At 67.0% G+C, this 114,087-nt stretch carries 100 protein-coding genes and 1 riboswitch (1 of these 101 running past the window's edge); of the genes, 66 read left to right on the top strand and 34 right to left on the bottom strand.

The annotated features are described in order from the left end of the window. Positions 1-126 precede the first annotated feature (126 nt). A riboswitch (ZMP/ZTP riboswitch) is annotated at positions 127-227 on the top strand. A gap of 137 nt (positions 228-364) precedes the next feature. The 7 genes from glyA to HWX08_RS11415 all read left to right on the top strand — a co-directional run bounded on the left by glyA (position 365) and on the right by HWX08_RS11415 (position 5,153). After that, positions 365-1,612, top strand: a complete 1,248-nt coding sequence (glyA, locus tag HWX08_RS11445; RefSeq protein ID WP_069255884.1) for a serine hydroxymethyltransferase — start codon at positions 365-367, stop codon at positions 1,610-1,612. Between the two features lie 6 nt (positions 1,613-1,618). Further along, complete coding sequence (gene nrdR / locus HWX08_RS11440) at positions 1,619-2,098, top strand: transcriptional regulator NrdR (RefSeq protein WP_006476792.1); 480 nt, start codon at positions 1,619-1,621, stop codon at positions 2,096-2,098. A gap of 153 nt (positions 2,099-2,251) precedes the next feature. Continuing rightward, positions 2,252-2,815, top strand: a complete 564-nt coding sequence (locus HWX08_RS11435; protein ID WP_069255885.1) for a GspH/FimT family pseudopilin — start codon at positions 2,252-2,254, stop codon at positions 2,813-2,815. A gap of 5 nt (positions 2,816-2,820) precedes the next feature. Continuing rightward, complete coding sequence (locus tag HWX08_RS11430) at positions 2,821-3,222, top strand: hypothetical protein (RefSeq protein ID WP_244122741.1); 402 nt, start codon at positions 2,821-2,823, stop codon at positions 3,220-3,222. Beyond that, positions 3,212-4,045, top strand: coding sequence for a PilW family protein (locus tag HWX08_RS11425; RefSeq protein WP_174919603.1), 834 nt, complete (start codon positions 3,212-3,214; stop codon positions 4,043-4,045). The genes HWX08_RS11430 and HWX08_RS11425 overlap by 11 nt, the downstream gene beginning before the upstream one ends. Before the next feature lie 140 nt (positions 4,046-4,185). Next, positions 4,186-4,710: a hypothetical protein gene (locus HWX08_RS11420; RefSeq protein ID WP_174919601.1), complete on the top strand. Its 525-nt coding sequence runs from the start codon at positions 4,186-4,188 to the stop codon at positions 4,708-4,710. Beyond that, complete coding sequence (locus HWX08_RS11415; RefSeq protein ID WP_069255888.1) at positions 4,707-5,153, top strand: type IV pilin protein; 447 nt, start codon at positions 4,707-4,709, stop codon at positions 5,151-5,153. The genes HWX08_RS11420 and HWX08_RS11415 overlap by 4 nt, the downstream gene beginning before the upstream one ends. 53 nt (positions 5,154-5,206) lie before the next feature. Here the strand turns inward: HWX08_RS11415 and HWX08_RS11410 are convergent, their stop codons facing one another. From HWX08_RS11410 to HWX08_RS11400, 3 genes are all read right to left on the bottom strand, one after another. Continuing rightward, positions 5,207-5,659 (bottom strand): DUF3318 domain-containing protein, encoded by a 453-nt coding sequence (locus tag HWX08_RS11410; RefSeq protein ID WP_174919599.1) that lies wholly within the window; start codon positions 5,657-5,659, stop codon positions 5,207-5,209. A 43-nt stretch (positions 5,660-5,702) separates the two neighbouring features. Then, a complete protein-coding gene (locus HWX08_RS11405) occupies positions 5,703-6,092 on the bottom strand; it encodes a phage holin family protein (protein WP_069255890.1) in 390 nt (129 codons plus the stop codon). A 125-nt stretch (positions 6,093-6,217) separates the two neighbouring features. Next, the gene (locus tag HWX08_RS11400) at positions 6,218-6,520 is read right to left on the bottom strand and encodes an ElaB/YgaM/YqjD family protein (protein WP_006494044.1); all 303 of its coding nucleotides are present in this window, start codon (positions 6,518-6,520) and stop codon (positions 6,218-6,220) included. A gap of 316 nt (positions 6,521-6,836) precedes the next feature. On the opposite strand from HWX08_RS11400, the gene HWX08_RS11395 reads away from it, so the two are divergent. Continuing rightward, positions 6,837-7,475, top strand: a complete 639-nt coding sequence (locus HWX08_RS11395) for a peroxiredoxin (RefSeq protein WP_034182833.1) — start codon at positions 6,837-6,839, stop codon at positions 7,473-7,475. Between the two features lie 150 nt (positions 7,476-7,625). On the opposite strand, the gene HWX08_RS11390 is transcribed toward HWX08_RS11395, so the two are convergent. Continuing rightward, positions 7,626-8,813: an acyl-CoA dehydrogenase gene (locus HWX08_RS11390; RefSeq protein ID WP_107312457.1), complete on the bottom strand. Its 1,188-nt coding sequence runs from the start codon at positions 8,811-8,813 to the stop codon at positions 7,626-7,628. Between the two features lie 114 nt (positions 8,814-8,927). Here HWX08_RS11390 and HWX08_RS11385 point away from each other — a divergent pair, with 114 nt between their 5' ends. After that, positions 8,928-9,719, top strand: a complete 792-nt coding sequence (locus HWX08_RS11385; protein ID WP_107312456.1) for an IclR family transcriptional regulator — start codon at positions 8,928-8,930, stop codon at positions 9,717-9,719. Positions 9,720-9,865: 146 nt separating this feature from the next. After that, positions 9,866-10,276 carry a GFA family protein gene (locus HWX08_RS11380; RefSeq protein ID WP_069255893.1) on the top strand — a complete coding sequence of 137 codons (411 nt, stop codon included), beginning with the start codon at positions 9,866-9,868 and terminating at the stop codon, positions 10,274-10,276. Positions 10,277-10,519: 243 nt separating this feature from the next. Here HWX08_RS11380 and HWX08_RS11375 read toward each other — a convergent pair whose 3' ends face one another. Continuing rightward, on the bottom strand, positions 10,520-11,323 hold the full coding sequence (locus HWX08_RS11375; RefSeq protein WP_174919597.1) for an EAL domain-containing protein: 804 nt from the start codon (positions 11,321-11,323) through the stop codon (positions 10,520-10,522). 353 nt (positions 11,324-11,676) lie between these two features. Here HWX08_RS11375 and HWX08_RS11370 point away from each other — a divergent pair, with 353 nt between their 5' ends. Genes HWX08_RS11370 through fahA form a run of 5 tightly spaced genes read left to right on the top strand, consistent with a single transcriptional unit; the run spans position 11,677 to position 17,608 of the window. Further along, the gene (locus HWX08_RS11370) at positions 11,677-13,338 is read left to right on the top strand and encodes an FAD-dependent oxidoreductase (RefSeq protein ID WP_174919596.1); all 1,662 of its coding nucleotides are present in this window, start codon (positions 11,677-11,679) and stop codon (positions 13,336-13,338) included. Between the two features lie 30 nt (positions 13,339-13,368). Continuing rightward, on the top strand, positions 13,369-13,599 hold the full coding sequence (locus HWX08_RS11365) for a DUF2783 domain-containing protein (protein ID WP_107312453.1): 231 nt from the start codon (positions 13,369-13,371) through the stop codon (positions 13,597-13,599). Next, entirely contained in the window at positions 13,596-14,957 is a 1,362-nt protein-coding gene (locus HWX08_RS11360; protein ID WP_069255897.1) for an MFS transporter, read from the top strand. Before HWX08_RS11365 ends, HWX08_RS11360 begins: the two co-directional genes overlap by 4 nt. Before the next feature lie 15 nt (positions 14,958-14,972). Then, positions 14,973-16,307, top strand: coding sequence for a homogentisate 1,2-dioxygenase (gene hmgA, locus HWX08_RS11355; protein WP_174919595.1), 1,335 nt, complete (start codon positions 14,973-14,975; stop codon positions 16,305-16,307). Next, positions 16,304-17,608, top strand: a complete 1,305-nt coding sequence (gene fahA, locus HWX08_RS11350; RefSeq protein ID WP_174919594.1) for a fumarylacetoacetase — start codon at positions 16,304-16,306, stop codon at positions 17,606-17,608. Before hmgA ends, fahA begins: the two co-directional genes overlap by 4 nt. 179 nt (positions 17,609-17,787) lie before the next feature. On the opposite strand, the gene HWX08_RS11345 is transcribed toward fahA, so the two are convergent. The 5 genes from HWX08_RS11345 to HWX08_RS11325 all read right to left on the bottom strand — a co-directional run bounded on the left by HWX08_RS11345 (position 17,788) and on the right by HWX08_RS11325 (position 23,413). Then, complete coding sequence (locus tag HWX08_RS11345; RefSeq protein WP_174919593.1) at positions 17,788-18,948, bottom strand: MFS transporter; 1,161 nt, start codon at positions 18,946-18,948, stop codon at positions 17,788-17,790. Positions 18,949-19,041: 93 nt separating this feature from the next. Then, entirely contained in the window at positions 19,042-20,211 is a 1,170-nt protein-coding gene (locus HWX08_RS11340) for an MFS transporter (RefSeq protein WP_174919592.1), read from the bottom strand. A gap of 241 nt (positions 20,212-20,452) precedes the next feature. After that, positions 20,453-21,220, bottom strand: a complete 768-nt coding sequence (gene bluB, locus HWX08_RS11335; protein ID WP_174919591.1) for a 5,6-dimethylbenzimidazole synthase — start codon at positions 21,218-21,220, stop codon at positions 20,453-20,455. A 180-nt stretch (positions 21,221-21,400) separates the two neighbouring features. Beyond that, a complete protein-coding gene (locus HWX08_RS11330; protein ID WP_107312446.1) occupies positions 21,401-22,399 on the bottom strand; it encodes a 2-hydroxyacid dehydrogenase in 999 nt (332 codons plus the stop codon). A gap of 30 nt (positions 22,400-22,429) precedes the next feature. Further along, positions 22,430-23,413 carry a LysR family transcriptional regulator gene (locus HWX08_RS11325; protein ID WP_069255904.1) on the bottom strand — a complete coding sequence of 328 codons (984 nt, stop codon included), beginning with the start codon at positions 23,411-23,413 and terminating at the stop codon, positions 22,430-22,432. Between the two features lie 752 nt (positions 23,414-24,165). Between HWX08_RS11325 and HWX08_RS11320 the strand changes: the two genes are divergently transcribed. Next, on the top strand, positions 24,166-25,377 hold the full coding sequence (locus HWX08_RS11320; protein WP_174919590.1) for a pyridoxal-phosphate-dependent aminotransferase family protein: 1,212 nt from the start codon (positions 24,166-24,168) through the stop codon (positions 25,375-25,377). Positions 25,378-25,405: 28 nt separating this feature from the next. On the opposite strand, the gene HWX08_RS11315 is transcribed toward HWX08_RS11320, so the two are convergent. Beyond that, positions 25,406-26,341, bottom strand: coding sequence for a helix-turn-helix domain-containing protein (locus HWX08_RS11315; RefSeq protein WP_174919589.1), 936 nt, complete (start codon positions 26,339-26,341; stop codon positions 25,406-25,408). A gap of 137 nt (positions 26,342-26,478) precedes the next feature. Here HWX08_RS11315 and HWX08_RS11310 point away from each other — a divergent pair, with 137 nt between their 5' ends. Continuing rightward, positions 26,479-27,369, top strand: a complete 891-nt coding sequence (locus HWX08_RS11310) for a DMT family transporter (RefSeq protein ID WP_069255907.1) — start codon at positions 26,479-26,481, stop codon at positions 27,367-27,369. 123 nt (positions 27,370-27,492) lie between these two features. Here HWX08_RS11310 and HWX08_RS11305 read toward each other — a convergent pair whose 3' ends face one another. Then, on the bottom strand, positions 27,493-28,707 hold the full coding sequence (locus tag HWX08_RS11305; protein ID WP_174919588.1) for an MFS transporter: 1,215 nt from the start codon (positions 28,705-28,707) through the stop codon (positions 27,493-27,495). Between the two features lie 336 nt (positions 28,708-29,043). On the opposite strand from HWX08_RS11305, the gene xdhA reads away from it, so the two are divergent. From xdhA to HWX08_RS11285, 4 genes are all read left to right on the top strand, one after another. After that, the gene (gene xdhA / locus HWX08_RS11300; RefSeq protein ID WP_174919587.1) at positions 29,044-30,603 is read left to right on the top strand and encodes a xanthine dehydrogenase small subunit; all 1,560 of its coding nucleotides are present in this window, start codon (positions 29,044-29,046) and stop codon (positions 30,601-30,603) included. Between the two features lie 18 nt (positions 30,604-30,621). Then, positions 30,622-32,976, top strand: coding sequence for a xanthine dehydrogenase molybdopterin binding subunit (gene xdhB / locus HWX08_RS11295; RefSeq protein WP_069255910.1), 2,355 nt, complete (start codon positions 30,622-30,624; stop codon positions 32,974-32,976). A 1-nt stretch (position 32,977) separates the two neighbouring features. Next, positions 32,978-33,595 carry a xanthine dehydrogenase accessory protein XdhC gene (gene xdhC, locus HWX08_RS11290; RefSeq protein ID WP_174919586.1) on the top strand — a complete coding sequence of 206 codons (618 nt, stop codon included), beginning with the start codon at positions 32,978-32,980 and terminating at the stop codon, positions 33,593-33,595. Positions 33,596-33,669: 74 nt separating this feature from the next. Next, complete coding sequence (locus HWX08_RS11285; RefSeq protein WP_069255912.1) at positions 33,670-34,071, top strand: polyketide cyclase; 402 nt, start codon at positions 33,670-33,672, stop codon at positions 34,069-34,071. A 40-nt stretch (positions 34,072-34,111) separates the two neighbouring features. Here HWX08_RS11285 and HWX08_RS11280 read toward each other — a convergent pair whose 3' ends face one another. From HWX08_RS11280 to HWX08_RS11270, 3 genes are all read right to left on the bottom strand, one after another. Then, entirely contained in the window at positions 34,112-35,059 is a 948-nt protein-coding gene (locus HWX08_RS11280) for a LysR family transcriptional regulator (protein ID WP_069255913.1), read from the bottom strand. 69 nt (positions 35,060-35,128) lie between these two features. Continuing rightward, positions 35,129-35,767 carry a 2-hydroxychromene-2-carboxylate isomerase gene (locus HWX08_RS11275; RefSeq protein ID WP_069255914.1) on the bottom strand — a complete coding sequence of 213 codons (639 nt, stop codon included), beginning with the start codon at positions 35,765-35,767 and terminating at the stop codon, positions 35,129-35,131. A 94-nt stretch (positions 35,768-35,861) separates the two neighbouring features. Next, entirely contained in the window at positions 35,862-37,292 is a 1,431-nt protein-coding gene (locus tag HWX08_RS11270) for a TAXI family TRAP transporter solute-binding subunit (protein ID WP_174919585.1), read from the bottom strand. A 439-nt stretch (positions 37,293-37,731) separates the two neighbouring features. Between HWX08_RS11270 and HWX08_RS11265 the strand changes: the two genes are divergently transcribed. From HWX08_RS11265 to HWX08_RS11255, 3 genes are all read left to right on the top strand, one after another. Next, the gene (locus tag HWX08_RS11265) at positions 37,732-38,097 is read left to right on the top strand and encodes a BON domain-containing protein (protein WP_069255916.1); all 366 of its coding nucleotides are present in this window, start codon (positions 37,732-37,734) and stop codon (positions 38,095-38,097) included. Between the two features lie 136 nt (positions 38,098-38,233). After that, on the top strand, positions 38,234-40,324 hold the full coding sequence (locus HWX08_RS11260) for a D-(-)-3-hydroxybutyrate oligomer hydrolase (RefSeq protein ID WP_174919584.1): 2,091 nt from the start codon (positions 38,234-38,236) through the stop codon (positions 40,322-40,324). 612 nt (positions 40,325-40,936) lie between these two features. After that, positions 40,937-42,772, top strand: a complete 1,836-nt coding sequence (locus HWX08_RS11255; protein ID WP_174919583.1) for a S10 family peptidase — start codon at positions 40,937-40,939, stop codon at positions 42,770-42,772. Between the two features lie 331 nt (positions 42,773-43,103). Here HWX08_RS11255 and HWX08_RS11250 read toward each other — a convergent pair whose 3' ends face one another. From HWX08_RS11250 to HWX08_RS11230, 5 genes are all read right to left on the bottom strand, one after another. After that, entirely contained in the window at positions 43,104-43,892 is a 789-nt protein-coding gene (locus HWX08_RS11250; protein ID WP_069257949.1) for a sulfite exporter TauE/SafE family protein, read from the bottom strand. A 325-nt stretch (positions 43,893-44,217) separates the two neighbouring features. Continuing rightward, positions 44,218-45,657 carry a DHA2 family efflux MFS transporter permease subunit gene (locus tag HWX08_RS11245; protein WP_069255919.1) on the bottom strand — a complete coding sequence of 480 codons (1,440 nt, stop codon included), beginning with the start codon at positions 45,655-45,657 and terminating at the stop codon, positions 44,218-44,220. 140 nt (positions 45,658-45,797) lie between these two features. Then, positions 45,798-46,529 (bottom strand): DsbA family oxidoreductase, encoded by a 732-nt coding sequence (locus HWX08_RS11240; RefSeq protein ID WP_174919582.1) that lies wholly within the window; start codon positions 46,527-46,529, stop codon positions 45,798-45,800. A 246-nt stretch (positions 46,530-46,775) separates the two neighbouring features. Further along, positions 46,776-47,570: a helix-turn-helix transcriptional regulator gene (locus tag HWX08_RS11235; RefSeq protein ID WP_174919581.1), complete on the bottom strand. Its 795-nt coding sequence runs from the start codon at positions 47,568-47,570 to the stop codon at positions 46,776-46,778. Further along, the gene (locus HWX08_RS11230) at positions 47,567-48,529 is read right to left on the bottom strand and encodes an ornithine cyclodeaminase family protein (protein WP_174919580.1); all 963 of its coding nucleotides are present in this window, start codon (positions 48,527-48,529) and stop codon (positions 47,567-47,569) included. The genes HWX08_RS11235 and HWX08_RS11230 overlap by 4 nt, the downstream gene beginning before the upstream one ends. A 380-nt stretch (positions 48,530-48,909) precedes the next feature. Here HWX08_RS11230 and HWX08_RS11225 point away from each other — a divergent pair, with 380 nt between their 5' ends. From HWX08_RS11225 to HWX08_RS11185, 9 genes are all read left to right on the top strand, one after another. Then, positions 48,910-49,689, top strand: a complete 780-nt coding sequence (locus HWX08_RS11225) for an ABC transporter substrate-binding protein (protein ID WP_174919579.1) — start codon at positions 48,910-48,912, stop codon at positions 49,687-49,689. 67 nt (positions 49,690-49,756) lie between these two features. Further along, positions 49,757-51,001 (top strand): NAD(P)/FAD-dependent oxidoreductase, encoded by a 1,245-nt coding sequence (locus tag HWX08_RS11220; protein WP_174919578.1) that lies wholly within the window; start codon positions 49,757-49,759, stop codon positions 50,999-51,001. Positions 51,002-51,497: 496 nt separating this feature from the next. Beyond that, the gene (locus HWX08_RS11215; RefSeq protein ID WP_174919577.1) at positions 51,498-54,605 is read left to right on the top strand and encodes a beta strand repeat-containing protein; all 3,108 of its coding nucleotides are present in this window, start codon (positions 51,498-51,500) and stop codon (positions 54,603-54,605) included. Between the two features lie 318 nt (positions 54,606-54,923). Beyond that, the gene (locus HWX08_RS11210) at positions 54,924-55,283 is read left to right on the top strand and encodes a COG4315 family predicted lipoprotein (protein ID WP_174919576.1); all 360 of its coding nucleotides are present in this window, start codon (positions 54,924-54,926) and stop codon (positions 55,281-55,283) included. A gap of 28 nt (positions 55,284-55,311) precedes the next feature. After that, on the top strand, positions 55,312-55,827 hold the full coding sequence (locus HWX08_RS11205) for a sigma-70 family RNA polymerase sigma factor (protein ID WP_069255927.1): 516 nt from the start codon (positions 55,312-55,314) through the stop codon (positions 55,825-55,827). Then, the gene (locus HWX08_RS11200; RefSeq protein WP_174919575.1) at positions 55,824-56,606 is read left to right on the top strand and encodes an anti-sigma factor family protein; all 783 of its coding nucleotides are present in this window, start codon (positions 55,824-55,826) and stop codon (positions 56,604-56,606) included. The genes HWX08_RS11205 and HWX08_RS11200 overlap by 4 nt, the downstream gene beginning before the upstream one ends. 28 nt (positions 56,607-56,634) lie before the next feature. Then, a complete protein-coding gene (locus HWX08_RS11195; protein ID WP_236858177.1) occupies positions 56,635-57,066 on the top strand; it encodes a cupredoxin domain-containing protein in 432 nt (143 codons plus the stop codon). Continuing rightward, positions 57,063-57,695 carry a LolA family protein gene (locus tag HWX08_RS11190; RefSeq protein ID WP_174919574.1) on the top strand — a complete coding sequence of 211 codons (633 nt, stop codon included), beginning with the start codon at positions 57,063-57,065 and terminating at the stop codon, positions 57,693-57,695. The genes HWX08_RS11195 and HWX08_RS11190 overlap by 4 nt, the downstream gene beginning before the upstream one ends. A 44-nt stretch (positions 57,696-57,739) precedes the next feature. After that, the gene (locus tag HWX08_RS11185) at positions 57,740-58,255 is read left to right on the top strand and encodes an SRPBCC family protein (protein WP_174919573.1); all 516 of its coding nucleotides are present in this window, start codon (positions 57,740-57,742) and stop codon (positions 58,253-58,255) included. Between the two features lie 59 nt (positions 58,256-58,314). Here the strand turns inward: HWX08_RS11185 and HWX08_RS11180 are convergent, their stop codons facing one another. The 6 genes from HWX08_RS11180 to HWX08_RS11155 all read right to left on the bottom strand — a co-directional run bounded on the left by HWX08_RS11180 (position 58,315) and on the right by HWX08_RS11155 (position 66,077). Next, positions 58,315-59,364 (bottom strand): ABC transporter ATP-binding protein, encoded by a 1,050-nt coding sequence (locus HWX08_RS11180; RefSeq protein WP_174919572.1) that lies wholly within the window; start codon positions 59,362-59,364, stop codon positions 58,315-58,317. Positions 59,365-59,392: 28 nt separating this feature from the next. Further along, positions 59,393-60,991: an ABC transporter permease gene (locus tag HWX08_RS11175; protein ID WP_174919571.1), complete on the bottom strand. Its 1,599-nt coding sequence runs from the start codon at positions 60,989-60,991 to the stop codon at positions 59,393-59,395. Between the two features lie 2 nt (positions 60,992-60,993). Continuing rightward, positions 60,994-62,028: an iron ABC transporter substrate-binding protein gene (locus HWX08_RS11170; RefSeq protein WP_174919570.1), complete on the bottom strand. Its 1,035-nt coding sequence runs from the start codon at positions 62,026-62,028 to the stop codon at positions 60,994-60,996. Between the two features lie 65 nt (positions 62,029-62,093). Continuing rightward, entirely contained in the window at positions 62,094-63,401 is a 1,308-nt protein-coding gene (gene efeB, locus HWX08_RS11165) for an iron uptake transporter deferrochelatase/peroxidase subunit (RefSeq protein WP_174919569.1), read from the bottom strand. 11 nt (positions 63,402-63,412) lie between these two features. Next, a complete protein-coding gene (locus tag HWX08_RS11160; protein WP_174919568.1) occupies positions 63,413-64,546 on the bottom strand; it encodes an NHL repeat-containing protein in 1,134 nt (377 codons plus the stop codon). A 64-nt stretch (positions 64,547-64,610) separates the two neighbouring features. Then, positions 64,611-66,077, bottom strand: a complete 1,467-nt coding sequence (locus tag HWX08_RS11155; protein WP_174919567.1) for a carbohydrate porin — start codon at positions 66,075-66,077, stop codon at positions 64,611-64,613. 681 nt (positions 66,078-66,758) lie between these two features. Between HWX08_RS11155 and groES the strand changes: the two genes are divergently transcribed. Next, a complete protein-coding gene (gene groES / locus HWX08_RS11150) occupies positions 66,759-67,052 on the top strand; it encodes a co-chaperone GroES (RefSeq protein ID WP_039361157.1) in 294 nt (97 codons plus the stop codon). Positions 67,053-67,098: 46 nt separating this feature from the next. Further along, positions 67,099-68,739 (top strand): chaperonin GroEL, encoded by a 1,641-nt coding sequence (gene groL, locus HWX08_RS11145; RefSeq protein WP_069255937.1) that lies wholly within the window; start codon positions 67,099-67,101, stop codon positions 68,737-68,739. A gap of 186 nt (positions 68,740-68,925) precedes the next feature. Here groL and HWX08_RS11140 read toward each other — a convergent pair whose 3' ends face one another. Beyond that, positions 68,926-69,792, bottom strand: coding sequence for a hydroxymethylpyrimidine/phosphomethylpyrimidine kinase (locus tag HWX08_RS11140; protein ID WP_069255938.1), 867 nt, complete (start codon positions 69,790-69,792; stop codon positions 68,926-68,928). 253 nt (positions 69,793-70,045) lie between these two features. Here HWX08_RS11140 and HWX08_RS11135 point away from each other — a divergent pair, with 253 nt between their 5' ends. The 8 genes from HWX08_RS11135 to HWX08_RS11100 all read left to right on the top strand — a co-directional run bounded on the left by HWX08_RS11135 (position 70,046) and on the right by HWX08_RS11100 (position 76,640). Beyond that, complete coding sequence (locus HWX08_RS11135; protein ID WP_004186709.1) at positions 70,046-70,216, top strand: rubredoxin; 171 nt, start codon at positions 70,046-70,048, stop codon at positions 70,214-70,216. Positions 70,217-70,320: 104 nt separating this feature from the next. Next, the gene (locus tag HWX08_RS11130; RefSeq protein WP_174919566.1) at positions 70,321-71,622 is read left to right on the top strand and encodes a hypothetical protein; all 1,302 of its coding nucleotides are present in this window, start codon (positions 70,321-70,323) and stop codon (positions 71,620-71,622) included. 182 nt (positions 71,623-71,804) lie between these two features. After that, positions 71,805-72,383 (top strand): YqgE/AlgH family protein, encoded by a 579-nt coding sequence (locus HWX08_RS11125; RefSeq protein ID WP_011351143.1) that lies wholly within the window; start codon positions 71,805-71,807, stop codon positions 72,381-72,383. Continuing rightward, positions 72,380-72,829 carry a Holliday junction resolvase RuvX gene (gene ruvX, locus HWX08_RS11120; RefSeq protein ID WP_011351144.1) on the top strand — a complete coding sequence of 150 codons (450 nt, stop codon included), beginning with the start codon at positions 72,380-72,382 and terminating at the stop codon, positions 72,827-72,829. Before HWX08_RS11125 ends, ruvX begins: the two co-directional genes overlap by 4 nt. Further along, positions 72,816-73,328 carry a bifunctional pyr operon transcriptional regulator/uracil phosphoribosyltransferase PyrR gene (gene pyrR / locus HWX08_RS11115; RefSeq protein WP_069255941.1) on the top strand — a complete coding sequence of 171 codons (513 nt, stop codon included), beginning with the start codon at positions 72,816-72,818 and terminating at the stop codon, positions 73,326-73,328. Before ruvX ends, pyrR begins: the two co-directional genes overlap by 14 nt. A gap of 73 nt (positions 73,329-73,401) precedes the next feature. After that, complete coding sequence (locus HWX08_RS11110; RefSeq protein WP_006476735.1) at positions 73,402-74,433, top strand: aspartate carbamoyltransferase catalytic subunit; 1,032 nt, start codon at positions 73,402-73,404, stop codon at positions 74,431-74,433. A gap of 52 nt (positions 74,434-74,485) precedes the next feature. After that, positions 74,486-75,763: a dihydroorotase gene (locus tag HWX08_RS11105; RefSeq protein WP_174919565.1), complete on the top strand. Its 1,278-nt coding sequence runs from the start codon at positions 74,486-74,488 to the stop codon at positions 75,761-75,763. 19 nt (positions 75,764-75,782) lie between these two features. Further along, complete coding sequence (locus tag HWX08_RS11100) at positions 75,783-76,640, top strand: lysophospholipid acyltransferase family protein (RefSeq protein WP_174919564.1); 858 nt, start codon at positions 75,783-75,785, stop codon at positions 76,638-76,640. A gap of 32 nt (positions 76,641-76,672) precedes the next feature. Here HWX08_RS11100 and HWX08_RS11095 read toward each other — a convergent pair whose 3' ends face one another. Next, positions 76,673-77,512, bottom strand: coding sequence for a symmetrical bis(5'-nucleosyl)-tetraphosphatase (locus HWX08_RS11095; protein WP_174919563.1), 840 nt, complete (start codon positions 77,510-77,512; stop codon positions 76,673-76,675). A gap of 342 nt (positions 77,513-77,854) precedes the next feature. On the opposite strand from HWX08_RS11095, the gene rfbB reads away from it, so the two are divergent. The 16 genes from rfbB to HWX08_RS11015 all read left to right on the top strand — a co-directional run bounded on the left by rfbB (position 77,855) and on the right by HWX08_RS11015 (position 97,998). Beyond that, entirely contained in the window at positions 77,855-78,916 is a 1,062-nt protein-coding gene (gene rfbB, locus HWX08_RS11090; RefSeq protein ID WP_174919696.1) for a dTDP-glucose 4,6-dehydratase, read from the top strand. An 11-nt stretch (positions 78,917-78,927) separates the two neighbouring features. Then, positions 78,928-79,821 (top strand): glucose-1-phosphate thymidylyltransferase RfbA, encoded by an 894-nt coding sequence (gene rfbA, locus HWX08_RS11085; protein ID WP_174919562.1) that lies wholly within the window; start codon positions 78,928-78,930, stop codon positions 79,819-79,821. Further along, positions 79,806-80,357 carry a dTDP-4-dehydrorhamnose 3,5-epimerase gene (rfbC, locus tag HWX08_RS11080; protein ID WP_174919561.1) on the top strand — a complete coding sequence of 184 codons (552 nt, stop codon included), beginning with the start codon at positions 79,806-79,808 and terminating at the stop codon, positions 80,355-80,357. The genes rfbA and rfbC overlap by 16 nt, the downstream gene beginning before the upstream one ends. A gap of 7 nt (positions 80,358-80,364) precedes the next feature. Beyond that, positions 80,365-81,249, top strand: a complete 885-nt coding sequence (gene rfbD / locus HWX08_RS11075) for a dTDP-4-dehydrorhamnose reductase (RefSeq protein ID WP_244122734.1) — start codon at positions 80,365-80,367, stop codon at positions 81,247-81,249. Positions 81,250-81,621: 372 nt separating this feature from the next. Then, complete coding sequence (locus HWX08_RS11070) at positions 81,622-83,070, top strand: mannose-1-phosphate guanylyltransferase/mannose-6-phosphate isomerase (RefSeq protein WP_174919559.1); 1,449 nt, start codon at positions 81,622-81,624, stop codon at positions 83,068-83,070. Further along, the gene (locus HWX08_RS11065; protein ID WP_174919558.1) at positions 83,070-83,864 is read left to right on the top strand and encodes an ABC transporter permease; all 795 of its coding nucleotides are present in this window, start codon (positions 83,070-83,072) and stop codon (positions 83,862-83,864) included. Before HWX08_RS11070 ends, HWX08_RS11065 begins: the two co-directional genes overlap by 1 nt. After that, positions 83,864-85,084, top strand: coding sequence for an ABC transporter ATP-binding protein (locus HWX08_RS11060; RefSeq protein ID WP_174919557.1), 1,221 nt, complete (start codon positions 83,864-83,866; stop codon positions 85,082-85,084). The genes HWX08_RS11065 and HWX08_RS11060 overlap by 1 nt, the downstream gene beginning before the upstream one ends. Next, positions 85,051-86,418, top strand: a complete 1,368-nt coding sequence (locus HWX08_RS11055; protein ID WP_244122733.1) for a methyltransferase domain-containing protein — start codon at positions 85,051-85,053, stop codon at positions 86,416-86,418. The genes HWX08_RS11060 and HWX08_RS11055 overlap by 34 nt, the downstream gene beginning before the upstream one ends. Next, positions 86,418-90,128 carry a glycosyltransferase gene (locus HWX08_RS11050; RefSeq protein ID WP_174919556.1) on the top strand — a complete coding sequence of 1,237 codons (3,711 nt, stop codon included), beginning with the start codon at positions 86,418-86,420 and terminating at the stop codon, positions 90,126-90,128. Before HWX08_RS11055 ends, HWX08_RS11050 begins: the two co-directional genes overlap by 1 nt. A 15-nt stretch (positions 90,129-90,143) precedes the next feature. Next, a complete protein-coding gene (gene gmd / locus HWX08_RS11045; RefSeq protein ID WP_174919555.1) occupies positions 90,144-91,178 on the top strand; it encodes a GDP-mannose 4,6-dehydratase in 1,035 nt (344 codons plus the stop codon). Beyond that, positions 91,156-92,073, top strand: coding sequence for an NAD-dependent epimerase/dehydratase family protein (locus tag HWX08_RS11040; protein ID WP_174919554.1), 918 nt, complete (start codon positions 91,156-91,158; stop codon positions 92,071-92,073). The genes gmd and HWX08_RS11040 overlap by 23 nt, the downstream gene beginning before the upstream one ends. Then, complete coding sequence (locus HWX08_RS11035; protein WP_174919553.1) at positions 92,070-93,221, top strand: glycosyltransferase family 4 protein; 1,152 nt, start codon at positions 92,070-92,072, stop codon at positions 93,219-93,221. Before HWX08_RS11040 ends, HWX08_RS11035 begins: the two co-directional genes overlap by 4 nt. Before the next feature lie 52 nt (positions 93,222-93,273). Next, on the top strand, positions 93,274-94,323 hold the full coding sequence (locus tag HWX08_RS11030; protein WP_244122732.1) for a glycosyltransferase family 4 protein: 1,050 nt from the start codon (positions 93,274-93,276) through the stop codon (positions 94,321-94,323). Then, complete coding sequence (locus tag HWX08_RS11025) at positions 94,320-95,549, top strand: glycosyltransferase (RefSeq protein WP_174919551.1); 1,230 nt, start codon at positions 94,320-94,322, stop codon at positions 95,547-95,549. The genes HWX08_RS11030 and HWX08_RS11025 overlap by 4 nt, the downstream gene beginning before the upstream one ends. Before the next feature lie 83 nt (positions 95,550-95,632). After that, complete coding sequence (locus HWX08_RS11020) at positions 95,633-95,980, top strand: hypothetical protein (RefSeq protein ID WP_174919550.1); 348 nt, start codon at positions 95,633-95,635, stop codon at positions 95,978-95,980. Positions 95,981-96,147: 167 nt separating this feature from the next. Further along, on the top strand, positions 96,148-97,998 hold the full coding sequence (locus HWX08_RS11015) for a hypothetical protein (RefSeq protein ID WP_174919549.1): 1,851 nt from the start codon (positions 96,148-96,150) through the stop codon (positions 97,996-97,998). A gap of 328 nt (positions 97,999-98,326) precedes the next feature. Here HWX08_RS11015 and HWX08_RS11010 read toward each other — a convergent pair whose 3' ends face one another. Beyond that, complete coding sequence (locus HWX08_RS11010) at positions 98,327-99,751, bottom strand: UbiA family prenyltransferase (protein WP_174919548.1); 1,425 nt, start codon at positions 99,749-99,751, stop codon at positions 98,327-98,329. Between the two features lie 369 nt (positions 99,752-100,120). Between HWX08_RS11010 and HWX08_RS11005 the strand changes: the two genes are divergently transcribed. The 3 genes from HWX08_RS11005 to HWX08_RS10995 are packed head-to-tail and all read left to right on the top strand — an operon-like array spanning position 100,121 to position 104,007. Continuing rightward, on the top strand, positions 100,121-101,086 hold the full coding sequence (locus HWX08_RS11005; RefSeq protein WP_174919693.1) for an NAD-dependent epimerase/dehydratase family protein: 966 nt from the start codon (positions 100,121-100,123) through the stop codon (positions 101,084-101,086). An 8-nt stretch (positions 101,087-101,094) separates the two neighbouring features. Then, positions 101,095-102,111, top strand: coding sequence for an MraY family glycosyltransferase (locus HWX08_RS11000; protein WP_174919547.1), 1,017 nt, complete (start codon positions 101,095-101,097; stop codon positions 102,109-102,111). Positions 102,112-102,123: 12 nt separating this feature from the next. Then, entirely contained in the window at positions 102,124-104,007 is a 1,884-nt protein-coding gene (locus HWX08_RS10995; RefSeq protein WP_174919546.1) for a polysaccharide biosynthesis protein, read from the top strand. Between the two features lie 85 nt (positions 104,008-104,092). Here the strand turns inward: HWX08_RS10995 and HWX08_RS10990 are convergent, their stop codons facing one another. From HWX08_RS10990 to HWX08_RS10970, 5 genes are read right to left on the bottom strand one after another with little or no spacing between them, the layout of a single operon-like run. Continuing rightward, entirely contained in the window at positions 104,093-105,199 is a 1,107-nt protein-coding gene (locus tag HWX08_RS10990; RefSeq protein WP_174919545.1) for an MraY family glycosyltransferase, read from the bottom strand. Positions 105,200-105,226: 27 nt separating this feature from the next. Then, the gene (gene galE, locus HWX08_RS10985; protein WP_174919544.1) at positions 105,227-106,249 is read right to left on the bottom strand and encodes a UDP-glucose 4-epimerase GalE; all 1,023 of its coding nucleotides are present in this window, start codon (positions 106,247-106,249) and stop codon (positions 105,227-105,229) included. 15 nt (positions 106,250-106,264) lie between these two features. Further along, positions 106,265-107,401, bottom strand: a complete 1,137-nt coding sequence (locus HWX08_RS10980) for a glycosyltransferase family 4 protein (RefSeq protein WP_174919543.1) — start codon at positions 107,399-107,401, stop codon at positions 106,265-106,267. A gap of 51 nt (positions 107,402-107,452) precedes the next feature. Next, a complete protein-coding gene (locus HWX08_RS10975) occupies positions 107,453-108,277 on the bottom strand; it encodes a glycosyltransferase (protein WP_174919542.1) in 825 nt (274 codons plus the stop codon). Continuing rightward, entirely contained in the window at positions 108,274-109,530 is a 1,257-nt protein-coding gene (locus HWX08_RS10970) for a lipopolysaccharide biosynthesis protein (protein WP_174919541.1), read from the bottom strand. Before HWX08_RS10970 ends, HWX08_RS10975 begins: the two co-directional genes overlap by 4 nt. A 265-nt stretch (positions 109,531-109,795) precedes the next feature. On the opposite strand from HWX08_RS10970, the gene HWX08_RS10965 reads away from it, so the two are divergent. The 4 genes from HWX08_RS10965 to waaA all read left to right on the top strand — a co-directional run. Further along, positions 109,796-111,190 carry a phosphomannomutase/phosphoglucomutase gene (locus HWX08_RS10965; RefSeq protein WP_069255964.1) on the top strand — a complete coding sequence of 465 codons (1,395 nt, stop codon included), beginning with the start codon at positions 109,796-109,798 and terminating at the stop codon, positions 111,188-111,190. Between the two features lie 174 nt (positions 111,191-111,364). Further along, positions 111,365-112,360, top strand: coding sequence for a lipopolysaccharide heptosyltransferase I (gene waaC / locus HWX08_RS10960; protein ID WP_069255965.1), 996 nt, complete (start codon positions 111,365-111,367; stop codon positions 112,358-112,360). Positions 112,361-112,393: 33 nt separating this feature from the next. Then, the gene (gene kdoO / locus HWX08_RS10955) at positions 112,394-113,278 is read left to right on the top strand and encodes a Kdo hydroxylase KdoO (protein WP_069255966.1); all 885 of its coding nucleotides are present in this window, start codon (positions 112,394-112,396) and stop codon (positions 113,276-113,278) included. A 37-nt stretch (positions 113,279-113,315) separates the two neighbouring features. Next, a protein-coding gene (gene waaA / locus HWX08_RS10950; protein ID WP_174919540.1) for a lipid IV(A) 3-deoxy-D-manno-octulosonic acid transferase crosses the window boundary here: on the top strand, positions 113,316-114,087 show its 5' portion. Its footprint extends 584 nt past the window's final position; only the first 772 of its 1,356 coding nucleotides appear in the window; it begins with the start codon at positions 113,316-113,318; the stop codon falls past the right edge of the window.

Genomic DNA, 114,087 nt, shown 5'->3' with positions numbered 1-114,087 from the left:
ATTGCCGCACCGCGGCAAGGCGCCAAAGCGTTCCGGCACGGGCGCGTAGAATCCGGCCCCAATTATCTCCGGCGCACTGCCGTGCGGTTGCCTATTCATGACGCATCCAATACACTAACGCGCTCATCACCCCCGCGTGACTGGCGATAGAACCCTTCGGGTTCAAGGTGGAGCATCCCACCGTGAAGCGCGGGGCGCCGTTTTTGCCGTTCGCCTGGGCAGCCGTTGTGCGCCGTCACGTGCATCGCCGGTGGCTGTCCTGCCTCGCGTCATCCGGATTCTTCCGCCACGTCGAGCGGGTCCCGCCAGCGGCGCACCGTACTCGGTCACCCCGGTCAACCTGTACACACTTAACGGAACCCGTATGTTTGACAGAGCCCAAAGCACCATCGCGAACGTCGATCCCGAAATCTTTGCCGCGATCGAACAGGAAAACCGCCGCCAGGAAGATCACATCGAGCTGATCGCGTCGGAAAACTACACGAGCCCGGCCGTGATGGCCGCGCAGGGCTCGCAACTCACGAACAAGTACGCGGAAGGGTATCCGGGCAAGCGCTACTACGGCGGCTGCGAATACGTGGACGTCGTCGAGCAGCTCGCGATCGACCGCGTGAAGCAGCTGTTCGGCGCGGAAGCCGCGAACGTGCAGCCGAACTCGGGCTCGCAGGCGAACCAGGGCGTGTTCTTCGCGATGCTCAAGCCGGGCGACACGATCATGGGCATGAGCCTCGCGCACGGCGGCCACCTGACGCACGGCTCGCCGGTGAACATGTCGGGCAAGTGGTTCAACGTGGTGAGCTACGGCCTGAACGAGAACGAAGACATCGACTACGAAGCGGCCGAGAAGCTCGCGCAGGAACACAAGCCGAAGCTGATCGTCGCGGGCGCGTCGGCGTTCTCGCTGAAGATCGACTTCGAGCGTCTCGCGAAGATCGCGAAGTCGGTGGGCGCGTACCTGATGGTCGACATGGCGCACTACGCAGGGCTGATCGCGGCCGGCGTGTACCCGAACCCGGTGCCGCACGCGGATTTCGTGACGACGACGACGCACAAGAGCCTGCGCGGCCCGCGCGGCGGCGTGATTCTGATGAAGGCGGAGTACGAGAAGCCGATCAACTCGGCGATCTTCCCGGGCATCCAGGGCGGCCCGCTGATGCACGTGATCGCGGGCAAGGCGGTGGCGTTCAAGGAAGCGCTGTCGCCGGAGTTCAAGGCGTACCAGGAGAAGGTGGTCGAGAACGCACGCGTGCTGGCCGAAACGCTGGTCAAGCGCGGGCTGCGGATCGTGTCGGGCCGCACGGAAAGCCACGTGATGCTGGTCGATCTGCGCGCGAAGCACATCACCGGCAAGGCAGCGGAAGCGGCGCTGGGCGCGGCGCACATCACGGTGAACAAGAACGCGATCCCGAACGATCCGGAAAAGCCGTTCGTGACGAGCGGCATCCGTCTGGGCTCGCCCGCGATGACGACGCGCGGCTTCGGTCCGGCGGAAGCGGAACAGGTGGGCAACCTGATCGCGGACGTGCTGGACAACCCGGAAGACGCAGCGACGATCGAGCGCGTGCGCGCGCAGGTTGCCGAGCTGACCAAGCGTTTCCCGGTCTATCGCTGATCGACGATGCGCTGCCCGTTCTGCCGGCATGACGACACGCAGGTCGTGGATTCCCGCGTGTCCGAAGATGGCGCCGCGATCCGGCGGCGCCGTCGCTGCTCGGCTTGCGACAAGCGCTTCACGACGTACGAGCGGGTCGAGTTGTCGCTGCCGTTCGTCGTGAAGAAGGACGGCAGCCGCACGGAATTCGACCGTCGCAAGATCGTCGCCAGCATGCAACTCGCGCTGCGCAAGCGGCCGGTTGCCGCCGACGCGATCGACGCGGCGGTCGCCCGTATCGAATATCAATTGCTCGCGACAGGCGAGCGCGAAGTGCGTAGCGAGAAGCTCGGCGAACTCGTGATGAACGAGTTGCGCGGCCTCGATACGATTGCTTATGTCCGCTTCGCATCGGTGTATCGCCGGTTCGAGGACGTTTCCGAATTTGCCGACGTGATCGAAGAATTCCGTCGCGCCTCTCCCGCCAAGACTCCACGTAAGCGCTGACGCGCTGCGTCCGTTCATCGTCTTCTCTGTTGGTCAGTTCGCGCCGATTGTGTCGGTTGCGATCGCACGCCGCCACTCGGCCGTTCGGCCAATGGTGCGCATGGCTCATGTACCGCTACAGTCGTCGCATCATCTTGGCGAAGGACGACTGCGATGGGACGGCACGCTCTACCCCTGAAAGATTCAACGCGACGCTCGGGCGGGTTCACGCTCGTCGAGTTGATGGTTGCCCTTTCGCTGACGGCCGGGCTCGCGCTTTATGCGGCGCCCGTGTTCGACCAGTGGCGCATGCGCGAACGGGTGGACGCACGCGCACGCACGTTGCTCGGTGCGCTGTCGTTCGCCCGTACCGAGGCGGCGCGCCTCGGCGTGCGTGTCACGCTGTGTCGGGCCGGGCGCGGCGGCACCTGTCTGCGCGCCGGTGAGCGATGCGATCCGGCCGAATGGTCGTGCGACTGGATCGTGAGCGGGCAAATCGACGGGCAGTCACGCGTGCTGCGGCGCTATCCGCACGATGCCGAAGTCACCGTTGCGGGGGCCGCGCACGATCTCGCGTTCGCCCCGCCGATCGGTCAGGCAATCGGCGGCATCCGGCGTTTCGAATTGCGTCCGAGGCGCGACATGTCGGGGGCTGACGACACGCGTGCATCGCGTTGCGTGCGGATCGCGGCAGGCGGCCGGGCGCGGGTCGTCGCCGGCCGCTGCGACGCGGCGTGAGCGCCATGCGCCATGCCATGCGCGGCACGTCGCTGATCGAAGCGACCCTGGCCATCGCGCTGCTCGCGGCCGTGATGCTGGCAGTGGCAAGTAGCCAGCTCGCGATGGCGCGGGCGCAGCGCGCGACGATCTGGCGCGAACGCGCGCTGTGGCTCGCGGATGCGCGCATCGAGCGCGTGCACGTTGCGCCGGGAGCCGAGGATGATCTGGCGGCGCGAGCCGCGGCGTCGTTGCCCGGCGGCACGATGACGCGCGGTGACGGGCCGGACGGCGTGCGCTACGCGGTGGTCGGCTGGCGTAGCGGCACTGCGGCCACCGGGCCGCGATGCGAAGCGGCGGGCAGGTCGGCGCAGCAGCCGTCGTGCGTCCGGATGCCGTATCGGGAGGCCGACGACGATGAACGCTGATCGCCGCATGCGCGCGCATACGCTGCTTGAAGTGTTGATTGCGATGACCGTCGGTCTGCTCGTGCTCGCGGCGGCCGGTGCGCTGTACCACGCGCAGCGCGTCGCACAGCGGCGCGCGGACGACGGGTTCCTGATGCGCGATGCGGCCGGCGCAGCACTGATGCTGATCGGCCAGCAGATCCAGATGGCCGGATTCCGGTCGCTCGATGCGAAAGGGGTATCGTCATTGCCGCCGGTATTCGGCTGTTCGATGGCGCGTGTGAGAGGGGATGGCGCGCAGGTACGGTGCGAGCCCGCGCGCGCGGCGTCTGACGCGTTGCTGATCCGGTATGTCGGCGACACCGTGTCGACGTGGGCCACCGTCAGCGGCCAGGTATCGGATTGCCTCGGACAAGGTATCGGTATGTCCGGCGAGCCGGCGCCGGTGGAGAACCGCTTCGATGTGCACGTCAGTCCGTCGACGGGCGAGCCCGAATTGTATTGCGAAGGAAACGGCCGTCCGGGCACGCCGCAGCCGGTCGTGTCGGGAATCGATCAATTGCGGGTGCGTTATCTTCGCCGAGGCGGCATGCGGTTCGTCGATGCCGATGCGTTGCGCGGCGACGACTGGCGCGATGTCGTGGCCGTGCATGTCTGCGTGCGGGCGCGCGGCGAACCGGCGGGGGAGCTGGCACGGCACGTCGACTGCGACGGCCGCACGGTCGTCGCGCATGACGGTCGCGCGCGTCTGGCGCTCGATCGGATCGTCGCGTTGAGGAATTCCGCTCGCGCAGTCGACGATACGTCGCGCGATGCACCGGATGCACGCGGGGTGCTGCGATGAGCGGAGCGGGGCAGCATGCACGGGAGCGATCGCGATGCGTTGCGGCACGCAGCACGCATGAACGTATCGCGACAAACCGCGACGAGCCGCGGCACGCGACAGGTGCGGAAGTCCTCACCACGAGCCGGCGGGCGCCGCCCATGCGGTTGCGGTCGGCCAGCCGTGACTGGCGTCGCGACGCGGGGCTTGCATTGCCCGCGGTGATCGCGGTCGGCGCGGCGATTGCCGCGCTGACGGGCACGTGGTTCGAAGCCGCACTGACGGAGTCGCGCCGCACGCGAGCGTTGTCCGATCGGCTGATTGCGTTCCACGCGGCCGATGCTGCGCTTGCCGCGTGCACCGCGCGATTGCGTCGCGGTACGGCGCCCTACGTGAGCGAACGCGAGTCGCATACGGAGCCCGACGCCTGGCGGCGCATGCCGACGCTGGCGGCCGCCGAAGCATTCGCGCCGTTCGCCGGCTGGCCGACGGCTGAGCAACCGCCGCGATGCCTGATCGAAGCATGGCGCGGAGCAGGGCCGGCCGGTGGCCGTGCTTACGTCGTCACCGCGCGCGGCGTCGGTACGCATCCATCGAGCGTCGTCTGGCTGCAGTATCAGGTCGCGATACGCGATGGACACATCGTCGCCTTGCATTGGCGTCGCGTCGCGACGGTGCTTCGATGAGCGAGCGCCTGCCCAGGTCGCGCCCGGCGGGATTCACGCTGATCGAGCTGATGATCGTGCTCGCGATCGTCGCGGTGCTGGCCGGATGGGGCATCCCGTCGTATCGCGGGCATGTCGTGCACGTTCATCGCGCATCGGCGGTCGCCGCGCTGTATCGGGCGGCCCAGTATCTCGAAACGCGGGAGGGTGTGCCGCCTTCGTCATTGCCGGCGTCGCTCACGCAAGCGCCACCGGACGGGCGGGCGGTCTATCGATTGGCGCTCGCGCGACCGGACGGCGACGATGGGCCGGTGAGCTATGAACTGGAAGCCATCCCGCTCGACACGGGCCCGATGCACGGCGACGCATGCGGCGTATTCACGCTGCGCTCGGACGGGACGAAAGGCAATGTGCGAAGCGATGGCGCCGACGGACAGGTCGCGGCGTGCTGGGGTGTGCGTTGAAGCCGGATGACGGGCGCGCCACGGCGCAGGGCCGTGCGCGCGGGATGCGGGTGTCAGTCGTCGTGCGTGTCGTGCGTGTCGAGTTCGCGCTCGTCGCGGGACTGCTTCCAGATCCGGTAGACCTCCCAGGCGGCGAAACCGACGGTGCCCCACTTCAGCGCGGGTCCCGCGCTCGCGCGCAGCAACGAGCGAACGGGTTTCGCGAGCACGAGCGACGCAAGCGAACTCAGCATCGGATACTGGTTGACGAGGTGGCCGAGGTTCGCGTTCAGGTTCTTGGCGGACTGGCTGAACTTGTGGCTGGACATCCCGGGGATGAACACTTTCAGCCAGCTGAAGCGCGTGACGGCCCGGCGCATGTCGCCGGCGGCTTCCGCGAGTTCGAGCCGCTCGACTTCGGATCGCAGGATCAGCAGTTCCTTGCGGAGCGCGCGATGCTGCGACGCGCTCCAGTTCGATCGCGACGAATGGGAGCGGGGTGAATTGCCCGTGACGTTCTGGCTCATGGCGCGTCGGCGAAGTAGGTGGAAAGGGTGAGCGCGTGTGCGTTCACGGCTTGCCGCGGAACAGTTCGCGGTCTTTCTCGAGCTCGGCGAGCGTCGCCTCGAATACGGTCGGCGCGTCGCGCAGGCCGGAGCGCGCCTTCAGCGCGCATACGATGCCGCCAACGGCATACACCGCGGTGATCGCGGCCAGCGACTGCCAGCGGTAGGTATCCCAGAACGCGATCGCGACGAGCACGGTCAGGCTGATGAGCGCCATCGTCGCGAGCATCATCGCGGCGAGTCCGAGGAACAGCACGCCCATCAGGCGCTCCTTTTCCTCGGCAAGCTCGATGCCCACCAGTTCGAGGCGCGTCTGTAGAAGGCCGATCGCGGAGCCGACGAGGCGGCGCAGCGGTCCGTGACCGGACGGCTGCGAGGGGGTGTCTGTCGTCATGGGTGAGGTGCGTGCGCGTGCAGTGTGCAGCTAGGACAAAGCCGGCCGGCGGTTTCCACCGGCTGGCTTCGACGCCCGCAAGCCGCGCGATGCGCGCCCGCGGGACGAAAACCGCGCAGAGCGCGTTACTTGCGGTTGATCAGCAGGCCGATCAGCACGCCGACGCCGGCAGCGACGCCGATCGACGTCCACGGATGCTCGTGCACGTAGTCGTCGGTCGCGCGGGCCGCCTTCTTGCCTTTCTCGACCACCACGACCTGGACGTCGGCTGCCTTTTCCTTGGCCTGCTTCAGGCGCGACATGGCTTTTTCGCGCAGTTCGGCCGCACGGTCGCCCGTGCTGCTCGCCGCTTGCTTGAGCAGGTCTTCGGCGTCCGAGAGAACGGTTTTGATATCCGACATCAGTTTCTCCTTGTTGATTTCCGACATTGCAACTCCCTTCGTGCTGTCATGCTGCAGGTTCACATCGTAGCGAAACGCCTGCCTGCTGGCGAGCCGGGAAGACACACGGCGGCACTGCAAAACTGCATGGTAAACGACTTGTAATGATGAACAGAGCGCCAAACGGGGTGAAAAGTTTCCAGTGTGGCCGCCCATCCTGTACCGATACCGCGCAAAAATGACAAAAAAGTATGAATATCAAACGGAATAATCGTTCGCACGCCCCATGGCTTCCCGTAAGCTGACACACTTTCCCGCGCCGACCCGCGCGGTTTCAACCAGCATCGTTCGAGGAGGGAACATCATGAGTCTGCGTCTTGGCGACATCGCACCGGATTTCGAGCAGGAATCGAGCCTGGGCCCGATCAAGTTTCACGAGTGGCTGGGCGACAGCTGGGGTGTCCTGTTCTCCCATCCGGCCGACTACACGCCGGTGTGCACGACCGAGCTCGGGCTGACCTCGAAGCTGAAGGGCGAATTCGAGAAGCGCAACGTGAAGGTGATCGCGCTGTCGGTCGACGGTGTGGAGTCGCACAAGGGCTGGATCAACGACATCAACGAAACGCAATCGACGGTCGTCGGCTTCCCGATCATCGCCGATGCGGACCGCAAGGTTTCGCAGTTGTACGACATGATCCATCCGAACGCGAATGAAACGCTGACGGTGCGTTCGCTGTTCGTGATCGATCCGAACAAGAAGGTGCGCCTCACCATCACGTACCCGGCCAGCACCGGGCGCAACTTCGACGAAGTGCTGCGCGTGATCGACTCGCTGCAACTGACCGACAACTACAAGGTCGCGACGCCCGGCAACTGGAAGGATGGCGACGACGTCGTGATCGTGCCGTCGCTGCAGGATCCCGAGGAACTGAAGAAGCGCTTCCCGAAGGGCTTCAACGCGGTGCGTCCGTATCTGCGTCTCACGCCGCAGCCGAACAAGTAAGCATCGGCTGCAGATGCGCGCGATCCCGGGCCGGCGGTCCGGCGCGCGACTCCTGTGAAAAACGGCCCGCCCGGCAGTCATGCCGGGCGGGCCGTGTCTTTTGCGCGTGCGCGGCGCGGGCGAGTTGCCGCGTGCGCGGCAGCCGGACGATCAGAAGAATGCCTGGATGCCCGTCTGCGCGCGGCCGAGGATCAGCGCGTGGATGTCGTGCGTGCCTTCGTACGTGTTGACCACTTCGAGGTTCACGAGGTGGCGCGCGACGCCGAATTCGTCGGAGATGCCGTTGCCGCCGAGCATGTCGCGCGCGAGCCGTGCGATGTCGAGCGCCTTGCCGCATGAGTTGCGCTTCATGATCGACGTGATCTCGACGGCCGCCGTGCCTTCGTCCTTCATCCGGCCGAGGCGCAGCACGCCTTGCAGGCCGAGCGTGATTTCGGTCTGCATGTCCGCGAGCTTCTTCTGGATCAGCTGGTTCGCGGCGAGCGGCCGGCCGAACTGCTGGCGGTCGAGCACGTACTGGCGTGCGGTGTGCCAGCACGATTCGGCGGCGCCGAGCGCGCCCCATGCGATCCCGTAGCGCGCCGAGTTCAGGCACGTGAACGGGCCGCGCAGGCCGCTCACGTTCGGCATCAGGTTCTCTTCCGGCACGAACACTTCGTCGAGGACGATTTCGCCGGTGATCGACGCACGCAGCCCGACCTTGCCGTGGATCGCGGGCGCCGACAGGCCCTTCCAGCCTTTCTCGAGGATGAAGCCGCGGATCGCGTCCTTGCCGTTCTCCTCGAGCTTGGCCCACACGACGAACACGTCGGCGATCGGCGAGTTCGTGATCCACATCTTCGCGCCGGACAGCGAGTAGCCGCCGGGCACCTTCTTAGCGCGGGTGACCATGCTGCCCGGGTCGGAGCCGTGGTTCGGCTCGGTCAGCCCGAAGCAGCCGATCCATTCGCCGGTGGCGAGCTTCGGCAGGTATTTCTGCTTCTGCGCATCGGAGCCGAATTCGAAGATCGGCACCATCACGAGCGACGACTGGACGGACATCATCGACCGGTAGCCGGAGTCGACGCGCTCGACTTCGCGCGCGATCAGCCCGTAGCTGACGTAATTGAGGCCGGGGCCGCCGTATTCCTCGGGAATCGTCGGGCCGAGCAGGCCGACTTCGCCCATCTCGCGGAAGATTTCGGCGTCGGTGCGCTCGTGGCGGAACGCTTCGGTGACGCGCGGGGCCAGCTTGTCCTGCGCGTAGGCCTGGGCGGCATCGCGCACCATTCGCTCTTCTTCGGTCAGTTGCTGGTCGAGCAGCAGCGGATCGTCCCAATGAAAAGTTGCAGCACTCATCGTCTCATCTCCTGTTGGTCCGGTCTTCCAGCCGGGCCCATGCCAAAAGTTCGCTTGACTCAAGTTCCGCTGTACGGAACAATGTTTTGCAAATCGAACCCAGTGTAGCACCGGATGACACTTTCAACCATCGACGAAACCACGATCGACGAACGCAAGTTCGTCGTCGCGCTCGCGCGCGGGCTCGACCTGCTTCGCGCATTCCGGCCCGGCGAGACGATGCTCGGCAACCGCGACTTCGCGGAGCGCACGGGGCTGCCGAAGGCGACGGTGAACCGGCTCGCCTATACGCTGACCGTGCTCGGCTACCTGCGCTACGACGAGACGCTCGGAAAGTATGCGCTCGACGCCGGCGTGCTGTCGCTTGGCTACGCGCTGCTGTCGGGTTCGGGGACGCTCGACCTCGCGCGGCCGCACATGCAGGCGCTTGCGCGCGAGATCGGCGCGGCCGTGTCGCTCGGCTGCCGCGACGGGCTCGACATGATCTATCTGGAGACGATCCGCAGCGAGACCGCGCTGACGCTCGGGCTCGCGCCCGGCTCGCGGCTGTCGATGCTGACCAGCTCGATGGGGCGCGCGTACCTGGCCGTGCAGCCGGAGGACGCGCGCCGCGCGCTTTATGCGGAACTGCACCGCGCGGCGGGCGGCGCGGCCGATGCCGATGCGCTCGTCGAAGCCGCGCAGCAGGCGGTGGCGGAGTTTTCCGACGGCGGATGCTGCTATTCGTTTCGCGCGTGGCACATGGACGTCAACGCGGCGGCCGTGCCGTTTCGCGAGCCGCGCGAGGGGCGCTGGCTGATCCTGAGCTGCAGCGGCCCGGCGTCGTCGATGGGCGAGGACGTGTTTCGCACGCGGGTCGGGCCGAGGTTGAAGGCGCTCGCGCAGCGGCTCGGGCAGACTGTCTGAGCAGCCGCGACGCGCGGCACGGAGCATGGCGCCTGCCGCCGGGACGGGCGGTTACCGACGCGCCCGGTATCGTCGCCGGCGGTTGTTGTGCGACGGACGAACCGCGCGCATGATCGGTCGCCGGGTCACCGACGAAGAGGGTTGCCATGTCCGACGCGGAACCGATGGAAGGCGGATGCGCATGCGGCGCGATTCGATACCGGATCACCGATGTTCCGGCCGACGCCGGTTTTTGCCACTGCCGGCTCTGCCAGCGCACGACCGGGGCGGCGGTCGTCGCATCGGCATCGGTGCCGATCGACGCGTTCACGTACCTGCAAGGCGAGCCGACGGTCTACGCGTCGAGCGCGTGGGGCGAGCGGCGTTTCTGCAACCGGTGCGGCGCGCAGCTCGAATACCGGCTCATCGATGCGCCCGAAACGGTCGAAATCAATTACGCGACGCTCGACGAGCCGTCGCGGCTGCGCCCCGCGTGGCACGTCTGGTATGGGGATCGTTTCCCGGGCATCGAGATCGACGACGATCTGCCGAAGTACGACGATGGCGGTGAGGACTAGGCTTGGCCGTCCGTATCGACTTCCCGATTCCGGACGCGCGAGCGGTTCCCACCCGCGTTCGGCCTATCGGCACCGTGGATAACGCGCCGCCCGGCCTCGCATGACGGGCCGCGCGAGCGTTCCGCTTCCGCATCTACCTGCCGAAACGTGCCGGGCGACTCTACCCCTGCCGGCACGCGGCTTCTCCCGCGCACTACGCGGTGCGTTGACGCCCGATCGTCGGGCGAACGGTCACACCCGTCTTCACGCCGTCACCACTTTCGCAAACACGGGCCCCTGCATGAACCGAACGTCGTGCTGGCGCAGCAGATCGCACTGCGTCTCGTCGACGACGCCGTCGAAGATCAACGGAATCCGCATGCGCTGCGCATACGCGACGAGCGCCTTGACCATCCCGCCGCGCAGCGCGATGCCCGCATCCATCTTGATGTAGTCGGGCCGCGCCATTTCCGATTCGACCGCGAGGATGCGGCCCGGGTCGGGCAGCTTGTCCGCGACCTTGAAGCCGTGGTGCTGGTAGCTGCGCGTCAGGTAGCCGAGGAAGGTCTTGTGCGCGACCGCGACCGCCGGCAGCTCGATCACGATCCGCTCGGTCGGCAGCCCGAAGCGCTGCAGCACCGTCGAGAAATGCTTGCCGTGGTCGTACTTCACGCTTTTGAGCAGCCGCTCGTGTACGCGCAGGAACAGCAGCCCGTGGCGCTGCGCACCGAAGAAATTGATCGCGTGCAGCGCGCGCGACAGACGGTCGATCGCGACGAGCGTCTGGTCTTCGACGGCCGAGTCGACCGGATCGTGCGGCGTGCCCGTGACGACCGTGACGGCCTGGAAGCCGAGTTCGTCGCCGTAGCGCTCGATCGCGTCGGCGAACGACGTCGACTGCGGCGCGCCGGGCATCGTCACGTCGTAGATCGGTTCGTACGCGCTGGCGAGCGTGCGCTCGGGCAGATTCGCGCATGCGGTGCCGCCTTCGGCCAGCGCGAGGTGCTCCCGCAGATACGGCAGTTGCCCGGCACGGGCGACCAGCTCGGGGATGGTGGGCGGAATCATCGGCGTGAAAAGGAAAAACGGCGGCCGATAGGGCCGCCTCGTATCTCGATATTAGCAGCGCGCGCCAGGCTCGGCTTGGCGTTTCGCTCATATGGTTATCCCGTCCCGGCAGGAGCGCCTAGGGTTTACGTTGATTTTACTATTCGTAATTGGTTTTACTATTCGTAAATCCAGGGATTTGTCGCCGATCAAGAAATGCGGCATGCGGGCGCCGGGAAACGGCGCCGTTCACGAATCAACAGGAAGCAAGGAGCGAGACGTGGCGGTTGACAGGACAGGCGGGCACGCGCGCCGGCAGGAGACGAAAGGCAACACGGGCGCGCCGTCGGGCGCCCGGCAGGGTTGAGGAGCGGATGGCGACCATGAGCATCGATTACCAGACGCTGAAGTTCGAATACCGTCCGTGTGCGCAGGACGCAACCGTTCATCCGGTGATCGTCGTCGGCGCGGGCCCGGTGGGCCTCGCGGCGGCGATCGACCTCGCGCAGCAGGGCGTGCCGGTCGTGCTGCTCGACGACGACGACACGCTGTCGACCGGCTCGTGCGCGATCTGCTTCGCGAAGCGCACGCTCGAGATCTTCGACCGGCTCGGCTGCGGCGAGCGCTTCGTCGACAAGGGCGTGAGCTGGCACGTCGGCAAGGTGTTCCTGCAGGACGAGCAGCTGTACGCATTCGACCTGCTGCCCGAGGAAGGGCACGCGCGGCCCGCGTTCATCAACCTGCAGCAGTATTACGTCGAAGGCTATCTGGCCGAGCGCGCGTTCGAGTTGCCGAACATCGACATCCGCTGGAAGCACAAGGTGACGGGCATCGACCAGTCGGCCGAGCACGCGGTCGTGACGATCGAGACGCCGGATGGCGTCGCGACGCTGCGCGCGCGGTACGTGATCGCGGCCGACGGCTCGCGCAGCCCGATGCGCACGATGATGGGCCTCGAAAGCCACGGCCGCACGTTCAAGGACCGCTTCCTGATCGCCGACGTGAAGATGAAGGCGGAGTTTCCGACCGAGCGCTGGTTCTGGTTCGACCCGCCGTTTCACCCGAATCAGTCGGTGCTGCTGCATCGCCAGCCCGACAACGTGTGGCGCATCGACTTCCAGCTTGGCTGGGACGCCGACCCCGTCGCGGAGAAGCAGCCGGAGCGCGTGATCCCGCGCGTGCGTGCGCTGCTCGGGCCGGACGTCGAGTTCGAGCTCGAATGGGTGAGCGTCTATACGTTTCGCTGCCAGCGGATGGAGTCGTTCCGTCACGGCCGCGTGCTGTTCGCGGGCGATTCCGCGCACGGCGTGTCGCCTTTCGGCGCGCGCGGCGCGAACAGCGGCGTGCAGGACGCGGACAACCTCGCATGGAAGCTGAAGCTCGTGCTCGAAGGGCGGGCGGCCGACAGCCTGCTCGATACGTATGCGAGCGAACGCGAATTCGCGGCCGACGAGAACATCCGCAATTCGACGCGCTCGACCGACTTCATCACGCCGAAGAGCCCGGTGTCGCGCGTGTTCCGCGACGCGACGCTGAAGCTCGCGCGCGACTGCGAGTTCGCGCGCAAGCTCGTGAACAGCGGCCGCCTGTCGGTGCCGGCGGTGCTCGCCGATTCGCCGCTGAATACGCCCGACCGTGACGGCGACGCGTTCGCGGGGGCAATGCGCCCCGGTGCCGCGGCGGCCGATGCGCCGGTGCGTGCGCAGGGCGCGCCGGGCTGGCTGCTGCAGCATCTGGGCAGCGGCTTCACCGGCATGTTGTTCGGGTTGCCGGGCGACGCGGCCGCGCTCGCCCAGGCGCTCGACGGCCTCGCGCTGCCGGTGCGGCCCGTGCTCGTCGTGCCGGCCGGGCACGCGCAGCCGGTGGCCGGCGTCGACGTCGTGGAGGACGTCGACGGCCTCGCCGCGCAACGCTACGACGCGCAGCCCGGCACGTTCTACCTGCTGCGGCCCGACCAGCACGTCTGCGCGCGCACGCGCATGCTCGACCGTCGGGCGATCGCCGACGCACTGGCGCGCGCGACCTGCGCCCGCTGAATACACGACAAAGACACCGGAGACTTCGCCATGCCCCCACTCGACACCCGCCCGCGCCTGACCGATCCGGACGCGTTCTACGAAGCGCTGATCGACATGCATCGCGACCTGTCCGACGCCGACAGCCAGCTCGTCAACGCAAAGCTGATCCTGCTGCTCGCGAACCAGATCGGCGATGCCGACGTGCTGCGCGAAGCGATGGCGCTCGCGCGCCAGGGCGTGACGCCGCCCGTCCATCCGGCCGCCGAGGTCGCGCAATGAGCGCGGCGCCGGCCGACGCGCGCGTGCTCGAAGTCGAGCGCGTGATCGACGAGACCCATCGCCCGGGTTTTCACTGGATGCTGCTGGTGCTGTGCGGGCTGTGCCTCGTGATCGACGGTTTCGATGCGCAGGCGATGGGCTACGTCGCGCCCAGCGTGATCGCCGAATGGGGCGTGCCGAAGCAGGCGCTCGGCCCGGTGTTCAGCGCGAGCCTGTTCGGGATGCTGCTCGGCGCGCTCGGGCTGTCGGTGCTCGCCGACCGGATCGGGCGCCGCCCGGTACTGATCGGCTCGACGCTGTTCTTCGCGGTGACGATGCTCGCGACGCCGTTCGCGGGCTCGATCCCCGTGCTGATGGCGCTGCGCTTCGTCACGGGGCTCGGCCTCGGCTGCATCATGCCGAACGCGATGGCGCTGGTCGGCGAGTTCAGCCCGGCCGCGCATCGCGTGAAGCGGATGATGATCGTGTCGTGCGGCTTCACGCTCGGCGCGGCGATCGGCGGCTTCATCAGCGCGGCGCTGATTCCGGCGTTCGGCTGGCGCTCGGTGTTCTTCGTCGGCGGCGCGGTGCCGCTCGTGCTGACGCTCGCGATGGTCGCGCGGCTGCCGGAGTCGCTGCAGTTCCTGGTGCTGAAAGGGCGCGTCGCGCAGGCGCGCGACTGGCTCGCGCGATTCGCGCCGCAGGCCGGCATCGATGCGGCCACGCGGCTCGTCGTGCGCGAGCGCGCGGCGAGCGGGGCGCCGGTCGCCGAACTGTTCAGCCACGGCCGCCTGCCGGTCACGCTGCTGCTGTGGGCGATCAGCTTCATGAACCTGATCGATCTGTACTTCCTGTCGAACTGGCTGCCGACCGTGATGCGCGACGCCGGCTATTCGCCGGGCACGGCGGTGATCGTCGGCACGGTGCTGCAGACGGGCGGCGTGATCGGCACGCTGTCGCTCGGCTGGTTCATCGAACGCTACGGCTTCGTGCGCGTGCTGTTCGTGTGCTTCGCGTGCGCGGCCGTGTCGGTGGGGCTGATCGGTTCGGTCGCGCATGCGCTGCCGTGGCTGCTGGTGGTCGTGTTCGCGGGCGGGTTCTGCGTGGTCGGCGGCCAGCCGGCCGTGAACGCGCTCGCGGGCCAGTATTACCCGACGTCGCTGCGCTCGACGGGCATCGGCTGGAGCCTCGGCATCGGCAGGATCGGCTCGGTGCTGGGGCCGCTCGTCGGCGGACAACTGATTGCGCTCAACTGGTCGAACGGCGCGCTGTTCCACGCGGCCGCGGTGCCCGTGCTGTGTTCGGCGCTGTTCGTTCTCGGCCTGGCGGGCGTCACGCGGCGCAACGGCGCGCAGGCGCCGAACGCCGCCATGAATTGACGGAGAAAGGAAACGATGACGCTTGATTTGTCGAAGCCGGCGACTGCCGGCTACCTGAGCGGTTTCGCGAACGAATTCGCGACCGAGGCACTGCCCGGCGCGCTGCCCCACGGCCGCAACTCGCCGCAGCGCGCACCGTACGGACTGTATGCGGAGCAATTGTCGGGCACCGCGTTTACCGCGCCGCGCGGCCACAACCGACGCTCGTGGCTGTACCGCATTCGCCCGGCCGCCGTGCACCGGCCGTTCGAGCCGTACGCGGGCTCGCCGCGGCTCGTATCGGAGTTCGGCGACTCGGCCGACGTGCCGCCGACGCCGCCGAACCAGTTGCGCTGGGATCCGCTGCCGATACCGGTCGAGCCGACCGATTTCGTCGACGGACTGGTGACGATGGCCGGCAACGGTTCGGCCGCCGCGATGAACGGCTGCGCGATCCACCTGTACGCGGCGAACCGCTCGATGCAGGACCGCTTCTTCTACAGCGCGGACGGCGAACTGCTGATCGTGCCGCAGCAGGGGCGCCTGTTCATCGCGACCGAATGCGGCCGGCTCGACGTCGAGCCGTTCGAGATCGCGGTGATCCCGCGCGGCGTGCGCTTTACCGTCGCGCTGCCGGACGGAGACGCGCGCGGCTACATCTGCGAAAACTTCGGCGCGTTGCTGCGTCTGCCGGATCTCGGCCCGATCGGCTCGAACGGTCTCGCGAACCCGCGCGATTTCCTGACGCCGCAGGCCGCGTACGAAGACCGTGAAGGCGCGTTCGAACTGATCGCGAAGCTGAACGGGCGCCTGTGGCGCGCGGACATCGGCCATTCGCCGCTCGACGTCGTCGCGTGGCACGGCAACTACGCGCCTTACAAGTACGACCTGCGCCTGTTCAACACGATCGGCTCGATCAGCTTCGACCATCCCGATCCGTCGATCTTCCTCGTGCTGCAGTCGCAGAGCGACACGCCGGGCGTCGACACGATCGACTTCGTGATCTTCCCGCCGCGCTGGCTCGCGGCCGAGGATACGTTCCGCCCGCCGTGGTTCCACCGCAACGTCGCGAGCGAGTTCATGGGGCTCGTGCACGGCGCGTACGACGCGAAGGCCGAAGGCTTCGTGCCGGGCGGCGCGAGCCTGCACAACTGCATGTCGGGCCACGGGCCCGACGCGGACACGTTCGAGAAGGCGTCCGCGAGCGACACGTCGAAGCCGCACAAGGTCGACGCGACGATGGCGTTCATGTTCGAAACCCGCACGCTGATCCGGCCGACGCGCTACGCGCTCGACACCGCGCAGCTGCAGGCCGACTACTTCGAATGCTGGCAACGCATCAGGAAACACTTCAATCCGGAGCAACGATGAGCGATACCCAAGACTGGCGCGCGACGCTCGACCCGGCCCGCAAGAGCTGGGTCGAGTCGGCGAACGACGCCGCCTGCGATTTCCCGATCCAGAATCTGCCGTTCGGGATCTTCAGCGATGCGAAGCAAGCGTCGCGCCGTGCGGGCGTCGCGCTCGGCGACCAGATCGTCGATCTGGCGGCGCTCGCGCGCGCGGGCCTCGTGACGCTGCCGGCCGGCGCCGACGTGTTCGCCGCGCCGACGCTCAATGCGTTCATCGCACTCGGCCGCGACGCATGGCGCGGCGTGCGCGTGCAGCTGTCCGATCTGTTTTCGCGCGACAACGCGCGGCTGCGCGACGACGCGGCGCTGCGTGCGCAGGTGCTGGTCGCGCAGCGCGATGCGACGCTGCATCTGCCGGTCGAGATTCCCGGCTACACCGATTTCTATTCGTCGAAGGAGCACGCGACCAACGTCGGCTCGATGTTCCGGGATCCGAAGAACGCGCTGCTGCCGAACTGGTCGGAGATGCCGATCGGTTACAACGGCCGTGCGTCGTCGGTGGTGGTGAGCGGCACGCCGGTGCGGCGCCCGAACGGGCAGTTGAAGCTGCCCGACCAGGAGCGCCCGGTGTTCGGCGCATGCCGCAAGCTCGACATCGAACTGGAGACGGGCTTCATCGTCGGGAAGGGCAACGCGCTCGGCGAACCGATCGCGTGCGAGGACGCGGAAGCGCACATCTTCGGGATGGTGCTGCTGAACGACTGGAGCGCGCGCGACATCCAGCAGTGGGAATACGTGCCGCTCGGCCCGTTCAACTCGAAGGGTTTCGCGACGACGATTTCGCCGTGGATCGTCACGCTCGACGCGCTCGAACCATTCCGCGTCGCGCAGCCCGAGCAGTCGCCGCAGCCGCTCGCGTATCTGCGGCACGCGGGCAAGCATGCGTTCGACATCGCGCTCGAAGTGACGTTGCGCGCCGACGGGGCAGCGGAGGCGACGTCGATCTGCCGCACGAACTTCAGGCACATGTACTGGACGATGGCGCAGCAGCTCGCGCATCACACGGTCGCGGGCTGCAACACGCGCGTGGGCGACCTGATGGGTTCGGGCACGATCAGCGGGCCGACGAAGGATTCGTTCGGCAGCCTGCTCGAACTGACGTGGAACGGCAAGGAGCCGGTCGCGCTGAACGGCGGCGGCAGCCGCACGTTCATCGAGGACGGCGACGAGCTCACGCTCGCCGGATGGTGCGAGGGCGACGGCTATCGCGTCGGGTTCGGCACGTGTGCCGGCAAGATCCTGCCGGCGTTGAAGGCGTAACGCGTAACGCGTAACGCGTAATACGCGACGTATCGCGACCCGAACACGACGGCCCGCATGGCGCGGGCCGTCGTCGTTTTCGCGGTGCGAACGGCGCTGCCGGGGCCGCGCCGCGCGGGTGCGCGCGACGGTCGTGTCGGCGCCGCGCGTCGCTGCGTCGCGGCGCGTATGTGCCGGTGTCAGACCGCGCGCTGCAACGCGGCGCGGCGCTCCCACAGCGCGGCCGCGACGAACGCCGCGACGCAGACGACCAGCACGCCGACCAGCGCGTGGCTGCCCAGCTGTTCCATCAGCGCACCGGCGACCAGTGGGCCGCCGAAGCTCGCGGCGCTCCACGACGCCGAGACGAGCGAGCTTGCGGTGACGAGCGCCGCACCGCGAAAGCGCTCGCCGCACGCGACGAGCGACAGCGTGTAGATGCTGCCGGCCGCCGCGCCCAGCACGAACAGCAGCGGCCAGCACAGCCACGGATTCGCGATGACGAACGGCAGCAGCGGCAGGCCGGCGAGCACGATCCAGCCCGCGCTGAGGTGCACGCGTTCGCGGCCGAGCCTGTCGGCGAGCCAGCCGATCGGGAACTGCATCGCGGTGTCGCCGAACAGCATGATCGACGCGAGCAGCACGGCGGTCGCGCTCGCGACGCCGTGATCCATCGCATAGAGCGGCAGCAGCGACAGCGCGAGCGTGTCGAACAGCGCGAAGAAGCCGGTGCCGATGATCAGCGCGGGCATGCGCGGCAGCACGTCGAGCCAGCGGCCGTGCGCTTCGTGATGCGCGTCGTCGCCGGCGAGCGGCGCGCGCCGGATCGTCGCGAGCGTCGGCAGCGCGAGCAGGAACAGCGCGCCGCACAGCGCGAAGCGGATGCCCGTCGCGCCGGCGATCTGGCTCACGAGCACGGGGCCCGCCATCTGGAACAGCGTGAAATTGGTCGCGTAGATCGCGACGACGCGGCCGCGCGTCGCATCGTCGGCGAGCTGGTTGACCCACGCCTCGCCGATCGTGAACAGCAGCATCAGCGCGGCGCCGCACAGCACGCGCAGCGCGCCCCACAGGATCAGGTCCGACGTGAACTGCATCAGCGCGGTAGCCGCCGCGAGCAGCACGACCGACACGACGATCGCGCGGCGCGCACCGATATGCCGCGCCAATGCGGTGACGAACGGGACGATCGCGAGGCCGCCGAGCGCCTGCGCGGCCGTCAGCATGCCGACGACGTTGGTGCCGTGTCCGGCCTCGGTCAGTGCGAGCGCGGTGAGCGGCAGCGTGGCGCCGGTGCCGAGACCGACGACCGCGACGCTCAGGATCAGCGCAAGGAAATCACGATTGAGAATGGCTTTCATCGGCCGGGATGCTACACCGCGGCCCTTGAAAGGTCCATGAAGGCCATCAGGTCCGCGTGGGGTTGCGTGCGCAACGATCGCGACAGCGCGGCTTCATACGTATTCGGTCGGCACGGCCACCGGGCGGCGTTCGAGCGACGCCGACCACAGCGTGAGCGCGAGCGCGGCGACGGCCATCGCGACGCCGACCCACGGCAGGCTCACGAGCGACACGCCGGAACCGATCGCCATGCCGCCGAGCCATGCACCGGTCGCGTTGCCGAGGTTGAACGCGCCCTGGTTCAGCGTCGATGCGAGGTTCGGCGCGTCGCTCGCGCGGTCGACGATCAGGATCTGCAGCGGCGGCACGATCGCGAACGCGAGGATGCCCCACACGAAAATCGTCGCGAGCGCGGCGAACGGCAGATGCATCGTGCCCGCGAACAGCGCGAGGACCACGCCGATCAGTGCGAGCGTCGCGATCAGCGACGGCATCCGGCGCCAGTCGGCGAGCTTGCCGCCCAGCGTGCCGCCGACCGTCAGCCCGAGGCCGAACAGCAGCAGCACGTAGGTGACCTGTCGCGGCGAAAAGCCCGTCACGTCCTCGAGGATCGGCGTGATGTACGTGAACACGCTGAACAGGCTCGCCGATGCGAGCACGCTGATGCCGAGCACCATCAGCACCTGCGGGTGCTTCAGCACGCCGAATTCGCGCGTGATGCTGGTGTCGGGCATCGCGAGGTGCTTCGGCAGGCAGACGGCGAGCGCGGCGGCCGCGGCGATGCCGATGCCGGTGACGGCCCAGAACGTCGCACGCCAGCCGAACGCCTGGCCGAGCGCGGTGCCGAGCGGCACGCCGAGCACGTTCGCGAGCGTGAGGCCGGTGAACATCAGCGCGATCGCCTGCGCGCGACGGTTCGGCGCGACGAGATTGCTCGCGACCACCGAGCCAATCCCGAAGAACGCGCCGTGGCAGAACGCGGTGACGACGCGCGCGGCCATCAGCACCGCATAGCCCGGCGCGATCGCGCAGAACAGGTTGCCCGCGATGAACAGCCCGATCAGGCCCATCAGCGCACGCTTGCGCGGCATCTTCGCGGTGACGATCGCGAGGATCGGTGCACCGATCGTCACGCCGAGCGCATAGCCCGACACGAGCATCCCGGCAGCCGGGATCGACACGCCGAGGTCGCGCGCGACGTTCGGAAGCAGCCCCATGATCACGAACTCGGTGGTACCGATTCCAAATGCGGCGACGGCGAGGGAGAAAAGAGGTAAGGGCATCGCGGAAGGCTCGGGAAAAGCCGTCGTGCGGGCGGGCGCGGGATGCGCGGGGCGGACGGACGGCGAGGCGGACGACAGTCGCGATTCTACTTCAGTGAAAACCCCTATGTTTGGGGCCAAAACGGGATGTTGCCGGCGTGCGACGGGGCAGCGCGCGGGAAACTCACAGTGTGGGATTCGGCGGGGTTTGCGGCGGTGAATCGGGCGGGGGGACGGAACGGCGGCGGCGCCGGTGTGCGCGTCAGGCGACGCGTTCCGGGAACCCGTCGACGCTTGGGGTCGGCGAGTTTGCCGCGTCGGCGTCGGCGCCGGTACCCGCTGCCGGTTCCGCGTTGGCGAGCGACGAAGGCGCTCCGGTCGCATCGGCCGCGGCCGGATCGTCCCAGCCGTTTTCGAACAGGCACGCTTCGATCGGCATCCGCGCGGCCCAGCGCTCCTGCTCGAGCATCGGCTTCGCATAGAACGCGTCGACGTGCCCGACGCACAGGACCGCGATCGGCTTCGCACCGTCGGGCATCCGCAGCAGCGCGCGCAGCGCGTCGACGTCGAACAGCGACACCCAGCCCATCCCGAGCCCTTCCGCGCGCGCCGCGAGCCACATGTTCTGGATCGCGCATGCGGCAGACGCCAGGTCCATTTCCGGCAACGTGCGGCGGCCGAATACGTGGCGCTCGCGGCCGTCGGCGAGCGCGACGACCAGCAGCTCGCCGCATTCGCGCACGCCTTCGACCTTCAGCCGCATGAATTCGTCCTGGCGCTCGCCGAGCGCGTCGGCGGTCGCGCGCCGCTCGGCCTCGACCAGCGCGTGGATCGCGGTGCGCAGCGCGGGATCGGTGATGCGGATGAAACGCCACGGCTGCATGAAGCCGACGCTCGGCGCGTGATGCGCCGCGCGCAGCAGACGCGCGAGCACGGCCGGATCGACGGGCGCCGGCGTGAAGTGGCGCATGTCGCGCCGTTCGAAAATGGCGCGGTAGACGGCGGCGATGTCGGAGTCGTCGAAACGCATGAGGGGCAGGCGGCGGGATAACGTCGGCGCAACGATAGCAGACGCGGCGCGGGAATCGTTACATCAGTCGAAACAAAGCGCAAAATTGTTGACGAAAAAGGTCGGCGGTGCAGCGAAATCGAAAAGCAAACGATTGCGTTCTCGCCGGCGCGCGTGAAATGCGGGGATTTCGTTGGTTTCTCAGCGATTCGCGGTGACGACGTTCTGCGGTGTGCCCGCATGCCACGCTTCGATGTTCAGCAGGGTGGTGTGCGCGATCTCGGCGAGCGCCTCGCGCGTGAAGAACGCCTGGTGCGACGTGACGATCACGTTCGGGAACGTCAGCAGGCGCGCGAGGACGTCGTCCTGCAGCGGCAGGTCGGAGTGATCCTCGAAGAAGAGCCCGCTTTCCTCTTCGTACACGTCGAGCCCGAGATGGCCGAGCCGGCCGCTCTTGAGCGCGTCGATCAGCGCGTGCGCGTCGACGAGGCCGCCGCGCCCGGTGTTGATCAGCATCGCGCCGGGCTTCATCCGCGCGAGCGTCCGTTCGTTGATCAGGTGGTGGGTCGACGGCAGCAGCGGGCAGTGCAGGCTGACGATGTCGGCGCGCTGCAGCAGCTCGTCGAGCTCGACGTAGCGTGCGCCGAACGCGATCAGCTCGTCGTCGTACGGCGGCATCGAGTGCGCGAGCACGTGCATTCCGAAGCCCATCATGATCTTCGCGAACACGCTGCCGATCAGGCCGGTGCCGATCACGCCGACGGTCTTGCCGTGCAGGTCGAAGCCGAGCAGCCCGTTCAGCGAGAAGTCGCCCTCGCGGGTACGCGCGACCGCGCGCGGCAGGCGCCGGTTGAGCGCCAGGATCAGCGCGACCGCGTGTTCGGCAACCGCGTGCGGCGAATAGGCGGGCACCCGCACGACCGTGACGCCGAGCCGCTCGGCGGCCGCCAGGTCGACATGGTTGAAGCCCGCCGAGCGCAGCGCGATCAGGCGCGTGCCGCCGTCCGCGAGACGTTCGAGCACGGCCGCGTCCACGCGGTCGTTGACGAACGGGCAGACGACGTCGTAGCCGTGCGCGAGGATCGCCGTTTCCGCGTCGAGGTGCGACGGCTGGAAGTGCAGCCGATAGCCGAACTGCCGGTTGGCGGCCGCAAACGAATCGTCGTCGTACTGCCGGCTGCTGAACAGGATCACGCGCACGCTGCACCTCCGATGGCTGACGCGCGCAGTTTACTGCAGGCCCGTGACGATGTCGGCGCGATCGGGCCCGCGCGGCGGCCGCAGGAAGCCGTAGTCGGTCCGTTCGCGGGCCGGCTGCGCGCTGAAGTGGTCGAGCGCATGTTCGACGAAGCTGCGCGTGCGGGCCGGCACGTACTGGCGATTCGGGTAGACGAGCGACAACTGCGTATCGGGATCGTCGATCCGGTAGCCGGCCATCAACCGCACGAGCGTGCCGCTCGCGAGCGCGTCGGCGACGCACGGCTCGGGCAGCACCGCGATACCGGCGCCGGCCACGGCGGCCGCCTGGACGAGCGCGAGCTGGTTGACCGTGCAGGTCGGGCGCACCGTGACGGCATGCGCGACGCCGTCGTGGCCGACCAGTTGCCACGCGGGCGCATGCTGGTGCGGTGCGAGCGTGACCCAGTCGTGGCCGGGGAGGTCGTCGGGCACGCGCGGCTCGCCGCGCCGCTCGAGATAGGCCGGCGCCGCGCACGCGACGAACGGGTTCGGCGCGAGCGCATGGCCGATCAGCGTCGGGTTGCCGTCGAACCGGTTGCCGGTGACGATGCCGACGTCGTAACCCGAATCGAGCACGTCGAGCGGCCCTTCGGCGACGGTCAGCTGCACGCGCAACTCGGGGTAGCGGTGCCGGAAGCTGCTGACGAGCGGCGTCAGCGCCAGCGGCGACAGCAGCCCCGACGCGACGACGCGCAGCGTGCCGGCCGGCTCGCGCACGGCATGCGCGACGGACGATTCGAGGTGATCGAATTCCTCCAGCAGCGCGCGGCACCCGTCGAGGTAGCGCACGCCGGCCTCGGTCAGCGACAGGTTGCGCGTGGTGCGATGGATCAGCCGGGTGTTCAGGTGACCCTCGAGCATCGCGATCGAACGCGTGACGAGGGCATTGGACACGCCGAGATGGTGTGCCGCGCGCCGGAAGCTCTGCTGCTCGGCGACGCAGACGAATACACGCATGGTCTGAATCTGGTTCATGGCTGCGTATTTCTGGCCCGGTTGATTGATTATGGTGGTGGTATTTCGCCGCACGGCCTCGAAAGCGCATCGTGCGATACCCGGTTCTTTCCTGTATCGAAAAATCGTTTTTTTCGATTCCGCAGACAATTGTTAAATACGGAAGCGATATCCGTCAACCTGAGAAAAGGGGCGGGTTGCGGAAAATCGAAATCGAGGGTAACGCGTTAAACGAAGTGCTGTCTCGTATGGCTGCCGTTCAAAGGCGATCCGGTAAATGAATTAATGTGACTGTGGCGAATGTTTTGCATGTTAATCAATGGCTTGTATGGATTTCGCATGGGTTGGGTCAGGTATTGCCAGAAAGCGTGCCCCAATACATGTAGACGTAATGGATGTTCTTCGCTCGTGCGCGAATTTCGCTTATCTGATTCCCGGAGGAGATTTTTACCGTGGAGCGGGTCTATTTTTTCGAGGCGGAAGTCGGTCTGAACCGTCGATGTCGGCGAATCGCGGCGTTATTGGGTAAGTAAATCGCGCGCTTGACGCACGAATGGAACCGTTTCACGGCCCGGCCGGCATTCCTTTTTCAATCGGATCGACCGGCCCGCCGCCCGCATACGGCCGACCGGCCCGGTCCGGCGACCGGGCCACCGCCGCGCTGTCCGGCCGCGCGTGCCTCTTGCGCGTGACGGCGGAACGCGGAATGATCGATCAATTCGCTTGCCGCGAGGCGAGCGTCAGTGCACTTCCTTTTCTCTTCTCGACCAGCCATGTCCATCGATTACTCGCCGATTCCCTGTCCCGTCGTCGTGCCGCTCGACGCGATCCTGCCCGAAGAACCGCTGCTGATGATGGGCGCCGGCCCGGTTCCGATTCCGGCCGCCGTCGCGAAGGCGAACACGATCGTGATCAATCACCTCGGCGCGACGATGGCGAAGATCATCGAGCAGGTGAAGGAGATGGCGCGCTACGTGTTCCAGACCCGCACGAAGTGGGTGCTCGGCGTCGCGGGCCCCGGATCGGCCGCGATGGAAATGGCGATCTCGAACCTCGCGTGGCGCGGTACGCGCGTGCTGTCGATCCGCAACGGCTTCTTCAGCGCGCGGATGGCCGAGATGGCCACGCGCGTCGGCGCCGACGTCGCGACGCTCGAAGTGGCCGACCGCGCGGTCGCCAGTCTCGACGAGGTCGCGGACGCGATCGCGCGCGAACGGCCCGAGATCGTCACGATCGTGCAGGGCGAGACGTCGAACACCGTGTGGAACCGCGACCTGCGCGACATCGCGGCGATCGCGAAGGCGGCCGGCGCGCTGGTCGTGGTCGACGCGGTGTGCACGCTGTCGACGATGCCGCTCGAGATGGACGCGTGGGGCATCGACGCGGTGATCACCGGCGGCCAGAAGGGGCTGTCTTCGATCCCGGGCGTGTCGCTGATCGCGTTCTCCGACGCCGCATGGGAGCGGATGAAGCACCGCCCCGAACCGAACGCGCACTGGTGCCTCGACATGGCGCTCGCGGAGAACTTCTGGCACAACGCCGGCTATCACTACACGGCGCCCGTGTCCGGCGTGCTCGCGCTGCACGAGGCGCTGCGGCTCGTGTGCGCGGAGACGCTCGAAAGCCGCTTCGCGCGCCATCTGCGCTGCTCGCTCGCGCTGCAGGCCGGGGTCGAGTCGTTGGGGCTCAAGCTCTATGCGCCGAAGGACTGCCGGCTGAACTCGGTCGTCGGGATCGAGACGCCGGAAGGGCTCACGCCGGGCATGGTCTGCGGGCATATCTCGAAGCAGTACCAGGTCGAGATTTCGGGCTCGTTCGGGTTGCCGATCGTGCGGATCGGGCAGATGGGCGAGCAATGCCGCGAACACAACCTGTTCCGCACGCTGCATGCGTTCGGCCGCACGATGGTCGACCTCAAGGTGCCGGTCGACCTGCCGGCCGGCGTCGCGGCGCTCGAACAGGAACTGTCGCGGCGCGGCGCGTAACGCGCGAAAGCGACGAAAGGGGCCGCGCTCAGCGGCCCTGCATCGCGCGCCGGTACGTATTCGGCGTCGTGCCGTGCGCGTCGCGAAAGCGATGGCTGAAGTGGCCGGCATTCGCGTACCCGCAGTCGGCCGCGATCTGCGCGAGCGGCAGCGCGGTCGTGCGTAGCAGCTCGCGCGCCCGCGCGAGGCGCTGCTCGGCGACCCATGCATGCGGCGCGCGGCCGAACGACAGCCGGAACATCCGCGAGAAGTGGTATTCGGACAGCGCGGCCACTTCGGCGAGTTCGCCGAGTGTCAGCGGCTGCGTCAGGTACGTGTCGATGTAGTCGCGCACGCGGCGGCGCACGGCCGGCGCGAGGCCGCCGCGGAACGACGTGTCGGTGCGCGTCGCGCTCTGTCCGCGCAGCAGCAGGCTCAGCACTTCGTGCGCGGTCTCGTTCACGCGCAGCCGTTCGTCGGCGTCGTCCCAGCCATCCAGGGCGAGCGCGCGCAGCAGCGCGGCGACGCGCGCATCCTCGAAGTAGGTGCGGTCGGCGAGCTTCAGTTCGCGCGGTTCGCGGTCGAGCTCGCAGATCGCACGCTGCGTGAAGTGCTCGGGCAGGAAATACAGGTGGATGAAGTGCATCTCGCCGCGCACCCACCAGCGCGATTCATGGTCGCCCGGCAGCGCGCACAGCAGGCTCGGCGCGCCGTAGCGCGGCACGCGCTGGCGCTCGGTCCGGTAGCCGCCGTCGAGGTAGCACGACAGCGTGTGGTGACCCGGCTGCTCGTAAATCGTCTCGCTTTCGTCGGTGATCCGCGTCCATTCTGCGATCGCGAGATGGTCGCCGAGCCACGCGAAGCGCTCGAGCGTCGCGTTCGCGTCGGCGAGCGTGCGGCAGACCGACTGCAGGCCGAACGGCAGATCGCCGCCGGCCAGGGCGGCGGGGTGGTCGACGGGCGGGGCGGAAAGAGAGACGCTCATGATGCGCCGAGTATAAGCGGGTGCGCAGCGCCGCGTGCGGTGTCCCGAAAAAGACCGCAATTCCGGACAATCGGCGCGCGCCGGGCGGCGGCATAGTCGGATTCCCGTTTCATTCGTCTTTTCGGATCGTTGCCGCCATGAACCTGTCGCTTTATTTCGTCACCGTGCTGATCTGGGGCACCACCTGGATCGCGATCAAGTGGCAGCTCGGCTCGGTGCCGCCGCCCGTGTCGATCGCATGGCGCTTCTGGCTCGCGGCCGCCGTGCTGTTCGCGCTGCTGCGCGTGATGCGCCGGCCGGTGCGCCCGCCGCGCGAAGCGTGGCGCTTTCTTGTGGCGCAGGGCTTCGCGCTGTTCTGCGTGAACTTCCTGTGCTTCTACTACGCGGAGCAGGTCGTGCCGAGCGGCCTCGTCGCTGTGATCTTCTCGACCGCGCCGCTGCTGAACTCGATCAACGGCCGGCTGTTCATGGGCCGTCCGCTGCGGCCGTCGGCGATCGCCGGCGCGCTGCTCGGGCTGACCGGCATCGCGTGCCTGTTCTGGCAGCAGATGGCCGGCCATCTCGACGACCATGCGACCTGGATGGGCCTCGCGATCGCGTTCGCGGGCACGATGTGCTTCTCGGCCGGCAACCTGCTGTCGAGCCGGATGCAGTCGATGGGGCTGCATCCGCTCGTGACCAACGGCTGGGCGATGCTGATCGGCGCGGCGATCCTGACCGTCGGCAGCGCGGTGGCCGGCTTGCCGTTCACGCTCGACACGAGCCCGCGCTATCTCGGCGCGCTCGTCTACCTGGCCGTGCCCGGCTCGGTGATCGGCTTTACCGCGTATCTGACGCTCGTCGGCCGGATCGGGCCGGAGCGGGCCGCGTACTGCACGGTGCTGTTTCCGATCGTCGCGCTGGCCGTGTCGACGGTGTTCGAGGGTTACCAGTGGTCGCCGCTCGCGGTCGTCGGGCTGCTGCTGGTGGTGGCCGGCAACCTGGTCGCGTTCGACCTGACGCGGCGGTTGTTTCTCCGGGCCGCGTGACCGGCCTGCCCGCCGCACCGGCCTCGTCCGGATACGGAAACGCCCGCGCGATGCGGGCGTTTTTATTTGGGGTGGCCGGCCGCGTGATTGCCGCGACCGGCTTCGTTGCAACGGGCCGCGCGATCAGGCCGCCGCGCCGCTTTCCGTCACTCGCGCCTGGCGCTGGTACAGCACCATCGACAGCGCGACGCCCGCCGCGGCCGCCACCGCCGCGAACAGGAACACCTGCGGATAGCCGAACGCGCCCGCGACATAGCCGGCGAGCGGGCCCGTGATGCCGAGCGACAGGTCGAGGAACACCGAGTACGCGGACAGCGCCGCACCGCGGCTCGCGGGCGGCACGAGCGCGACCGCCTCGACGCCGAGCGCCGGGAAGATCAGCGCGAAGCCGAAGCCCGTCAGCGCGGCGCCGACGAGCGCGACGTGCGGCACGGGCGCGAGCCACAGCAGCACGAGGCCCGAGCATTCGAACGCGAACGACACGATCGCGACGCGGAAGCCGCCGTAGGTCTTGATCGTGTTCGCGAACAGCAGGCGCGCGCCGATGAACAGCGTGCCGAACACGGTCAGCGACAGCGCGGCGTTCGGCCAGTGCCGCGCCGCGTAGTACAGCGTGACGAAGGTCGCGATCGAGCCGAAGCCGGCCGAGCCGAGCGCGAGGCCGAGGCCGTGGGGCAGCACGCGCGTGAACACGCTCGCGTACGACATCCGTTCGCCGTGCACGAGCGGCACCGGATCGATCAGGCGCGCGAGGTAGAAGCCGAGCGCGGCCAGCGCGATGACGATCACGCCGATCAGCGCGGGATTCAGCGTATGCGCGATCGCGACGCCGACCGGTGCGCCCAGCGCGAGCGCGCCGTAGGTCGCGATGCCGTTCCACGAGATCACCTTCGCGTTGTGCGTGACGCCGACCCGGCCGATACCCCACAGGATCGCGCCGGTGCCGCACAGGCTTTCGCCGACGCCGAGCACGAGCCGGCTCGCGACCAGCAGCACGAGGCTCGCGACCGGCCAGTGCGCGAGCAGCAGCGCGACGAGCAGCAGCACGCCCGACACGCCGCAGCCGATCAGCCCGCGCAGCACCGTCTGCTTCGGGCCGAGCGTATCGGCGAAGCGCCCGGCGAGCGGCCGCGACGCGAGCGTCGCGAAATACTGGACGCTGATCGCGCCGCCCGCGACGATCGCGGAAAAGCCGAGGTCGTCATGGACGAAGCCCGGCAGCACCGCGAGCGGCAGGCCGATGGTCAGGTAGCAGATGAACGTGAAGCAGACGACGGACACGATTTGCAGCGTGACCGCGAACCCGCTGCGCGGCGGTGTGGCGGAGTCGGTTGACATGGGGTCGGAACGAATGAGCGAAACGCACGAAAGACGGGGAAAAGGGAATCGGGATTTTCCCATGGAACCGGTTTTGGCGCAGGTACCATTTAGTTAATCGCGACCTGTTCTGGAGGCCGACGGACGGTGGCGGCGGCGCGGGGACAGGGCCGGGAGCCCCGTCAGGCAGGCCGCCGGGCCGCCGCGGCGCTCATATCGCGTCAGTTATATGGGCCCCATGCGTGATGGGCTATGGGTTGCGAAATTTGATGGTGATAGCGTGCAAACTGTCAGAAAAACGTCGGTCGAGCGCACTGCGCGGGCCGCCTTGCCCCCCATTTGAAGAATCATCGAGACATGAGTGAGCCGATCCGCTTCTACCATCGTCACGCGATCCGCGAAGTCAGCGGCGCGGACGTTACCCGCACCGTGCTGCAGTATCTGCGCGAAGACGCGCATTGCACCGGCACCAAGGAAGGCTGCGCGGAAGGCGACTGCGGCGCGTGCACGGTCGTCGTCGGCGAACTGACCGACGCCGGCGCGGTCGAGTTCAAGGCCGTCAACGCATGCATCCAGTTCCTGCCGACGCTCGACGGCAAGGCGCTGCTGACGGTCGAGGACCTGCGCCAGCCGGACGGCACGCTGCATCCGGTGCAGCAGGCGATGGTCGACTGCCACGGGTCGCAATGCGGGTTCTGCACGCCCGGCTTCGTGATGTCGATGTGGGCGCTGTACGAGAAGCACGGCCACGAAGGCTGCGGCACGGCGTGCGCGAAGGCGAAGGACGTGCCGACGCGCACCGAGATCGCCGATGCGCTGACCGGCAACCTGTGCCGTTGCACCGGCTATCGCCCGATCGTCGATGCGGCCGTGCAGATGTTTGACGCGGCCGGCGAAGGTGGGCCGGCTCCGTCGGCGCCGGTCGACACGGCCGCGCTGGCCCGCACGCTCGCGTCGCTCAAGCGCGACGACACGTTCGACTACACGACGCTCAACGGCGCGCGCTTCGCGGCGCCGCGCACGCTCGACGCGCTGGCTGCGCTGAAGGCCGAGCGGCCCGACGCGCGCATCCTGGCCGGCAGCACCGACATCGGCCTGTGGGTCACCAAGCAGATGCGCCGGCTCGACGACCTGATCTACGTCGGCCAGATCGCCGAACTGCAGCGCGTCGCGGAACGCGGCGACTGGATCGAGATCGGCGCGGGCGTGACGGTCGAGAAGGCCTACGCGGCGCTCGCCGGCACGTATCCGGAGCTGACCGAGATGTGGAAGCGCTTCGCGTCGCTGCCGATCCGCAACGCGGGCACGATCGGCGGCAACGTCGCGAACGGCTCGCCGATCGGCGATTCGATGCCGGGCCTGATCGCGCTCGGCGCGCGTGTGGTGCTGCGCGGCGGCGACACGGTGCGCGAGCTGCCGCTCGAGGCGCTGTACACGGGTTACCAGCAGAAGGACATGGCGCCGCACGAATTCGTCGTCGGCCTGAAGGTGCCGACCCGCACCGGCGCGCGCGAGAAGCTGCAGTTCCGCACGTACAAGCTGTCGAAGCGGTTCGATTCCGACATCTCGGCCGTGTGCGCGGCGTTCGCGTTCATCGCGGACGGCGACACGATCCGCGAACCGCGCGTCGCGTTCGGCGGGATGGCCGCGACGCCGAAGCGCGCGGCCCAAACGGAAGCCGTGCTCGACGGCGCGCAGTGGCACGAAGCCACCGCGCAGGCCGCGATGCAGGCGCTGGAGCGCGACTACCAGCCGCTGTCCGACATGCGCGCGACGAGCGCATACCGCCTCGATACCGCGAAGAACCTGATGTATCGATTCTGGCTGGAGACGCGTGCGCACGACCCGCTGCCGCCGCAAGCCCTGAATGTGCGTGAAGTGGCCGCCGAAGCCGGCACCGACGCGGCGCGCGTCTGAAGACGGAGAACACCGAACATGAACCAGCAAGCAGAACCGTTCCTGAGCACCCTCGACCCGCAAGCCGACGCCGCGCAGGTCCACGTCTCGCGCGCGCACGAATCCGCCCACCTGCACGTGAGCGGGCGCGCGACCTACACCGACGACATCCCGGTCGTCGCGGGCACGCTGCACGCGGCGCTCGGCCTGTCGGCGAAAGCGCACGCAAGAATCGTGTCGATGAACTTCGACGCGGTGCGCGCGACGCCGGGCGTGGTCGCCGTGTTCACGGCCGACGACATCCCGGGCGTCAACGACTGCGGCCCGATCATCCACGACGACCCGGTGCTCGCGAAGGGCGTCGTGCAGTTCGTCGGCCAGCCGATGTTCATCGTCGTCGCGACGTCGCACGAAACCGCGCGGCTCGCCGCGCGCCGCGCGCAGGTCGACTACGAGGAGCTGCCCGCGATCCTCACCGCGCAGGAAGCGCGGGCGGCCGAAACCTACGTGATCCCGCCGCTGAAGCTCGCGCGCGGCGACGCGGCCGCGCGGCTCGCCGTCGCGCCGCACCGCGAGTCCGGCGAAATGCTGCTCGGCGGGCAGGAGCAGTTCTATCTCGAAGGCCAGATCGCGTACGCGGTGCCGAAGGACGACGACGGCATGCACGTGTACTGCTCGACGCAGCACCCGAGCGAGATGCAGCACCTCGTCGCGCACGTGCTCGGCGTCGCGTCGCACAACGTGCTGGTCGAATGCCGCCGGATGGGCGGCGGCTTCGGCGGCAAGGAATCGCAGTCGGGCCTGTTCGCCTGCTGCGCGGCGCTCGCCGCATGGAAGCTGCTGTGCCCGGTGAAGCTGCGTCCGGACCGCGACGACGACATGATGATCACCGGCAAGCGGCACGACTTCCATTACCGCTTCGACGTCGGCTACGACGACGACGGCCGCATCGACGGCGTCGCGCTCGACATGACGTCGCGCTGCGGCTTCTCGGCCGACCTGTCGGGCCCGGTGATGACGCGCGCGGTGTGCCACTTCGACAACGCGTACTGGCTGGGCGACGTCGCGATCGCCGGCTACTGCGGCAAGACCAACACGCAGTCGAACACCGCGTTCCGCGGCTTCGGCGGCCCGCAGGGCGCGTTCGCGATCGAGTACATCCTCGACGACATCGCGCGTTCGCTCGGCCGCGATCCGCTCGACGTGCGCTACGCGAACCTGTACGGCAAGACCGAGCGCAACGTGACGCCGTACGGGCAGACCGTCGAGGACAACGTGCTGCCCGAGCTGCTCGGCGAACTCGAGGCGACGAGCGACTACCGCGCGCGGCGCGCGGGCGTGCGCGAATTCAACGCGCGCAACACGGTGCTGAAGAAGGGCATCGCGCTCACGCCGGTGAAGTTCGGCATCGCGTTCAACGTCACGCACTTCAACCAGGCCGGCGCGCTGGTGCATATCTATACCGACGGCTCGGTGCTCGTGAACCACGGCGGCACGGAGATGGGGCAGGGGCTCAACACGAAGGTCGCGCAGGTCGTCGCGCACGAGCTCGGCATCCGCTTCGGCCGGATCCGCGTGACGGCGACCGACACGAGCAAGGTCGCGAACACGTCCGCGACGGCGGCCTCGACGGGCTCGGACCTGAACGGCAAGGCCGCGCAGGATGCGGCGCGCCAGCTGCGCGAGCGGCTCGCGGTGTTCGCCGCGAAGCAGTTCGGCGACGGCAAGGTCGATGCGGCCGACGTGAAGTTCGGCAACGACTTCGTGTGGGTCGGCGGCGCGAGCGTGCCGTTCGGCGAAGTGATCGCGAAGGCGTACCTCGCGCGCGTGCAGCTGTGGTCCGACGGTTTCTACGCGACGCCGAAGCTGTACTGGGACCAGTCGAAGCTGCAGGGCCGGCCGTTCTACTACTACTCGTACGGCGCGGCCGTGTCGGAAGTCGTGATCGACACGCTGACGGGCGAGATGCGCACGCTGCGTGTGGATGCGCTGCACGACGTGGGCGCGTCGCTGAACCCGGCGCTCGACGTCGGCCAGGTCGAAGGCGCGTTCATCCAGGGGATGGGCTGGCTCACGACAGAAGAGCTGTGGTGGAACAAGGGCGGCAAGCTGATGACGCATGCGCCGTCCACGTACAAGATCCCGACGGTGAACGACACGCCGCCCGAGTTCAACGTGAAGCTGTTCAAGAACCGCAACGTCGAGGACAGCATCCACCGTTCGAAGGCCGTCGGCGAGCCGCCGCTGCTGCTGCCGTTCTCGGTGTTCTTCGCGGTGCGCGACGCGGTGGCTGCGGTCGGCGACTACCGCGTGAACCCGCCGCTCGATGCGCCGGCGACCGGCGAATCGATCCTGCGCGCGGTCAACGCGGTGCGCGCGGCGAAGGCAGGCTGACATGCACGGCCACGCCCGCCCGCTTCGCACCGCGCAGCACCCGGCGTTCGAGCCGGGCACCGGCCAGCGCAACCGCGCGACCGGCACGCCGGCGCCGATGCACATCGTGCTGTTCGGCGCCGGGCACGTGGGGCACGCACTCGTCACGCTGCTCGGCGCGCTGCCGTGCGTCGTGCAGTGGGTCGACACGCGCGACGAGCTGTTCCCGGACGAATGTCCGCCGAACGTGCAGCCGGAGCCGACCGACACGCCGGAGGCGGTCGTCGACGCGGCGCCGCCCGGCGCGTACTTCCTCGTGATGACGCACAACCACGCGCTCGACTTCTCGCTCGCCGCGCAGATCATGCGGCGGCGCGACTACGCGTACTTCGGGATGATCGGCTCGCGCACCAAGCGCGTGAAGTTCGAGCGCCGGCTCGCCGCGCGCGGCGTCGATCCGGCGCGGCTCGTGGAGATGGTGTGCCCGATCGGCGTTGCGGGCATCGTCGACAAGGCGCCGGGCGCGATCGCGGTGGCCGTGTGCGCGGAGCTGCTGCAGGCGCGCTCGGGCATGCCGGTGGCCGATGCGAAGGCGGCCGCGTCGGGGCGTGCGCGCGACGACGTGTCCTGCGCGCGGTAGCGCGGCGCCGCGCGTTTTTGCATACACTGCACGGCGCCGCGCGGCATCGGGCCGCGCCTTACCGTGCCCGCACCATGTCCGATCACCCGATCTATCTCGACACGCTCGACGCGAGCCTCGTCGCCATCGAGCGCTGGCTGTCCGGCGTCGATACCGCGCCCGACGCGCTCGACACGCTGATGGCCGCGTTTTCCGCCGCATTCACGATGATCCTGACCGACGGCCGCGTGGTCGATCACGCCGGCATGCGCGCGCTGTTCGCGACGCTCGGCGGCGCCAAGCCGGGGCTGCGCATCACGCTGTCGGACATCCGCGTGCTCGCGGCCGACACGTCGCATGCGGTGATCACCTATCTCGAAGCGCAGCACGCGAGCGCGGGCGAACTGCCCGCGCGTCGCGCGACCGCCGTGTTCGAGCGCGACGCGGCAGGCGTCGTGCGCTGGGCCCATCTACAGGAAACCTTCTGCACGGCCTGAGCGGCCGCGCGCCGTTTTGCGTCGCGTTTTGCGCCGCGTATCAGCGTTTGCGCGCGCGGGCGACCGTCAGCTCGTCGGACACGCTCTGCATCAGCGCGCATAGCCACGCGATGTCGGTCGGGCGGTCGGGCTGCGGATGCGTGAGCAGGTAGCTCTTGATGCGCGGGAACGGCACCGGCGGCGCGACGACGACGAGCGGCAGCAGTTGCGCGTAGTGCGTCGCGAAGCGGCGCGTCGTCGTGAAGATCAGGTCCGACTGCAGCAACACCTGCGGCACGATCCCGAAGTACGGCAGCGTCGTCACGATGCGCCGCGTGAGGCGTGCGCGTGCAAGGCCGATCTCGATCGCGTTGCGCTTGTCGCCGGTGTACGGCGTCGGGGCGACGTGCGCGGCCGACGCATACGCTTCACGCGTGAGCGGCGCGTGCGCGAGCGGATGCGCGTCGCGCATCAGGCACACGATCGTGTCGGAGAACAGGTCCTGGCGCGCGAACTGCGGGTCGGGCTTCGGCCAGTTGCCGATCACGAGATCGAGCGCGCCCGATTCGAGCGCGCCCGCGTGATCGAGCGCGGGATTCAGCGAATCGATTTCCAGATGCGCATGCGGCGCCGCGTCGCGAAAGCGCTCGATCAGCGTCGGCATGAAGAAATCGTTCAGGTAGTCGGGCGCCGCGACGCGGAACGTGCGCCGCGCGGACGACGGATCGAAGTCGCCGTGCGGCGTCGCGATGAAGTCGACCTCGCGCAGCGCGCGCGACGCGGCCCCGAGCAGCGACGCGCCGTATTCGGTCGGCACCATCCCGGATTTGCCGCGCACGAGGATCGGGTCGTTCAGCGTCTCGCGCAGCTTGCGCAGCGCGGTGCTGATCGCGGGCTGCGTCTGGTTCAGCCGCAGCGCGGCCTGCGTGACGCTGCGCTCGAGCAGCAGCGTGCGCAGCACGCGCACGAGCCAGATGTCGAGCGAGGCGGTACGGTCGTCGTCTTCCATCGTTGAAGGGTGATTCACGCGAAGCGTAACCTTACCGCAGCCGCGCGTTCGCGTGCGTGATACCGGCCATCACGCCCGGCCCTTCGGCAGCGTGCTGATCCGCTTGACCTCGTGCGATTCGAGCCAGTTCGGCGTGCGCGCGCAGTACAGCACCATCGGCAGCGCGTCCTCGCCCCAGAACAGCTGCCGGTTCATCCAGAAGGTCGGCACGCCGAACACGCCGAGCGCGATCGCGTCGGCATTGTTGCGGGCCAGTTGCGCGGCGGTTTCCTCGAATTCGATCAGCTCGTCGCCGTGGCCGACGCCGACGCGTTCGCACAGCGCCGCGAAGCCTTCCGGCGTCGACGGGTCGTTGCCGTCGCGCCAGATGAAGCGGAATATCTCCAGCACCGTCGCGATATCGGCGCGCAGCGCGATCGCGAGGCGCAGCACCTTGTCGGAATCGAACGGGTGCGCGGGCGGCATCTTGAAACGGATGCCGAGCTGCTCGGCGCGGAACAGCGCGTGGCGGTACGTGAACACGCGCTTGGCCGGCACGTCGGCGCTGGAGCGCTGGCCCCAGTGACGCTGGAGGTCGGGCAGCGATACGGCGACCGGTTCGAACGGCACGTCCGGCCATTTGTCGTGCTGTTCGAGGAGCAGATAGGAGAACGGCGACATGAAGTCGAAGAACCAGGCGGGCTGGGCGGTATCGAGGCCGGTTGTCATGTCGATCTCCAGTGGGTGGGGCGTGCGGCGTCTGGCGGCGGCCTCCATGTTACGCGGCGCCGCGCGCATGCGGCAATGATCGCGGATCGTCCGCCTACGCGGAACCGGGAGTCGCCCGAGGGGGATCGCCGGCCGGCGGCGGCTCGGCTCCGGTGTGCGGCGGGTGCGCGCCGGTGCCCGGCGCGTCGTGGTCGTGCGCGGTGAGCCGTTCGCGCACGAAGCCGATGTGCTCGCGCAGCACGTAGAACTGTCCGGCATAGGCGAGCGGCATCTTCATCCGGTTCACCGCTTCCTCGATGTCGTCGAGCTCGTCGAGCAACTGCACACGCTCCTCGGCCGTGTGCTCGCCGAGCGCGCGGCGCTCGAGCGCGATCAGCGCGCCGTACCAGCGGTAGATGCGCGAGCGCACGCGCCAGCCGTACAGCGACGGCACGAGCCGCAGCCCCGGGATCAGCACGACGATCAGCGGCACGACCACCACCAGCAGCCGGTCGACGAGGCTCGCGACCCAGAACGGCAGCCGTCGGTACAGGAAGGTCTTGCCCGACTTGTAGTAGCGCGCGGCGTCGTCGGACAGCGGGAAGCCGCGCGTGACAGCCGACGGGAATTCGCCCGCGTGCTGCAGGATCGTCGCGTGGCCGTGCACCTCGCGGGCGGCCTCGATCAGCAGGTCGGACAGCGCGGGGTGCAGCGAGTCGCGCGCGACCAGCTCGATGGTCGGTGCAACCGTGTGGATGTCGGCGGGCGGCAGGTTGCGGCCGAGATCGTAGACGCCCATCGGCAGCGTGATCGCGGTCAGGTACGGAAAGCGCCGCGCGTACGCTTCGGCCTGCGTGAACGAGTACACGTGCACGCCCGGCGCGCGGAACAGCTTCGCCATCACCGGGATCTGCGTCGAGTCGCCGGACAGGAACGCCGCGTCGATCTTGCCGTCGAGCAGCGCCGTGGCCGCATCCTCGCCGGCGGTCGGCAGCAGCTCGGTCGAGCCGCCCGGCACGATGCCGTTCATCTTCAGCAGCGCGAGGCTCAGTTCGCGCGCGCCGCTGCCTTCCGCGCCGAGCGCGAGCCGCTTGCCCTTGAAGTCGGACAGCCGCGCGACGACCGGGCCGCGGTACATGATCGCGAGCGGCACGTAGCCGATGCTGCCGAGCGACACGAGATGCTCGTCGCGCTCCTTCGGGCCGATGCCGCTCTGCACGAAGCCGACGTCGACCGGCGCGTTCGGGTTCGACAGCCGCGCGAGATTCTGCGCGGACCCTTCGGACGACTGGACGTCGAGCGTGACGCCGTTCTTCGCGAGGATCGTCTTGTACTTCTGCGCGGCGTTCCAGTACGTGCTGCCGGGCGGCCCGGACGAGATCACGAGCGTGGACGGCGGCGCCGGCTGGATGAGCTTGACCGCGAGCCAGACGGCCGCGCCGGCGAGCAGCACGGTGGGGCCGATCGACAGCGCGAGGTCGCGCCACGACACCGCGACGAAGCGGGTGAGGATGCGGCGGGGCGGGCGAGGGCGGGCTGGCTTCATGGGGACGGCGGATGACGCTGGCGTGTCGTATCGGTGACGGTCGGGCGGTTGTCACGGACGATGCGGATTCTCGCGGCGATGGTACCCGGTTTCGCCGGGCGTGCGGGAGTCGGGCGGCCCCGCGCGGCGCGCCGGCGACAGCGGCGGGCGCCGCCGCGTCAAAAACTTTGCGCTTCCGCTGTCGCTGGATTACATTGTGCGACGCAGCCGCGCCCGATTCGCGCGCGACCCGGCACGCAATGAGACCGGGCGCGTCCGGCCGGCGGCTGCCCGGCCCGGCCGGCCCGCTTTTCGCGTGCGCCGGCCGCCGGCCCGTGTCGCCTCTCTCGTATCGCCGTGGAAAACACCGGCTGTCCCGCCCGTTCGCGCGCGGGCCGGCTGCTTTTGGGGGTATCCGGCCGTACTGTGCACGGCCGTTCCGGAGTGATAAGGAGATAGCATGAAGTCGATCGTGTTGAGAGCGTTGGGCGTCGCCGCCGTGGCGGCCTGTCTGTCGGGCAGCGTGTATGCGCAGTCGAGCGATGCGGCGGCAACGGAAGCGCCGGCGGCCGCGACCAGCGCGCCGAAGGCCGCTGCGAAAACCGCGAAGAAGGCGAACCGCAAGCTGGGTTACACGGTGCGCAAGGCCATTTCGAAGGAATCGGGCGTGAACGTGTCGAACCTCGTCGTGCGCTCGAAGGGCGGCGCGATCACGCTGGAAGGCACGATGCCGGCCCAGGACCAGATCGACAAGGCGGAAGAAGCGGCCAAGGGCGTGAAGGGCGTGACGTCGGTCACGAACAAGCTGACGGTTCAGCAGCAGTGATGCCGGGCGGCGGCGCGCGAGCGCCGCGCGCGCCCGTTTTCAGGCGGGCCCCGGCATGCCGGGGCCCGTTTGCGCTTGAGAGGCCGCAAGCCGCACGAAGCGGCGGCGGACCGACAACGATATCGAGAGGGCGGCGATGACGAGGCTCGGGTGGGGCAGGCGGATGGTAGGGGGCGCGGCGCTGGCCGCGGTCGCGATGCTCGGCGCCTGCAACGGCGACGATTCGGCCGAGCGCAACCGGTTGCCCGGCTTCGTGTCCGGCAGCGTGCGCACGACGGCCTACGACGGCACGAGCGACGACCTGCTGACGGCCGGCCTCGGCAAGACGGGCCTCGGCTCGGCCGTCGCCCCCGGCTTCGCGAATGCCGCCCGGCCGACGACGGCCGAGCTGCGCCGTCTCGCGATCTGGTCGAACTACCGCGCGCTCGTCGACATGAGCGCGAACGGCGGCTACGGCCGCTTCTGGGGGCCGAACGTCGACCTCGACGGCAACGACACGCTCGGCGAAGGCAAGATCCCCGGCACCGAATACCTCGCGTACGCCGACGACGGCAGCGGCAGCAAGAACGTCACGCTGCTCGTGCAGGTGCCCGCCAGCTTCGATCCCGCGCAGCCGTGCATCGTCACCGCGACGTCGTCCGGCTCGCGCGGCGTGTACGGCGCGATTTCCGCGGCCGGCGAATGGGCGCTCAAGCGCGGCTGCGCGGTCGCCTACAACGACAAGGGCGGCGGCAACGGCGCGCACGAGCTGATGTCGGATACCGTCACGCTGATCGACGGCACGCTCGCCAACGCGGTGCTGGCCGGCACCGCGAGCCTGTTTACCGCGAACGTCACCAGCGGCGATCTCGCGGCCTTCAATGCCCGCTTCCCGAACCGCTATGCGTTCAAGCACGCGCATTCGCAGCAGAATCCCGAGCAGGACTGGGGGCGCGTGACGCTGCAGTCGGTCGAGTTCGCGTACTGGGCGCTCAACGAGCAGTTCGGACCGCTGATCGACGGCTCGCAGCACGGGGTGCGCTATCGCGCCGGCGACATCACGACGATCGCCGCGTCGGTCAGCAACGGCGGCGGCGCGTCGCTCGCGGCGGCCGAGCAGGACAATCGCGGCTGGATCACCGCGGTCGTGGTCGGCGAGCCGCAGATCAACGTGCGGATGGCGCCGAACGCAGTCGTGCGCACGGGCGGCCAGCCGGTACCGTCGTTCGGCCGGCCGCTGGCCGACTACGCGACGCTCGCGAACCTGCTGCAGCCGTGCGCGGCCGCGTCGGCCTCGCTCGCCGGCGCGCCGTACCTGAGCGCGCTGCCGGTGGCGACCACGCAGTCGATCCGCACGCAGCGCTGCGCGACGCTCGCCGCGGCCGGGCTCGTGTCGGGCGCCGATACGCAAAGCCAGGCCGCCGACGCGCTCGCGCAGCTCCATGCGGCCGGCTATCTCGCCGATTCCGACCTGCTGCACGCACCGATGTGGGATTCGCAGGCGATTCCGGCGATCGCGGTCACCTATGCGAACGCCTACACGCGCTCGCGCGTCACCGACAACCTGTGCAACTTCAGCTTCGCGACGACGAACCCGGCGACGGGCGCCGTCGCCGCGCCCGCCACGTCGCCGATGCCGGCCGTGTTCGGCGTCGGCAACGGCGTGCCGCCGACGGCCGGCATCGACCTCGTGTTCAACAACGGCGCCGGTGTCGACCACCGGCTCGCGACGCCCGACGCGAGCTTCGCGGGTGCGCTGTGCCTGCGCCAGCTGTGGACGAACGGGATGCTCGGGATGCCCGCGAACGTCGACGCGGTGCGCGTGAACGCGAACCTGCAGGGCAAGCCGGCGATCATCGTGCAGGGCCGCAGCGACGCGCTCGTGCCGGTGAACCACGCATCGCGCGCGTACGTCGCGCAGAACGGCATCAGCGAAGGCGGGCGCAGCCGGCTCGTGTTCTACGAGGTGACGAACGGCCAGCACTTCGACGCGTTCCTGCCGGTGGCGGGCTTCGACACGCGCTTCGTGCCGGTCCACTACTACAATCTGCAGGCGCTGAACCTGATGTGGAAGCACCTGAAGAACGGCGCGCCGCTGCCGCCGTCGCAGGTGATCCGCACGGTGCCGCGCGGCGGCACGCCGGGCGCCGCGCCCGCGCTGACGAGCGCGAACCTGCCGCCGATCTCTGCCGCGCCCGGCGCGAACGCGATCACGGTCGGCGCCGGCGCGATCGACGTGCCGCTCTGACGGCGCCCCGCCGCGCCGCCGTCACGAAGCCGGACCGCCGTCCGGCTTTTTCTTTTTGCGGGCGTGGAATCGGTCCCGTACCGCTTTTTTTCGAATGGCGAGCGCCGTAACAAATTATTACTTTACGGCGGTAAATAGGGAACCTAATATGCGCCGGTATTTTCACTTAATTTAATAAATTACAGATACGAGATATTCCTTTCCGTTTAGTTAATCGATCCTTTCGATTTTATTAAATCGGCTCGAACTGCGATTGATCGCTGCGTTGCGATTAATCGGCATTTCTCCGAGGGGGATTGTTCGTTTGTTCGAAACGAGACGCCTTTCTGGGCGCGCCTCGCAGGGCATGCTTTTGCCGTCGATTTTGTGCATGTGCAAATTCGCGAATTGAATCGTTACTGCTGCGGATTATTGAATTGTCGTTTGCAATGGAATTGATTCCATTGTGCGGTTGCGGAAATGCAGGTGGGGGTAAATCATGCCGGTCGGTATTCGCCGAACCGGTAAAAAACTCGGAGTGCGTCGCATAACGAATGCATTCCCGGTGCGGAGCGCCGGCGCAAATGATCCTTTGCGACCGGCGGTATTTATCGTTCTGTTCGAGAGGCAATAATGACGACACGGAAGTCCTTGAAAGACGGTTTCGCGCTATTCGGAACGACACTGAGCGTACCGCTCGCCGCGGCAGCGGCCGCGGCGCTGCTCGTCACGGGGTGCGGCGGCGACGACGGGCCGAGCCCGGCCGCTTCGGCCGCCGCCGCCGCCGCGACGTCCAGCGGCAGCACGTCGGCCAACACCAACGCAACGGCCGCCGCCGCGGCCGACCAGCCGTACGTCGACACCGACGTGTACGGCACCGGGCCGAACGACGCGGTCACGGATGCGACGGAAGGCGCGGCCGTCGTGCACCGCCAGGTCACGATCGGCGGCAAGACGATCAAGTACACGGCCACCACCGGCCACCTGACGACGATCGATCCGGTCACGTCGGCCCCGAACGCGAAGATGTTCTACGTCGCGTACACGCAGGACAATCCGGACCCGTCGAAGCCGCGCCCGGTCACGTTCTTCTACAACGGCGGTCCCGGCTCGTCGTCGGTCTACCTGCTGCTCGGCTCGTACGGGCCGAAGCGTCTGCAGTCGTCGTTCCCGAACTTCACGCCGCCCGCGCCGTACAAGCTGCTCGACAACCCGGACAGCCTGCTCGACCGCACCGACCTCGTGTTCATCAACCCGGTCGGCACCGGTTACTCGGCGGCGATCGCCCCGGCGAAGAACAAGGATTTCTGGGGCACCGACCAGGATGCGCGCTCGATCGACCGCTTCATCCAGCGCTACCTGACCAAGTACTCGCGCTGGAATTCGCCGAAGTTCCTGTACGGCGAGTCGTACGGCACCGCGCGCAGCGCGGTCGTATCGTGGGTGCTGCATGAGGACGGCATCGACCTGAACGGGATCACGCTGCAGTCGTCGATCCTCGACTACGCGAACGCGCTGTCCGCGCCGGGCACGTTCCCGACGCTCGCGGCCGATGCGTTCTACTGGAAGAAGACGACGCTCAACCCGACGCCGACCGATCTCGACGCGTACATGATCCAGGCGCGCAACTACGCGGACAACACGCTCGCGCCGCTCGCGCAGAAGCCGAACCCGCAGGACGGCGGTTTCGTGAACGTGCGGCTGAACCTGAACCTGCAGACCGCGCAGCAGATGGGCTCGTACATCGGCACGGACCCGACGTCGCTGATCCAGACGTTCGGCAACCCGGCCGCGCTCGGCAACGTGCCGTCGTCGGACGACAACCCGCCGTACACGTTCTTCCTGACGCTCGTGCCGGGCACGCAGATCGGCCAGTACGACGGGCGCGCGAACTTCACGGGCAAGGGCATCGCGCCGTACATCCTGCCGAACTCGGGCAGCAACGATCCGTCGATCACGAACGTCGGCGGCGCGTACACGGTGCTGTGGAACAGCTACATCAACACCGACCTCAAGTACACGTCGACGTCGTCGTTCGTGGACCTGAACGACCAGGTCTTCAACAACTGGGACTTCAGCCACATCGACCCGACCGGCGCGAACAAGGGTGGCGGCAATACGCTGTACACGGCCGGCGACCTCGCGTCGACGATGAGCGTGAACCCGGACCTGAAGGTGCTGTCGGCGAACGGCTATTTCGACGCCGTCACGCCGTTCCACCAGACGGAGCTGACGCTCGCGCAGATGCCGCTCGACCCGACGCTCAAGGCGCAGAACCTGACGATCAAGAACTACCCGTCGGGCCACATGATCTACCTGAACGACGCGTCGCGGACCGCGCTGAAGGGCGATCTCGCCAACTTCTACGACGGCATCCTCGCGAACCGCACCGCACTGCAGCGCGTGCTGAAGCTGCAGGCGCGCACGCAGCAGCTCAAGCAGCAGAAGCTGCAGCAGCAGGGGCAGTGAGTGACGCGGGCGGCGTGCGCCGCCCGACGTGATGCCGGCCTGCCGGGTAACGTGCTGCGGTTCGTTTCGTAGCGCGGGCCCATCGCAGTGCCGTCGTTCCCCAAGGTGCCCCGTCGGTCACGGACTGACGGGGCATCGTTTTGTTGGGGGGCGGGCGTGTCGCCGCGGAGACCTCACGAGACGGTGTTGCGCATCCTCGGAACGGGGATGAACGGCTTTCTATCGAGGATTCGCCAGACAAAATCCTCATGAAGCGGCGGCCGGGTGACGTGGCGGCGTGATTCGCCGGGAAGAGGGAAGGTGCCGATGCGCGGCGTGGCCGCCGCCGCGCTTACGCGAGCACGAGCCGCACGCCGACCGCGACGAGCGTCGCGGCGAGCAGGTTGCGCAGCAGCCGCTCGGGCGCGCGCGCCGACAGCAGGCTGCCGAGCACGATACCGGGCAGCGAGCCGAGCAGCAGCGACAGCAGCATCGACCAGTCGACCGAGCCGAGCAGCCAGTGACCCATGCCTGCGACGAGCGTGAGCGGCACCGCGTGCGCGATGTCGGAGCCGACGATGCGGGTCGTCGCGAGCGCCGGGTACAGCAGCAGGAGCACCGTCACGCCGATGGCGCCGGCGCCGACCGACGTCATCGACACGAGCACGCCGAGCACGGCGCCCGTCAGCATCGTCGACCACAGCGTGCGCGCGGGGTTCGGCGCGAGCGGGTTGCGCGCAGCGAACGCGGTCAGCTGCGGCCGGAAAATCAGCGCGAGCGACGTGAGCAGCAGCGCGATGCCCAGCACGAGCTGGATCATCCGCGCGGTGCCCGGCGTATTCATCCCGTGCGTATGCAGCCACCACAGCGTGACGGCCGCGGCCGGCACGCTGCCCGCCGCGAGCCGGCCCGTGATGCGCCAGTCGATCGAGCCCTTCAGCCCGTGCACGAGCGTGCCGGTGGCCTTGGTCGCGGCCGCGTACAGCAGGTCGGTGCCGACCGCCGTCGCAGGGTGGACGCCGAACAGCAGCACGAGGATCGGCGTCATCAACGAACCGCCGCCGACCCCCGTCAGGCCGACGAGAATGCCGACGAACAGGCCGGACAACGAGTACAGCAGATCGATATGGGGAAGTGACATCGGAAGCAGGCGGTTATGCGGCGTTCGGCGGCGGCGCGCGGCCGCTGCGCGCGCGTCAAAGTCCGCCATTGTCGCAAATGTGGCGGGTTGATGTACGACTGCGTTAAAAATCGGGTGGAAAAGCCCGTGCGGCGGGCTGCTGGGCGGCGGTCGGACAGGCGTTCGGGCGGAGCGGGGGGCTTGGTGGCCGGTCCTTGCCGCGACGACGGGCCCGGGGCCGGCCCGGCGAATCGGGCGCGCATGCCGGGTCCGGCACGCGAAAAAGGGCGCGACGATGCGCGCCCCCGGATCGATGGCGTCGCCGGCCGCTGCCGGCCGCCGCTCGTCAGTGCATCGCGGGGCCGGCGCCGTCGACGGCTTGCTGCCGGCGGATGCGCAGCGCGAGCCCGATCAGCGCCGCGAGCGCGGCGAACGCCGCGCCGAACGCGAAGGCCGCGTGGTAGCCGCCGTTCAGCGCGTCGAGCGGGGCGGCGTTCGCTGCCGCGAGTGCATCGGTGCGGGCGCCCGCGAGGCTCGCGAGCACGGCGAGCCCGAGCGCGCCGCCCATCATGAACGCGGTGTTGACGATCCCCGATGCGAGCCCCGAATCGGCCGGATCGACGTCGCTCATCGCGGCGAGCAGCATCGGGTTGAACGCGACGCCCGCGCCGATGCCGAGCAGCGTCATGCCGGGCAGCACGTGCCACACGAACCCGCCGTCCACCGGCGCGCGCGAGAACAGCGCGAGGCCGCAGGCCGCGATCAGCAGGCCGGCCGCGATCGGGCCGCGGATTCCGAAGCGCATCACGATCCGCGCCGACAGCCCGAGCGAGAACGCGGCCATGATCAGGTTCGCCGGCAGGAACGCGAGACCGACCTGCAGCGGCCCGTAGCCGAGCACGCGCTGCATGTACAGCGCGGACAGGAAGAACCATGCGAACATCGCGGCCGCCCACAGCACGGCGATCACATTCGCGAGCGCGACGTTGCGCGCGGCGAACAGCGACAGCGGCATCAGCGGATGCGCGGCGCGCGATTCGATCGCGACGAACAGCGCGAGCAGCACGACGGCCGCGCCGATCAGCGCGACGGTCTGCGTCGACAGCCAGCCGGCCTCGTTGCCGCCGACGATCCCGTACACGGCCAGCATCAGCGATGCCGTCACGGTGATCGCGCCCGCGACGTCGAGTCGCGCGGTGCCGGCCGGCGCGCGCAGGCGCGGCAGCAGCGCGGCGCTCATCGCATAGACGGCGACCCCGATCGGCAGGTTGACGAGGAAGATCCAGTGCCACGACAGCGCGTTCGTCAACAGGCCGCCGAGCAGCACGCCGATGCTGCCGCCGCCCGCGCACACGAAGCCGTACACGCCCATTGCGCGCGCGCGTTCGCCGGGCTCGGTGAAGAGGTTCATGATCAGCGACAGCGCGACGGCCGATACCACCGCGCCGCCGATCCCCTGCACGGCGCGCGCGGCGATCAGCATCGTCTGCGAGTGCGCGAGGCCGCATGCGAGCGATGCGAGCGTGAAGACGACGAGGCCCGCGAGGAACATGCGCCGCTGGCCGTACAGGTCGCCGAGCCGGCCGCCGAGCAGCAGGCAGCCGCCGAACGTCAGCAGATACGCGTTCACGACCCACACGAGGGCCGTCTCGGTGAAATGGAGATCGGTGCTGATCGACGGCAGCGCAACGTTCACGATCGTGCTGTCGAGCACGATCATCAGCACGCCGAGGCAGAGGACGATCAACGCGTACCAGCGCTTCTCGCCGTGGATACCGTGGGTCATGGGCGCTCAGCCTTCTTTCTGACAGTTATTTGAAAGGAGGCATTGTAGACGTCATCGGCGCGTGCTTCCTGCCGGTTTGTGGCAGCAGCGAAGCGTAGTCGCGCGGCAGGAGGGCAAGCGCGCGACGAATGCGGCGGACGTTACGCGCGCGCCGGCAGTTCGCAGCCGTCGGGGCCGCACGCGGCCGCGTCGCCGCCGTCGAGTTCGACGATGCCGTCGCGCCACGCCTGGTCGAGCGCCTGCGCGAACGCGTCGGCCGGTTGCGCGCCCGACACCGCATAGCGGCCGCCGAACACGAACAGCGGCACGCCGCGTCCGCCGATCTGCGCGGCGCGCGCGGCGTCGGCTTCGACGTCGTCGCGGTACGCGTCGCTGCGCAGCACGGCTTCGACGGCCGAACGTTCGAGCCCGGCTTCGACCGCGAATTCGGTCAGCTCGGCGTGATCGAACAGCGAGCCGTGCTCGCAGAAATACGCGCGGTACAGCCGCTCGGTCAGCGCGTGCGCGCGGCCCGTCGCTTCCGCGAGCTTCACGAGCCGGTGGCCGTCGAGCGTGTCGCCGACGAGCGTGCCGGGCAGGTCGTAGCGCAGCCCGACGCTCGCGGCCGCATCGGTCACCTGGCGCAGCATCTGGTCGACCTGCGCGGGCGACATCCGGTACTTGCCGGCCAGCATCGCCTCGACCGGCTCGACGGGCTGGCCCGGCATCAGCCGGTACGCGCGCAGCGCGACGTCGACACGCTCCGCATGCGCGAACGCGGCGAGCGCCTCGTCGAAACGGCGCTTGCCGATCCAGCACCACGGGCAGATCAGGTCGGACCAGATCTCGACGGTCAGGGTCGGGCGGGCAGTCGGGGCGGGAGCGGTCGTCATGGGCGATTCCGGGCAGCAAAAAAATGTAACCGGGACTATATCATTTTGTGCTTCGGTGCTTCGGTGCTTCGGTGCTTCGGTGCTTCGGTGCTTCGGTGCTTCGGTGCTTCGGCGTGGTCATGCGGCTACGCGAAACGGGCGCGGGGCGTTTCCCGAAGCATAGACACGGAAGCGGCGTCCCGATAGCGGCTGCCGATCCCGGCCTGCGTCGAGCGCTGGCTACCGAACCACGGCGACGCGCGTTGTCTACGCGTCGCCCTGCGTTTCCTTCAGGTGCTTGAGGTGCTTGTAGACCGTCGCGCGCCCCATCCCGAGCACGTTCGCGACGTAGTTCGCCGCGCTCTTGCCACGGAACGCGCCTTCCGCGTAGAGCGCTTCGACGAGCTCGCGCCGATGCTCGCGCGTGAGCCCGTTCAGCCCGACCTGCCGCTCGCGCAGCCAGCCGTGCAGGAACGTGTTGATGCGCTCCTGCCAGTCGTCGCGGAACAGCTCGTCCGGCTGCGCGACGACGCCCGCGCCCTTGATGAACAGGTCGAGCGTCGCGCGCACCTCGTCGAACACCGCGATGTTGAAGTTGATGCACATCATCCCGGCCGGGCGGCCTTCGTCGTCGAACAGCACGTTGCTCACGCAGCGCATCCGCCGGCCGTCCCAGTTCAGCTTCTCGTACGGGCCGATCACGCGCTCGCGCGCCGAATGATCGATTTCCTCGAGCGCGGAATCGTCGCCGACCTCGCGCTTCGACAGGTTGTTCGCGAGATACAGCACGGTCTGGTCGTGCAGGTCGTGGATCACGACTTCCGCGTACGGGAAGAACAGCGCGGCGATACCGTCGGCGATCGGCGCATAGCGGGTGAGCAGCAGGTCTTTGACGGGGGATTTCTTCTTGCGCATCGGTGTCGCCATCTCGGGTGGACGGGGGCCGGGCGGCGCATCGGGCAGACGTCGCGGCACGCCGTTGGCCGGCATGCCCGTGCGCCCGCGCGCGGCCGCCGCGGCGGTTGCGCCATTGTATCGGCCCCGCGTGCGCGTGCCGCTCATGCGCGCGTGAGATGCGTGTACAGCGCGTGCGCGATCGCGATGTCCTCGAGCCCGAGGCCGATCGAGCGGAAGAACGCATGACGTGCGTACGACGGCGCCGGACAGGCGCCGGCGACGAGCGCGGGCAGGTCGCCGACGATTCGCGCGGGGTCCCAGCCGTGCTCGGCCGCCGCGATCTGCATCTCGCCGGCGCTCGCGGGCGTCGTGTGCCGGTAGTCGCAGTACACGTCCATGTCGGGCAGCCACGCGGGCGGGATCTCGTGCGCGCGCGCGACGTTCGTGCTGATCGACGTGACGAGCGCGGGGCGCGTGAGCATTCCGTCGCCGAGCACCGGCGTGCCCGACGACGTGCACAGCATCACGACGTCCGCGTCGCGCACGCAGGCTTCGACGCTCGCGGCGGCGCGGGCGCGCGGATCGCGTTGCGCGAGCGTCGCCTGCTGTGCGGTGTCGCCGGCCAGCGCGGGCGAGTACACGCGGATCGTCTCCCAGTCGCGCAATCCCGCCGTGTGCCGCAGGTGCGCGAGGCCGACCGCGCCCGCGCCGACGATCGCGAGATGGCGCGCGCCGCGCGGCGCGAGGCAGTCGACCGCGAGCGCGGTCGTGCCGGCCGTGCGCTCGACGGTCAGCAGGCCCGCGTCGCACCACATCAGCGGCTGGCCCGTGCGCATCGACATCAGCGCGGTCCAGGCGGTCACGATGGGTTTGCCGCCCGTCACGACATAAGGTGACAGCTTCGCGCCGAACACCTGCGCGTCGGCGAGCGCGCCGAGATACGTGATGAAGTCGCCGGCCTGGTCGGGAAACAGCGTGAGCGTTTGCGGCGGCTGCACCGCGCGCGCTGCGGCGAGCGACGCGAACATGCGGCGCAGCGTGCCGAGCACGTCGAGCGACGGCAGCGCGGCGCGCACCGCGGCTTCGTCGACGGTCAGCGGCAGATTCGGGGCGGTTTGCGTCATGGGGACATCTCCGGTCGGGGCCGGACAGGTCCGTCTCATTCGACGCTGTCCGGCGGTGTTCGTGATGGACGAAAAGTCTAATATAGACAAACGAAATCTGGATGATTTTTCTTTTTGAGACTTCGAGTTGTCGATGGATCACGGAAAAACGTAGAAGAATCAACGGAATTCCGCGCGACTGGCGACGTTCCGACGTCGCTCCTCGGGGCGCGATCCACGTATCCCCTATAGTCCATAGTAGACTTTGAGTCTATATTTCGCGTGCAGGACACGATGCGTCGCCGCGTGCGGGCCGCCGCTTTTCGAATGTCGATCCGGCGCCTGGCCGGCGCCGTCGTGTACCGATCTTCATCGCCTCAATCCGGAACGGAAGGACCGTCATGAACTGGAAGCTCTCCCTTTGCGCCGTTGCGGCGCTTGCCTGCGCGGCCGTCACGGCCCATGCGGAACAAACCACGTTGCGCTTCGGGATCGAAGCCGCCTATCCGCCGTTCGAGAGCAAGACGCCGGCCGGCCAGCTGCAGGGTTTCGACGTCGACATCGGCAACGCGGTGTGCGCGAAGCTGAACATGAAATGCGTATGGGTCGAGAATGCGTTCGACGGCCTGATCCCGGCGCTGCAGGCGCGCAAGTTCGACGCAATCAACTCGGCGATGAACATCACCGCGAAGCGCCGGCAGAGCATCGACTTCACGCCGGCGATCTACGTGGTGCCGATCGTGATGATCGCGAAGCGCGGCTCGCCGCTGCGGCCCAACGTCGCGAGCCTGCGCGGCAAGCACGTCGGCGTGCTGCAGGGCTCGTCGCAGGAGGATTTCCTGAAGGCGCACTGGGCCGACGCGGGCGTGGCCGTCGTGTCGTACCAGGATCAGGACCAGATCTACGCCGATCTCGTCGCGGGTCGCCTCGACGCGGCCGTGCAGGAAGCGCAGACCGCGCAGGACGGTTTCCTCGACAAGCCGGCCGGCCGCGACTACCAGATCGTCGGCGAGCCGCTGAAGGATCCGGCGACCCTCGGCGAAGGCACGGGCTTCGGGATGCGCAAGGGCGACAAGGCGCTGCAGGCGAAGATCGTCGGCGCGCTCGACGCGCTGAAGAAGGACGGCACGCTCAGCGCGCTGTCGCAGAAGTACTTCAAGCGCGACATCGTCGCGAAGTAACCACCGCCGCGCGCCGGCCGTCGCGCCGGCGCGTGTCGCATCGACTTTCGACGCAGTACGGGGAACCATGGATTTCGACGTCATCGTTCTGGGGGCCGGCATCGTCGGCGTGTCGTCGGCGCTGCATCTGCAGGATCGCGGGCTTCGTGTCGCGCTCGTCGACCGGCGCGCGCCGGGCGAGGAAACGAGCCACGGCAATGCGGGGCTGATCGAGCGCTCGTCGGTCGTGCCGTATGCGTTTCCGCGCCGGCTCGGCACGCTGCTGCGCTATGCACGCAACCGCTCGGTCGATCTGTACTGGGACTACCGGGCGCTGCCCGCGTATGCGGGCTGGCTCGCGCGCTTCTGGCGCGAATCGTCGCCGCAGCGGCTCGCCGCCGCCGCGCGCGACCTGCTGCCGCTCGTCGCGGCGAGCGTGGTCGAGCACGACGCGCTGCTCGCGCGCACCGATGCGCAGCCGCTCGTGCATGACGGCGGGTGGATCGAGGCATTCCGTTCGCCCGCGCTGTTCGATGCGGAAGCGCGCGTGCAGCAGCGCGTGGCCGACGCGCACGGGCTGCGGATGACGGTGCTCGATGCCCGTGCGTTGCGCGCACGCGAACCCGGTATCGGCGACGCGTTCTGCGGCGCATTCCACTGGCAGGACCCGAAGACCGTGTCGAGCCCCGGCGGGCTGACCAAGGCGTATGCACGGCTGTTCGAGCGCGACGGCGGCACGTTCGTACTCGGCGATGCACGGACACTCGTGCAGGTGGACGACGGCTGGCGGGTCGGCACCGAACACGGGCCGATCTCGGCGCGTTCGGCCGTGGTCGCGCTCGGGCCGTGGTCCGATCACGTGTTTGAGCCGCTCGGCTACCGGATTCCGCTGCGGGCGAAGCGCGGCTACCACATGCATTACCGGCCGACGCGTACGCCGCTGAACGTGCCGGTGTGCGATACCGAGGAAGGTTTCGTCGTCGCGCCGATGGAGGGCGGCCGCCTGCGGCTCACGACCGGCGTCGAGATCGCGCTGCGCGGCGCACCGCCGACCGGCGTGCAGCTCGCACGGGCGGAGCCGCTCGCGCGCGACGCGTTCGGCATCGGCGAGCGGCTCGATCCCGAACCGTGGCTCGGCATGCGGCCGTGCACGCCCGACATGCGCCCGGTGATCGGGCCCGCGCCGCGCCATCGCCATCTATGGTTCGCATTCGGGCATTGCCACCACGGGCTCACGCTCGGCCCCGCGACCGGGCGCCTGCTCGCCGAAATGATGACGGGCGCGCCGACCTATATCGATCCCCATCCATACCGGCCCGCACGCTTCGGCTGATCTGGCGGCGCGCGCGGCCCCGCATGCGCGCCGACTGCGGCGCAGTCTTCACAATGTTTCAGTTTGCTATCCGAATTAACGGAAATCACGCAATCGGAAATGATCTGCGTAATCGGCAAGAAAGATAATCGCCAAATAAGGAAAATAAGGAAATAGGCGATTTATCAATGCATTTTCATATTGCTGAAATGCGTAATGGGCAGCCGGCCCGGTCGGTGTGGCGCATCGTCACGCGACGTGCTCCGGTGTTACGCGGTATGTACCGGAACACGTTACCGCGCGGCTCGCAAACGTTACGTTACATCGGTGTTCCGTCGATCTTTTTCATCTGACGATTGCCGTGCCGCGGCCGTGTATTTCGGCTGAATTCGATTAAAAATCGCTATTAAGCGTCAATAAGCAGACGAAATCAGCCCGTTTTTGGAATTGGCACACTTCGTGCAATCCGTCCCCATGCTTTATCAACGTTGTGCCAACCGAGATGGGGAAAATAAAGATGGGACACAATTTCAAATTGACGGGTGTGGCGCTGTCGGTCGCGGCGGTGTTCGGGGTGCTGGCTTCGGGTTCCGCGCTGGCGGGGGGGCTGGATGCGCTTCCGATCCCGCAAGTGATCGTCAACCCGCCGACGCACAGCGTGTCGGTCGGGTTGGTCGCGACGGGTACGTCGCCGCTGGGCTCGGTCACCGTGGCGGCCGGCGGGGCAGGCGCGATCCAGACGTCGCTGGGCGATCCCGGCCAGGTGCTGTCCGGTGCCGTGGGGGCGGTGACGGGCGCACTCGGCGGTGGTGGCGGCACGGTGCAGCCGCTCGCGCCGGTCCAGGGCGTATTGAACCAGGTCACGGGTGCGCTGAGCGGCGGCAACCCGGCGGGTGCGTTGACCGGTGCGCTGAATACGGCGACGGGGACCCTCAGCAACGCGGTTGGCACGGTCACGGGCGCATTGGGTGGCGTCGGCGGTGGCGCGAATCCGCTGGCACCGGTTCAAGGCGTGGTGAATCAAGTCACGGGTGCGCTCGGTGGCGGCAATCCGGCCGGTGCGTTGACGGGTGCGCTTGGTACGGTGACCGGCGCGCTCGGTAGCGGCAATCCGGCGGGTGCGTTGACGGGTGCGCTTGGCACGGTGACCGGGGCGCTGGGTAATGTCGGCGGTGGATCGTACCCGCTGGGGGCGGTTCAAGGCGTCGTCAATCAAGTCACAGGCGCACTCGGTAGCGGCAACCCGGCTGGTGCGTTGACGGGGGCACTCGGTACGGTGGCGGGCGAGCTAGGCGCTGGCAATCCGGCAGGTACGTTGACCGGTGCGATCGGCAACGTGACGGGGGCGTTGGGCGCGCTGGGCGCCATCGGTGGCGGCGCGGACCCGTTGGCACCCGTTCAGGGTGTCGTGAATCAGGTGACGGGCGCGCTGGGTGGCGGCAACCCGGCTGGTGCGCTGACGGGCGCGCTGAACACGGCGACCGGGGCATTGAGCAACGCACTCGGTACCGCAACGGGCGCATTGGGCGGCATCGGTGGCGGCTCGAATCCGCTGGCGCCGGTGCAAGGCGTGGTGAATCAAGTCACGGGCGCGCTGGGCAGCGGCAACCCGGCAGGCGCACTGACCGGCGCACTCGGCACGGTGACGGGCGCTCTGGGCGGCATCGGCGGCGGTACGAGCCCGCTGGCACCGGTGCAAGGCGTAGTGAACCAAGTGACGGGCGCGCTGGGCGGCGGCAATCCGGCAGGTGCACTGACCGGCGCACTTGGCACGGTGACGGGCGCATTGGGCGGTGTCGGTGGTGGCTCGAGTCCGCTGGCGCCGGTGCAAGGCGTGGTGAATCAAGTCACGGGTGCCCTTGGTGGCGGCAACCCGGCAGGCGCACTGACTGGCGCTCTCGGTACGGTCACGGGCGCATTGGGTGGCGTCGGTGGTGGCTCGAATCCGCTGGCGCCGGTGCAAGGCGTGGTGAATCAAGTCACGGGTGCACTCGGCAGCGGCAACCCGGCAGGCGCATTGACCGGCGCACTCGGCACGGTAACAGGCGCTTTGGGCGGCATCGGCGGCGGCTCGAACCCGCTGGCACCGGTGCAGGGTGTAGTGAATCAAGTCACGGGCGCACTCGGCAGCAACCCGGCAGGCGCATTGACAGGCGCACTCGGCACGGTAACGGGTGCTCTGGGAGGCATCGGCGGCGGCTCGAACCCGCTGGCGCCGGTGCAAGGCGTAGTGAACCAAGTCACGGGTGCACTCGGTAGCGGCAACCCTGCCGGCGCACTGACCGGCGCGCTCGGCACGGTAACGGGTGCTCTGGGCGGCATCGGCGGCGGCTCGAACCCGCTGGCGCCAGTACAAGGCGTAGTGAACCAAGTGACGGGCACGCTCGGCAGCAGCAACCCGGCAGGCGCACTGACCGGTGCACTCGGCACGGTAACGGGCGCTCTGGGCGGCATCGGCGGCGGTTCGAACCCATTGGCGCCGGTGCAAGGCGTGGTGAATCAAGTCACGGGCACGCTCGGCAGCGGCAACCCGGCTGGCGCCCTGACCGGCGCGCTCGGCACGGTAACGGGTGCTCTGGGCGGTATCGGCGGCGGCTCGAACCCGCTGGCACCGATCCAGAGCGTCGTCGACCAGGTCACCGGCACGCTCGGCAGCGGTAACCCGGCCGGCGCGCTGAGCAGCGCGGTCAACACGATCACCGGCACGCTCGGCAACGTCGGTGGTGCGGGTAGCCCGCTCGCGCCGGTGCAAGGCGTCGTCACGCAGCTCGCGGGCACGCTCGGCGACGCGAATCCGCTGGCGCCGGTACAAGGCGTCGTGAACCAGGTCGTCGGCACGCTGTCCGGCGTCGGCGGCGGCAGCCCGATCACGCCGATCACGAACCTCGTCAACGGCCTGCAGAACGCGCTGCCGACGGGCGGCAACGCGGCCGGCGCGCTGACCGGCGCACTCGGCTCGGTGACGGGCGCACTCGGCAACCTCGGCGGGTCGAATCCGCTGGCGCCGGTACAAGGCGTCGTGAACCAGGTCGTCGGCACGCTCAGCAACAACAATGCGGTCGGCACGGCCACGAACGCACTGGGTAACGCGGTCGGCTCCGTCGTCGGCGCACTCGGCAACCTCGGCGGCTCGAACCCGCTGGCGCCGGTGCAAGGCGTCGTGAACCAGGTCGTCGGCACGTTGTCGGGCGCGGCAGGCAGCAACCCGATCGCCCCGATCACGAACCTCGTGAGCGGCCTGACCGGCGGCAGCAACCCGGCAGGCGCGCTGACCGGTGCGCTCGGTTCGGTGACGGGCGCGCTCGCGAACGGTCCGGTGGCGCTCGGACAAGCGGCCGGCGCGCTGTCCGGCGCGGCCGGCTCGACGGCGGCGGCGGGCGGCAGCCTGCTCGGCTCGGGCGCGAACGCGGCCGGCGGCACGGCGGGTGCGGTCGGCTCGCTGCTGACGACGGGCGCCAACGCGACGGCGACGGTCGTCAACGCCGTCGGCACGACGGTGGGCACGGCACTCGGCTCCGCGCCGGGCCTGTCGGTCACGCCGCACTCGGGCAACGGCACGCCGGGCAACCCGCTCGCACCGGTGTCGTCGCTGCTCCAGTCGCTGACGGGCGCACTGCCGAAGTAACGGGCCGGGCGAGCACGGCGGCGCAGGATCGGCCGCCGTGCGCAACGGGTCGCGCAACGGGTCGCGCAACGGGTCGCGCAACGCGGCATGACAGGGATGTCATGCCGCGTTGTCTTTGGGTGTCCCGCTTTCTTTCGTCGCATGAACGGCCGCTGCCGACACGCGCGTCGACCAGCGAGCGGCGTGGAATAACCGGCCGTCTCCATCCGTTTACATACCGCATCCCGGCAGAACCGGCCGGCGGGATAATGATCGTGACGAAGCCGATCGTCCCGACCGGCGCCGCCATGTCGCGATAACGTGCCAAGGAGACAGGACATGAAACGGATATTCGTCGCCGCCGCGCTGACGGTGGCCATCGTGCGGCCGGCCGCCGCGGAACCGCCCCGGGCCGGCGACGGGAAACTGGTCGACGAAGATCGCATGACGCTGTACGTCTTCGATCGCGATGCGCCCGGCAAGAGCGCGTGCGACAGCGCATGCGCGGCCAACTGGCCGCCCGCGCTCGCCGACGCGTACGACAAGGCAACGGGCGCGCTCGGTCTCGTCGCGCGCGACGACGGCAGCAAGCAATGGGCATACCGCGGGCGCCCGCTGTATCGGTGGAAGCAGGATCGCAAGCCCGGCGATGCGGGCGGTGACGGGATCGGCGGCATGTGGCACGTCGCGCGTCCGTGACCGGGCGGGCGGCGCGCGAGGCCTCCTGATGAGCTACGAATCGGATCTGCTGGTGTGGTTGCCGCATCTCACGCGCTATGCGCGTGCGCTGACGGGCGACCGCGCATGGGCGGACGATCTCGTGCAGGACACGCTCGAGCGCGCGTTGAACCGCCCGCCGCGCGATGGCGGCAACCTGCGCGCATGGCTGCTGACGCTGTTGCGGCACCGCTTCATCGACCAGTTGCGCGCGCGGCACGAGATCGCGGTCGACGACGCCACCGCACCGTGGCAGACGATGGCCGCACCGGCCGGCGAGATCGGCGGGCTCGTGCTGCGCGACGTGCAGCGCGCGCTGTACCGGTTGCCGGTCGAACAGCGCGAGGTGCTGCTGCTGGTCGCGCTCGAGGAGTTGAGCTATCGCGATGCCGCACAGGTGCTCGGCGTACCGGTGGGAACGGTGATGTCGCGGCTCGCGCGGGCGCGCGCGCAGATGCGTTCGCTGTTGTCGGACGAGCCATCGGCGCACGGCACGGCCGCGTTACGCGTGATCGGGAAGACATGATGGACGAACCGCACAAGCCTTCGAACGAGCAGGATGCCGATGCGTCGGCGCAACTGCTGTCCGCGCTGCTGGACGGCGAGCTTTCGGCCGCCGAGCGTCGCGAGGTGCTCGAACGCCTGCAGGCCGATCCGCAGGAAGCCGAACGATTCGCGCATTACCGCGCGCAGCGCGACGCGCTGCAGGCGCTGTTCCCGCTGCCGGCCGCTGCGCCCGCGCTGTTCGTGCAGCGCCGCGCGCCGCGCCGGCGCGGGCTCGCCCATGCGCTCGCCGGGCTCGCGGCGGGGCTGCTGATCGGCATCGCGCTGCATGCAGGCTGGATGACGTTCGGCAGCGAACCGGCGTTCGCCGCGCGCGCGGATGTTGCGTATGCGACGTACGTGGCCGACCGCCAGCATCCGGTCGAAGTCGATGCGGGCGATCCGGAACGTCTCGTCGCATGGCTGTCCGCGCGTCTCGGGCGGCCCGTGCGCGCGCCGTCGCTCGACGAATACGGCTACACGCTGCTCGGCGGCCGGCTGCTCCCCGGCGACGCGGGGCCGGCCGCGCAACTGATGTACCAGCGCGCGGACGGCGCGCGCGTGACGCTGTACATGACGGCGTACGATGCCCGTCGGCTCGCGCCGCAGGCGATGTCGGCCGCCGGCCGCTACACGTATTTCTGGTCGGATCGCGGAATGGGTTACGCATTGTCCGGGCAGGGCGACGAACGGCGCCTGCGCGAACTCGCGATCGACGCGTGCGGTGCGCTCGGCGGCCCGACCGACGCGTGGAAGGGCTGACGCGCCCGGCGCCGGCACCGAGCAGGCGATGAAGATGACGATGACGAAGCGGCTCGTGCCGATGCTGGTGCCGGCGTTGCTCGCCGCGGGCACCGTGCTTGCTCGGGCGGACGGTGACACGCCGGTGCGCGTACCCGTCGACGCCGACGGCGTGCAGCGGGTGGCGATCGTCGGCGGCAGCTATTTCTTCCGGCCGAACCACGTGATCGTGCGGGCGCGCGTGCCGGTCGAGCTGACCGTCTCGGCCGAACCCGGCGTGGTGCCGCACAGCTTCGAAATCTCTGCGCCGCAGGCCGGCATCGCGGTGCACACCGAGCTCGGCACGACGCCGAGGACGTTTCGCTTCACGCCAGCGCAGCCGGGTCGGTTCGCCTACTATTGCACGCATCGGCTGCTGTTTTTCAGGAGCCATCGCGAGCGCGGGATGGAAGGCGTGCTCGAAGTCGAGGCGGCGCCGTGATCGCCGCGTTGCTGGCCGCGAGCCTGATAGGAGCGAGCATGACCGCCGATCCCGTGACCGTCGCGCAGGCGCATTTCGACCACGTCCGCTCGTATCGCGCGACGATCCGTTCGTCGGCGCGCGGCGGCGAACACACCGAATTCCGCTATGCGTACCTGAAACCGGGTTTCGTGCGGATGGATTTCGTGTCGCCGCATCGCGGCGCGGTGCTCGCGTACGATCCCGGCGACGGCAAGGTGCGGCTGCGCCCGTTCGGCGAACATGCGCCGCCCGCGCTCACGCTGTCGCCGTCCAATCCGCTCGTGCGCGACCGCAGCGGCCACCGGGTCGACCGGTCGGACGTCGGCGAACTGCTGCGCAACGTCCATGCGCTGCAGGAGGGCGGTGCGACGGTGACCGAAGGCGAGGAGGCCGTCGGCGGCCGGACCGCGCTGCGCGTGTCGGTCACCGGTGCGCCCGCGCATGTGGTCGACGGCGTGCATCGCTACCGGCTGTGGCTGGATACCGAGGACGGCTTTCCGCTGAAGGTCGTCAGCTTCGCGGACGACGGCGACGTGCCGCTCGAAACCGTGACGCTCGACGACGTCGAAATCGACGTCGCGTTTCCCGAACGCTTTTTCGCACCCTGAGCGGTGCGCTGACGCAGGCCGTAGACACGCGTGATGGAGGCCGCATGGCGGAATACCGGTTCTCGACGACCTGGCGCGTGAACGCGCCGCTCGTGGTGGTGTGGGGCGCGATCTACCAGGTCGACCGCTGGCCCGACTGGTGGAAGGGCGCGGTGAGCACCGTCGAGATCGAGCCGGGCGACGCGCGCGGGGTTGGTGCGCTGCACCGGTATACGTGGAAGGGGGCGCTGCCCTACCGGCTGACCTTCGACATGCGCGTGCGGCGCGTCGAGCCGCCGCATGTGCTCGAAGGCCGCGCGAGCGGCGCGATCGAGGGCGACGGATGCTGGTCGTTCGTCGCCGCCGGCGCACGCACGATCGTGCGCTACGACTGGCACATCCACACGCACGCGCGCTGGATGAACTGGCTGGAGCCGCTCGGCCGCCCGCTGTTCCGATGGAATCACGACGTCGTGATGCGCGAAGGCGCGAAGGGGCTCGCACGCCTGCTGGGCGCGGCCGTCGAGACGGATGGCCGCACGTTCCGGCCGTTGTCCGATGCGGGCTGCGCCGATGCCTGAATGCGGGTGAGTGCGCGACAGCGTGCGCCAGCGTGCGGAAGCGCCGCGCGCCGCGCCGCTCAGCGTGCGTACGCCATCACCGCACCGTCCACCATCAGCGCGACGTGCTCGCCGACGGCCGGGCACCGGTGCCCCGGCACGCGCACGCGCACCTGCACGTCGCGATCGGTATCGAGGCGCACGAGCACGTCGGCGTCCTGGCCCGCGAACTGCGCGGCTTCGACGCGGGCCGTGTGGCCGCCTGCCGTGCCGGCCTGCGCGAGCGGCACGATGCCGATCTGTTCGGGACGCAGCATCGCGTCGGCCGGCCCGTCGAGCAGCGGCGCGACGAGCGGCAGTTCGCCGAGCGCGCAGTCGATGCGCGTGCCGCGCACGCGGCCGGCGAGCAGCACCGCCTGCCCGACGAACGATGCGACGTCGCGCGTGACGGGCTGCCGGTACAGCGTCTGCGGCGCGGCCGTCTGCACGAGCCGGCCGTGCCACATCACCGCCACTTCGTCGCCGAGCGTCATCGCCTCGGGCTGGTCGTGCGTGACGAGCACCGACGTCGCGCCCGCCGCGGCGAGCGCATCGGCCACCGCGCTGCGCGTCTCGTGGCGCAGCGACGTGTCGAGCGCGGAGAACGGTTCGTCGAGGATCACGAGCGACGGCTCGGGCGCGAGCGCGCGTGCGAGCGCGACGCGCTGCTGCTGCCCGCCGGACAGCTGCTGCGGCGCACGGCTCGCATACGACGCGGGCAGCCCGACCATCTCGAGCAGAGCGTCGACGCGATGATGGCGCCGCCGCGCCGCGCGCGGCAGCCCGAACGCGATGTTGTCGGCCACCGACAAGTGCGGAAACAGCGCGCCTTCCTGCGGCACGTAGCCGATCCGGCGCTGTTCGGGCGGCAGGTGCACGTCGGGCGCGGCCACGCGGCGCCCGTCGATTTCGACGATGCCGCGCTCGGCGCGCTCGAAGCCGCACAGCACGCGCAGCAGTGTCGTCTTGCCGCTGCCGGACGGGCCGAGCAGCGCGAGCCGCGAGCCGCGCCGCACCGTGAGATCGATGTCGTGCAGGACCGTATGCGATCCGAACGATTTGGACAGGCCGTGGATGCGTAGTTCGCTCATGGGCGTTCCGGGAGAAAAAGGGCGGCGCTCAGTCGCGCACCGATGCGCGGCCGAGCAGCAGGAACAGCAGTCCCGATGCGCCGAGCGACAGCGCGACGAGCAGCGCCGCATAGGGCGCCGCGGCGGCGAACGCGAGCGTCGCCGTATCGCTCCACACCTGCGTCGCGAGCGTGCGCGTGCCGATCGGCGACAGCAGCAGCGTCGCGTTGAGTTCCGTCACGACCGAGATGAACACCATCGTCGCGGCCGCGCCGAGGCCGGGCGCCGCGAGCGGCAGCACCACGCGCGTGAGCGTCGCGCGCCAGCCGAGGCCGAGCGAGCGCGCGGTTTCCTCGAGCCGGACCTGCACGTGCGACAGCGCGGCGCGCACGCTGACGACCGCGAGCGGCAGGAACAGGATCGCGTAGGCGGCGACGAGCGCCGGTGCGCTCTGGTAGAGCGGCTGCAGCAGCCGCACCGTGATCGACACGATCGCCAGCGCGACGACGATGCCCGGCACGCCCTGCACGGTCATCGCCGTGCGCTCGAGCAGCGTCGCGACGCGGCCCGGATAACGGACCAGCAGGAACGCGAGCGGCAGCGCGAGCAGCGTCGTGACGGCCGCCGCCGTCAGCCCGTAGCCGGACGACGCGAGCGTCGCCTGCCACAGCAGCTCGGGCGATACGTCGGCCGGCGTGACGGCGGCCGCGCCCTGCTGCGTGAGCCAGTAGCCGATCATCGCGAGCGGCACGCCGAGCGTCGCCGCTGCAACCGCGGCGAACGAGACGGTGACGGGGCCGCGCAGATACCCGAGCGGATAACGCATCGCGACGCGGCGCGCGGCGCGGTGCGTATGACCGTAGCGCGCATGGCCGCGTGCGCGTGCCTCGATCGCGAGGCACAGCAGACACAGCGCGATCAGCACGCAGCCGAGCAGCGATGCGCCGCCGCCGTCGAACGCGGTGCGGTATTCCGCATAGATCTCGGTCGTGAACGTGCGAAAGCGCAGCAACTGGAACGCGCCGAACTCGGACAGCACGCCGAGCGCGACGAGCAGCATCCCGCCGCACAGTGCGGGGCGCAGCTGCGGCAGCACGACGCGCAAGAACGTATGCCACGGCGAGCAGCCGAGCGTGCGCGCGCTTTCTTCGAGCGCGGGATCGAGCTCGCGCAGCGCGGCGGCCACCGGCAGGTAGACGAGCGGGAAGTATGCGGAAGTCAGCACGATCAGCGCGCCGAGGAAGTCCTGCAGATCGAGGCTCAACGATACCCACGCGTAGCTCGTGATGAACGGCGGCACCGCGAGCGGGGCGGCCGCGAGCGCGGTCCACAGCGGCCGGGCCGGCAGGTCGGTGCGCTCGATGAACCACGCGAGCGCCGTGCCGAGCAGCGCGCACGCGAGGGTCGCGGCGAGCGTGATCGACAGCGTGTTGACCAGCAGTTCGCCGACGAGCGGGCGCCACAGCAGCTCGATCGCATCGTCGACGCCGAAGGTGGCCGCGCGGTAAAGCGTGAAGCCGAGCGGCAGCAGGATCGCGAGCGGCCCGCACGCGGCTGCGGCAACGAGCGCGCGCGACGGGCGCCGCCGTGTCGCGGTGCGCTCGCCGTCGCGCGCGGTGCTCGCCGTGCGGGACACGGCGTCGCTCATGGTCAGAGCAGGCCTGCCTGGCGCAGCAGCTTGCCGGCCTGGCTGTCGTCGCCGAGCTGTTCGAACGTCAGCGCCGGCGGGCTCAGTTCGTTGAACGGCTTCAGGATCGGATCGGGCGCGACGCCCGGATGCAGCGGATATTCGAAGCTGATGTGGCCGCCGGCCATCAGCTTCTGCGCGCGCTCGCTGACGAGATACGCGACGAACTTCTGCGCGTCCGCCTGGTGCTTCGACGCCTTCAGCACCGCGGCGCCCGACACGTTGACGGCACCGCCGACGTCGCCTTTGCCGAAGTGGTAGATCGCGCTGCGGGTCGACTTGTCGCCGAGCTCGGCGTGCAGGCGGTCCCAGTAGTAGTTGTTGACGATGCCGGTCAGCACGCCGCCGCGGTTGACGGCCGCCGTCACGCCTTCGTCGTCGTCGAAGATCTGCGCGTTCGCCTTCAGGCCCTTCAGCCATTGCAGCGTCGCGGCTTCGCCGTGCAGCGCGAGCACCGCGCTCACGAGCGGCAGGAAGTCCGCATCGCTCGGCGCGACGCCGACCTTGCCCTTCCATTCGGGCTTCGCCAGATCGAGCAGCGATGCGGGCAATTGCTGCGGCTGGATTTTCGCGGTGTTGTAGACGAGCACGTTCTCGCGCGCGAGCACGCCGACCCAGTTGCCGTCCGCCGGGTTGAAGCGCGCGGGCACCGATTGCAGCGTGGCGCCGTCGGTCTTCGCGAACAGCCCCTTGTGGTCGAGCAGCACGAGTTCCGGCGAGTTCTCGGTGAAGTACACGTCGGCCGGCGTGCGGTCGCCTTCCGCGACGAGCTGCGCGGCGAGTGCCGGGCCTTCGCCCGAGCGCACCTTCACGGTGATGCCGCTCTGCGCTTCGAAGTCCTTGACGAGCTGGTTCACGACCTGCTCGTGCTGCGCGTTGTACAGCGTGAGGGTCGCGGCATGCGCGCGCACGGCGTGCAGCGCGCCGGTCAGCATCAGCGCGGCGGCCGCCGCGGAAATCAGGTGCCGCAGCGGGCGGCTAACGGGTGAAGTATTCATGTGGTTTTCAGCAGGTTGCATCCGGCTGCGCCGGGAAGGGGTGCGTTGGCTCGCGCTGTGCGTCGTCATGCGTCGAACAGCGCGGCGCCGATATACGAACCCGGTTGCGCGCCCGGCGGGCACGCGAAGATCGCGCTGCCGACGTGCGTGGTGAACTGGTTCATGATGTCCATTTTCGAGAGCTTCTCGTTGATCGGAATGAAGCCCTTGCGCGGGTCGCGCTGGTGCGCGACGAACATCAGCCCCGCGTCGTACTCGGTCTGCTGGCGCCACGGCGGCCAGCGCTCGATGTAGAAGTTCGTGCTGTCGTTGTACGAGTACGCGCGGCGCAGGATCTGCGCGCCGTTGTTCAACTGCGGCGACGCGAGGCGCGCGTGCGAGTTGTCGGGGATCACCGGGTTGCCGTCCTTGTCGGTCGCATCGAGATCGAGCGCCTCGAACTCGTTCTTCTGGCCAAGGGGCGCGCCGCTGTACTTGTGACGGCCGACCACCTGCTCCTGGAAGCCCAGTTCCGTGTTGTCCCAGTGCTCGAGCGTGATGCGGATGCGGCGCACGACCGTGTAGGTGCCGCCGTTCATCCATGCCGGGCCTTCGCTGCCGGCCCACACGAATTCGTTCATCGCGGCCGGATCGGACATCGGCGGATTCATCGTGCCGTCCTTGAAGCCCATCAGGTTGCGCGGCGTTTCGCCGGGCTTGCCCGATGTGAAACCGGCCTGGCCCCAGCGCATCTGCGTCGCTTTCGCGCCGAGGCGCACGAGCTGGCGCACCGCGTGGAACGCGACCTGCGCGTCGTCCGCGCACGCCTGGATGAACAGGTCGCCGCCGGTCTTCTCCGGCAGCAACTGGTCGCCGTTGAACCGCGGCAGGTCGACGAGCGCGGCGGGGCGATGCTTCGCGAGGCCGTAGCGGTCCTTACCCGCGAGCGCGAACAGGCCGGGACCGAAGCCGAACGTGACCGTCAGGCGCGCGGGGCCGAGGCCGAGCGCGTCGCCGCCGTCGGCCGGCGGAGCTTCGTCGCCGCCCGTCGCGGCGAGAGGCAGCGCGGTGTCGCCGCGCGTCATCCGCGCGGCGGCGTCGGTCCAGGTCTTCAGCAGCGCGATGACGTCCGCGCGCTGGGCCGTCGTCAGGTCGAGCGCCGCGAAATACGCGTGGCGCTGCTGCGGTGTCGTGATGCCGCTCTGGTGCCGGCCGTAGAACGGTTCGACGCCGTCGTGCGCGGACGCGGGAGCGGCAGGTGCGGCGGCGGCCGCATCCGCGGCCTTCGCGGCCGGGATCGCCGCCGCGGCGAGGCCGGCGGCCACGGCGGCGCCGCCCGCCTTCAGGAAGCCGCGCCGGGCGGTGCGCGGCGGCCGGTCGAGATCGTCAGCCATGATGGGCTCCGTCATTTCGCGAGCAACAGCGTGTTGACGTCGTCCGCGACGTAGTAGAAACCGTCGCCTTCGGGCGTCATCGCGATGCCGAACAGGTTGCCGTTGCCGGGAGGCGTCTGCGCCTTGTCGGTATTGATCCAGCGCGCGTAGATCTGCTTGCCGGCAACCGGGTCGATCTCGACGACCTGGCCGTTTTGCGCGTTGGTCGCGAGCAGGTGGCCGTTCGGCGCGGTCGCGAGCGCGAGCGGGCGGCGCAGGAAGCCGTCGGCTGTGACCTGGCGGCCGACGCCCGCGCTGGTGTCGCGCGTGAGCGGGTCGTCGATCTCGACGATGCGGTTGCCGATCGCGTCCGACACGTACAGCTTCTTCTGGTCGCCCGACAGCGCGAGGCCGGTCGGGCCGACCAGGAACACGCCCTTGTCGGCCTGCGCGCCGAGGCCGCTCGCGACCACCGTTTCCTGCTTGATGACGGGCGGCTTGCCCGCCGGCACGTCGAGGTCGAGACGCAGCACGGTCGCCTGCTTGTAGACGGGCGGATTGCCGTTCGCGCCGCCGACGCCGAAGCCGGCCATGCTGACGAACAGCGTCGCGCTGTCGCCGCGGTCGACCACGGCCATGTTGCCCCACGGGTCGTTGATGTTCGGAGTCGACCACGTCGACGCGACCTTGCCCTGCGGATCGAGCACGATCAGGCAGCCGGCGCCCTTGGTGTTGGTCGTGCCGTCGTTGCTCGGCGTGCTGCCGACGATCACCCAGCCCGACTTCAGCATCGTCATCGCCGTCGACAGGCCGACGCCGCCCGGGCACGCCTTCAGGTCGCGCGGGATCGCCGCGAACAGGCTCAACTGCTTCGTCGACGGGCGGTAGTCGACGATCGTGCTGCCGGTCCCTTGCAGGTTCGCCGAGTTGTTGAAGTTGTCGACGAGCACGTCGCCCGCCTGGATCGTGCCGGCCGATACCGGCGCGATCGCGATCGCGTACGGGTTCTGGTCGCCGTTGTCCGGCACCGTGTTGACGAGCGTGACGTGGCGATGCAGCGTTTCGAGGAAACCTTGCGGCTCGGCGAATGCGCCGGCGGCGGCCGTCAGCGCGGCGGCGGCCAGCGCACCCGTCGCGAAGCGGCGAAGCGGGGCGGATTGAATCATGTGAGTCTCCTGGGGAGCGCGCCGTCCGGGCGGCGCGCGAAAAAGGGCAGCGTGGGCGCGTCGCTCAGAACGTGATCGTCGTACGCGCGCCGAGCACGAACGTGTTGCGCAGCGGCTGGGTCGCGTCGCTCGGGTTCTGGCCGGCGCCTGCATTGAACGTGTACTGCGCGTCGGCTTGGACGATCCACCACGGGGTGACCTGGTACTGGTAGGTCGCTTCGAGCGTCGTCTCTCGCGTGCGCACGCCGTACGGGCCGCTCGCGAACGTCCGTGCGCTCTGGTCGAGGTCGGTCACGTGGTTGCCGACCTGGATGTACGTGACGCCGAGGCCGACGCTGTCGTTGTCGCGGCCTTCGAACGGCGCCTTCAGCACGATCCCCGCGTTGGCCGAGAAGCTCACCAGGTTGCGGTCGCCCGGCGCACCCATCACGCGTGCGAACACGCCGAGGCTCTTCGCGCCGCTCGGGTCGGGGCGCCAGATCATCTGGTCGGCCACCGCGTAGAAGCTGTAGTTGCCGTGACGCTGCTGCGCGTTGCCGTTCGACGCGGGATCCGACAGCGACAGCCCGTCGGTGCCCACGTTCTGGTCCGCGAAGCGGCCGTTGTGATACCAGACGCCTATCTTGTAGGTGCCCGGCAGCCCGTTCGAGCGGCCGGTATCCATTTCGCCGTCGGACGGCTGGTTCAGCGCGTACTGCAGCTCGCCGATGTAGAGCGCGCCGTTGTGCAGGTTGAAATTGGTGCCGCTCAGGTTGTTCGGGTTGTTGCCGAGCGGATCGCCGTCGAACACGCCCGCGAGCGCGGTGAGCGTCGGCGTGATCTGCGCGCGCACGCGCACGCCGAGGCCCGCGAGCGGATACGCGGGGCCGCCGTTGGGCAGGTCGTACGACGGCAGCGCGGGCCAGCCGAACATCGTGTTGACGAACGTGTTCGCATACGTGCTGACCATGAATTCCTGGTCGAGACTCTGCTGGCCGATCTTCACGTCGACGCGCTTGTCGAGGAACGACTGCTGGTACCACAGCTCCCACAGGCGCGTCGTGCCCTGCGCCTCGATGCCGCTCGCGGTGTTGAGCGTGCCGAGGTTGCGCGCGCTCAGGTTGGTGCCGTGGATCTGCAGCGCGCTGACGTTGAACGTGCCGCCGGCCAAGCCGATCGCTTTCTGCGTGTCGACCGTCAGGGTCGCCGTCGTCAGTCCGTCGTACGCGCCGCCGCGGTTCAGGCCGCCGCGCAGGTTCGCGAGGTATTCGCTGGTTTCGGTGATCTGCAGCGTCGCGCCGTACTTGCCGAGCCACGGGCGGATGCCGCCCATGTCGCCGAGCAGGCTCTGGCGGGTCCAGATGCCGGTCCACATGTTGGTCGGCTTCGCCTGGATCGCGAGGTCGGCCTCGGGGGCTTCGGGCTGTGCGTCGACCGGCACGTCGGCGAAAGCGGTGCCGCTCGCGAACGATGCACACGCGAGAATGGCCGCACAGGCGGCGGGGCGCATCCGGGCGCGGACGCTGTCTCCTTGGGACGACGCAAACTTCATATCAAATCCGTAGTTCTATTTAGTTTGGAATCCTGCTTGTCGGTCGCTGTCCGGATGCGTGGCACGGGTTGGCCAGAGCATGAAGATGAGCGCGACGCGGCGCATCGTAGGAGTGTTAAATGGGAAAGTCAATGTAAACGAGAATGATTCGCATCTAAATTACGGAATGTAATGCGTGGGTTTACGGGCGTGGTGCGTCGCGTGTTTAGTTCAGAGGTAAACCGTAAATATCTGCGTAATGAAAATGCATGCATCGATGCGGACCGATGGGTCGGCGGGGCAGGAGGAGGGGGCGTCCGGCCGTGGGCCGGAGGGGGCGCGTCAGCGGACGGAATCGACGCCGCTGCACGTTTCATGATGTGATGCCGTCGGTGGCGGGAACTCCGGGGTTTCCCGGGGTCCAAACGGGGCTGGATGAGATGCGCGGGCCGCGCGGGGCCCGCCGGTCAGGCAGGTGATGTTTGGCAAAGTATTGTTTTGGAAAGATTTTTTGTTGTTCCGCGAGGCTTTTCCCGCCGCGCACCCGCGCCGAAAATTCCTCCGGATTCCCTTCTTGAATTTGTCAAAACCCGTCCATATAATTAGCACTCGCTGCACGAGAGTGCTAACAATTCTCTGCCGGGCGACAAGCCGGGCAGATTCCCTAAGCGTTCTTCAATCTCAGTCAAGAGAGGAGTGAATATGAACCTTCGTCCTTTGCACGATCGCGTGATCGTCAAGCGCCTGGATCAGGAAACCAAGACCGCCTCGGGCATCGTGATCCCCGACGCCGCTGCCGAAAAGCCGGACCAGGGTGAAGTTCTGGCCGTCGGCCCGGGCAAGCGTGACGACAAGGGCGCACCGATCGCGCTCGACGTGAAGGTCGGCGATCGCGTCCTGTTCGGCAAGTACGCAGGCCAGACCGTGAAGGTCGACGGCAGCGAACTGCTGGTCATGCGCGAAGAAGACATCATGGCCGTGGTCAACGCGAAGTAAGCGTCCACCGACGGTACATATTCCCAAGAATTCAAGGAGTTAGAAGATGGCAGCTAAAGACGTCGTATTCGGCGATTCCGCCCGTTCGAAGATGGTCGAAGGCGTGAACATTCTCGCCAACGCAGTCAAGGTCACGCTGGGTCCGAAGGGCCGCAACGTCGTGCTCGAGCGCAGCTTCGGCGGCCCGACGGTCACCAAGGACGGTGTGTCGGTCGCCAAGGAAATCGAGCTGAAGGACAAGCTCCAGAACATGGGCGCGCAAATGGTCAAGGAAGTCGCTTCCAAGACCAGCGACAACGCAGGCGACGGCACGACGACGGCAACCGTCCTCGCGCAATCGATCGTCCGCGAAGGCATGAAGTACGTCGCATCGGGCATGAACCCGATGGACCTGAAGCGCGGCATCGACAAGGCAGTCGCAGCGGCTGTCGAAGAGCTGAAGAAGATCAGCAAGCCGTGCACGACGAACAAGGAAATCGCACAGGTCGGCTCGATCTCGGCGAACAGCGATTCGTCGATCGGCGATCGCATCGCTGAAGCGATGGACAAGGTCGGCAAGGAAGGCGTGATCACCGTCGAAGACGGCAAGTCGCTGGCCGACGAACTCGACGTCGTCGAAGGCATGCAGTTCGACCGCGGCTACCTGTCGCCGTACTTCATCAACAACCCGGACAAGCAAGTCGCCGTCCTCGAAAACCCGTTCGTGCTGCTGCACGACAAGAAGGTGTCGAACATCCGCGATCTGCTGCCGGTGCTCGAGCAAGTCGCGAAGGCTGGCCGTCCGCTGCTGATCATCGCTGAAGACGTCGAAGGCGAAGCGCTCGCAACGCTGGTCGTCAACAACATCCGCGGCATCCTGAAGACCGTTGCGGTCAAGGCGCCGGGCTTCGGCGACCGCCGCAAGGCCATGCTGGAAGACATCGCGATCCTGACCGGCGGTCAAGTCATCGCGGAAGAAACCGGCCTGACGCTCGAGAAGGCAACGCTGGCAGAACTGGGCCAGGCGAAGCGCATCGAAGTGGGCAAGGAAAACACGACGATCATCGACGGCGCAGGCGAAGCCGCGAACATCGAAGCACGCGTGAAGCAAGTGCGCGCGCAAATCGAAGAAGCGACGTCGGACTACGACCGTGAAAAGCTGCAAGAGCGCGTGGCCAAGCTGGCCGGCGGTGTTGCAGTGATCAAGGTCGGTGCTGCGACCGAAGTCGAAATGAAGGAAAAGAAGGCACGTGTCGAAGACGCACTGCACGCAACGCGCGCAGCTGTGGAAGAAGGCATCGTGGCAGGTGGCGGCGTTGCGCTGATCCGCGCTCGCACCGCGATCGCAGGCCTGACCGGCGCGAACGCCGACCAGAACGCCGGCATCAAGATCGTGCTGCGTGCAATGGAAGAGCCGCTGCGCCAGATCGTCACGAACGGCGGCGAAGAAGCGAGCGTCGTGGTGGCGGCAGTTGCAGCAGGCAAGGGCAACTACGGCTACAACGCAGCAACGGGCGAGTACGTCGACATGGTTGAAGCCGGCGTCGTCGACCCGACCAAGGTCACGCGCACCGCACTGCAGAACGCAGCTTCGGTTGCCGGCCTGCTGCTGACGACGGACGCAGCTGTCGCAGAACTGCCGAAGGAAGACGCACCGATGCCGGGCGGCATGCCGGGCGGCATGGGCGGCATGGGCATGGACATGTAATCGACTTCGGTCGACGGTGTCCGGAACGTGCAGCGATGCGCGTTCCAGCCAAAGAAAAAGACCCGCAGCGATGCGGGTCTTTTTTTATGTGCGCGCGGATTTCGATGCGTGCGCAGGGTGGCCGACGATGTCGCGTCCCGAGGCCGTTGCATGGGCGACGACGGGGCATGCCCCGCCGTGTTCGCGTCAATGCCGGTGCGACGTCCTGGGCGCCGGGTCGGCCTTCACGGCCGGCGGCGTGTCCGAGTCTTCGTTGCTGCGCGCCCAGAAGAACCGGTCGGGCAGGTATGCACCCATGCCGGGCCGGAACGCGTCACGCACGGCCTGATACAGATACTCCTGCGCTTCGCGTACCGCCTCGGGCGGCTCCTGGCCATTCGCGAGCAGCGCCGCGATGGCCGCGCCCAGCGTGTCGGTAATCCCCATCAGCCGGTGCGGCGAACGATCCCACATGTCCTCGCGGAGCTGGCCTTCCTCGCCGTACAGCGTGTTGACGAGCCGGTGCGAGCCCGTCTCGGACGACAGGATGTACTCGCAGCCCTGCGACAGCAGGTGCGACACAGCCGCGTCGAGATTCGGCGCCTCGGCGTCGCCGTCCGGCTGCGCGAGCGCGATCAGCGTCGCGTAGTCGGCGACCAGCAGCGTGGTTTGCGGCGCCAGCAGGTCGGCGATCGATTCGCGCAGGTCGTCGGCGGCGAGTACGTGTTCGTCGTCGAGCGTGAAGTCCGGCGCGAGCACGAGCGGCACGCCGTCGTAGTCGGCGACGACTTCGGCGATCGCGCTCACGACTTCCGCGCGCGTCGCCGCGCCGATCTTGAACGCCGCAACCGGCATGTCTTCGAGCAGCATGCGCGCCTGGGCGGCGACCACGTCGGGATCGAGGCCGGTCACTTCGTCGCAGGCGGCCGAGTCGCGCACGGTGTAGCCCGTCAGGACGGACACGCCGTGACAGCCCATGCTCGCCAGGGTCATCAGATCGGCTTGGAGGCCGGAGCCGCCGGTGGGATCGGACAGGCCGAAGGTGAGGACGATCGGAGGGGCGTTGCTGGACATGTAAAAATGGGGCAAGAGAAAAACGGAAAAGCGACGGAGATGCGGACGGCGAGGCGAAATGGGCGTTGTCGGCCCTGTGTTGCCCGGCAGGCCGCACTTTTCAGCCATTATGCGGCGGAATCCGGCCCGCACGACGGATTTTTTAGCGCAGCGCAACGTAGTCACCCTACTCCAGCGCGATTGCTAGGCAGTCCGGCCCCGACACGGTACCATCATGGCTCCCGAATTTACCGACTTTCCCGACGCGGCTAAGATGGAATACAAGAGCTGGATGTGCCTGATTTGTGGCTGGATTTACGACGAAGAAGCTGGGCTGCCGGAAGAGGGCATTGCCCCGGGCACGCGCTGGGAAGACGTTCCGATCAACTGGACGTGTCCTGAATGCGGCGCCCGCAAGGAAGACTTCGAGATGGTCCAGATCTGACCGGACCGTTGGCCCACGGACACCCCGCTCAGGCCTCGCCTCGACCCGGCGCTCGCGCGTCGAGGCGCGAGCGAGCGACTTGACGATGACAGGCGCGCGTGTCCATGAGGCCAGAACCGGCGAACGTTCCCCACCCTGACGCACTGCCCAACCCCCGTGGCGGGGCCGTGCGCGCGGCCGACGCATGGCTTGCGGCGGCGGCCGACGCGTTCGAGCATCGCGACGACGCGGCCGCGCCGCTGTCCGCAGCGGCGGCCGTGCTGGCGGAAGCCGGGTGGCTGCCGGCCGCGCGTTTCGCGGGGCAACTGGCGGCCGCCGTGCCGCTCGTCGCCGTCGAGCCGACTTCGGCCGGCTGGCGCGCCGCGCTGCACGATTTCCGGGCAGCCGTCAGCCGCCACAATTTGCGCGAGCTCGCATGCTCGCCGGTTCTCTTCGACCATTTCCGTGCATTGCGTGCGCAAAGCGCCGCCGACTTGCGCGCGGCCGCGCCGCTGGACGCGCTCGCGCTTGTGGGCCGCGCGGTGCCGCCGGCCACGCTGCGCGTGTTGCCCGATGCGATCGCGACCCGGATTCGTGCGCGCTACGAACAGGCGCTGCTTGGCGTGCTGCGCGCCGAACCCGGCGCGCCCGACGCGGCCCTCGACGAACTCGATGCGATGCAGGCCGCGCTCGCCGGCGACGACCCGTACGATTTCTGGCGGCTCGCGGCCGCATGCACGGGGGCGCTGCGGGCAACCGGCGCGCCCGAGCTGAAGCGCTTTCTCGCGCGCACGAACCTGTTGCTCGGCGAGCACGCGCAGGGCCGGCGCAGTGCGCCGCCCGAATTCGTACGCGAGGCGGTGGCGCTGCTGTGGCGCGATTTCGCGCTGTTCGGCGCCGCGGCCGAGGATGTCGCGCTCGTCGATGTGCTGCACGACTACGGGCTGACGGTCGATTGGCACGTCGCCGGCACCCCCGCATCCGAAGCGCTGTGGGAGGCCGATGCCGCGCGGGCCGAGCATGATGCGGTGGCCGCCGCCCCGACGCGTGCGCTCGGCGTCGTGACGGTCAATGCGCATGCCTATGAGGATTTCCTGCAGACGGCCGATGCGTCGATGGCCGACCTCGCGGCCGATCCGGCCGCGGCCGACGCGGGTGCCGCGTGGCATGCGTCCGGCGCCGCGTACCGGGTCGGTACGGCCGCATGCGCGCTCGGGCTCGGCCACGCGGCGCTCCTGGCCGACACGCTCGGCCTCGCGTGGCGGCGTGCGGCGCACGGCGTGCCGCTCGCCGACGGCGGCCTCGCTGCGCACGGCCACGCGTCCGACATGCTGCGCGCGGCGCTGCTGAAGATCGCGGCCGGCGTCGCGCCGCCGGACCTCACCGCGGCGTGCGGCGCACTCGGCGCGGCGCTCGGCCGGGCCTGACGAACGAGGGGGCGAACACGTGGCGGCTGCCCTTGCCGCGCGGGCCCGCAACACGCTGCCGACAGCCCCCGCGCGCGTGTTAGAGTGCCATGTGATCCGCGTGCGCCGTTGCCAGCGCGGCGCGGCGTTGCTTGTTGATCGCGGCCCGGTCAGGCCGCGGCGTCTTTGCTAAAATTCAAACCATGTCAAAGCCTTCCGATCGCATCAATCTCACCAACCAGTTCCTGATCGCCATGCCGAACATGGCCGATCCGACGTTCTCGGGAACGGTGGTCTATCTTTGCGATCACAGCGAGCGCGGCGCGCTCGGCCTCGTCATCAATCGTCCTACCGATATCGACCTCGAATCGCTGTTCAATCGCATCGACCTGAAGCTCGACATCGAGCCGCTGCTGCACATCCCGGTGTACTTCGGCGGCCCGGTCCAGACCGAGCGCGGCTTCGTGCTGCACGAGCCGGTGGAGGGCGCGAGCTACAACTCGTCGATGTCCGTCGAGGGCGGGCTGGAGATGACCACGTCGAAGGACGTGCTGGAGGCGGTCGCGACGGGCACCGGCCCGAAGCGCTTCCTGCTGACGCTCGGCCATGCGGGCTGGGGCGCGGGGCAGCTCGAGGAAGAGATTTCCCGCAACGGCTGGCTGACGGTGGCCGCCGATCCGCGCATCGTGTTCGACACGCCGGCCGAAGAGCGCTTCGAAGCCGCCCTCGGCCTGCTCGGGGTCAGCTCGTCGATGCTGTCCGGCGAAGCAGGGCACGCATGAGTGGCGCGAGCGCGCGCGATGCGACGCTCCTCGCGTTCGACTACGGCGAAAAACGGATCGGCGTCGCGGTCGGCAATGCGCTGACGCGCTCGGCCCGTGCGCTCGTCGTGATCCAGAACCTGAACCGCGAACACCGCTTCAAGGCGGTCGGCGACCTGCTGGCCGAATGGCGGCCGGACGCGCTCGTCGTCGGCCTGCCGATGCATCCGGACGGTACGCCGCACGACATGACGCAACAGGCGAAGCGCTTCGGCAACCAGTTGAACGGCCGCTTCGGGCTGCCCGTCACGTGGGTTGACGAGCGCTACTCGTCGGTCGAGGCCGAAGCCGGGCTGCGCGAGCGCAACGTGCGCGGCCGCGCCCGGGCCGAGATGCTCGATGCCGAGGCCGCCCGCGTGATCCTTCAACAGTATCTCGATCAATTGTCCGACCATGAGCACCATTGACGCCGAGGCGCTTTACCGCGTCCTGCTCGACCAGATCCGCGCCGCGTACGGCACGGCGTTCGCCGAACCGGGCGGCCCACGCCTCGCCGGCATTTACAGCGGCGGCGCATGGCTCGCCGAGCGCCTTGCGCGCGATCTCGGCGCGCCGGCGTTCGGCGTCGTGAACGTCGCGCTGCACCGCGACGATTACGCGAAGAAGGGGCTGCATAGCCAGGCCAGCCCGACGTCGCTGCCGTTCGACGTCGACGGCGCGCGCATCGTGCTCGTCGACGACGTGCTGTACACCGGTCGCACCGTGCGCGCGGCGCTCAACGAACTGTTCGACTACGGCCGTCCGGCCGCGGTCGAGCTCGCGGTGCTCGCCGATCGCGGCGGCCGCGAGCTGCCGGTCGCCGCGCGCTTCGCGGGCGGCGCGCTCGACGTGCCGGCCGATGCGACGCTCGTGCTCGCACGCGACGACGCGCAGTTCACGCTGCGCGTCGAGGCGCACGACGCCTGAACGACACGCGAACCGTATCCCGGGCCGCTGGTTTGCTCCGCGGCCCGTTTGCATAGTTGGAATCACGCACATCATGACCACCGACACCACTGGCCGCACCGGCAATCCCGCTGCGGCCGCGAGCCCCGACCGGTTCCGCTACGGCTTCCTGAAGGGCAACCCGCAGCTCACGAAAAACGGCGAGCTGAAGCACCTGCTGTCGATCGAGGGCCTGCCGCGCTCGATCGTCAACCACATCCTCGATACGGCCGAGCAGTTCGTCAGCGTGACGGACCGCGAAGTGAAGAAGGTGCCGCTGCTGCGCGGCAAGTCCGTGTTCAACCTGTTCTTCGAGAACTCGACCCGCACGCGCACGACCTTCGAGATCGCCGCGACGCGCCTGTCGGCCGACGTGCTGAACCTGAACATCAACGCGTCGTCGACGAGCAAGGGCGAGTCGCTGCTCGACACGATCAACAACCTGTCGGCGATGCATGCCGACCTGTTCGTCGTGCGCCACGCATCGAGCGGCGCGCCGTACCTGATCGCCGAGCACTGCGCGCCGCACGTGCACGTGATCAATGCCGGCGACGGCCGCCATGCGCACCCGACGCAGGGCCTGCTCGACATGTACACGATCCGTCACTACAAGCGCGACTTCACGAAGCTGCGCGTGGCGATCGTCGGCGACATCCTGCATTCGCGCGTCGCGCGCTCCGACATCCACGCGCTCACCACGCTCGGCGTGCCGGAAGTGCGGGCGATCGGCCCGCGCACGCTGCTGCCGGGCGGTCTCGAGCAGATGGGCGTGAAGGTGTTCCACAACCTCGACGAAGGGCTGAAGGGCGTCGACGTGATCATCATGCTGCGCCTGCAGAACGAGCGGATGAGCGGCGCGCTGCTGCCTTCCGCGCAGGAATACTTCAAGACCTGGGGCCTGACGCCCGAGCGCCTCGCGCTCGCCGCGCCCGACGCGATCGTGATGCACCCGGGTCCGATGAACCGCGGCGTCGAGATCGATTCGCAGGTCGCCGACGGCCCGCAGTCGGTGATCCTCAACCAGGTCACGTTCGGCATCGCCGTGCGGATGGCGGTGATGGGCATCGTCGCCGGCAACAGCGACTGAGCCCGCTTTCGCGCATCCCTATTCACGCAATCAACGCATTCACAGACAGCGCATGAAGATTCATATCAAAGGCGGCACGCTGATCGATCCGGTCGCCGGCACCGAGCGGCAGGCCGACGTTTTCGTCGCGGACGGCAAGATCGCCGCGCTCGGCACGGCGCCGGCCGGTTTCAACGCGGACAAGACGATCGACGCATCGGGCCAGATCGTCGCGCCCGGCCTCGTCGACCTGTGCGCGCGGCTGCGCGAGCCGGGCTACGAGCACAAGGCGACGCTCGCGTCCGAGATGGCCGCGGCCGTCGCGGGCGGCGTCACGACTCTCGTCTGCCCGCCGGATACCGACCCCGTGCTCGACGAGCCGGGCCTCGTCGAGATGCTCCGATACCGCGCGCGCAATTTGCACCAGGCGAACGTCCATCCGCTCGGCGCGCTGACCGTCGGCCTCAAGGGCGAAGTGATCACCGAGATGGTCGCGCTGACCGAGTCCGGCTGCATCGGCTTCACGCATGCCAACGTGCCGGTGCGCGACACGCAGGTGCTGCTGCGTGCGCTGCAGTACGCGAGCACCTACGGCTATACCACGTGGCTGCGCCCGCAAGACGCGTTCATCGGCCGCGGCGGCGTCGCCGCGAGCGGCGCGCTCGCGTCGCGGCTCGGGCTGTCCGGCGTGCCGGTCGCGGCCGAGACGATCGCGCTGCATACGATTTTCGAACTGATGCGCGTGACGGGCGCACGCGTGCACCTCGCGCGGCTGTCGTCGGCGGCCGGGCTCGCGCTCGTGCGCGCGGCGAAGGCCGAGGGACTGCCCGTGACCTGCGACGTCGGTGTGAACCACGTGCACCTGATCGACGTCGACATCGGCTACTTCGATTCGCAGTTCCGGCTCGATCCGCCGCTGCGCAGCGAGCGTGATCGCGAAGCGATTCGCGCGGCGCTCGCCGACGGCACGATCGATGCGATCTGCTCCGACCACACGCCGGTCGACGACGACGAGAAGCTGCTGCCGTTCGGCGAGGCGACGCCGGGCGCGACGGGGCTCGAACTGCTGCTGTCGCTGACGCTGAAGTGGGCCGATGAAACGCGTACGCCGCTTGCGCAGGCGCTGCGCCGCATCACGTCCGCGCCGGCCGACGTGCTGCAACTGCCGGCGGGGCGCCTCGCCGAAGGCGGCGCGGCCGACCTGTGCGTGTTCGATCCGCGTGCGCACTGGCGCGTCGAGCCGCGTGCGCTGAAGAGCCAGGGCCACAACTCGCCGTTCCTCGGCTACGAACTGCCCGCCTGCGTGCGCACGACGCTCGTCGCCGGGCAGATCGCGTTCGAGCGCTCCTGAACCACGCCGGATCTTCGCCATGACCGCCATTCGGAAGCTGCGTCTCGTTTTTCACCTGTTGCGCGGCATGGTGACCGTCGCGCTGCGTTTTTCGCACGTCACGCCCGCGCGGCGCGCCGAGCTGACGCGCCGCTGGTCGCTCAAGCTGCTGCGGATCTGCGGGATGCGTCTCGTCGTCCACAACGACGGTGCGCGGCTCGACGCGAGTGCGCTCGTGGTCGGCAACCACGTGTCGTGGCTCGACATCTACGCGGTCAACGCGTGGCGGCCGACGCCGTTCGTGTCGAAGGCAGAGGTGCGGCAGTGGCCGGTCGTCGGCTGGCTCGCCGAAAAGCTCGACACCGTGTTCCTGCAGCGCGAGAAGCGCACCGAGGCGATGCGGGTCATGCACGAGATGGCCGAACGTCTGCGCAACGGCGGGCTGATGTGCGTGTTTCCGGAAGGCACGACGACCGACGGGCAGGAACTGCTGCCGTTCCATGCGAACCTGTTCCAGTCGGCCGTATCGGCCGGCTGCGCGGTGCAGCCGATCTGTCTGATGTACGAGGACGCGCAGGGGCGGCAGTCGGTCGCGCCCGCCTACACGGGGGATCTGGCGCTCGGCAAGTCGCTCGATATGGTGCTGCGCGGCGGCCCGCTCGTCGTGCATCTGTACGTGTGCGATCCGATCGCGCCGGGTGGCGACCGGCGGGCGACGTCCGCGGCGGCGCGCGACGCGATCGCGGCCGCGCTTGCGACGCTGCAGGCGAAGGTCGGCAAGCCGACGGCCGAGTCGCTCGCGGAACTGGCCAGGCATGCGTATCCGGCGACCGAGCTCGGCATGGGGGCGGCGGGCAACGAGACGGCCGACGCGCCGGTGCCGGGGCGCGAGGGTTGATGCGCTTCCCGGCCCCGCGAATCAGCGTGTAATCACTCTCCGCCCGGCGCGCGGCACGCGTCGCACTGCACTTGCGTGACCGTGCGCTGCGCCGGATCGGCCGTCAGCCGCACGGCCGACAGCTGGTTACCCCACACACACCCGGAATCGAGCGCGACGACGTTCTCGCGCAGTATCAGGCCGAGCGCGGCCCAGTGCCCGAACACGACGGTCACGTCTTCCGTGCGGCGCCCCGGTACGTCGAACCACGGCAGATAGCCGGGCGGCGCGCTGTCGGGGCCGCCGTTCGCCTTGAATTCCATCGCGCCGTCCGGTGTGCAGAAGCGCACGCGCGTGAACGCGTTGAACGCGACGCGCATCCGGTCGCGTTTTTTCAGGTTCGGGTTCCATTGGTTCGGTTCGTTGCCGTACAGGCCTTGAAGCGTGTCGCGCCAGTCGGGGGCGCGCAGCGCGCGCTGGAGTTCGTCGGCGAGTTCGAGCGCGAGCGTGGTGTCCCATTGCGGTAGTACGCCTGCATGGACGAGCAGCATGCCGTGTTCGAAGTGCGCGAACGGGCGGTGGCGGACCCAGTCGAGCAATGCGTCGGCGTCGGGTGCGTCGAGGATTTCGCCGATGGTGTCGCCCGGGCGTTCGGTGCGCAGGCCGGCGGAGACCGCGAGCAGGTGGAGATCGTGATTGCCGAGTACGACCGTCGCGCGCGAGCCGAGGTCGACGAGGGTGCGCAGCGCGGCGAGGGAGCCGGGGCCGCGGTTGACGACGTCGCCCGCGACCCACAGCGGCGTGTCGGCGGGGGCGGAAAGCTTCTCGAGTAAGGCCTGGAAAGCGGAATGACAGCCTTGGATGTCGCCGATGGCGATGGGGGTATGGGTCATGAGAGGCAATGTGTCACAAAACTTGACGCGAGACGGAAAAGGGTGATCGCCGCAATGTGGTCTAAGGCGCCTTGGTGAGATTTTAACCTATTGATTTGAATGGGAAATTATGGAGTTTTGCAGGTCCGGTACACTGTATCAAGTTGTTAGCGACGTGGCCTTCGAGTAGCCGCGTTTCTTATAATCGACTGCTTCGCAACAAAATTAGCATTTCATGACTTTGACAGTTACGGTCAGCAGTTAGAATGCCCGCCTTGGGGGGCGCGCACGGCGACGTTGCCGCGTTCAGAATTCGTGGCGGCTCGGGCTTGAGGCCAGCCATGTATGACTAGAGGGAGCCTCATGATCCTGGTGACGGGTGGCGCGGGTTTTATCGGTGCCAATTTCGTAATCGACTGGCTGCGTCAATCCGACGAGGCCGTACTCAATGTCGATAAACTGACCTACGCAGGCAACCTTCGCACGCTTCAATCGCTGAACGGAAGCCCGAAGCACGTGTTTGCCCGTGTCGACATCTGCGACCGTGCGGCGCTCGACGCGCTGCTCGCCGCGCATCGGCCGCGCGCGATCCTGCATTTCGCGGCGGAAAGCCACGTCGATCGCTCCATTCACGGTCCGGCCGAGTTCGTTCAGACCAACGTGGTCGGTACCTTTACGCTGCTCGAGGCCGCGCGTCATTACTGGAGCGCGTTGCCCGATTCGGAGCGAGCGACCTTCCGTTTCCTGCACGTATCGACCGACGAAGTGTTCGGTTCGCTGTCTGCCACCGATCCGCAGTTCTCCGAAACGACACCTTATGCGCCCAACAGCCCGTACTCGGCGACGAAGGCGGGCTCCGATCACCTGGTGCGTGCCTATCATCATACGTACGGCCTGCCGACGCTCACGACGAATTGCTCGAACAACTATGGTCCATATCAGTTCCCCGAAAAGCTCATTCCGTTGATGATCGCGAATGCACTCGCCGGGAAGCCGTTGCCCGTCTACGGCGACGGCCAGAACGTGCGCGACTGGTTGTACGTCGGCGATCATTGCAGCGCGATTCGCGAAGTGCTCGCGCGCGGCATACCCGGCGAAACCTACAACGTCGGCGGCTGGAACGAAATGACGAACCTCGACGTCGTACATACGCTGTGCGATCTGCTCGACAACGCGCGACCCATGGCGCAAGGCTCGTATCGTGACCAGATCACGTACGTGAAGGATCGCCCGGGGCACGATCGCCGTTATGCAATCGACGCGCGCAAGCTGGAGCGCGAACTGGGCTGGAAGCCGGCCGAGACGTTCGCGACCGGTCTCGCGAAGACCGTTGCCTGGTATCTCGAAAACCAGGCGTGGTCGGACGAGGTGGCTTCGGGCGAATACCGAAAGTGGGTCGAGACCAACTACGCAGAGCGCGTTTGACAGGAGTGGCGATGGCACGCAAGGGCATCATTCTCGCCGGCGGTTCAGGCACGCGGCTGTATCCGATTACACACGCGGTATCGAAGCAGTTGCTGCCGGTATACGACAAGCCGATGATTTACTACCCGCTGTCGACGCTGATGATCGCGGGCATTCGGGACGTGCTGATCATCTCGACACCGCAGGACACGCCGCGTTTCGAGTCGATGCTCGGCGATGGCAGCCAGTGGGGGATGAATATCGAGTATGCGACGCAGCCGTCGCCGGACGGACTTGCGCAGGCGTTCATGATCGGCCGGACCTTCGTCGGCAACGATCCTTCGGCGCTCATTCTCGGCGACAACATTTTCTACGGACACGATCTTGCGAAGCAACTCGAGCGTGCGAACGAGCGCAGTGCGGGTGCGACCGTATTCGCCTACCACGTTCAAGACCCCGAGCGTTACGGCGTGGTGGAGTTCGATCGGAACTTCCGCGCGTTGTCGATCGAGGAGAAGCCTGCGCAGCCGCGTTCGCAGTATGCGGTTACCGGGCTGTACTTCTATGACAACCGCGTGTGCAGCATCGCGGCAGACATCAAGCCGTCGGCGCGCGGTGAACTGGAAATCACGGACGTCAATTCACGGTATCTCGCGGACGGTGCATTGAATGTCGAGATCATGGGACGCGGCTACGCGTGGCTCGATACAGGCACGCACGATTCGCTGATCGAGGCGGCGACGTTCATCGCGACGCTGCAGAAGCGTCAAGGGCTCGTGGTCGCGTGTCCCGAGGAGATCGCGTACCGCCGCGATTGGATCGACGCGGAGCAGGTGCTGAAATTGGCGCAGCCGCTCGCGAAGAACGCTTACGGACAGTATCTCAGGAACCTACTCACCCACCAGGTCGCATGGCAATCCACGTAACGGCAACGGCACTCCCCGAAGTCAAGCTCATCGAGCCGAAGGTCTTCGGCGACACGCGCGGTTATTTTTACGAAAGCTTCAACGCGCGCGAGTTCGCGCAAGGCGTCGGGGCCGACGTCGAATTCGTCCAGGACAACCATTCGCGATCGACGAAGGGCGTACTGCGCGGGCTGCATTACCAGATCGAACATGCGCAGGGCAAACTCGTGCGCGTGATCGAGGGCGAGGTATTCGATGTGGCGGTGGACATTCGTCGCAGCTCGCCGAATTTCGGGAAGTGGGTTGGCATGGTTTTGTCGGCGGACAATCATCGTCAGCTTTGGGTGCCGCCCGGTTTCGCGCATGGTTTCGTCGTGTTGTCGGCGGCCGCGCAATTCCTTTACAAGACCACTGATTACTGGTTCCCCGAGCACGAGCGCAGCATTGTCTGGAACGATCCGGAGATTGGAATCGCGTGGCCGATCGACGGTGAGCCGATCCTGGCATCGAAGGACGCAGCCGGCAAGCGATTGAGCGAATCCGACGTTTATGCGTAAAAGTGACATGAACGCCGCACCGACGATCCTCGTGACGGGAGTGAACGGACAGATCGGTTTCGAGCTGTTGCGGGCGCTGCAGGGGCTCGGGCGTGTGGTGCCGTGCAACAGGTCGACACTCGATCTGTCCGATCTCGCGCGCGTGCGCACGTTCGTGCGGGACGTGAAGCCGTCCCTGATCGTCAACCCTGCCGCGTATACGGCGGTGGATCAGGCAGAGACCGATGTCGATGCCGCACGCCGCCTGAATGCCGACCTGCCGCGTGTATTCGCGGAGGAGATGGCGCGCGGCGGCGGCGCGCTCATTCACTATTCGACTGACTACGTGTTCGACGGTACGAACACTGAGGCATACGCGGAAACCGATGCGACGAATCCCGCCAATGTGTATGGCGCGACCAAGCGTGACGGCGAACTGGCGATTGCGGCGGCCGGCTGCGCGCATCTGATCCTTCGAACGAGCTGGGTGTATGGCCGGCGCGGCAGGAACTTCCTGCTGACGATGCTGAAGCTGGGCGCCGAGCGACCGGAGCTGCGGATCGTCGCGGACCAGGTCGGCGCACCGACGTGGTCGAAGACCATCTCCGCCACCACGGCGCACATCGTCGCGCAGGGCAACGCATCGACCGAGGCAGACTGGTGGGCGCGCCGATCCGGCGTCTATCACCTGACCTCGGCCGGTGCCACGTCGTGGTGCGGTTTTGCCGAAGCCATCTTTGCGGCCGCGATGGCGTTGGATGCGCCGAAAGTCGTACCGATCACGTCGTCCGACTATCCAGCGCCGGCGAAGCGACCCGCGAATTCGAGGCTGGCGCTCGACAAGCTGAGCGCAACGTTCGGACTGCAAATGCCGCACTGGCGTGAGGCACTGGCGCTGTGTCTGGCCGAATGATCCCTGTCTCCCTGCGTATGTGCTGACTGTCGAGCAGGATCAGACCCTAATAAAGATCGCAGCGGATCGCTCGCGGACCAGGGATGGTGCCTGGTCTGACACATTTGCCGCGGCATGTGACAGGGCGGTAACGTCCGGTTGTTCCCGCCGGGGGAGACGACGCGAGGGCGAACGATTGCGCGGAAGGCGTCGTCGGGCCTTGCCTGGCGGCCGTTCCGGGTCAACCGTCGTTTTCGGGGGGAGTGGTGCCGGCTATAATTCCGTTCCGGCCGGGTCTCGCATGACCGACTGGCAACCAAGCCGGCGGGTGTATGGATGTAAGTGGCGAAGGCGTTGGCTTCGCCAATGAATACTAAATGTGGAGTGAATGTGATGTTAATCCCCGTCATCCTGTCCGGTGGTGCCGGTACGCGACTTTGGCCCGTCTCTCGCGAAGGGCATCCCAAACCGTTCATGAAGCTCGCCGATGGCGAGAGTCTGCTGCTGAAAACCTACCGCCGCGCTGCCGCGGTGGTAGGCGGCGGTGAGGACGCGTCGCAGGGAGAGTTGCTGACGGTCACCAACCGCGACTACTACTTCATGAGCAAGGACGAGTTCGTGGGCGCGGCGCTCGGCGAACAGCGGCCCGGCGTATTCATGCTCGAACCGGCCGGTCGCAACACGGCGCCCGCCGTGGCAATGGCGGCGCATCATGTCGCTGAGAAATACGGACGCGACGCATTGATGCTCGTGCTGGCGGCCGATCACCTCGTGCAAGACCAGAAGGGCTTCGTGGCGGCCGTCGCGAGTGCGGCCGAACTCGCGAAGCAGGGCCGGCTGGTGACGTTCGGTATCGTGCCGACGAGCCCGGATACCGGCTTCGGCTATATCGAAGCAGGAGAGCCGGTCGGGGCTGGCCGGGCAGCGCTGCGCTTCGTCGAGAAGCCGGATGCGGCAAAGGCGGCGGAGTACCTGGCAGCCGGCAATTACTTGTGGAACTCGGGCATGTTCTGTTTCAAGGCCGGCGTCATTCTCGACGAGATGGCCCGTCATGCACCGGATGTCGCCGCGGCCGCCGAGGCATGCTGGGCAGCGCTGCAGGAAGGCAACAAGACGTCGACGCAGATGCTCGAGATTCCGGCCGATTCGTTCGAGAAGATGCCCGACATCTCGATCGACTATGCAGTGATGGAGCGCTCGTCGAACGTGGCGGTGGTGCCCGCCAGCTTCGGCTGGAGCGACATCGGCTCGTGGGGCGCGGTGCGTGATCTGGTCGAGCCCGACCAGGACAGCAACCGGGCCGTCGGCGATGCGATCTTCGTCGATAGCCGCAACATGTACGTTCAGACGCAGGATCGCGTCGTGGCGTCGGTCGGCGTGGCCGACCTGATGATTATCGATACGCCGGACGCGCTGCTGGTCGCCCACCCCGACCGCGCGCAGGATGTGAAGCAGGTGGTCGCCCGCCTGAAGAAACGCAATCACGACGCGTACAAGCTGCACCGCACCGTGAGCCGTCCGTGGGGCACCTACACGGTGCTGGAAGAAGGCCCGCGGTTCAAGATCAAGCGCATCGAAGTCAAGCCGGGTGCGAGCCTGAGCCTGCAGATGCACCACCACCGCAGCGAGCACTGGATCGTCGTCAGCGGGATGGCCAAGGTCGTCAACGGCGACCAGGAGATCTTTGTCCGGACCAACGAGTCCACGTATATTCCCGCCGGCCACAAGCATCGTCTCGAGAATCCGGGCGTGCTGGACCTCGTGATGATCGAAGTGCAGAGTGGCGAGTATCTGGGAGAGGACGACATCGTTCGCTTCCAAGATGTGTACGGGCGGGCTTGATGCTGGGCATGCTGAGAGCCCTGTGGGCCTATCGCGGCTTCATTCTGGGAAGCGTCAAGCGGGAATTCCAGTCCAAGTACCGTAATTCCCTGCTGGGCGCGGCATGGACCGTCCTCAATCCGCTCGCGATGATCGTCGTCTATACGGTGATCTTCTCGCGGGTGATGCATGCCCGGTTGCCCGGCGTGGACAGTACCTTCGCGTACAGCGTTCACCTGTGCGCTGGCGTTCTGCCGTGGGGCATGTTCGTGGAAGTCGTCAGTCGCGGGCAAACTGCTTTCATTGACAACGCCAATTTGCTGAAGAAGCTGAGTTTTCCGCGGCTGTGCCTGCCGGTGATCGTGGTCGCCAATGCGCTGGTCAGTTTCGTGATCGTGTTCGCGCTGTTTACCACGTTCCTGGTGATCAGCGGCAATTTCCCCGGCATTTCGTACCTCGCGATTTTTCCGGTGCTGCTGGTGATGACACTGTTCGCAATTGGTCTTGGCGTCACGCTGGGCGTACTGAACGTATTTTTCCGCGATGTCGGGCAGTTCTTCGGGATCGTGCTGAATTTCTGGTTCTGGCTGACGCCGATTGTCTATTCGGTCAACATCCTCCCGGAGACCGTGAAGTCGGCGATGCGATTCAATCCGATGGCACCAGTAATTCAGTCGTTCCAGGTCGTGCTGGTGCAGCGTGTATGGCCGGACTGGCAGACGCTCTGGCTGCCGGCCGCGCTGGGCGTCGGCCTGTGTCTTTTTGGCCTCGGCCTGTTCCGCAAGCATGCGGGCGAAATGGTGGATGAACTCTGATGGGCACCATTACCGTTACCAATCTGGGCAAGGCCTACAAGCAGTACCCGACGCGCTGGTCGCGACTCGTCGAGTGGATGGACCCGCGTCGCAAGCAGCATCACAAGCTTCACTGGGTGCTGCGTGACCTGAATTTTTCGGTGCGCGCCGGCGAGGCGATCGGCATTATCGGTATCAATGGCGCGGGCAAGAGCACGCTGCTGAAAATGATCGTCGGGACCACACAGCCGACCGTCGGCAGCGTGACTATGACCGGGCGCGTCGCCGCACTGCTCGAGCTGGGGATGGGGTTTCATCCGGATTTCACTGGTCGGCAGAATGTGATGATGGCCGGTCAGTTGCTGGGCTATAGCGTCGACGAACTGACTGCGATGATGCCGGAGATCGAGGCGTTTGCCGAAATCGGCGAATACATCGATCAACCCGTGCGCGTTTATTCCAGCGGCATGCAGATGCGTCTCGCGTTCAGCGTCGCGACGGCTCGCCGGCCCGACGTGCTGATCGTCGACGAAGCGCTGTCCGTCGGTGATGCCTATTTCCAGCACAAGAGCTTCGACCGCATCCGCGAGTTCGGCAGGCAGGGCACGACGCTGTTGATCGTTGCGCACGACAAGGCTGCGATTCAGGCCATTTGCGATCGCGCGATCCTGCTGAATGCGGGACGGCTGGAGATGGAGGGGCCGCCCGAGGCAGTCATGGACTACTACAACGCGATGCTGGCCGACCGCGAGAACAGCGAGGTCAGGCAGGAAAAGCTGGACAGCGGCGCGGTGCAGACCATTTCGGGAACCGGCGAGGCGCTGATCGACGAGGTCACGCTGCTCGATCAGTCCGGCCAGCCGGTCGAGATCATTGGCGTCGCGCAGCCAGTCGCGTTGCGCGTCAAGGTCAAATGCGTCAAGGCGATTCCGGAGCTGGTCGTCGGGTACATGATCAAGGACCGGCTCGGGCAGACGGTGTTCGGAACGAATACTTATCACCTGAAGCAGGTGCTGGTCGATCTCGCCGAAGGCCAGACGGTGGAATTGCATTTCGAATTCCTGGCGAATATCGGCGTGGGCAGCTACTCGGTCGCCGTTGCGTTGCACACGGGCGATGCGCATCTTGCAAACAACTACCAGTGGCGGGATCACGCGCTGGTGTTCAACGTCGTGAACATAAAGATGGATGACTTCGTCGGTGTGGCGTGGCTGCCGACGACGGTGAGGAGTTTGCCGTAGTGGACAGTTTTTATCGTGCGTTCGAGGACCGGCATCGCGGGTCGCGAGATCTGATCAAAAGCCGGCTGGCGAAATACGCAGCGTTCTTCCAGCCGCTGGCGTCGTTGCATCCGGGCGCGATGACATTCGACGTCGGGTGTGGTCGCGGCGAGTGGCTGGAGCTGATGATCGAGGCCGGATTTGTCGCGTCGGGTGTGGATCTCGACGACGAAATGCTCGAGGCGTGCCGTGAGCGAAATCTGCCGGTATCGAAGGGCGACGCGATCGCGCATCTCGCGACGCTCGACTCGAACAGCCATGCGTTGATCTCGGCTTTTCACGTCGTCGAACACGTGAGCTTCGAGCAATTGAAGACGCTCGTGAGCGAAGCGCTGCGCGTGTTGAAACCCGGTGGCCTGCTCATACTCGAGACGCCCAATCCGGAGAATATCGCGGTCGCGACGTGCAATTTCTACATCGATCCGTCGCATCAGAAGCCGGTGCCGCCGCTGCTGCTTTCGTTCGTTGCCGAGCACGCGGGGTTCGATCGGGTGAAGGTGGTGCGCCTGCAGGAGCCCGAGGCGTTGCACGATGCGCAGACGAAGGTGCACCTGTTGAACATTCTCGGTAGCGTGAGCCCCGATTATGCGATCGTTGCGCAGAAGGAGGCCGGCTCGACGCAAGGCGAGTTCGATTCGGCATTCGATGCCGACTACGGCCTGACGATCGACACCCTCGCCGATCGCTACGAAACACGGCTTGCCGCGAATCTTTCTCATGTCGACGCGAAGGTGGAGCGTGCGGAGGAGGCGATGCGGCTTTCCGCAAAGCGGTGGAGCGAACTGATCGACCGTCTGCAGACGGTGACGGAGCAGTTGACGTCCGCAGAGGAGCGATATCAGCGTATCGAGGAGCGACGCCAGCTTGTCGACGAGCGCCAGGTGCTTGAACTGCAGGCACGGCTCGAACAGGCCGAGGCCATGATGCATCAGGCGCATGCTCAACTGCATGCCATGTATCACAGCACGTCGTGGAAAATTACTCGGCCGCTTCGGATTGTGGCGCTTGTGCTGAAGGGCCAGGGGAAGACGGTTTTCAAGGCTGGACTCAAGCGCATTATTCAGCAGGCTGCACGATTCGGCGACAAGCATCCTTCGTTCAGGCGGTTCGCCGTTTCCGTGCTCAATCGTTTTCCCGGTCTCAAGCAACGATTGATTCCCGTTGTTTCCGGGACTGTGAACCCCTATCGTCCGCGGCCCGACTTGCCGCCGGAAAGCCTGAGCCCGCGCGCGCAACAAATCCATGCTGCAATGGCTTTTGCGGCGAAGCGCTACAGCAAGAAGGAGGGGGCGTGATGCGGATCGTCATCGATATGCAAGGTGCGCAGAGCACCGGTTCGCGCAATCGAGGCATCGGCCGTTACACGCAGGCGATTGCGAAGGGCCTGGTGCGCAATCGCGGAGAGCACGAGATTTTTCTGGCGCTGAGCGACCTGTTTCCCGAGACCATCGAGCCCATTCGCGAGGCGTTTTCGAACGTGCTGCCGCTCGAGAACATTCGGGTCTGGCACGCTGCCGCCCCCGTGGCGCATGTCGAAAAATCGAACGATTGGCGGCGGCATGCGGCGGAGCTGGGATTCGAGTCCTTCCTGTGCGCATTGAAGCCGGATTTCATTTATGTCACGAGTCTGTTCGAAGGGCTTGGCGACGACGCGGTCACGAGCGTCCATCGCCTGCAGCACGACATTCCGGTCGCGGTCACGCTTTACGACCTGATTCCGTATATCAACCCCGATCCGTATCTGAACAATCCGGTCATCAAGTCCTGGTACCTGGAAAAGATCGAGCATCTGCGCCGGGCCGATTTATGGCTGGGTATTTCGGAGTCCTCGCGTCGGGAAGGCATTGAGCATCTGGGGCTACCCGCGGACTGCTCGGTCAACATCGGCACCGATGCAGACGATGCATTCCAGTCCATCGACGTTTCCCCGGAACGGGAAGCGGCGCTGCGCAAGCAATATGGGCTGACGAAACCGTTTGTCCTGTACACCGGCGGCATCGATCACCGCAAGAACGTCGAAGGCCTGATTCGGGCCTATGCGCTTTTGCCTGAAGCGGTACGACGTGATCACCAATTGGCGATCGTGTGTTCGGTGCAACCCGCGAATCGGCAAGAACTCGAGCGCCTCGCGCAGCAGCATGGCCTGAGCCAGGGCGAGGTGGTGCTGACCGGATTCGTTCCGGACGAGGATTTGCTGTATTTCTACAACCTGTGCACGCTGTTTGTCTTCCCGTCGTGGCACGAGGGCTTCGGTTTGCCCGCGCTGGAGGCGATGCGCTGCGGGGCGCCCGTCATTGGCGCCAACACGTCCAGTTTGCCGGAAGTCATCGGTTGGGACGATGCATTGTTCGATCCGCACTCCGACGCGGCGATTGCCGACGCGATACATCGCGGCCTGACCGATGCGCCGTTCCGGGAAGCCTTGATTCGGCATGGGAAAGAGCAGTCGCGCCGGTTTTCGTGGGACGAAAGCGCACGCCGCACCATCGCGGCCATGGAGCAGTGGCATGCCCGGGGCAAGCAGCCCACGCATCGACACGAGTCGCAGCGCCCGAAGCTCGCCTATGTCTCTCCGCTGCCGCCTGCGCGCACCGGTATTGCGGACTACAGTGCCGAACTGCTACCCGAGCTTGCGCATTTCTACGACATCGACGTCATCGTCGACCCTGATACCGCGGGGAATCCGCAGTTCGATGGCGTGACGGTGAGGTCTCCTCAGTGGTTCCTGGACAATGCCGGCCTGTATGACCGTGTCGTCTATCACTTTGGCAATTCGTCGTTCCATCGTTATATGTTCCCGCTTCTGGACGTCGTTCCCGGGGTGGTGGTCCTGCATGACTTTTTCCTGTCCGGCATCGTTGCGGAAATGGACAGCCAGGGATGGCTGCCGGGCAGTTGGTCGCAGGCTTTGTATGAGAACCACGGCTACGCAGGATTGGCCGAACGTCATCGGAATGCAGACCCCGCTGACATCGTTTGGAAATACCCGTGCAGCCTGGAGGTCATTCAGAAGAGTCTGGGCCTGATCGTTCACTCGGAGAATTCGAAACGCCAGGCCATGCATTGGTATGGCGGCGATGTCGATGACTGGGTCGAGATTCCGTTGGCTCGTGCGACCGACGTCGATTTCGACAGACTCGGCGCGCGCGCTGCGCTCGGCATCGGAGAAAGCGACTATCTGGTCTGCGCATTCGGATTGCTTGGGCCGATGAAGCTGAATCTCGAGCTGCTGAAGGCCTGGTCTGCTTCGAATCTGGTCAAGGATTCGACTTGTCATCTGGTTTTCGTCGGCGAGAATCATTCGGGGCAATACGGGCAGGACGTGTCTCGCCTGATCCGCAATCTCGGTTCGAATGCCAACATCCGGATTACAGGCTGGGCGGATGCTTCGGTTTTCCGTCAGTATCTTGCAGCCGCCGATGTCGGCGTGCAGTTGCGAACGTTGTCGAGAGGCGAGACGTCCGCAGCCGTGCTGGATTGCATGAATTACGGCAAGCCCGTCATCGTCAACGCGAATGGCAGCATGGCCGACCTCGACGACGATGCGGTATGGAAACTGCCGGACGCGTTTACCGAGCAGCAACTCGTCGAGGCGCTGGAAACCTTGCGCACCGATACCGAGTTGCGGACGAAACTGGGTCGAACCGCACGGCAGCTCATCGTCAGTCGCCACGCGCCGGATCTGTGCGCGCAACAGTATCGCGATGCAATCGAGCGCTTCCATGTTGCCGGGTTGGCTCATCCCGCGATGCTGGCACGCGCGATCATCGCCGAGGCAGGCGCCACCGAGGACAACCAGTTGCAGCAGGCCGCGCTGGCCATGGCCCGCAACGTCGTGCCGCGCAACGCGAAGCGGCAACTGCTGGTGGATATTTCCGAACTCGCTCGGCACGATGCGAAAAGCGGCATCCAGCGGGTGGTGAGGAGTCTTGTCAAGGAATGGCTGGAGCATCCCCCCGCCGGGTTCAGGGTGGAGCCGGTTTATGCGACGGCGGCGCAGTCGTATACCTATGCCCGCCGATTTACGGCCAAGCTGATGGGTTTCGAAGACGCGTGGCTGCATGACGCGCCTGTCGATTACGGGCCGGGCGACATGTTTCTCGGCCTGGACCTCGCGCCGGAGCTCGTGCCGGCGCAGCGTGCGTTCTACCAGAAGCTCCGGCACCAGGGCGTGCAGGTCAAGTTTGTTGTATACGACCTGCTGTGCATTTTCCTGCCCCAATATTTCGGCCCCGGCGTCGCCGAGAATTTCGCCAAGTGGCTGGACGTCGTCGCGGAGAGCGACGGGGCGTTCTGCATTTCGGAGGCCGTTGCGGGCGATCTGGCTCGATGGATGGCGCAACATGCGCCGGAGCGCGCAGCCCGCTTCGCGATCGACTGGTTCCACCTGGGTGCGGATATTCAAAATTCTGTCGCGTCGATGGGACTTCCCGCCGATGCCGGGAACTTGCTGGCGACGCTGAAGCAATCGCCATCCTTCCTGATGGTCGGGACGCTGGAGCCTCGCAAGGGGCATGCGCAGATCCTGGATGCATTCGAACGGCTCTGGCAGGAAAATCGGCAGGTCAACCTTGTCCTGGTGGGCAAGCAAGGTTGGTTGGTGGGGGATCTGGTCCCGCGGCTGAAGAAGCATCCGGAACTCGGCCGGCGCCTGTTCTGGATGGAGGGTATCAGCGACGAATATCTGGAAGCGCTTTACGCCGCATCGTCGTGCTTGATTGCCGGCTCATACGGAGAGGGCTTCGGCCTTCCGTTGATCGAGGCGGCTCAACACGGGATTCCCATCATTGCCCGGGATATCCCGGTGTTCCGGGAAGTCGCTGGAGATCATGCCTATTATTTCTCCAGTGAGACCGGTCAGGATCTGGCCGTTGAAATCAACGCCTGGCTGGAACTTGAAAGCAGGGGGCAGGCGCCTTCGTCCGAAGCCATGGCTTATTTGACCTGGGCCCAAAGTTCTCGCGACCTGGCGAAGCTTTTTACAAAAAGCGCATCACTTTCGTAAGGAAAGAGCATCACTATGAAGACAGTCATCATTACCGGCATCACCGGCCAGGACGGCGCCTATCTCGCCGAACTCCTGCTCGACAAGGGCTACACCGTCTACGGTACCTATCGTCGCACCAGCTCGGTGAATTTCTGGCGTATCGAAGAGCTGGGCATCGCCAAGCATCCGAACCTGCACCTGGTCGAATACGACCTGACCGACCTGTCGGCGAGCATTCGCCTGCTGCAGACGACCGGCGCGACCGAGGTGTACAACCTCGCGGCGCAGAGCTTCGTCGGCGTGTCGTTCGACCAGCCGGTCACGACCGCGGAGATCACCGGCGTCGGTCCGCTGAACCTGCTCGAGGCGATCCGCATCGTCAATCCGAAGGTTCGCTTCTACCAGGCGAGCACGTCTGAAATGTTCGGCAAGGTACAGGCGATTCCGCAGATCGAATCGACGCCGTTCTATCCGCGCAGCCCGTATGGCGTGGCGAAGTTGTATGCGCACTGGATCACGGTGAATTACCGCGAGAGCTACGACATTTTCGGCTGCAGCGGGATCCTGTTCAATCATGAGTCGCCGCTGCGCGGCCGCGAATTCGTCACGCGCAAGATCACGGACTCCGTCGCCAAGATCAAGCTCGGCCAGCTCGACGTGCTCGAACTGGGCAACATGGATGCGAAGCGCGACTGGGGCTTCGCGAAGGAATATGTCGAAGGCATGTGGCGCATGCTGCAGGCCGACGAGCCGGATACGTTCGTGCTCGCCACGAACCGTACCGAAACCGTGCGTGACTTCGTCCGCATGGCGTTCAAGGCGACCGGCGTCGACCTCGAATTCAAGGGCAGCGATGCGAACGAGATCGCCGTCGATGTCGCGACCGGCAAGACGGTGGTTCGCGTCAATCCGAAGTTCCATCGCCCGGCCGAGGTCGACCTGTTGATCGGCAATCCGGAGAAGGCGAAGCAGAAGCTGGGCTGGGAGCCGAAGACGACGCTCGAGCAGCTGTGCGCGATGATGGTTGAAGCGGATCTGCGACGCAATGAACGTGGCTTCTCGTTCTGACGCGCCGCGCGCGCTGGTCACGGGGCTCGGCGGCTTTACCGGCGACTATCTGGCGCAGTCGCTGAGGGCGGCCGGCTATCGCGTGTTCGGCACCGCGCACGGTGCCGAAGCGACCGGGGCCGACATGTATCGGGTGGATCTGTGCGACCGCGCGGAACTGGCGAAAGTCGTCGCCGATGTGCAGCCGGATGTGGTCGCGCATCTCGCCGCGATCGCGTTCGTTGCACACGGGGACGCCGACGCGATCTACCGCACGAACGTGGTCGGCACGCGCAACCTGCTGGAGGCGCTCGCGAACCATGAGAACCGTCCGAAGGCGGTTTTGCTGGCCAGCAGCGCCAACATCTACGGCAACGCGGCGGTCGAGGTCATCGACGAATCGGTCGAACCGAATCCGGCGAACGACTACGCGGTCAGCAAGCTGGCGATGGAGTACATGGCGCGCCTCTGGCGCGACAAGCTGCCGATCGTCGTCGCACGCCCGTTCAACTACACGGGCGTCGGTCAGTCGCCGCAGTTCCTGCTGCCGAAGATCGTCGGTCATTTCCAGCGCGGCGAGCGTGTGATCGAGCTCGGTAACATCGATGTCGAGCGCGATTTTTCCGACGTGCGCCGCGTGGTGGATGCGTATCGGCGTCTGCTGCAACTCGCACCCGCCGGTGGCGTATTCAACGTTTGCTCGGGCCGGGCCGTGTCGCTGAAGTCGGTGATCGCGCTGATGGAGCAGATCGCCGGTTACTCGATCGAGGTGCGCGTCAATCCGGCTTTCGTGCGCGCGAACGAAGTGCGTCGATTGCAGGGCGACGGCTCGCGGTTGCGGGCCGCGGTCGGGCCGCTCGAGGATATTCCGCTGGAAAGCACGCTGCGCTGGATGTTTGGCGGAGGGCGTGGGTGAAGGTTGGATTCGGTACGACTGCGCTGGCCCGGAGCAGTGCGCATGGCGGTGTTGACGGCATCGGTTCGTATACCCGCGAATTGGGACGGGCGCTGCTGGCGCGGGGCGGGATCGGTCTCGTTCCCGCCGGCTTTGGTGCGGTTGCCGGCAACGATGTGTTTCCGGGGGCTCGGCCACCAGTCAATCTCGGCCGGCATGAGGTCGCGACGGTGCTGGGCGCCGTGACACCCTGGACGTCCATCGACGAAAAGGCGCTGCGCGCAGAACGCGTGGACGTGTTTCATGCGACGGATCACCTGATTCCCAAACTGTCTTCGATACCGGTCATTGCGACGCTGATGGACGCGATTCCGCTGTCGCATCCGGAATGGACGACGATTCGGCTGGCGGCGCTGCGCCGCTGGCTGTTGCGTCGCTCGGGAACCTGGGCCGACCATGTGATCACGATCTCCGATTATTCGAAGCGGGAAATCGTCGAGCATTTCGGTATTGCGCCGGAACGGATTTCCGTCGTTCCGCTGGGCGTGCATCCTCGTTTCTTCGAACGGATCGATCAAGCCGAGCGCGCCGAGGTACTGAAGCGGCTTGGCTTGCCGACGCAATTCTTCCTGTGTGTGGGGACGCTGCAACCGCGGAAGAACCTCGAGCGGGTGCTCGACGCGCACGCGAGCTTGCCGGTGGACCTGCGTCGCGCGATACCGCTGGTCATCGTCGGTCGGGCCGGGTGGGGCTGCGAACAACTCGTTGCACGCCTGCGCGCAGACGGCGAAGGCAGCGTTCGCTGGCTCCAGTATCTGCCCGATCACGACGTGCGCGCGCTGATGCAGTCGGCCAGCGCGCTCGTGTTCGCGTCGCTGTGCGAAGGCTTCGGGCTGCCGGTCGTGGAAGCCTTCGCGTCGGGATTGCCGGTCGTGGCGTCCAGCACGACGTCCGTTCCCGAAGTCGCGGGCGATGCGGCGATTCTCGTCGATCCGTTGCAGACGGGCGAAATCGCCGACGGCATGAGAATGATCGTCGAGCAACCTAGTACGGCCGACGTGCTGCGCGAAGCCGGGCTGGTGCGGGCGCGCGAGCTGAACTGGCCGGCCTGCGCGGAAAAGACGCTGGCCGTCTACCAGGCTGTTTTGGACGGGACACGTAGTTCATGAGCCAATTCGTTTCGAGGGGCGCCGCGTGAAATTGGGGGTCGATATCACGTGGATGGTCGGCAACTACCGGGGCATGGGCCGGTTCGCCAGGCAACTGGTGGCGCCGGTCGGTGCGTCGGTGCTCGGGCTGGGCCCGAGCGGCGTGCGGGCCGACGAATGGCCGTGCGTCAGCAAGGGGCACGGTTTCTTTCCGTGGTGGGAGCAGGTCGAGTTGCCTCGCCGGTGTCGCGAGCAGAAGCTCGACTATCTGCTGTGCCCGTACAACACGGGGCCGCTGCGCTCCATCGGCAACACCCGGTTGATCGCGGTCGTCCATGACCTGATCTACATGAAGCCGTGGCGCGAGTTGCCGCCGGCGCGATCGCTATACCAGACTGCCGGTCGCGTCTACCGACGGCACGTCGTGCCTCGTCTGGCATGCCGAGCGGACGTCGTGTTGACCATCTCGCGATTTACGCAGCGCGAGCTGGTAGAGAAGCTCGGGTTGCGTGAGGACGACGTGCATGTCATTCCCTGCACGATTTCCGACGACTGGTTCGCGCCGCCGCTGAGTCGGGCGGCGCGCGAGCCGTATCTGTTCACGGTCGCGGGCGAGGCGCCGAGCAAGAACGTCGAGCGTCTCCTGCAGGCGTTCGCCATTGCCCGGCCGGCGCTCGGCAACGACGCCATGCTGCGGATCGCCGGGATCAAGTCCGAACATCACGCGTATTTTCTCGGGCAGGCGGACGCGCTCGGACTCGCGGGTGTCGTCGAACTGCTCGGTTACGTATCTCGGAGCGAACTGCGCGAGCACTACCGGCGTGCCCATGCGTTCGTGTTTGCTTCGTTATTCGAAGGATTTGGTATTCCGTTGCTCGAGGCAATGGCGTCGGGTACGCCGGTTGCGTGCAGCAACACGACTTCGATGCCTGAAATCGCCGGCGGCTGCGGGCTGCAATTCGATCCCTATTCGGTGGAAGAAATGGCTGAACAGATCGGCAAGGTATGGTGCGACGGCACGCGCTACGATGTGGCCGTCGGCGACGGCATGGCGCGCGCACAATCCTTCTCGGAATCGGCCGTGCGTCCTGCGCTCGACGCTTTTTGGGCGCGTCTGTCATGAGCCGGGACAGGAAGAAATTGCTGGTGCTGACCCCCCGGTTTCCGTATCCGGTGATCGGTGGGGACAAGTTGCGGATCTATCACCTGTGCCGGATGCTGTCCCGCCATTACTCGCTGACGTTGCTGAGCCTGTGCGAGACCGACGAAGAACTGTACGCCGAACTGCCTGACGACGGGGTGTTCGATCGTGTCGAACGAGTTTTTCTGTCCCGGCGGCGGTCGTACGTCAATACGTTGCTCGCGTTGCCTACTCGCACACCGTTGCAGGTGGCGTACTATCGGAGCCGCGCGTTCGCGACGGCCGTCTCGCGATTGCTGCCTTCGCACGACGGGGTGTTCGTTCATCTCGTGCGCTGCGCCGAGTACGTTCGCAAGTCGGACAAGCCGCGCATCCTAGAAATGACCGATGCAATCTCGCTCAACTATAGACGAGTCAAGCAATTGAGAAACGCGCGCGGGCTCAAGTCGCGCGTGTTCAGCCTCGAGGCGAAACGTCTGCTCGACTACGAGCGTACGATCGTCAACGATTTCGATCTGTCGGTGCTAGTGTCGAAGACCGATCGCGACTACCTGTTTCCCGGCGAGTCGGGCAGGAATGTGATGGTCTGCTCGAACGGCGTGGATCTGTCGGGTTTGCCGTACATTGCGCGCAGGATGGCTGGCCGTCTGCTGGTTTTCATCGGCGATATGCGCACGGTCCAGAACCAGGACATGTGCCATTTCTTTGCCGGGGAAGTGTTGCCGCTGCTGCGCAGGCGTGCGGACTATCGCTTCAGGATCGTGGGTTCCATTGCGCCCGCGCTGGCCGAGCGGTTTCGCGCGTATGACGGCGTCGAAGTGACCGGCCGCGTCGCATCGGTCGCGCAAGCCGCAGCCGAAGGGTCGATCGGCGTGTGTCCGATGCGGATCGGCGCGGGTGTGCAGAACAAGATTCTCGAATACATGGCCCTTGGGCTGCCGGTCGTTACCACGTCGCTCGGGCATGAGGGTTTGGGCGCGACGAGCGGGCAGGATCTGTTGATCGCGGACACGCCAGAGGCGTTTGTCGAGCGCATCGAGTGGCTGATCGCGCACGAATCGGCTGCCGTGGAAATGGCCGATCGCGCACGGAAATTCGTCGAGCGGGAGCATGGCTGGAGCGAGATGACGCGAGAACTGGTCGAACGCGTCGATGCGCTGCTGGCCGGGGGCACGGCACGCCGGCTGGGTGTCGGCGCGCCGGGTTGACGCGCGGTTTTTCGTGACGCAGGAAGTCGGACTGCCGGCTTCCGGATCCGGGTGAACAAAGCTCGACAGGGTGGGGAGAGGGCATGATGTATGGATATTTGACGCTGGTGCTGAGCAGCATTGCCAGTGCTGCTGCGAGCGTATTTTTGAAACTGGCGGCTGACCTGTCGCCTGACAGCGCACGTTTTTTGCAGTTTCTGGGCGGTACGGGATTGAAAGTGGTGGCTATCGGATGTTATGGAATTGGTTTTATTTTCTATTCCATATCGCTGAAGTCGATCCAGTTGCAGGTGGCTTATCCTGTCATGGTTGGATTGACCATCTTGCTGTTGTTTGCGTACGGGATGATGCTTTCGCAGTCGGTGTCGATGGCGTCAATGCTCGGGGCGGCTTTTGTGTGTCTCGGAATATTTATAATTTCATTTAAATAATAAAAAATACCCCGATGCGGGCGCGTTGTGGGTATTTTCGGGGGAATGTGATGCTCTCTTGCAGGAAGTTTTTCTGGATATCTCTGGCGCTGGTTGTTTTGTTTGCAGGGTTGAGTGTTCGGCAGGTGCGGCCGAACATTTCCGGAGACGGACTGGAATATACCCTCATGGCCCAGGCTTTTCTGGATCATGGGACGCCAGACATAACGTCCGCAGATTACCGAGAGGTGCAGTCGTATAAAGGCGATGCTGAAACGAACGTTTCGGAAGTCGCCGGACGAAGCTCGCCGACCGCATCCCCCCCATTTTTTCGCGATAAGAATGGGCGATATTATTCTTATCATTTTTGGCTTTATTCTTTATTCGTTGCGCCTTTTCTGTTTCTGGTCAAGCTGTTCGGTATCGCAACGCCCTGGGCGTTTACCATCACCAATCTTGTTTTCGCCATCGTCGCATCCTGCGCGATTTGCACATGGCGCGACGTTGGTTTTGAGAAAAGGCTATTTTTACTGACGTTGTATTGGAGTTGCGGGACAGTTCCTTACATCAGCTGGACGCATCCTGAGGTTTTTTCTGCGTCGCTTCTGACCGTTTCCGTGGTAATGGCGCTGAACCGTCGATATGTGATCGCATCTATTGCTGCCGCGATGGTGGCGCAGCAGAATCCGCCGGCCTTGTTTCTGGTAGCCATACTGCTGGTTTTCGACTTCTATACTAATTTTCATAAAACAAGATCTGTCGTACCGTCCGTTCGGAAAGTGGCGGAATGGTCGGCATGTATCGCTATTGCATTTCTTTCGATTTCATTCTTCTTTGTTCACTTCGGAGTCGGAAATCTAATTGCAAGTTCAGGGTTTACAGATGCCCGACTGATCTCGTTCGAAAGGCTTTGGTCGTTCTACTTCGATCTGTGTCAGGGTGCGATTGTGCTGCTGTGGCCGTTGCTGGTAATCGTGCCGGCGATGGTGGTATGCGGAGTTACAGGAAAAAGGCTGAAGACCAAAAAAATTGTCGTGGCGATGGTTTTGGTGCTCTCGTCCATCGTGTTGGCCGTACCGTCCATCTCGGCGACGAATTTCAATTCCGGGGCGTCATTCATTCTTCGTTACGCGTATTGGGCAAGTATCCCACTTTTGTTTGCCGTGGTGGTCTTGAGTAGCGATGGTGCGAGCGGGAGAGCAATAGCGTACATCGGAGTCGTGGCCTTTTCTGCCTTGAATGTCTCTTATTACAAGGGTGACTGGTGGAGTTATTTGCACTACACGCGCGCCGCCGAAAAGGTCATGAATAGATTTCCGAGTCTTTACAACCCTGTTCCGGAGATTTTCATCGAACGGGGGCGACATGTCGACGGCGCGATGAATGACAAGGCCATCTATTACTACGCAAGCAACGGCGAGGTCAGAAAGGTTTTTCTGAATGAAGGCTACAGTAATGTGGTGGATTTCAAGTGTAGGGGCGGCAAGGGAGTGGGCGACTACGTTGGTTCGACGTCCCGAGTCGAACAGGGATGGGTCTACTACAATTTGAAAGGCGGATGTCTGGCGCCATTCGGTGGTGAGGGGACTTATGAAGTGCCACCGGCTGTCGGCGGCGGCGATACGTTGTCCTTCGATAATGCCGGCAGCGGGAAGCTCTACTTGAGCTCCGGATGGTCGAGTCCGGAATCGTGGGGTACGTGGTCTGACGCACCTGACGCTTCCATTGTTCTGCCGCTTAAAAAAGGCGGCATCGACACAATTTCGATCAAAGCAAATGCGCTTGTGAATGCAGCGCGCAAGGAGCAGAGCGTAGATGTTTTTGTAAACGGACTGAGTTCCGGGTCCGTCGTGTTGAGCGCCTCCAACGACAACCGGTTCGACATCCGTGTGCCCGAGAATGCATTATCGGGTACAGGGCGAGCGGAACTGCTGACGCTGGATTTCAAGTTCCGTGATCCGGTTAGCCCGAAAGCTCTGGGCATTAGCGGCGACGACCGCCGGTTGGCGATGGGGTTGACATCGTTGACCATCAGGTGACGAACGGCGGTGACCGTCGCCGTTGCGCTAAACGAGCGATCACCAGCCCGATGTCGGCGCTTGCCAATAAGAGAAAAAAGGAGGATAGGCGCGACGAGGTCCGGGAATATGGGCGTGCCGTCGCGCTTTCGAAGCCGAGTCGCCAGGGCCACGATACCGAAACGTCATCAGTGGCTTTTCGGGACGGCTGGCGGGCGAATTGGCAAACTTCCGATCGGGGCATCGTCCGCTCGTTGGTTTGTAGTATCGCTTCAGGAGGCGTGGCGATCGGAATCCGCCACAACTCGCCGTGCGCGGTGTCGCGGGGACGACGCCGACCCGAACTCGCTCAGATGGCTGCCCAGAAGACGAGGCCGCACAGCGCGATCACGATCAGGCTGACCCAGTCGCGAACCGCGAAGACGATCGGGTCGTCGTGCATGTGACCGCGATGCGCGATGATCCATGTACGGCTGATCCAATAGAGCAGCAGCGGACAAGCGAGCCAGATGATCTGCGGGTGGCTGTAGAGGTGTGCAGTTTTCGGATCCTGGATGTACATCGCCAGCACCAGTACGGACAGATACCCAGCCGCACACCCCAGTGACGAGACCACCTCGAGATCACTTGCGATGTAACCGCGTCCACGCGTTTGGCTCAGTCCGCGTTTCTTCATCGAAAGTAGTTCCGCGTAGCGCTTGACGAGGGCAAGGCTGAGAAAGATGAACATCGAGAAGGCCAGCAGCCAGAACGTCAGGTGCACCGCGATCGCGGTGGTGCCCGCCACGATGCGCACGGTGTACAGCATCGCGAGCACCACAACGTCGACCATGACCAGTCGCTTCAGTAGCGTCGAGTAGAGCAGCGTCAGCGCATAGTAGCCGAGCAACACGGCCGAGAATCGCCATGGCAGTACGGTAAATGCCAGCGTGAAAGCACTGACGAGCAGGACGGGAAACGCGGCGAGTCCGTACATCAGCGGCAGCGCCCCGCTGGCAAACGGGCGCCGGCGTTTGGACGGATGATGACGATCGTCCTCGAGATCGAGCAAGTCGTTGAGCAGATAGACACTCGAGGCGCAAAGACCGAAGGCGACGAATGCGAGCGCCGCATCGCCGGCCAATCGGGTCGACCCGAGCATGTGTCCGGCAAGCAGCGGCAGGAAAATCAGCAGGTTTTTCAACCACTGATGCATGCGCAGGGACCGGGCCCACGTCTTCAGGGCCGGAGGGCGTGTCTCGAACACGCGTTCAACGTTACCGGCTTTCTCCGCCGAGCGCCGGACGGCGGCCGGCGCGTTGACGACATATGCCCGCCCGGCTGCGCGCCAGACGGGGAGGTCGTCCCGGGAGTTACCCGCATAGTCGAAACCCTGCTCGCCGAAACGGGCCACGAGCCGGTCCTTTTTCATGTGCGAAGACAGATTGATCTGGTCGTCGGTCGCAAAGACTTCGTCGAACAGGTCGAGATGCCGGGCAATCTCGTGGGCGTACTTCTCGTGACTCGCGGTGGCAAGGGCGATCGTTCGCCCGCTTGCGCGCTCCTCCTCGAGCCACGCGACGATCTGCGGATCGTACGGAAGCACGCTGACGTCGAGATCAACCCGGGCGGCGAGCGCCGATTTCAGTGCGGGCTTGCCGCCCCCGGCCAGCCACAAGAGCGGGGAGAAGAAACGGAGCGGGTAGGACTTCAGGTAAGAGAATCCCGACTCGACGAGGATGTCCGAGCGAAGCAGGGTCCCATCGAGGTCAACAACAAGTGGTCTGCTGCTCATGTGCATGTGCTGTCGTCAGCTTTGTTTTATTGATTGCTTGCGACCCAATCGTGATCTTCGGGGCAGCTTTCATTTGAAACTGGACGCCATCATGCAGGAAAAAGCAGGGGGCTTCAATCCATTGGGGCACGCCGCCCGGCTTCTCAGCGACACTTGAACGCTTGCAGCGGCGGACGTGAGCATGTGCCTGCGTCGGCACCGTTCTGTCGAGCGATGTCCGGGCTCACTGGCACCCCGCGCAGGGCGACCGCGCGGAGCCCAGCTTGTATACTGTCGGCCTCATTGGCATCATCGGCGTGATGTACGCGACGCGCACGAGTATCCGTCGCATTGATGCTACTTCTCCAACCGCTTGCGTGGAAAACATCGCTGATGCATGTCGTGGTAACGGGGGCGAGCGGCTTCGTGGGTCGAGCCCTATGCCGGACCTTGATCGAAAACGGTCATCGGGTGACCGGCATTGTCCGCCGTGCCGGCGCGGTGCCGGCCGGTGTCGAGGAATGGGTCGATACGAGCCCTGAATTCAGGGATATCGGAACGCACTGGGCGGCCGCGCCCGGCGCTGTCGACTGCGTAGTGCATCTCGCGGCGCGTGTCCATGTGATGGACGACGCGGCTGCGGATCCGGATGCTGCATTTCGTGCGATGAATGTCGACGGCACTTTGCATGTTGCGGAAGCCGCGCGTCGGCACGGCGTGCGTCGAATCGTGTTCGTCAGTAGCATCAAGGCGATTGGCGAGACCGACAATGGTCGGCCGCTGAGCGAGGATTCGCCAGCTCGCCCGGAAGATCCCTACGGCCGTTCGAAGCATGACGCAGAAGTGCAGCTTCGGCAGTTCGGCGCTGCGAGCGGCATCGAGACGGTGGTGGTCCGGCCGCCGCTGGTGTATGGCCCTCGGGTGCGCGCGAACTTCCTGCGGATGATGGATACCGTCGCACGTGGCGTTCCGTTACCGCTCGGCGCCGTCACGGCACGTCGCAGCGTCGTCTGCGTCGACAATCTCGCGGATGCATTGCTGCACTGCGTGACCGATTCGCGTGCGGCGGACGAGTGCTTTCACGTCGCTGACGACGATCCGCCTTCGGTCGCCGCGCTGCTGACGATGGTGGGCGACGTGCTTGGTCGCCCGGCGCGGCTTTTCCCAGTACCGGTCGCTGCGCTCCGTCTAGCCGGCAAGCTGACCGGCCGCAGTGCGGCCATCGATCGCCTGACGGGCAGCCTGGAGCTCGACACGAGCAGGATCAAGCGCGTGCTCGACTGGCAGCCGCCCTTCACGACCCGCCAGGGCCTCGAAGCGACCGCCGCATGGTATCGTTCGCGCGATACACGATAATAAGGCACATGCTTCTCGCGAATCCCACCTGGCTCACCACGGCCGCGGTGGCCTTGGCCGCCGCACTCGCTTCGACGACGATTCTTCGTACGTTACTCGCCACAGGGCTGGCCTGGCGCCTCGCCACCGACATTCCGAACGACCGTTCGCTTCATGCGCTGCCGACCCCACGTGTCGGTGGATGGGGCATCGTGCCGGTGTGCGTCGTCGCATTGCTGGCACTCACGCCTCGGCTGTGGCTGATTGCCGTCGCCGCGACGGGGCTCGCCGCGATATCCCAGATCGACGACCGGCGCGGGCTGCCGGCCCGCCTGCGGTTCTCGGCGCACCTTGCGGCAATCGTCGCCCTGATCGTCGTGTTTCCGGCCGACGCACCGTGGTGGCTGCTCGCCGGCGTGGGTTTCGCGATGGTCTGGCTGACGAATCTATACAACTTCATGGATGGCGCCGACGGGCTCGCGGGCGGCATGGCGCTGTTCGGCTTCGGCGCATACGCGGTCGCGGCGTTCGACGGCGCTCAGGCGTCGCCCGACCTCGTCGTGGCCGGCGCCGCAGTGGCCGGAGCGGCGGGAGGGTTCCTGCTGCTCAACTTCCATCCGGCCCGGCTGTTCCTCGGCGACGCGGGCTCGATTCCGCTCGGATTCCTGGCCGGTGCGCTAGGCTACTGGGGCTGGCGTACCGACGTCTGGCCGATCTGGTTCCCCGCGATGGTGTTCGCCCCCTTTATTGCCGACGCATCTGTAACACTTTTGAGACGTCTGTTACGCGGCGAAAAGTTCTGGCAAGCGCACCGCGAGCATTATTATCAACGAATGGTCCGATCGGGCATCAGTCACGGTCGAACCGCTCTGTATTGGTACCTCATCATGCTCGCGGGCATAATTCTCGCCGTGTGGGCAAAGGGCCGCCCCGAACTGCAGCAATGGCTGTCGTTCTTCGCGTGGTATGGCGTCCTGGCATGGTTCGGGTGGTTGATCGACATGCGTTGGCGCCGGTTTCAAGCGGCCGCCGAAAACAATTCTTGAGGTCTCCCGCCGATGTTGCGATCCAAAGCATCTTGGCTGTCATTGAGTGCATTCCTGTTCGACCTGACGGCGGTTGTTGCCGCGTGGTTGTTCGCCTATCTCGTTCGTTTCAACGGTAGCATCCCACATGATTTCCTGAGCGGCGCGCTGATGGCGCTCACGTGGGTGCTGCCCGTCTACGCGCTGATGTTCCACGGGTTTGGCCTGTATCGCGGACTGTGGGTGTTCGCGAGCCTGCCCGACCTGATGCGCATCGCGAAGGCGGTAGCAGGCGGCGGCGTGATCGTAATGATCGGCGCCGTGATGTTCCAGCCGCAGCCGATCATTCCGCGTTCGGTGCTGCTCGTGTCACCGCTGATGCTGTTCCTGGCAATGGGCGGCGCGCGGGCGCTCTATCGCGCGACGAAGGAGTACTACCTGTACGGCGGCCTCGTCGGGAAGGGCAAACCCGTACTGGTGCTCGGCGCCGGCACGGCCGGCGCGAGCCTCGCGCGCGAACTTTCGCGCTCTGGCGAGTGGCGCCTCGTCGGCCTGCTCGACGACGACGTCACGAAGCAGGGCCGCGAAATCTACGGCTACAAGGTGCTGGGCTCGTTCAACGACCTCAAGCACTGGACCGACGCGATGAAGGTCGAGTACGCGATCATCGCGATTCCGTCGGCGTCGGTCGAGACCCAGCGTCGCGTCGCGACGCTGTGCGTGCGGGCCGGCGTGAAGGCGATGGTCTTGCCGTCGCTGACCGCGCTGATGCCGGGGCAGGGCTTCCTGTCGCAGGTACGCAACATCGATCTCGAGGATCTGCTCGGCCGCGACGCCGTGACGATCGACACGCCGCACGTCGAGGCGCTGCTGCGCGGTCGCGTCGTGATGGTCACCGGCGCGGGCGGCTCGATCGGCTCCGAGCTCTGCCGGCAGATCCTGCGTTTCGCGCCGGCGCAACTCGTCGCGTTCGACCTGTCCGAGTACGCGATGTACCGGCTGACCGAGGAGCTGCGCGAGCGCTTCCCCGATTTGCCGGTCCTGCCGATCATCGGCGATGCGAAGGATTCGCTGCTGCTCGACCAGGTGATGTCGCGCCATGCGCCGCACATCGTGTTCCACGCGGCCGCGTACAAGCACGTGCCGCTGATGGAGGAGCACAACGCCTGGCAGGCGCTGCGCAACAACGTGCTCGGCACGTATCGCGTGGCCCGCGCGGCCATCCGCCACGACGTGCGCCACTTCGTACTGATCTCGACCGACAAGGCTGTCAACCCGACCAACGTGATGGGCGCGAGCAAGCGCCTCGCCGAAATGGCCTGTCAGGCGCTGCAGCAGACGAGCGGGCGCACGCAATTCGAGACGGTGCGCTTCGGCAACGTGCTCGGCAGCGCGGGCAGCGTGATTCCGAAGTTCCAGCAGCAGATCGCGAAGGGCGGTCCGGTCACGGTCACGCACCCGGAGATCACGCGGTTCTTCATGACGATCCCGGAAGCATCGCAACTCGTGCTGCAGGCGTCGAGCATGGGGCATGGCGGCGAGATCTTCATTCTCGACATGGGCGAGCCGGTGAAGATCGTCGACCTCGCCTGCGACCTGATCCGCCTGTACGGTTTCTCGGAAGAGCAGATCCGGATCGAATTCACCGGGCTGCGGCCCGGCGAGAAGCTCTATGAGGAATTGCTCGCGGACGACGAGGCGACGACGCGTACGCCTCATCCGAAATTGCGGATTGCGCGCGCGCGTGAAGTGCCGGACAACCTGCTCGATGAATTGCTGCCATGGCTGATGCAGCACCGCGTGCTGAGCGACGACGAGGTTCGACGCGATTTGCGGCGCTGGGTGCCGGAATATCAGACGACCGTTGCCCCCGTGCTGCAGAGCGTGCCGTCGGGGCGCGCCGCATCGAGCCGGTGATGCGACCCTGGTCCGAGCACCGGGCGGCAAGACAAAAAAAAGCGCCCGCAGGGCGCTTTTTTTCATCCGGAAGCCGGTACGCGCGTCAGTGACTGCGCCGCGCCTTCCTCACCACCATCCACCGCGGCGCCCTGAACCGCACGATGCTGAGGTACAGCCACACGTACGTCAGCGCGAACAGCACGACGAACACGAACAGATGCACCGTATGCCGCCAGAACAGCGTCGCCGGTATCACCGCGACGAGGCACAGCAGCCACAGATAGGGTGAAGTAAGCGAATTCCGCCGCGTCAGATCGTGCGCGTGTTTCGTGCCCACCGCCCACCGCATCAGCCGCTTGTACACGAGCATGTGCAGATGCACGCCGTCCGGAATCCCCGGCGACATCCCGCGGATGAATTTCTTCCGGTAGATCGAGAAGCACGTCTCGAAGATCGGATACATGAACAGCAGCACCGGATACCACGCGGACACCTCGCGATTGCGCATCACGAGCATGATCGCGAGTTCCGCGAGCATGAAGCCGATGAAATACGCGCCGCCGTCGCCGAGAAAGATCAGCCCGGCCGGGAAATTCCACAGGAAGAAGCCGAGCACCGCACCCATCATGATGATTGACGCGGACATCACGACCGGGTCGTTGACGTGGAACGCGACATACGCGAGCGACGCGAACATCATGAAGCTGACCATCGATGCGAGCCCGTTGAACCCGTCGATGATGTTGATCGCGTTCGCCAGCGCCGCAACCGCGAGCACGGTGATGAACGCCGAGACGGCCACGTAGCCGAGCAGGAAATCGAGCGGCGGCACGCTGATGCGCTTGACCGCGATACCGAGCAGCCAGAACGCCAGTGCGGCCGCACCCATTGTGCAGAGCAGCCGCGCGCGGGGCGACACGCGCTTGGTCAGGTCCTCGACGAGGCCGGACAGGAACGCAGGCAGCCCGCAGGCAGCGATGCCCAGAATGCTGCCCGAGATCGTCGGGTAGCGCCGGGACAGCACCAGCGCGGCCACGACGACCCCGGCAAGGATCCCGATGCCCCCGACCCGCGGCACGGGCCGCACGTGGAATTTCTGCACGCCCGCCAGGTCGCTGTCGATCGAGAATTTCTCGTGAAGGTGCGCGTAGCGCACGATGAACAGCGTGACGAGCAGGGAGACGATGAAGCCGGACGCGAAGCTGAGCATGGGATCGCTCGAAAAATGGACAGCGGATTATACAAAACCGCGCGGGTTGCCCTCCTGCCATCGCCAGTGGTCGGCACACATTTCCTCGATGCCGAGCGTCGCGCGCCAGCCAATGATGTCGGCCGCGGCCTGCGGATTCGCATAGCACTCGGCGATGTCGCCCGGGCGGCGCGCGACGAGTTCGTACGGCACCGGCCGGCCCGACGCCTTCTCGAACGCACGCACGACTTCCAGCACGCTGTAGCCCTGGCCCGTGCCGAGGTTCACGACGAAGCTCGCGTCGCGCGTCGTGAGCGCGTCGAGCGCAGCGATGTGGCCCTTCGCGAGATCGACGACGTGGATGTAGTCGCGCACGCCCGTGCCGTCCGGCGTCGGGTAGTCGGAGCCGAACACCCGCAGCTTTTCCAGCTTGCCGACGGCGACCTGCGCGACATACGGCATCAGGTTGTTCGGGATGCCGGCCGGATCCTCGCCGATCAGTCCGCTCGCGTGTGCGCCGACCGGATTGAAGTAGCGCAGCGTCGCGATCCGCCACGACGGGTCGGACACCTCGAGGTCGCGCAGGATCTGCTCGGCGATCAGCTTCGACTGGCCGTACGGGTTCGTCGCGGACAGCGGGAACGATTCATCGATCGGCGAACGCTCGGGCACGCCGTACACGGTCGCGGACGAGCTGAACACGAACTGCCTGACATTGCGCTCGCGCATCACCTTGAGCACGGCGAGCAGGCCGCCGAGGTTGTTCTGGTAATACTCGAGCGGCTTCGCGACCGATTCGCCGACGGCCTTGAGCGCCGCGAAATGGATCGTGCCGGTGATCGGGTGCGCGTCGAACACCTTCGCGAGCGCGGCTTCGTCGCACACGTCGACTTGGTGGAACGCGGGCGTCTTGCCCGTGATCCGCTCGATGCGGCGCACGGATTCGGCCTTGCTGTTGACGAGATTGTCGACGATCACGACGTCGTAGCCGTTGTCGAGCAGCTCGACGGCGGTGTGCGAGCCGATGTAGCCCGCACCGCCGGTCACGAGGATGGTGCCTTTGGCGGTCATTGTTGATGCGCTCCTTCAGAATGTGAATCCGGTCAACGAATGGATGGTCTGCCTGTAGCGCTCGACGACCTGCTGTTCGTCGAATTCCGCCGCGACCTTGTGCCGGCCGCGTGCGCCCATCGCCGCCCGGCCTTGCGGGCCGAGCGCGATCATGCGATCCAGTTGTTCCGCGAGACTCCCGCTGTCGCGCACGCGGCACAGGAACCCCGTGTCGCCGTCGGCGACGACGTCGCGGCAGCCCGGCACGTCGGTCGCGACGATCGGCCGGCCCATCGCCGATGCTTCCATCAGCGTGCGCGGCACGCCTTCGCGGTACGACGGCAGCACGACGCAGTCGGCCGCCGCGATGTGCGGGCGCACGTCGTGCGCTTCGCCGAGGTACTCGACGATGCCTTCGGCGACCCACGCATCGACATCCGCGCGCCCGATCGCGCTTGGATTATCGACACCGAGCGGCCCGAGCAGCTGGAAGCGCGCGTGCGGGAAGCGCGCCCGCACGACGCGCGCGGCCTCCACGTATTCGCGCACGCCCTTGTCCCACAGCAGCCGGCCGATCAGGATGAACACGGGCGCGTCGCCGGCGGGCAGCGGCACGGGCGCGAACTGTTCGAGATCGACGCCTTCGCCGTGCAGCAGCCGCGCGCGATCGGGATGCGCGAGCAGCTGTTCGTCGCTGAAGGTCGCGAGATCGTCGCGGTTCAGGAACCACACCTCACGCGGGAAGCGGAACGCGAACCGGTACAGGCGCTTCGCGACGCTCGCCGCGCGGCTCTTCTGGATGAAGACGTAGCCGAGCCCGGTCGTCACCGCGATCGACGGCACGCGCGCGAGCCACGCGGCGACCGAGCCGTAGATGTTCGGCTTGATCGTGTAGTGGAACACGAGATCGGGCTTCAGCGCGCGGTAGTGACGCACCAGCGCGGCGAGCGTGCCGAGATCCTCGCGCGGGCTCGTGCCTTTCGATGCGACCGCGAGCGCCACATAGCGGCAGCCCATCCGTTCGAGCAAGGGCACCGTACGGTCGTGCGGCGCGATCACGACGACCTCGGCGCCGCGCGCGACGAGTGCACGGATCAGCCCGTGGCGATACGTGTAGATCGCCCAGGCCGTGTTGCAGACGAGCGCGATGCGCAGCGGGGAGGTGGCGGACATGAAAAAAAGAAAAAATAAAGCGTCGAAATTGCCGAAAGCGCCGGATGCGCGTCAGGCGGACGGCCGCGCGGCGAACAGCGTCTGTTTGATCCGCTGCAGCGTACGGTACGGCGTCACGAAATGCAGCAGGTTCTTGGCGAGGCCGGCCCAGTCGTACGGGTTCAGCACGTTGAAGTGGCTCAGCAGCAGCGTGAGCGTCGACACGAGCTGGCGCCGGCGCTTGGTCGCACTGATCCCGCCCTCGTTCAGCTCGTAATAGAGGCCGAGTTCCGGCAGGTTCGCGCAATCGTAGCGTTGCATTAACCGTAAAAAAAGATCGAGATCCTCGGCCGCGCGGTACTTCGCACGATAGTTGCCCACTTCGCGCACGGCGTCGATGCGCAACATCACAGAAGGATGCACGAGCGGCGAGCGCAGGAAGCGCGTGCGGCGCAGCGTCTGCGGATCGGCGGGCGGCGTCAGCATGAAGCGCGGTTCGCCGGCGCGCGACACGACCTGCGTCCACATGCCGACGCAGGCCACGCGCGGGTGGGCGCCGAGATACGCACGCTCCTTCGCGAGACGTTGCGGCACGGCGAGATCGCCCGCGTCGATGCGCGCCGCGTAGCGGAAGCCGCGCGCGGCGAGCGCGTCGATGCCGGCCGCGAGCGCGCGCTCGATGCCGCCGTTGCGCGGCATGCGCAGCACGTCGATCGCGAGGCCCGGCAGGTCGGGGGCGACGATCGGCGGCGTGCTGCCGTCGTCGACGATCAGCACGTGCACGGGCGCGTCCTCGCGAAACGATGCGAGGGTCCGAACGACGTCGTCGTGCCCGTTGTAGGCCGGCATCAGCACGGCCACGTCGTCGAGCGGGGGCGTGCAATCAGGGGACGTCATGGTTTCAGCTTGAAACGGATGTAATAAAAATTGACGGCGGCGGCGGCCAGATAGCCGGCCGCGAGCCCGGCGAGCGCGCCGTACAGGCCGAGCCGCGGGATCGCGAACAGGTTGACGAGCGCGGCGATCGCCAGCGCGAGCAGCCATTTCGACAGCAACACGAATTTTGCTTGATATTTGAGGACGATAAGATTGCCTATCGCCTCGATGCCGGCCGGCACCGACAGCCAGACGGCCCAGCGGAAGATGTCGACCGACGCCTCGTAGCCGCGGCCGAACACCTTGCCGACGATCAGCGGGGCGGCGGCGTCGAGCACGAGCGCGCCGGCCGTCATCAGGCCGGCCGTCATCGCGATCAGCCGGACGATGTTGCGGCGCAGTCGCGCGACGTCCTGCACGCGGTAGACGAAGGCGGGCGCGAGCGTCTGCGCGAGCATCAGCGCGAGCGTGATCCAGTTCTCGTTGAGCTGTTGCGCGGCCGAGTAGCGGCCGAGATCGGCGAACGACACGTGACGCTCGAGCATCAGGCGGTCGAGCTTCAGGAACAGATACATGCAGATGAGGCCGAGCCAGAACACGGTGCCGGCCGTCGCAAAGTGCCGGAACAGCGGTTTGTCGAACGTCCAGCCGAGCGCGCCGCCGTTACGATGGCGGTAGTACAGCACCAGCGCGAAGCCGATCGCGGCGGCCTCGAGCGCCCACAGCCACGCGAAGCGGGCGGGGCCGGCGGCTGCGCGCACCAGCAGCCAGACGAGCAGCGCCTTCACCAGCGCGGTGACCATGCTGGTGACGAGCTGCGGCTTGCTGTAGGTCATGCTCTGCAGCCACGCGTTGATGACGCCGACGAACGGCTCGCGGAACACCATCGTGACCGCGAGGCCCGCGAGCATCGCGCCGACGAGCGGATCGAACGCGCCGGCGGCGATCGCAAGCCAGGTCGCGACGAGCGCGGCGGCCGAGACGGCGATGCGCAGCGCGAACGCGCTGCCGAGCACCGCGCCGAGCTGGGCGGGCGGGCGCTGGACGATGGTCGGGACGAGGATTTCCGCGCCGCACACCCAGGTGAGCGGCGCCAGCACGAGGAGGAGCGTATTCGCATACTGCCATTTGCCGAACACATCTGGCCCGAAATAACGGGCCAGCAGGCCGCTGATCGCGATCGCGACGCCGATCTGCGTGAGCCGTTCGAGCCCCAGCCAGACGAGGTTCGCGACGGCCTTCGCGACGTCCGGGTTGCCGAAACGCTTCAGCATGCGCGGTGGCCGCGTGCGCGCAAGGCGGCCGGCAGGGCGCCCGGAGGCTGCGGAGTGGCGGCGGCGGAACGGCTAGGCATTAAAATGGGCGGCATGCGCGTCATCGAAACCCGCGATTATAAGTGGGATCGGGATCGCTCCCGCCGTTGCACCCCTGCGGTTTCGCGCCGTGCCGGGCAGGCATGTATCATGCGCGGCACCGGCGAGAGGCCGCCACGCAGGCCAGACAATTTTCCATGCACGCAACTGAGAGAGAAGAGAATCGATGATCTCCCAATCCATCTTCAAGGCATATGACATCCGTGGCGTGGTCGGCAAGACGCTCGACACCGACACGGCGCGCGCGATCGGCCGGGCATTCGGCAGCGAAGTGCGCGCGCAGGGCGGCGATGCGGTCGTCGTCGCGCGCGACGGCCGCCTGTCCGGGCCGGAACTCGTCGGCGCGCTCGCCGATGGCCTGCGTGCGGCGGGCGTCGACGTCGTCGACGTCGGCATGGTGCCCACCCCGGTCGGTTATTTCGCCGCGAACGTGCCGCTCGCGCTGAAGGGCGGCGAGCGCCGCGTCGATTCGTGCATCGTCGTCACGGGCAGCCACAACCCGCCCGACTACAACGGTTTCAAGATGGTGCTGCGCGGCGCCGCGATCTACGGCGAGCAGATTCAGGCGCTGTACCGCCGCATCGTCGACGAGCGCTTCGAAACGGGCAGCGGCTCGTATGAAGCATTCGACGTCGCCGATCAATACATCGCGCGCATCGTCGGCGACATCAAGCCGGCCCGCCCGATGAAGCTCGTCGTCGACGCCGGCAACGGCGTGGCCGGCCCGCTCGCGACGCGTCTGTTCAAGGCGCTCGGCTGCGAACTCGTCGAGCGCTTCACCGACATCGACGGCACGTTCCCGAACCATCACCCCGATCCCGCGCACCCGGAAAACCTGCAGGACGTGATCCAGGCGCTGAAGGACACCGACGCCGAGATCGGCTTCGCGTTCGACGGCGACGGCGACCGCCTCGGCGTCGTCACGAAGGACGGCCAGATCATCTATCCGGACCGCCAGCTGATGCTGTTCGCGGAGGAAGTGCTGTCGCGCAACCCGGGCGCGCAGATCATCTACGACGTGAAGTGCACGCGCCACCTCGCGCAATGGGTGAAGTCGAAGGGCGGCGAGCCGCTGATGTGGAAGACGGGCCACTCGCTCGTGAAGGCGAAGCTGCGCGAGACGGGTGCGCCGCTCGCCGGTGAAATGAGCGGCCACGTGTTCTTCAAGGATCGCTGGTACGGCTTCGACGACGGCCTCTACACGGGCGCGCGCCTGCTGGAGATCCTCGCGAAGACGGCCGATCCGAGCGCGCTGCTCAACGGGCTGCCGGATGCGATGAGCACGCCCGAACTGCAGCTGTGGCTCGACGAAGGCGAGAACTTCCGCCTGATCGACAAGCTGCAGAAAGAGGCGAAGTTCGACGGCGCCGAGGAAGTCGTGACGATCGACGGCCTGCGCGTCGAGTACCCGGACGGCTTCGGCCTCGCGCGTTCGTCGAACACGACGCCGGTCGTCGTGATGCGTTTCGAGGCGGAGACGCAGGAAGGCCTCAAGCGCATCCAGGAAGACTTCCGCCGCGTGCTGACGGCCGCGAAGCCGGACGTCAAGCTGCCGTTCTGAGCATCGGCGGCCTGCGGGCCGCCCACGGCGCGACGGCGATTCCGATCGTCGCGCCATCCCGAAAAGCGGCGCACGCCGGCGGCGTGCGGCCGCTTTTTGTCTGTCCGGGCCGCCGGGCGAGCTAAAATCCCCCCTTTCTGCTTGTCGCCGGCTGCCTGCCGGCGTTTTTTCAGCGTGCAAAAGATCCTGATCGTGCGCGTGTCGTCGCTGGGCGACGTCGTGCACAACATGCCCGTGATCGCCGATATCCGGCGCCGCCACCCCGAAGCGCAGATCGACTGGCTCGTCGAGGAAAGCTTCGTCGACCTGGTCAAGCTCGTCGAAGGCGTGCGCAACGTGCTGCCGTTCTCGCTGCGCCGCTGGCGCAAGAAGCCGTTCTCGGGCGCCACGTGGCGCGAGATCCGCGCGTTTCGCCGACGTCTCGCGGCCGAGCAGTACGACCTCGTGATCGACTGTCAGGGCCTCATCAAGACGGCCTGGGTCGCGAGCTGGGCGCGCGGCCCGCTCGTCGGGCTCGGCAACCGCACCGACGGGGCCGGCTACGAGTGGCCGGTGCGCTTCTTCTACCGCAAGCGGGTGCCGATCGCGCCGCGCACGCACGTGGTCGAGCGCTCGCGACAACTCGTCGCGGCCGCGCTGGGCGACCCGGTGCCGACGCCGGCCGATCCGGTCGATTTCGGGCTCGACACGCGCGCGGCGGCGCTCGCCGTGGCCGCGCTCGGCCTGAACCTGCCGGTGCCGTACGTGGTGTTCGTCCATGCGACGTCGCGCGCCGACAAGCAGTGGCCGGACGCCGCGTGGATCGAGCTCGGCCAGGCGCTCGTGCGGCGCGGCGCGTCGCTCGTGCTGCCGTGGGGCAACGACGCGGAGCGCGCGACCAGCGAGCGGCTCGCGAAGGAATTCGGCGCGGCGGCGATCGTGCCGCCGAAGCTGTCGCTGCCGGCCGTGGTCGGGCTGATCGACGGCGCGGCCGCGACCGTCGGGGTTGATACAGGTCTGGTTCACATCGCGGCCGCGCTGAAGCGTCCGACGGTCGAACTGTACAATTTCTCGACGGCCTGGCGGACCGGCGGCTACTGGTCGCCGAACGTCGTCAATCTCGGCACGGCGGGGCAGCCCCCGTCGATCGGGCAGGTGAAGTCGGCGCTCGCGGGCTTCGGTCTGCTGTAACGCCCGTCACATGCGAACCCACGCGAACCGATCATGAGCGAATCCCAGATCATCGAAGTCCCGTCCGCCGACTGGAGCGGACACAACCTGTCGGCGCCGCGCGAACACCTGCTGGCCGCCGTCGAGGAAGGCAAGGTGCTGTATTTCCCGCACCTGCGCTTCGCGATCGAAGGCGGCGAGGAAGCGCTGCTCGATCCGGCGCTCGCCGATCCGAAACGCAAGAACATCAGCCTCGCGCCGAACGGCGGCGCGCTCGCCGGGGTGCTCGGCGACAGCGTCACCCAGTCGGCGGTGCGCGCGCTCGTCGCGCGCTTCCAGCAGCAGGCCGGCACGCTCGTCGACGGCCTCTTTCCCGAATACCGCGGCAAGCTGCGCGTCGCGCCGACGAGCCTGCGGCTGATGCAGGTCGAAACGCGCCAGACGTCGTGGCGCAAGGACGACAGCCGACTGCACGTCGACGCGTTTCCGTCGCGGCCGAACTACGGCGAACGCATCCTGCGCGTGTTCACGAACGTGAACCCGGCCGGCGTGCCGCGCGTGTGGCGCGTCGGCGAGCCGTTCGAGGACGTCGCGAAGCGCTTCCTGCCGCGCATCAGGCCGCAGTTCCCCGGTTCCGCGTGGCTGCTGAACCTGCTGCACGTGACGAAGTCGCCGCGCAGCGCGTACGACCACCTGATGCTGAACCTGCACGACGGGATGAAGGCCGATCTCGACTACCAGAAAACCTGCCCGCAGCAGACGATGCCGTTCCCGCCGGGCAGCGTGTGGATATGTTTCTCCGATCAGACTTCGCACGCTGTGATGTCCGGCCAGTTCATGCTCGAACAGACCTTCTTCCTGCCGGTCGATGCGATGGTGCGCCGCGAATGCGCGCCGCTCGGCATTCTCGAACGCCTGACGGGCAGGGCGCTGGTTTGAGCGCGCCGCTGCTCCGAAGCAAGACGAGGGTCGCCGCATGCTGAGGGTGATCTATCGCGCGCTGTGGTGGCTCGTCGCCCCGATCGCCGTCATCCGGCTCTACGTGCGCTCGCGCAGGGAGCGCGGCTATCGCGAGCACATCGGCGAACGTTTCGGCCGCGTGGCGGGCCGCTCGCGCGACGACCGCGCGCCGCTGATCTGGGTGCACGCGGTATCGGTCGGCGAGACGCGCGCGGCGCAGCCGCTGATCGACGCGCTGATGCGCGTGCGCCCCGATGCGCGCATCCTGCTCACGCACATGACGCCGAGCGGGCGCGCAACCGGCGAGCAGATCTTCGGCGATCGCGTGCTGCGCGGCTACCTGCCGTACGACATGCCCGGCGCGGTGCGGCGCTTCCTGCGCGCGTGGCGGCCCACGCTCGGCCTCGTGATGGAAACCGAAGTGTGGCCGACGCTGATCGACGAATGCCGCCGCGCGGACGTGCCGCTCGTGCTGACCAATGCGCGGATGTCCGCGCGTTCGTTCCGGCGCGCGGCGAAGTTCGGCGCGGCGACGCGCGACGTGTTCGGCGGCTTCTCGCGCGTGCTCGCGCAGAGCCCGGCCGATGCGGAGCGTTTGACGTCGCTCGGCGCGCGCAACGTGACCGTGCTCGGCAACCTCAAGTTCGACATGACGACGCCGCCGGAACTCGCGGCGCGCGGCCATGCGTGGCGCGACGCGATCGGCGCGCGGCCGGTGTGGGTGGCCGCCAGCACGCGCGAGAATGAAGAGGCGCTGGTGCTGCAGGCGTTCGCGGAAATGCGCACGC

Origin of the sequence: Burkholderia metallica, from assembly GCF_902832845.1 — a bacterium.
Lineage (GTDB): Bacteria > Pseudomonadota > Gammaproteobacteria > Burkholderiales > Burkholderiaceae > Burkholderia > Burkholderia metallica.
This window is presented reverse-complemented; position numbering and strand designations above follow the sequence as displayed.

Bases quoted from the DNA above. Each gene is read 5' to 3' on its own strand.
- HWX08_RS11410 (WP_174919599.1), bottom strand. From the start codon at position 5,659: ATGAGCCAGAACGTCACGGGCAATTCACCCCGCTCCCATTCGTCGCGA.
- HWX08_RS11395 (WP_034182833.1), top strand. From the start codon at position 6,837: ATGAGTCTGCGTCTTGGCGACATCGCACCGGATTTCGAGCAGGAATCG.
- HWX08_RS11025 (WP_174919551.1), top strand. From the start codon at position 94,320: ATGAGCCGGGACAGGAAGAAATTGCTGGTGCTGACCCCCCGGTTTCCG.
- HWX08_RS11065 (WP_174919558.1), top strand. From the start codon at position 83,070: ATGCTGGGCATGCTGAGAGCCCTGTGGGCCTATCGCGGCTTCATTCTG.
- galE (WP_174919544.1), bottom strand. From the start codon at position 106,249: ATGACCGCCAAAGGCACCATCCTCGTGACCGGCGGTGCGGGCTACATC.
- HWX08_RS10970 (WP_174919541.1), bottom strand. From the start codon at position 109,530: ATGCTGAAGCGTTTCGGCAACCCGGACGTCGCGAAGGCCGTCGCGAAC.
- gmd (WP_174919555.1), top strand. From the start codon at position 90,144: ATGAAGACAGTCATCATTACCGGCATCACCGGCCAGGACGGCGCCTAT.
- HWX08_RS11230 (WP_174919580.1), bottom strand. From the start codon at position 48,529: ATGACGCAAACCGCCCCGAATCTGCCGCTGACCGTCGACGAAGCCGCG.
- HWX08_RS11130 (WP_174919566.1), top strand. From the start codon at position 70,321: ATGAGGCCAGAACCGGCGAACGTTCCCCACCCTGACGCACTGCCCAAC.
- HWX08_RS11205 (WP_069255927.1), top strand. From the start codon at position 55,312: ATGAGCTACGAATCGGATCTGCTGGTGTGGTTGCCGCATCTCACGCGC.
- HWX08_RS11320 (WP_174919590.1), top strand. From the start codon at position 24,166: ATGTCCATCGATTACTCGCCGATTCCCTGTCCCGTCGTCGTGCCGCTC.
- rfbD (WP_244122734.1), top strand. From the start codon at position 80,365: ATGAACGCCGCACCGACGATCCTCGTGACGGGAGTGAACGGACAGATC.
- HWX08_RS11245 (WP_069255919.1), bottom strand. From the start codon at position 45,657: ATGACCCACGGTATCCACGGCGAGAAGCGCTGGTACGCGTTGATCGTC.
- HWX08_RS11430 (WP_244122741.1), top strand. From the start codon at position 2,821: ATGCGCCATGCCATGCGCGGCACGTCGCTGATCGAAGCGACCCTGGCC.
- HWX08_RS11310 (WP_069255907.1), top strand. From the start codon at position 26,479: ATGAACCTGTCGCTTTATTTCGTCACCGTGCTGATCTGGGGCACCACC.
- HWX08_RS11420 (WP_174919601.1), top strand. From the start codon at position 4,186: ATGCGGTTGCGGTCGGCCAGCCGTGACTGGCGTCGCGACGCGGGGCTT.
- HWX08_RS11305 (WP_174919588.1), bottom strand. From the start codon at position 28,707: ATGTCAACCGACTCCGCCACACCGCCGCGCAGCGGGTTCGCGGTCACG.
- HWX08_RS11185 (WP_174919573.1), top strand. From the start codon at position 57,740: ATGGCGGAATACCGGTTCTCGACGACCTGGCGCGTGAACGCGCCGCTC.
- HWX08_RS11105 (WP_174919565.1), top strand. From the start codon at position 74,486: ATGAAGATTCATATCAAAGGCGGCACGCTGATCGATCCGGTCGCCGGC.
- HWX08_RS11385 (WP_107312456.1), top strand. From the start codon at position 8,928: ATGACACTTTCAACCATCGACGAAACCACGATCGACGAACGCAAGTTC.
- HWX08_RS11405 (WP_069255890.1), bottom strand. From the start codon at position 6,092: ATGACGACAGACACCCCCTCGCAGCCGTCCGGTCACGGACCGCTGCGC.
- HWX08_RS10990 (WP_174919545.1), bottom strand. From the start codon at position 105,199: ATGCTCAGCTTCGCGTCCGGCTTCATCGTCTCCCTGCTCGTCACGCTG.
- HWX08_RS11240 (WP_174919582.1), bottom strand. From the start codon at position 46,529: ATGACGACCGCTCCCGCCCCGACTGCCCGCCCGACCCTGACCGTCGAG.
- HWX08_RS11040 (WP_174919554.1), top strand. From the start codon at position 91,156: ATGAACGTGGCTTCTCGTTCTGACGCGCCGCGCGCGCTGGTCACGGGG.
- hmgA (WP_174919595.1), top strand. From the start codon at position 14,973: ATGACGCTTGATTTGTCGAAGCCGGCGACTGCCGGCTACCTGAGCGGT.
- xdhA (WP_174919587.1), top strand. From the start codon at position 29,044: ATGAGTGAGCCGATCCGCTTCTACCATCGTCACGCGATCCGCGAAGTC.
- HWX08_RS11010 (WP_174919548.1), bottom strand. From the start codon at position 99,751: ATGAGCAGCAGACCACTTGTTGTTGACCTCGATGGGACCCTGCTTCGC.
- HWX08_RS11125 (WP_011351143.1), top strand. From the start codon at position 71,805: ATGTCAAAGCCTTCCGATCGCATCAATCTCACCAACCAGTTCCTGATC.
- HWX08_RS10965 (WP_069255964.1), top strand. From the start codon at position 109,796: ATGATCTCCCAATCCATCTTCAAGGCATATGACATCCGTGGCGTGGTC.
- HWX08_RS11390 (WP_107312457.1), bottom strand. From the start codon at position 8,813: ATGAGTGCTGCAACTTTTCATTGGGACGATCCGCTGCTGCTCGACCAG.
- HWX08_RS11030 (WP_244122732.1), top strand. From the start codon at position 93,274: ATGGTCGGCAACTACCGGGGCATGGGCCGGTTCGCCAGGCAACTGGTG.
- HWX08_RS11270 (WP_174919585.1), bottom strand. From the start codon at position 37,292: ATGAAGCCAGCCCGCCCTCGCCCGCCCCGCCGCATCCTCACCCGCTTC.
- HWX08_RS11325 (WP_069255904.1), bottom strand. From the start codon at position 23,413: ATGAACCAGATTCAGACCATGCGTGTATTCGTCTGCGTCGCCGAGCAG.
- HWX08_RS11155 (WP_174919567.1), bottom strand. From the start codon at position 66,077: ATGAAGTTTGCGTCGTCCCAAGGAGACAGCGTCCGCGCCCGGATGCGC.
- HWX08_RS11195 (WP_236858177.1), top strand. From the start codon at position 56,635: ATGAAGATGACGATGACGAAGCGGCTCGTGCCGATGCTGGTGCCGGCG.
- HWX08_RS11000 (WP_174919547.1), top strand. From the start codon at position 101,095: ATGCTTCTCGCGAATCCCACCTGGCTCACCACGGCCGCGGTGGCCTTG.
- HWX08_RS11345 (WP_174919593.1), bottom strand. From the start codon at position 18,948: ATGAAAGCCATTCTCAATCGTGATTTCCTTGCGCTGATCCTGAGCGTC.
- HWX08_RS11360 (WP_069255897.1), top strand. From the start codon at position 13,596: ATGAGCGCGGCGCCGGCCGACGCGCGCGTGCTCGAAGTCGAGCGCGTG.
- nrdR (WP_006476792.1), top strand. From the start codon at position 1,619: ATGCGCTGCCCGTTCTGCCGGCATGACGACACGCAGGTCGTGGATTCC.
- HWX08_RS11365 (WP_107312453.1), top strand. From the start codon at position 13,369: ATGCCCCCACTCGACACCCGCCCGCGCCTGACCGATCCGGACGCGTTC.
- HWX08_RS11210 (WP_174919576.1), top strand. From the start codon at position 54,924: ATGAAACGGATATTCGTCGCCGCCGCGCTGACGGTGGCCATCGTGCGG.
- HWX08_RS11375 (WP_174919597.1), bottom strand. From the start codon at position 11,323: ATGATTCCGCCCACCATCCCCGAGCTGGTCGCCCGTGCCGGGCAACTG.
- HWX08_RS11250 (WP_069257949.1), bottom strand. From the start codon at position 43,892: ATGTCACTTCCCCATATCGATCTGCTGTACTCGTTGTCCGGCCTGTTC.
- HWX08_RS10980 (WP_174919543.1), bottom strand. From the start codon at position 107,401: ATGTCCGCCACCTCCCCGCTGCGCATCGCGCTCGTCTGCAACACGGCC.
- rfbC (WP_174919561.1), top strand. From the start codon at position 79,806: ATGGCAATCCACGTAACGGCAACGGCACTCCCCGAAGTCAAGCTCATC.
- glyA (WP_069255884.1), top strand. From the start codon at position 365: ATGTTTGACAGAGCCCAAAGCACCATCGCGAACGTCGATCCCGAAATC.
- HWX08_RS11070 (WP_174919559.1), top strand. From the start codon at position 81,622: ATGTTAATCCCCGTCATCCTGTCCGGTGGTGCCGGTACGCGACTTTGG.
- rfbA (WP_174919562.1), top strand. From the start codon at position 78,928: ATGGCACGCAAGGGCATCATTCTCGCCGGCGGTTCAGGCACGCGGCTG.
- HWX08_RS11060 (WP_174919557.1), top strand. From the start codon at position 83,864: ATGGGCACCATTACCGTTACCAATCTGGGCAAGGCCTACAAGCAGTAC.
- HWX08_RS11315 (WP_174919589.1), bottom strand. From the start codon at position 26,341: ATGAGCGTCTCTCTTTCCGCCCCGCCCGTCGACCACCCCGCCGCCCTG.
- HWX08_RS11380 (WP_069255893.1), top strand. From the start codon at position 9,866: ATGTCCGACGCGGAACCGATGGAAGGCGGATGCGCATGCGGCGCGATT.
- HWX08_RS11140 (WP_069255938.1), bottom strand. From the start codon at position 69,792: ATGTCCAGCAACGCCCCTCCGATCGTCCTCACCTTCGGCCTGTCCGAT.
- HWX08_RS11175 (WP_174919571.1), bottom strand. From the start codon at position 60,991: ATGAGCGACGCCGTGTCCCGCACGGCGAGCACCGCGCGCGACGGCGAG.
- groES (WP_039361157.1), top strand. From the start codon at position 66,759: ATGAACCTTCGTCCTTTGCACGATCGCGTGATCGTCAAGCGCCTGGAT.
- ruvX (WP_011351144.1), top strand. From the start codon at position 72,380: ATGAGTGGCGCGAGCGCGCGCGATGCGACGCTCCTCGCGTTCGACTAC.
- HWX08_RS11135 (WP_004186709.1), top strand. From the start codon at position 70,046: ATGGAATACAAGAGCTGGATGTGCCTGATTTGTGGCTGGATTTACGAC.
- HWX08_RS11425 (WP_174919603.1), top strand. From the start codon at position 3,212: ATGAACGCTGATCGCCGCATGCGCGCGCATACGCTGCTTGAAGTGTTG.
- HWX08_RS11020 (WP_174919550.1), top strand. From the start codon at position 95,633: ATGATGTATGGATATTTGACGCTGGTGCTGAGCAGCATTGCCAGTGCT.
- efeB (WP_174919569.1), bottom strand. From the start codon at position 63,401: ATGGCTGACGATCTCGACCGGCCGCCGCGCACCGCCCGGCGCGGCTTC.
- HWX08_RS11015 (WP_174919549.1), top strand. From the start codon at position 96,148: ATGGCCCAGGCTTTTCTGGATCATGGGACGCCAGACATAACGTCCGCA.
- HWX08_RS11265 (WP_069255916.1), top strand. From the start codon at position 37,732: ATGAAGTCGATCGTGTTGAGAGCGTTGGGCGTCGCCGCCGTGGCGGCC.
- HWX08_RS11255 (WP_174919583.1), top strand. From the start codon at position 40,937: ATGACGACACGGAAGTCCTTGAAAGACGGTTTCGCGCTATTCGGAACG.
- HWX08_RS10975 (WP_174919542.1), bottom strand. From the start codon at position 108,277: ATGACGTCCCCTGATTGCACGCCCCCGCTCGACGACGTGGCCGTGCTG.
- rfbB (WP_174919696.1), top strand. From the start codon at position 77,855: ATGATCCTGGTGACGGGTGGCGCGGGTTTTATCGGTGCCAATTTCGTA.
- HWX08_RS11110 (WP_006476735.1), top strand. From the start codon at position 73,402: ATGACCACCGACACCACTGGCCGCACCGGCAATCCCGCTGCGGCCGCG.
- HWX08_RS11220 (WP_174919578.1), top strand. From the start codon at position 49,757: ATGGATTTCGACGTCATCGTTCTGGGGGCCGGCATCGTCGGCGTGTCG.
- HWX08_RS11100 (WP_174919564.1), top strand. From the start codon at position 75,783: ATGACCGCCATTCGGAAGCTGCGTCTCGTTTTTCACCTGTTGCGCGGC.
- HWX08_RS11260 (WP_174919584.1), top strand. From the start codon at position 38,234: ATGACGAGGCTCGGGTGGGGCAGGCGGATGGTAGGGGGCGCGGCGCTG.
- HWX08_RS11275 (WP_069255914.1), bottom strand. From the start codon at position 35,767: ATGACAACCGGCCTCGATACCGCCCAGCCCGCCTGGTTCTTCGACTTC.
- HWX08_RS11200 (WP_174919575.1), top strand. From the start codon at position 55,824: ATGATGGACGAACCGCACAAGCCTTCGAACGAGCAGGATGCCGATGCG.
- HWX08_RS11340 (WP_174919592.1), bottom strand. From the start codon at position 20,211: ATGCCCTTACCTCTTTTCTCCCTCGCCGTCGCCGCATTTGGAATCGGT.
- fahA (WP_174919594.1), top strand. From the start codon at position 16,304: ATGAGCGATACCCAAGACTGGCGCGCGACGCTCGACCCGGCCCGCAAG.
- HWX08_RS11215 (WP_174919577.1), top strand. From the start codon at position 51,498: ATGGGACACAATTTCAAATTGACGGGTGTGGCGCTGTCGGTCGCGGCG.
- kdoO (WP_069255966.1), top strand. From the start codon at position 112,394: ATGAGCGAATCCCAGATCATCGAAGTCCCGTCCGCCGACTGGAGCGGA.
- HWX08_RS11180 (WP_174919572.1), bottom strand. From the start codon at position 59,364: ATGAGCGAACTACGCATCCACGGCCTGTCCAAATCGTTCGGATCGCAT.
- HWX08_RS11050 (WP_174919556.1), top strand. From the start codon at position 86,418: ATGCGGATCGTCATCGATATGCAAGGTGCGCAGAGCACCGGTTCGCGC.
- HWX08_RS11415 (WP_069255888.1), top strand. From the start codon at position 4,707: ATGAGCGAGCGCCTGCCCAGGTCGCGCCCGGCGGGATTCACGCTGATC.
- xdhB (WP_069255910.1), top strand. From the start codon at position 30,622: ATGAACCAGCAAGCAGAACCGTTCCTGAGCACCCTCGACCCGCAAGCC.
- HWX08_RS11280 (WP_069255913.1), bottom strand. From the start codon at position 35,059: ATGGAAGACGACGACCGTACCGCCTCGCTCGACATCTGGCTCGTGCGC.
- bluB (WP_174919591.1), bottom strand. From the start codon at position 21,220: ATGCGTTTCGACGACTCCGACATCGCCGCCGTCTACCGCGCCATTTTC.
- HWX08_RS11095 (WP_174919563.1), bottom strand. From the start codon at position 77,512: ATGACCCATACCCCCATCGCCATCGGCGACATCCAAGGCTGTCATTCC.
- xdhC (WP_174919586.1), top strand. From the start codon at position 32,978: ATGCACGGCCACGCCCGCCCGCTTCGCACCGCGCAGCACCCGGCGTTC.
- HWX08_RS11170 (WP_174919570.1), bottom strand. From the start codon at position 62,028: ATGAATACTTCACCCGTTAGCCGCCCGCTGCGGCACCTGATTTCCGCG.
- HWX08_RS11235 (WP_174919581.1), bottom strand. From the start codon at position 47,570: ATGAGCGGCACGCGCACGCGGGGCCGATACAATGGCGCAACCGCCGCG.
- groL (WP_069255937.1), top strand. From the start codon at position 67,099: ATGGCAGCTAAAGACGTCGTATTCGGCGATTCCGCCCGTTCGAAGATG.
- HWX08_RS11400 (WP_006494044.1), bottom strand. From the start codon at position 6,520: ATGTCGGAAATCAACAAGGAGAAACTGATGTCGGATATCAAAACCGTT.
- HWX08_RS11435 (WP_069255885.1), top strand. From the start codon at position 2,252: ATGGGACGGCACGCTCTACCCCTGAAAGATTCAACGCGACGCTCGGGC.
- HWX08_RS11285 (WP_069255912.1), top strand. From the start codon at position 33,670: ATGTCCGATCACCCGATCTATCTCGACACGCTCGACGCGAGCCTCGTC.
- pyrR (WP_069255941.1), top strand. From the start codon at position 72,816: ATGAGCACCATTGACGCCGAGGCGCTTTACCGCGTCCTGCTCGACCAG.
- HWX08_RS11370 (WP_174919596.1), top strand. From the start codon at position 11,677: ATGGCGACCATGAGCATCGATTACCAGACGCTGAAGTTCGAATACCGT.
- HWX08_RS11160 (WP_174919568.1), bottom strand. From the start codon at position 64,546: ATGATTCAATCCGCCCCGCTTCGCCGCTTCGCGACGGGTGCGCTGGCC.
- HWX08_RS10995 (WP_174919546.1), top strand. From the start codon at position 102,124: ATGTTGCGATCCAAAGCATCTTGGCTGTCATTGAGTGCATTCCTGTTC.
- HWX08_RS11225 (WP_174919579.1), top strand. From the start codon at position 48,910: ATGAACTGGAAGCTCTCCCTTTGCGCCGTTGCGGCGCTTGCCTGCGCG.